The sequence below is a fragment of the Nocardioides humilatus genome (genome assembly GCF_008373755.1).
GTDB lineage: Bacteria > Actinomycetota > Actinomycetes > Propionibacteriales > Nocardioidaceae > Nocardioides > Nocardioides humilatus.
In genome coordinates this window covers 794,759-906,767 of record NZ_VUJV01000001.1, presented here as the reverse complement: position 1 = coordinate 906,767, position 112,009 = coordinate 794,759, and the positions used below count along the sequence as shown (strand labels likewise).

Here is a 112,009-nt window from a genome sequence, read left to right as displayed (position 1 = left end):
TCGAGGGCGTGACGGCGACGGTCAACTACGCGACCGAGCGGGCAACGGTGAGCGCTCCGCCGACGGTCGACGAGACGACGCTCCTCGACACGGTCGCGGCCGCGGGCTACGGCGCGACCGTACGACGACCGGCGGCTCAGACGCCTGCGCCCGATGAGGCGCCGGTCGACCGGGAGCTCCTCGCGCTGCGTGACCGGCTGGTGGTGGCGGCCGTGCTGACCGTGCCGGTGATCGCGATGGCGATGGTGCCTGCGCTGCAGTTCGACAACTGGCAGTGGGCGTCGCTGACGCTGGCCGCCCCGGTCGCCACCTGGGGTGCGTGGCCGTTCCACCGAGCCGCCTGGACCAACCTGCGCCACGGGGCGACCACGATGGACACCCTCGTGTCCCTCGGCGTGATCGCGGCCTTCGGCTGGTCGCTGGTGGCGCTCTTCTGGGGCGACGCCGGCATGACCGGCATGAAGCACCCCTTCGACCTCATCCCCGACCGAGGGGAGGGGCCGGCGTCCGGGCTGGGCGACATCTACCTCGAAACCGCGTCGGGGGTGACCACGTTCCTGCTCGCGGGCCGCTACTTCGAGAAGCGCTCGAAGCGACGGGCCGGGGACGCGCTCCGGGCGCTCGCCGACCTCGGGGCACGCGACGTCGCCGTACTCCCGGACGGCCCGGAGGGGGCAGAGTCCCGGATTCCGATCGAGCGGCTGCAGCAGGGCGACCTGTTCGTCGTACGACCCGGGGAGAAGGTCGCCACCGATGGCGAGGTCGTCAGCGGGCAGTCAGCGGTCGACGCTTCGCTGCTGACCGGCGAGTCCGTGCCGGTCGAGGTCGGGCCGGGCGACGAGGTGGTCGGTGCGACCCTCAACTCCTCGGGTCGGTTGGTGGTCCGGGCCACCCGGGTCGGAGCCGACACTCACCTCGCCCAACTGGCACGCCTCGTCGAGGACGCGCAGGCGGGCAAGGCCCAGGTGCAGCGGCTCGCCGACCGGATCTCGGGGGTCTTCGTGCCCGTCGTGATCGCGCTCGCGGTCGGCACCCTCGGCTTCTGGCTCGGCGCGGGCTCCGGCTGGGAGATCGCCCTCACGGCGGCCGTGGCCGTGCTGATCATTGCCTGCCCGTGCGCCCTCGGACTGGCGACGCCGACAGCCCTGATGGTGGGCACCGGCCGCGGCGCGCAGCTCGGCATCCTGATCCGCGGGCCCGAGGTGCTCGAGGCGACGCGCGCCGTCGACACCGTGGTGCTCGACAAGACCGGCACGGTGACGACCGGCGACATGCGGTTGTCCGCCGTGGTCGCCGACGGTGCGTCCGAGTCGGACGTGCGCCGGATCGCCGCCACCCTCGAGAGCGGGTCCGAGCACCCGATCGCCCGTGCGATCGCGGCCGACGCCGGCACCGGAGTGCTGACTGACTTCACGAATTCGCCCGGACTCGGCGTCACCGGCACGGTCGATGGTGTCGCGGCGGTGATCGGCCGTCCGTCGCTGCTGATCGCCCACGGGCTCGCGATCCCCGACCCGCTCGCCGACGCGGTCACCGACGCGGAGTCGAGGGGGGCGACCCCCGTCGTGGTGGGCTGGGACGGCCGGGCCCGCGGAGTGCTCGTCGTCGGTGACCAGGTCAAGAGCTCGTCGGCCGAGGCCGTCGCCCGACTTCGGCAGCTCGGCCTGCGCCCCGTCCTGCTGACCGGCGACAACGAGCGCGCGGCGCGGACAGTGGCCGACGAGGTCGGCATCGAGGAGGTGCGGGCCGGCGTACTGCCTGCCGAGAAGGTGGCGTTCGTCCGCGCGCTCCAGGACGAGGGCCGGGTCGTCGCGATGATCGGCGACGGTGTCAACGACGCAGCCGCACTGGCGCAGGCCGACCTCGGGATCGCGATGGGCACCGGCACCGACGTCGCCCGCGAGGCCAGCGACCTGACGATCGTGTCCGGGGACCTTCGGGTCGCCGCCGACGCCGTACGCCTGTCGCGACGCACGCTCTCAACGATCCGGGGCAACCTGTTCTGGGCCTTCGCCTACAACATCGCCGCCCTCCCGCTCGCCGCCGCCGCACTCCTCAACCCGATGCTCGCCGGCGCCGCCATGGCCGCCTCCAGCGTGTTCGTGGTGACGAACAGCCTGCGCCTGCGCCGCTTCCGGCCGGCCTGAGCCCGCGGGAAGCCCGGAGGGCGGGCTCTCAGCAGGTGGCGAAGATCAGCGGCCCGTTGGCGAGGTCGGAGAACGTGTAGGACTGCGGCAGGGGGTCGAGCTCCATGGTCACGACGTCTCCGTCGGCCTTGACCGGTCCGAGCTCGTAGCGGTCGGAGAACGCGCCGCCCTGGCCCGGAGCAGGGCCGGAAGCGAGCTTGGCTCGACTGTCGGCGTTGGTGCGCGCCTGGTCCTCGGACTCGAAGCCCATGGCGATCCGGACCTCGCCCGCGGGGAGGGCCGCGATCGCGAAGCCGCGGAGCGGGTTGACCTCGCCCGCCTGCTCGATCAGCTCGGCGGCGCGGATCCGGTCGGCGTCGTCGGCGTCGGTCATGGACAGGGCCACGCAGGCGTAGTCGCCGTCGTAGACCGAGGCGGACAACGCTCCCTCGACGTGGTCGACCACGGCGCTCACGCCGTCCTCGTCATCGGTGCCGCGCTGACTCGTGCGCCATGACTCGAGGGTCTCGGCCTCGTCGCTCGCGGCCAGCACGTGGCGGTCGGCGTCGATGGCGACGAACGCCAGTTCCTGGGTCACCTGCCCGATCCGGGCGAGTACGTCGGGCCCGGCCATCCAGACTCCGTCGGCGTCGTCAGGTCGGGGGTAACCGAGCTCCTCGAGGTTGTCGGCGAGCGTGTCGAGGTCGAGCGACTTCGGCAGCCCGACGAGGAGGAGGGCCTCGTGCTCACCTTGGGCGAGCATCTCCCAGTCGGCGGAGGCGGGGGAGACGCCGTACCTCGCCTGCATGATCGGGGCCGATTCGCCGAGCGCTGAGGCCGACGTCAGGTCGGCATCGAAACCCTTGCTGAGGAAATCGGCGACGTCGTCGTCGGACGACGCTGCGGAGACGTCGCTGCCGAGCTCCTCGCGGATGCCGGCCCAGTCGGTCCAGCTGAAGCGCAGCGTGTCCTTGGGTGCGAGGGCGATGGCGCGGCCGAGGCGCCCCGGCTCGTCGTCGTCATCGCGGTTGACCACGAACCAGGTGACGCCGGCGGCGACGATCACGAGCAGGACGGTCCCGATGAACATCAGGCGGCGACGGGGGACCGACATGGTGACGGTGTCTCCTCTCGGGGCGGGCAGATGTGACACTAACGCCGTGACCAGCAGCAAGTCCGCTTCACCCCCGGACGTGCGCGCCGCCGGCGTGGTGACGTTCCGGCCCGGCCGCGAGGTCCTGCTCGTCCACCGCCCCAAATACGACGACTGGTCCTTCCCCAAGGGCAAGCTCGAGCGCTGGGAGCACCCCACCGCAGCCGCGGTGCGCGAGGTGGCCGAGGAGACCGGCGTGCACGTGCGGCTGGGACCGCCACTGAGGAGTCAGCACTACCCCGTCGGCCGGCGCGCGAAGACCGTCGACTACTGGGTCGGCCGGGCGGTGGGCGACGACGACGTCAGCCTCTACCGCCCCAACAGTGAGATCGACCAGGTCGCCTGGGTGCGGATCGACAAAGCCGACCAGATGCTCACCTATGCCTACGACCGCGAGACCCTCGCCGAGGCCGCGAGAGTACGACGACGCACCCATGCCGTCGTCGTGCTGCGTCACGCTCGGGCACGGTCCCGGAGCGCGTGGCGGGCCGATGACTGGCTCCGGCCGCTACTCAAACCGGGGATGGCCGAAGCCGAGCGGATCGTCCCGTTGCTGGCCGCCTACGACGTGACCCGGGTGGTCTCATCGACGAGCCTGCGCTGTCGACAGACGCTGGCGCCCTACGCGGCGACCACGGGTTGGGAGGTCGAGACCCGACGGCGGCTGAGCGAGGAGCTCGTCTCCCAGAAGGGCGTCGACAAGGTCGTCGGCGAGCTGCTCCAGGCCGACCAGGGCGCTGCGCTCTGCACGCACCGGCCCGTTCTGCCCCTCGTGTTCGATGCCATCGGCCTCCGTCCGGGCCAGCGCGGCGACGATCTCGCCCCGGCGGAGATGCTCGTAATGCACGTGCGGAAGGGGACCGTCGTGGCGGTCGAGAGGCACCGCGTCCACTAGTTGTTTGCCGGCGCTCCCGCCTGGCGTGTGACCCACGTCGCCGCGTTTCCCCCGATGGCCCCGCGCTGTTCACCTTTCGTTCAGACGCGTCCTCATGTTGTGTTACCGGTCGTCCTTAGCGTCCCTGATGTCCAGTACATCCGGGGGGCCTTGAAACCGCAGCCCCTCAGTTCTGAGAGGCAAGACCTTGAACACTCCGATCCGACGCGCGCTCGTCCCCAGCGTTGCCCTCCTGGCGATCTTCGCCACGGCCTGCGGCGCTGACAACGAGAAGGGCGGCAGCGACAACGACGCCAGCACCGGTCTCTCCGGCACGCTCGCCGGCGCCGGCGCGACCTCGCAGGAGAAGGCGCAGGAGGCGTGGTACACCGCCGTCCAGGGCCAGAACGACGGCAACCTCGAGATCACCTACAACGCGATCGGTTCGACCGACGGTCGCAGCCAGTTCGTCGAGGGCGCGGTCTCGTTCGCGGGCACCGACTCCTACCTCAAGGACGACGAGGGCGAGCTGACCGCCGCCAAGGAGCGCTGCGGCGGCGAGGACGTCATCGAGGTCCCGGCCTACGTCTCCTCGATCGCCATCGCGTTCAACGTGCCCGGTGTCGACACCCTCAACCTGACCGCCGACACGATCGCGCAGATCTTCGACGGCAAGATCACCAACTGGAACGACGACGCCATCGCCGCGGACAACCCCGACGCTGAGCTCCCGGACCTGAAGATCACGCCCGTCCACCGCTCCGACGACTCGGGTACGACGAAGAACTTCACCGACTACCTCGGCAAGGTCGCCCCCGACTCGTGGGGCTACGAGGCCGAGGACGCGTTCCCGGTCTCCGGTGGTGAGGGTGCCGAGGGCACCTCGGGTGTCGTCGAGCTGATCGGCAGCACTGAGGGCGCGATCGGCTACGCCGACGCCAGCCAGACCGGTGACCTGACGGCCGTCTCGGTGAAGGTCGGCGACGAGTTCGTCGCGCCGAGCCCGGAGGGCGCCGCCAACACCGTGGCCGTCTCCGAGCCGGTCGCCGACCGCGCCGAGACCGACATGGCGGTCGACGTCAACCGCAACGTCGAGGACCCGACGGCCTACCCGGTCATCCTGCTGTCCTACATCATCGCCTGCCAGCACTACGACGACGCCGAGGAGGAGGCCAACGTCAAGGGCTACCTGTCCTACATCGTCTCCGATGAGGGCCAGTCCGAGGCGGCTGACTACGCCGGCTCCGCCCCGCTCTCCGCCGACACCGCTGCGCGTGCGCAGGAGATCGTCGCCAAGATCGGCGCCTGACCCGATGACGAACACCGCCGCGAGTCCCGACTGGACCACCTCGAAGGCCGGCATCGGCGACCGCATCTTCGCTGCGCTCGCGCTGGCGGCCGGCCTGGTGATCGTCGGCGCGCTCGCGGCGGTGTTCGTCTTTCTCGCGATCAAGGGCGCCCCCGGCTTCAGCCGCGCTGCCGATGTCTACGGTCCGCACGCCACGGACTTCTTCGGTTACGTCGGCCCGCTGCTGGTCGGCACGCTCACCGCTTCGGTCATCGCTCTGATCATCGCCGTCCCGCTGGCGTGGGGGATCGCGTTGGCGATCAGCCACTACGCACCCAAATGGCTCGGGACCCCCGTTGCCTACGTGATCGACCTGCTCGCGGCCGTGCCGTCGGTCGTCTACGGGCTGTGGGGCGCTTTCTACCTGGCGCCGAAGACCGTGCCGGCCTACGAGTGGCTGCACGAGCACTTCGGTTTCATCCCGTTCTTCGGCGAGACGTCGGCGACGGGACGCACGGTCATGACCGCCGGCATCGTGCTCGCGATCATGATCCTTCCGATCATCACCGCCATCTCGCGCGAGGTCTTCTCCCGCACGCCTCGCCTCAACGAGGAGGCGGCCTACGCGCTCGGCGCGACCAAGTGGGAGATGATCCGGATGTCGGTCTTCCCCTACGCCCGCTCGGGCATGGTGTCGGCCGTGATGCTCGGCCTGGGCCGCGCGCTCGGCGAGACGATGGCCGTCACGATGGTCCTGTCCGTCGGGTTCGACCTCTCCTGGAACCTGCTGGGCTCCTCGAGCCCGACCTCGATCGCCGCCAACATCGCGCTCAAGTACAAGGAGCGGTCAGCTGACCTGCTCGCCGTGCTCATCGCGACCGGTCTCGTCCTGTTCCTGATGACCTTCGTCGTCAACTTCGTGGCCCGGTGGATCGTGGGCCGCAGTGAGCGAAAGATGGCTCGATGAGCACCTTCGAAGAAGTCGAGTCGCGGGTGCACGTCCCGCTGACCACCCCACGCCTGCCGCGGGTCGCGCCGATCCTCGTCGGTGTGATGGCGGTGGCGCTCGGTGGCTTGGTCGTGGTGCTCGGCGCGAGCATCTTCGTGGGGGTCCTCGCGGCCGCGGTGACCTTCCTCGTGGCACTGCCCGGGTGGTCCTACGGCGTCGAAGGTCGGCGAGCCGCCGTCGACCGGCTGATGACCGCCTTGATCTGGTCGGCCTTCGGCGTCGCGGTCGTGCCGCTCGTGTCGCTCCTGTGGCAGGTCGTGTCCTCCGGCATCGAGCGCATCGACGGCACGTTCCTGACCTACTCCGCGTTCCGCACGCAGATCGACCAGCCGACCGGCATTTACCACGCGATCATCGGCACGCTCATGATCACCCTCGGCGCCGCGCTCATCTCGGTGCCGATCGGCGTGCTGGCGGCGATCTACCTGGTCGAGTACGGCAACAAGAACCGGCTCTCGCGATCGATCACCTTCCTCGTCGACGTGATGACGGGGATCCCGTCGATCGTGGCCGGCCTCTTCGCCTTCGCGCTCTTCACCCTGATGTTCGGTCCGGCCTACGTCTCCGGATTCGGTGGGTCGGTGGCACTGTCGCTCCTGATGATCCCGATCGTCGTCCGGGCGACCGAGGAGATGCTGATGCTGGTGCCCTCGGACCTGCGCGAGGCGTCCTACGCCCTCGGCACCCCGAAGTGGCGCACGATCATGAAGGTCGTCATCCCCACCGCGCTCGGCGGCATCCTGACCGGCATCACGCTCGCGATCTCGCGCATCATCGGGGAGACCGCGCCGTTGCTGCTGATCGCAGGAGCCGCGACCAAGACCAACTTCAACCTGTTCGACGGCGGCATGACGACTCTGCCGGTCTACATCTACACCGAGCGGCTCGACGGCAGCGACGAAGCCAAGCTCAACGCGTGGGGCGCAGCCCTCGTGCTCATCGTCATCGTCATGCTGCTCAACCTCGTCGCCCGTCTTGTGGGACGGCTGTTCGCCCCGAGCAAGGGCTGAGAAGGAAACAAGGGATAACCATGGCCAGGAGCATCGACGTCTCTGACGTCAACATCTATTACGGCGACTTCCTCGCTGTGCAGGGCGTCAACATGACGATCCGCGCACGTGCGGTGACGGCCTTCATCGGCCCCTCGGGTTGCGGTAAGTCGACCTTCCTGCGGTCCCTCAACCGGATGCACGAGCTCATCCCCGGGGCGCGTGTCGAGGGCAAGATCGTGGTCGACGGTCAGGACCTCTACGACGCCAACATCGACCCGGTCGCCGTACGTCGGCAGATCGGCATGGTCTTCCAGCGCCCCAACCCGTTCCCCACGATGTCGATCTACGACAACGTGCTGGCCGGCAACAAGCTCAACGCCAAGCGGATGAAGAAGTCCGAGGCCGACGCCATCGTCGAGAAGTCGCTCCGCGGCGCCAACCTCTGGAACGAGGTCAAGGACCGGCTCAACAAGCCCGGCATGGGCCTGTCGGGCGGCCAGCAGCAGCGCCTCTGCATCGCTCGCGCCATCGCGGTCGAGCCGCAGGTGCTGCTGATGGACGAGCCGTGCTCGGCGCTCGACCCGATCTCCACCTCGGCGATCGAGGACCTGATCCACGAGCTGAAGTCCGATTACACGATCGTGATCGTCACCCACAACATGCAGCAGGCTGCTCGCGTGTCCGACGAGACCGGGTTCTTCAACCTCAAGGCGACCGGTGAGCCCGGACACCTGGTGGAGTTCAACCCGACGACGAAGATGTTCGCCAGCCCGGACAACCCGGCGACCGAGGCCTACATCTCGGGCCGCTTCGGCTGATCCGGCGATGGGCGTGCGTTCCGGGCGTCGCCTCTTCCTGCATCGCTGGCCAGAGACGGTGGGAGCCCAGCTCCTCATCGTCGATCCGGGCCACGACGATGCCGGTCTCGCCGACGGCATGGCAGGTCGGGGGGTGCACGTCACCTGGGTCTCCTCGACGCTCGACGCGCTCGTCGAGCTCGGTCGGCTCGATCCGCACACGGTGGTCGTCTCCCCGGACGCACCAGGGATGCCCGTCGACGAGTTCGTGGCCACCGTCAGCCGGCACGGCACCCTGTGCGCCGTCCTCGCCCCGCCCTACGACGTCGAGCGGCTCTGGGATCTCGTCAGCCACTCCGCGCGTTCGCTCGAGGACCACGTGACGGTGTCCTTCGGGCCCATCGAGCTCGACTCGAGCGCCTACCGGGTCCTGATCCGCGGAGAGCGGATCGCCGACCTCCCGCTCAAGGAGTTCGAGCTGCTCCGGGCGCTGATGCTCAAGGCGCCCGGCATCGTCACCGACGACGAGCTGCGAGAGGCCATGTGGGGCTCCGAGGAGCGTCGGCCGAGCGGCAACACCATCGCGATGCACGTCACCCGGCTACGTCACCGCCTGGACGGCGCTGCCGACATACGTCGGATCCGCGGTCGGGGCTACTCGCTCGCGGACTGAGGCCCGATCAGGTCGGGATGGCGACGTTGAGGATGCTGTAGGCGATCGCGGCGGCGAGACCGGCGCACGGGAACGTCAGGACCCAGGCCGTGACGATCGTGCCGGCCATGTTCCACTTCACCGCGCTCTTGCCGCGGGTCGCTCCAGCGCCCATCACCGCCGAGGTGATCGTGTGGGTCGTCGAGATCGGCGCGTGGAAATGGATCGCAGCCACGTAGAGGACGCTGGTGGCGACGGTTTCGGCTGCGAAGCCAGCCGGCGGGTCGAGCTTGACGATCTTGCGGCCGAGGGTGCGCATGATGCGCCACCCGCCGGCGTAGGTGCCTGCGGAGATGGCGAGGGCCGCGGCCATCACGACCCAGAGCGGGAGGTCGTCACCGGTGGAGGCGTAGCCGCCGGCAACGAGGGCCAGGAAGATCACGCCCATCGTCTTCTGTGCGTCCTGGAGGCCGTGGCCGAGGGCCAGCGCCGCAGCCGAGATGGTCTGGAAGACGCGGAAATTCCGGTTGATCGTGTGGGGGTTGCGCTTCTTCAGGATCCACATGAACGACAGCATCACGATGAAGGCCAGCGCGAATCCGAAGAGCGGCGAGAGCACCATCGGGATGAGCACCTTGGTCTGGATGGTGTCCCAGTTGACGGTCGCGCCACCGACCAGGCCCGAACCGACCAGGCCGCCGATGAGAGCGTGCGAGGAGGACGAGGGCAGGCCGAAGTACCAGGTGATGAGGTTCCACGCGATCGCGCCGACGAGACCGCCCATCACGATCACCAAGCCGTGGTTGCCGTCTATCTCGCCGATCGTGTCGGCGACGGTATGGGCGACCTCTTGCCCGAGCAGGGCGCCGACGAAGTTCATGACGGCCGCGAGGATCAGGGCCACGCGCGGCGTGAGCGCGCGGGTCGAGACCGACGTGGCGATCGCGTTGGCGGCGTCGTGGAAGCCGTTCGTGTAGTCGAACACGAGCGCGATCACGACGACCGCGATCACGATCGCGAGGGTGAGCGACACGATGAACCTCGGTCAGCTTTCCTTGACGGCGATTTGCTCGACGATGTTGGCGACCTTCTCGAAGGCGTCGATCGCGCCCTCGAGGGACTCCTCGACGTCCTTGAGCTTGAGCACGTCGATCGTCTTGTACTCGCCCGAGAAGAGCGAGGCGAGCATCCGGCGGTGGTTCTTGTCGCCGGCGTTCTCGAGACGGTTGATCTCGATCCAGTAGTCCTCGAGCGCCTTCATCGACTGCAGCTTGGGCATCGACTCGGCGGTCAGCTCGGCGCACCGCTGGATGACACCCACCTGCTCCGACATCTCGGCCGGGAGCGAGGAGACCTCGTAGAGGAGGATCAGGTCGACCGCCTCGTCCATCATGTCCATGACGTCGTCGAGGCCCGACCCGAGGGCATAGATGTCCTCGCGGTCGAACGGCGTGACGAAGGTGCTGTTGACCTTGCGCACGATCTCGTGCGTGGTCTCGTCAGCGGCGTGCTCGGCCTCGCGCATGCGCTTCGCGACGTCGGCCTTGTCCGAGGTGTCGGACATCATCTCGGCAAGCAGCTCGGCACCTACGACGAGGTGCGCGGCGGCCTTGCTGAAGAGGTCGTAGAAAGAGGTGTCGGCTGGACGAAGACGCAGACGCACAAGGACTCCCGGTGAGACGGAGAGGAACGGCCTCATGCTAGGGGGTGAACAACGTCCCTTGGCAAACTGGTCACGCTCCGTCTGGATGTGACGCCGCGCACCGCGCGGCGTACTTCACCTTCCGTTCACCTGCCGTCCACCTGCGGTCAACCGCGACGGGTGCGCTGCGCCTCGATCAGGGCCTCTTGGAGGTGCAGCGTCCCGGGGTGGCGGGTCCAGTCCCCGTCGGGCTGGAGGACCCATCCGTCGGTCTCCTCGGCGAACGCCTGGTCGAGCAGGCCCTGCACCTCACCGAGGCTCTGTGCCGTGGGGAGCTTGACCAGGACCTCGACTCGGCGGTCGAGGTTGCGGTGCATCATGTCGGCCGATCCGATCCACGCGACCGGCTCGCCGCCGCCGGCGAACCAGAAGATCCGGCTGTGCTCGAGGAAGCGCCCGAGGATCGACCGCACCGTGATGTTGTCGGAGAGGCCGGGAACGCCCGGCCGAAGGGCGCAGATGCCGCGCACGAGCAGCTCTACCGGCACGCCCTCGCGGGAAGCGAGGTAGAGGGCGTCGATCAGCTGCTCGTCGACGATCGAGTTGACCTTGAAGCGGATGCCCGCGGGACGCCCTGCCCGATGGTGGGCGATCTCGGCGTGGATCTGGTCGACGAGGCCCGACCGCACGGAGTCGGGAGCGACCAGCAGCTCGGCGTAGCGCGCCTTCCGCGACCAGCCGCTGAGGTTGTTGAAGAGGTGGGCGACGTCGTCGCCGATCGCCTCGTTGGTGGTCAGCAGGCCGATGTCCTCATACATCCGGGCGGTCTTGCCGTTGTAGTTGCCCGTCCCGATGTGGATGTAGCGCTTGATGCCGTCGGGCTCGTCGCGCACGACCATCGCCAGCTTGCAGTGGGTCTTGAGACCGACCAGGCCGTAGACGACGTGGCACCCCGCCTGCTCCAGCTTGCGCGCCCAGCGGATGTTGGCCGACTCGTCGAAACGCGCCTTGATCTCCACCAGTGCCAGCACCTGCTTGCCGGCCTCGGCAGCGTCGATGAGGGCGTCGATGATCGGTGAGTCACCCGACGTGCGGTAGACCGTCTGCTTGATCGCGAGCACGTGTGGGTCGGCCGCGGCCTGCTCGATGAACCGCTGGACCGAGGTGGCGAACGAGTCGTAGGGGTGGTGCAGCAGTACGTCGTGTCGCCGGATCGCCTTGAACACGTCGACGGGTGCGGCCGACTCGACCTCGGCGAGCAACGGGTGGGTGCTCGGCACGAACGCGGGGTACTTCAGGTCCTCGCGCCTGAGGTCGGCGATGCTGTGCAGCCGGCGCAGGTCGAGCGGGCCGGGCAGCCGGACGACCTCCTCCATGCTGATGTCGAGCTCGGAGACGAGCAGCTCGAGCACCGACGGGGCGATCGACTGCTCGACCTCCAGCCGGACCGGCGGACCGAACTTGCGGCGCAGCAGCTCCTTCTCCAGGGCGGCCAGCAGGTTCTCGGCGTCGTCCTCCTCGACCTCCACGTCCTCGTTGCGAGTGACGCGGAAGGTGTGCGCCTCGAGCACCTCCATGCCGGGGAACAGTCGGGCGAGGTGCTCGCCGATGACGTCCTCCAGCGGGACGAACCGGTCGTTGCCCAGGGGCACGAACCGGTCGAAGTTCGACGGCACCTTGACCCGGGCGAAGTGCTGCTTGCCGGTCTTCGGGTTGCGGATGACGACCGCGAGGTTGAGCGACAGGCCGGAGATGTAGGGGAACGGGTGGGCCGGGTCGACCGCGAGCGGGGTGAGGACGGGGAAGATCCGCTCCTTGAACAGCCGCTTGCAGGCGCGTTGCTCGTCGCGATCGAGGTCGGCCCACCGCACCAGGTCGATGCCTTCGGCGCTGAGTGCCGGCGCGATCTGGTCGCTGAAGACCGCCGCGTGCCGCTGCGACAGCTCGCGCGCCTGGTCCCAGACGGTCTCGAGCACCTCGCGGGGCATCATGCCCGAGGCAGCGCGGACGGCCAGGCCGGTCGCGATGCGCCGCTTGAGACCGGCGACCCGGACCATGAAGAACTCGTCGAGGTTGCTGGTGAAGATCGCCAGGAAGCGGGTCCGCTCCAGAAGCGGCAAGGTGGCGTCCTCGGCCAGCTCGAGGACTCGCTGGTTGAAGCGCAGCCACGACAGCTCGCGGTCGAGGAACCGGTCGCTGACCTCGGTGATCGCCTCGAGGTCGGACTCCTGAGGGACGTACGACGGCACGGCGGCGATCGCCGCGCGGGCCTCCTCGTGCGGGGTCGCCTCGACCAGGTCGGGCACGAGTTCCTCAGACATGGGGAGAGTCTGGCACCGCTCGGTGAACGGAAGGTGGCGTCCGTCAGGTGGAAGTCATCTGACTTGCGGCTACCGTTACGGCTCGTGAAGCTCTTCTCCGCCGTCGAGCGGGCCCTTCTCGGGGTCGCCATGTCCAGGCCCGTCACCAGCCTCGTCGGGCGTCGCCCGGTCGTCATCGACGGTCAGACGCTCGCCCCCGACCTCCAGGTCCTGCTCGGCCTGCAGGCGATCGCGCGCAGGCGCGACGAGCAGGTGCCGATCGAGAAGATGCGCGCCATGATGCGCTCGGAGTCGGCGCTCGTCGGCGGCGACCAGCCGATCGGGGAGGTGCGCGACCTCCTGGTCGCCGGGCACCCCGCGCGCCACTACCTCCCGAGTCGACCCGGCAGCACCGATCCCGGCCCGTTGCTCGTCTTCATCCACGGCGGCGGCTTCATCGAGGGTGACCTCGACACGCACGACGCGCCGTGCCGGATGCTGGCCGAGCGCTCCGGCGTGCCGGTCCTGGCCCTGACCTACCGCCTCGGTCCCGAGCACCACTTCCCGGCTGCTCACGACGACGTCGACGAGGCGTTCCGGTGGGTCCACGACCACGCTGAGGAGCTCGGGGTCGACCCGAAGCGCATCGCTGTCGGTGGCGACTCCGCCGGCGGCAACCTCGCTGCGTCCGTCGCCCTGACGGCGGCACGGGTCGGTCTGCCGCTCGCCTGGCAGCTGCTGATCTACCCGTGCACCGACCTCGAGCGCGACACCCAGAGCCTGCGACTATTCAAGACCGGCTTCTACCTGACCCAGGAGTTCATGGATCGGGCCGAGGGCAGCCACTTCGTCCGCAAGGAGAACCTCTCCGACCCGCGCGCGTCGATGATCCACGCCGAGATCCCGTCCGACCTCGCGCCGGCGTACCTCGTCACCGCCGGTTTCGACCCGCTCCGCGACGAGGGCGAGGCCTATGGCCGTCGGATGGTCGAGGCGGGCGTCGAGGTCGAGCTCCAGCGCCACACGGGGCTGATCCACGGCTTCTTCAACATGGTCGGCGCGGTCGGCTCCGCTCGTGCAGCCGTCGAGGAGATGGCCGACCGCTTGCGGGCCGCTGTCGGCTGACGCTCAGAGCTGCGGGCGCCACTCCCGCAGCTGCCGCACGAACTCCTCGGCGTCGACCATGTCGGTGTCGACGACGAAGGGGTCCATGCCCTTGCGGTAGAACCGCACCTGCCAGTAGCTGTCGCCCGGCGAGCCCTGCATCTCGAGCTTGGTGCCCTCGTTGCGCACGTCGAAGCGGTAGGACGACTCGCCCTTCTCGATGTAGACGACGCCGTTGGAGATGCTGACCTCCACGCCCTGGATCCGGGTGCGGGCAGCAGCCCACGCCAGTCCGAGCGCCGTCAGGATCATCGCGAACCCGAACGGCGTGCCGAGGTTGCCGTTGAGGAGCGCGAGCACGGCCACAAGGCCGGCGACGACGGCGGTGGCGGCCATCAGCATCGACAGCACCCGGGGGTCGCTGCCGTCGCGCGCGAAGCCGCCGGAGGGACCGAGGTCGGCGGGCTGGTCGAAGATCGACATCGGACCTTCGGTGGCCGCCTCGAGCTCGGCGATCCGCTCGTTGGCCACGGCGAGCTCGGCCATCGCCTCACTCAGCAGCTCCTCCGCCTCGGCGCAGCGCGCGGCGAGCGCGTCGCGCTCGGCCTGGAGCGGCTCGACGGGGGAGTCGCCTAGAGGTCCGGTCGCCATTGCCGCAACGCCTCGACGAAGGTGCGGGGGTCGACGCTCTTGGCGTCGATCTCCACGGGAGCCATGCTCCGGCGGAGGATCTGGATCTTCCAGCCGCGCGTGCCGGGCTCGCCGATCTGCTCGATCTGGGTGCTCGGGCTGGTGAGGTCGAACGTGCTGCTGAACTCACCGATCAGGATCTTGAGGACACCGTGGTCGTCGAGGTCGATCTTCCGGACGCTGCCGATCGCGCGCAGGGCGTACATCAGCAGCACGGCCGTCACGCCACTCAGGATCCCGTTGAAGGAGATGTCGTCGCGCAGCGTGCCGTCGAGGGCCGCCTTGCCGACCAGAGCGGCGCAGCCAAGGGCCGCGACGATCGCGAACAGCGGCAGGATGCCGCTCCCGCGGCGGGAGTGGTACGGCGAGTGCTTGCCCGACGCGCCCACCAGCTCGGGCTCGGGCTGGGCCTCCGGCTCGTCCTCAGGCTCGTCCTCGAGCTCCGGCTCCACCTCGAGCTCCAGGTCGGGCTCGGTCGCGAAGTCCTCGTCGATCAGGTCGTCGTCGATGAGGTCTTCGTCGATGAGGTCGTCCTCGATGAGGTCCTCGTCGATCAGGTCGTCCTCCATGAGGTCTTCGTCGATCAGGTCCTCGTCGATCAGGTCCTCGTCGACCAGGTCCTCGTCGACCAGGTCCTCGTCGACCACCTCGTCGTCGACCAGCTCGTCCTCGACCAGCTCGTCCTCGACCAGCTCGTCGGTGGCCTCCTCAGCGGGTGCCGGGGCGGTCGACTCCTTCAACGCCTTCCAACGGTCGAACAGCGTCTTGTGCGCAGGTGCCTCGGCCGGGGGCTCCTCGGCGACCGCGGGCTCCTCGACCTCGGCGCGGCGGGTGCCCTCCGGCGCCGACACCGGGGCGGTCAGCGCAGTCCAGCGGTCGAGGAGGTCCTCAGCGGTGGTCGGCGACGCAGGCGCTTCGGCGACCGGCTCGACCTCGGCGACGGGCTCGACGTCGGCGACCGCCGGCGCCTCGGTGGCGGGCTCGGAGAAGGCGGTCTGCTTGATGGCTGCCCAGCGGTCGAGGAGGTTCTCGGCGGCCGTCTGACCGTCCGGCTCCTCGACGACCTCAGCCTCGACGGTCTCGGGTGCGACGTCGAGAACCGGCTCGGCTTCAACCGCGGCCACAGCGGCAGCTTCGGCGGCGGCGGCTTCGGCGGCGGCGGCTTCGGCGGCGGCGGCCTCAGCGGCGGCGGCCTCAGCGGCGGCGGCCTCAGCGGCGGCGGCCTCAGCAGCGGCGGCCTCAGCAGCGGCGGCCTCGACAGCGGCAGCTTCAGCAGCGGCCTCGACAGCAGCAGCTTCAGCGGCAGCGGCCTCAGCGGCGGCGGCTTCTGCGGCGGCGGCTTCTGCGGCGGCGGCTTCAGCGGCAGCGGTTTCGGCGGCTTCAGCGGCCGCCTCAGCGGCAGCGGTTTCGGCAGCGGCGGCCGCAGCTGCCTCAGCCTCAGCAGCGGACGCGGCGGCGGCAGTCGCAGCGGCCGCGGAAGCAGCAGCTGCTGCGGCGGCCTCGGCGGCGATCTCGGCGGCGCGCTCCTCAGCCTCCTGCCGCATCCGCGAGGCGGTCGCGAGCTGGGCCTGGGCGCGGGCCTGGGCCTCGGCGGTCTCGGACTCGAGGACGGCGGAGCGGGCGCGGGACTCCTCGATCTCGACGGCGAGTGCGGCGGCGCGGGCCTCGGCCTCGGCTCGAGCCTGGGCCTGCTCGGCGGCCATGCGCTCGGCCTCGGCGCGGGCCTGGGCGTGCTGGAGGGCCTGCTGCTCGGCCTTGAGGAGGTCAGCCTGGACGGCCGACAAGGCGGTCTGCTGGGCGACGAAGGAGTCCTCGAGCGCCGACATCGCACCGCGAGCGCGGTCTTCGGCGGCGACGCGTGCTTGGTTGGCGTCCGAAGCGATGCGTTCGGCGTCGGCAGCGATGCGCTCGGCATCTGCGAGGGCGGCTGTTGCGAGCCGCTCGGCGTCGGCGAGCGCTGCGGCGGCGGCCTCGCGCTCGGCGGCGAGGGCCTGGGTGACCGCCTGGCCCTGGGCGGCCAGAGCCTGGGTGGCGGCTTGCGCCTCCTCGACAGCCGCTTGACGACCGGCTGCGAGGGCCTGGGTCGCGGCCTGGCCCTCGGCGGCGACGGCTGCGGCCGACTCGCGCGCAGCGGCGACCGCGGCGTGGCCCTCGGCGACCAGCGCGGCAGCCGAGTCGTGGGCAGCGGCGGCCGCAGCCTGGGCCTCTCGGGCCAGCTCGACCTGCTCGCGTGCGGCTTCCTCGGCGAACCGACGGGCCTCGTGGGCCTCTTCGGCCGCGCGCGCCTGCTCGGCTGCGGACTTGTCGGCGGCGAGTCGCGCGGTGATCTGCTCCTCGGCGCGAGCAGAAGCCAGCTGGGCGCGCTGCTCGGCGGCCTCGGCGGTCTCGAGTGCGATCCGGGCGAGCTCGGCCTGCTCCTGGGCGGCGTACTCGGCGGCCTCGCGGGCCTCGTGTGCCTCGCGCGCGAGGTGGGCGTGCTCGGCGGCGGCGACCTCGGCGGCCGCCCGCTGGTCCATCGCCTCCTGGGCGCGAGCTCCGTGCTGGGCAGCGCTGGCTGCTGCGTCCTCAGCGAGGGCGCGGGCTCGCTCCTCGGCGGCCTCGGCCGCCTGGTAGGCCTGGTGGGCGAGCGCGGCCTGCTGGCGGGCCGACTCCTCAGCCGCGGCCCGCGCGGCAGCGATCTCGACGGAGCTGCGCTCGGTCGCCGCGCGCTCCTCGAGCATGCGGCGCGAGAACTCCGCGTGCTCGGCGGCCGCGGCCGCACTGGCCTCGGCGACCGCGCGGGCGCGGTCCTCGGCTGCGGCACGCTCCTCGTGGGCGCGACGGGCGAGGTCGGCGTACTCCTCCGCAGCGACCTCCGCCTCCTGGCGCGCGTTGGCGGCGTCGGCGGCCGCGGTCGCCTGGGCGCGCGCGTAGGCCTCCGCCTCGATGCGCTCGGAGTGTGCGGCCGAGGCGAGTGCGGCCTGCTCCTGGGCGTTGCGCTCGGCGGCCTCGCGGCGCGTGGACTCGGCATTGGCCATCTCGGCCGACTCGCGGGCGGCGGCCTCGGCCGACTGGCGGGCCTCGGCTGCCTTGCGGGCGACGTCCTCGGCCTCGGTGCGTGCACGGTTGGCATCGGCGGCGAGGGCGGCCTGTTCCTCGGCGAGGCGGTCGGCCTCGGCGCGGGCGCGGGCGGCGCGCTCGGCGGCTTCTTCTGCAGCCAGGCGCTCGGCGGCCTGCTCGGCAGCGGCCATCTCGGCGTCGCGTCGCAGCTGCGCGGCCAGGGCCGCGACGGCCTCGGTGTGCGCCGTGTCGAGCTCCGGTGGCACCTCGGTGCCCTCGGGTGTCTCGGGCGCGGGGGTGAGGCGGGGCACGACCGTGTCGCCACGGCGGCGCGGCCACAGCTTCCGGCCGGTGGGAGCGTCGGGAAGCGGCTCGGCGAAGCCGATGTCGAGAGCGTTGGCGATGACCCTGCGTGCGGCGTCGACGTCGGGCGACACGAGGGCCTCGCCGCCCTCGGGGACCTCGACGTGCTCCGGTTCGGCCTTGTTCCAGTGGTCGGAGACGTCCGGCACCGGCACCGAGACAGCGGGAGGGGCCGGGGTCGACTCGACCTCGACCTCGACCTCGGCCTCGAGGGCGGGGAGCGCCTCGGTGTCGAAGAGCATCTCCGGCGCGGTGGGCACCTCAGGCGCGGCAGGTTTCTCGGGCTCGGGGTGCGAACGAGCGCGGGGTGCCTGGTCGGGGACGACCAAGGACCCCCAGTCGACGTCGTCGTCGCCGTCGGGTGCGAACTTGTCGTATTCGGGCTGCTCGCGGTGGTGAGGCCGTGGCCGGCTCGTCACGCGCGCAGCGATGTCCTCGAAGGGGACGTCCTCGTCGGCGGGAGTGTCGAGGCCCAGCGGGTCGCGCTCGTAGTAATCAGCAAGGTCGTCAGCCCGGTCGTCAGCCCGCTCGTCGCGGTCAGCACGGTCGTCGCGGTCGTCGCCGACCTCGTTGCTGCGCCGCATGAACGCCTCGACGTCTTCGGCGTCGAGCTCGGCGATGTCCGGTGCCTCGTCGTGACGGCGCCAGGGCAGGCGAGACCGGCCGCGTCCGCGGCGCGACTCGTCGAGCCCTGCCTCGTCAGGCGTGGGCTCGTCGTCAGTGACCGAGCTCATGATGGTCCGATGCTATCTGGGTGAAGTGGTTTCGTGTGACGGTTGCGTCTGGTGGGATGCGCGCTCGTACTGCACGTGCGTGTCCGCCGTGCTGTGGGTGAATCCGAGGCCGGAGTAAAGCCGGACCGCAGGCTCGTTGTCGGACTCAACGAAGAGAAGGACCTCCGCGATACGGCGTTCGGCAAGATGGCGCAGTCCGGCGATCGTCAGTGCCTTGCCGAGACCCCGGCCGTGGGCAGCGGGAGCGACCCCGAGGACGTAGACCTCGCCGTGGTCGGCGTCGTGACGCTTGGTCCAGTGGAAGCCCAGCACCGCCCCGTCAGCGTCGACCGCGAGGAGCAGGCCGGCAGGGTCGAACCACGGCTCGCTCATCCGCTCCGCGAGGTCGGCTGCCGTCATCGCGCCCTGCTCGGCATGGTGCGCGAAAGCCGCTGCGTTGACCGCGAGCAGCGCCGGCGCGTCGCTCGGCTCGAAGCTCCGGATGGCGATGCCGGGGAGCACCACCTCCTCGGGCAGTACGCCGGCAGGCCGGCGCATCACCCAGAGCTCCCGCGCTCGAGCCATGCCCAGACGCGCGGCGAGCGCGCGGGCGGCCGGGGCGTCTCCGTGCGACCAGGCCGTGAGACCGCCGGGGGCGGCCATCGCGAGCGCCGCCAGGCGTCCGCCGAGCCCCTGGCGTCGTGCCTCCGGCGCCACCGCGAGGTCGAGTGCGCCGTCGTGGCGCAGGGCGAACCCGTCGTCCTCCACCCACGCCTCGGTCCCCTCGAGGCCGTGGTGCTTGAGCCGGAGGTGGACCGCCTCGTCGACCGGGTCGTGCCCGTCGACGGCGAGGCACGCACGCCGTACGGCCGTGATGGCCTCGAGCGGGTCGGCAGCGGTCATCCGCCGACCCTAGATGACGGGGTCAGGCGTCGATGGACGCGGGCTCCGGGTCCTTGGAGCCGTCCTTCGCCGGCAGCACGAAGCGGTAGCCGACGTTGCGGACCGTGCCGATGAGGGTCTCGTTCTCGGGGCCGAGCTTGGCGCGCAGCCGGCGCACGTGCACGTCGACCGTGCGCGTGCCGCCGAAGTAGTCGTAGCCCCAGACCTCCTGGAGCAGCTGCTGGCGGGAGAACACCCGCCCGGGGTGCTGCGCCAGGAACTTGAGGAGCTCGAACTCCTTGAAGGTCAGGTCGAGAACGCGACCGCCCACCTTGGCGGTGTAGGTCGCGTCGTCGACGACGACCTCGCCGGAGCGGATGACGTGGGCGTCGGGGTCGGCCGCTTCGCGAGCGGCGTTGAGCCGGCCGATCGCCAGCTTGATGCGGGCCTCGAGCTCGGCGGGGCCGCAGGTGTGCAGCACGACGTCGTCCATGCCCCAGTCGTGGGAGACGACGGCGAGGCCACCCTCGGTCGCGACGAGGATGACGGGCACGTCGGTGCCGGTGGTGCGGATCAGTCGGCACAGGTCACGGGAACCGGCGAGATCCTGACGGCCGTCGACGAGGACCAGGTCGGACTCGGGGGCCTCGAGCAGCGCGCTTCCCTCGGCAGGCAGGATCTTGACCTGGTGCCCGAGCAGCGCAAGACCGGGCAGCACCTCAGCCGAGGCCTGGAGGGCGCTCGTCAAAAGAAGGAGAGTGCTCATGGCGGGTCTCCTCACTGGCACAAAGTGCCGTTGAGAGACCGAAACGCAACACTGAGCCTCGGCCGGTTTTCCGAAAGTGCAGGATACCGAAACCTCACGGCTACGCGGAAGGGCAGAAGTGGTGAATGAGACGCAGGTCATCCGGGTCCGTTACTGGGCTGCTGCGCGGTCCGCAGCGGGCGTCGAGGGCGACCTGCTCGAGGTCGGCGGGCCGCTGACCCTGGCCGAGGTGACCGCGGCGGCCGTCGCACTGCACCCCGGAGGTCGGTTCGCCGACGTGATCGGCGTGTGCTCGGTCCTCGTCGGCGACCAGCCGGTCGCGAGCCGCGACCCGGGGTCGGTCGTGGTGCCTCCGGGCGCCACGGTCGAGTTCCTGCCACCTTTCGCAGGAGGGTGACGCGTCGCCGTACACTCCGGGAGTTGTCCGGAGCGGAGGATCAGTGAGCCAAAGAGCAGATCGAGGGATCATCCTCACCTGCGTTGCCTTGCTGCTGACGGGCGCCCTCGTCGCGGTGTCCAGCCAGGGCCTGCTCTACGCAGGGGCGGCCATCGTCGCGGCGGCCTACCTCGTCGTGCTGCTGACCGTCGGTGCCCGCACCACCGGGATCCTCTGCTTCATGGGCGCCTTCGCGACCGCGCCGATGTATCGCGGCATCGAGCAGATGACCGGCGGCGCCCCGCCGACCGACGTCTTCGTGGTCGCCGGCATCATCCACCTGGCTCCGACGCTCATCGGCACCCGGCTCAAGCTGCCGATCATGTATGTCCTGGGCCTGCTGCTGATGGCGATCTGCAGCCTGATCTCGGTCATGATCACCGGCAACCTGCTCGTCAACGCGTTCTACGCCGGGCAGTGGATCTTCTACGTCGGAGCGCTGCCGCTCGCGATCGCCCTCTGGCGGCCGCACTACAAGATCGTCGACCGGCTCTGCTGGGCCTACCTCGCCGGCCACCTCCTCAGCACCGCCAAGGGGTTCGTCGAGGGCTCGGTCAACCACGGACGTTACGACGGCCTGACCCACCACCCCAACGCGTTCGGGATCGCGGGGGTCACCTCGATCGCGCTCGTGTTCTACCTGTTCGCGCACCACACCGACGTGCGCACCCGGGTCGTGCTGGCCGCCTTCGCCGCGACCAGTCTCGCCTCGATCACCATGAGCGGGAGTCGCGCGGCACTCGTCGTGCTCGTGGTGATCGTGCTCCTCGTGCCGCTTGTCGAGCGGTCGGCGCTGATGGGCATCGGCCTGGCGGTCGTCGCAGCGCTCGGCATCATCAGCCTGCCGCTCATCGTCGACGTCAGCGGTGAAGGATCCGCGGTGTCCCGCCTGGCCGGAGACGGCACCGCCAAGTTCTCCGACAACGTCCGCGAGGGGGCGCTCAGCGTCGGCTTCGACCGGTTCTGGCACTCACCGGTCCTCGGCTCGGGCTTCGAGGGCGTCGAGCAGTTCCACAACGTCTACCTCGAGGCCGCGATCGCGACCGGGATCATCGGGCTCCTCGCCTACGCTGCCGTCCTCTATCCGCTCGCCCGGCCGCTCTTCACCAAGCACCCGATGCGTCGCCTCACCTACGTCGTGTGGGTGTTCATGGGCATCGCGCCGACGTTCCCCGGTCTGTGGGACCGCACCATGTGGGTCCCGGCCTCGCTCGCGGCGCTCGCGATGATCAAACCCGACCTGTTGCAGACCCCACGGTCGGATCGCGCGAAGGAGACCGATGAGCCCGAGCAGTCGCTCGTCGTCGCCCCGCAACACGCCGACTGACCAAGCCTCCCTAGGCTGACTCCGTGCGCGATCTGCAGGGACGGACGGTCCTCGTCACCGGGGTCACCGGTCAGGACGGGATCTACCTCTCCCGACTCCTCCTCCGGGCCGGCGCCCGCGTCGTCGGGCTCACGCTCCCGGCCACCGCCCCGGCCGATCTCTGCGCGGCCTACCTCGCCGGCGTCGAGGTGGTGCCGATGGACATCTGCGACCGCGACGACGTGTTCCGGCTCGTCGCCGAGACCGAGCCCGACGAGGTCTACAACCTGGCCGCGATGAGCTCGGTGGCGCGCAGCTGGGACGAGCCCGAGATCACCCGCGCCGTCAATCACACCGCAGTCGTGACGCTGCTCGACGCCCTGGTCGAGCTCCGCGACCGCACCGGTCGCGAGCCGCGCTTCTTCCAGGCGTCGTCGGCCGAGGTCGCCGGGTCCGCCGCGCACAGTCCCTACGCGCAGGCCAAGGCGGCCGCCGAGGATGCGGTCCGCGAGGCACGCCTGAAGCAGGGCCTGCACGCCTGCTCGGCCCGCCTCTTCAACCACGAGAGCCCGCTGCGTCCTGCGGTCTTCGTCACCGGCAAGATCACCCGCGGCGTCGCGGAGATCGCCGCCGGGCAGCGCAGCGAGCTCCGCCTCGGCAACCTCGACGTGAGTCGGGACTGGGGTTTTGCCGGCGACTACGTCGAGGCGATGGCCCTCATGCTCGGCGCCGACGAGCCGCAGGACGTCGAGATCGGCACCGGCATCACCCACACCCTCGACCAGCTGCTGACCACCGCGTTCGCCGCGGCCGGCATCGACGACCCGGCGCCCTACGTCGTCACCGACCCCGACCTGATCCGCCCGGCCGACACTGCCGTGCTGGTCGCCGACCCGGAGCCGGCTGCGGCCGCGCTCGGCTGGCGCGCGACCACGACGTTCGACGACCTGGTGCGCAGGATGGTCGAGGTGCACCAGGAGCGGCTGCGCACGGGCGTCGAGCACGACGCCCGCTACCTCTGAGTCCGGGAGCTTCTAGCCCAGGAGTGACGTCCGCACGACCCGGGCCGTACGCCGCCAGGAGAAGCCGTCGGTGAACTCCCGTGCCGCCGCGAGGTCCTCAGGGGTCGCGGCGAGCGCAGCAGCGATCGCCGCGGCCAGGTCGGACGGGCTGGTCGACCGGGCGACGGCGGCGTGGCCGCCGGTCACCTCGGCGAGGGCCGGGTCGTCCGACACCACGACCGGGATGCCGAGGCGCTGGGCCTCGATCGCCGGGAGGCCGAAGCCCTCGAAGTCGGACGGGAAGATGACCAGGCCGGCGGCCACGAAGCAGTCCTGGAACTGGTCGTCATCGAGCCACGGCATCAGCTCGACCCGGTCGGCCAGGCCGAGCGCGGCGACCCGCTCGGTCGCCGCTGCGCGGTCGGCTGAGCCCATGCCGACGAGCCGCAACGTCCACGTCGCGTCGGTCGCGCAGAACTGCGCCCAGCCCTCGATGACGGCGTCGGCGTTCTTGTTGCCGAAGTGCCCGAACGCCAGGGCGTACGGCGCCCCGCCCGCCTGCTGCGCCTCCGTGGGCGGGGGCCACTCGTCGACGTGGTCGGCGCCCAGCTGCGCCGCCATCCCGTTGCGGGCCAGGCGGGGGTGGCGGGCCTGCAGGTCGTGGAGCGTGCGTTCGGAGATCGTGTAGATCCCGTCGGCCCGGCTCATCGTCCAGCTCCAGGACACCCGCCGCGACAGCCGGGTCTTCCACGAGAACTGATGCGGGCGCAGCTCGTGGCGAAGGTCGTAGAGGATCAACCCGCGCCGGCGTCCGTAGCCGACCAGCCCGGTCGCGGGCACGGCCGCGAGGACCGCGTCAGGGCGCTGCGCGCGGGCGCTCCGTCGTACTCCGAGGGTGCGCAGCCACAACTTGCCCGCGGGGCCGCCGACCGGCGCAGTGACGGTCTCGACGCGGTAGCCCTCGGGGATCGCGAAGCACGGCCCTTCGGGGCCCACCAGCACGGTGACCTCGTCGTCAGGGGCCTCCTGGGTCCATCCGCGGAGCAGGTGCTCGATGACGATGGCGGAGCTTCCGGACCGGACGACGACCGCATCGACGACCAGGTGCATGGGGAACGGACCCTCCCGTTGTGACGGCCAGTGGGTTGGCCCGTGGGTTGGAATGTCGGACTCGAAGCGCGAGCACCTTATCGGCCATATACGGTGGCCCGCGTGACGAAGCGTGCACTCATCACCGGCATCACCGGACAGGACGGCTCCTACCTCGCTGAGCTGCTCCTCGGCAAGGGCTACGAGGTGCACGGACTCGTGCGGCGCGCGTCGACCCTCAACCGCAGCCGGATCGACCACCTGCACACCGACAGCAACCTCCACCTGCACTACGGCGACCTGACCGACGGCGTCAGCCTGGTCAACCTGATCCGCGAGATCACGCCGCACGAGGTCTACAACCTCGGTGCGCAGAGCCACGTGAAGGTGTCCTTCGAGATGCCGGAATACACGGCGTCGACCGACGCGACCGGCACCCTGCGCCTACTCGAGGCGATCCGGGCAGCGAAGATCGACTGCCGCTTCTACCAGGCGTCGACCTCGGAGATGTTCGGCGCGACCCCGCCGCCCCAGGCCGAGGACACGACGTTCTACCCGCGCTCGCCCTACGGCGCCGCGAAGCTCTACGCGCACTGGGTGACGATCAACTACCGCGAGGCCTACGACCTCTTCGCGGTCTCCGGCATCTTGTTCAACCACGAGTCGCCCCGTCGTGGCGAGAGCTTCGTGACCCGCAAGATCACGCTCGGCGTCGCGTCCATCAAGCTCGGCATCACCGACCACCTCACCCTCGGCAACCTCGACGCGATCCGCGACTGGGGCTACGCCAAGGAATACGTCGAGGGCATGTGGCGGATGCTGCAGCATGACGAGCCGCAGGACTACGTGCTCGCCACCGGCATCGGCACCACCGTGCGTGAGTTCGCCGAGTACGCCTTCTCCCACGCGGGCCTCAACTGGGAGGACCACGTCCGCTACAACGAGTCCTACGAGCGGCCGACCGAGGTCGACGCGCTCATCGGTGACGCGAGCAAGGCCCGCGAGGTGCTGGGCTGGAAGCCCGACACCGACGCCAAGGCGCTCGCGCGGCTGATGGTCGACGCCGACATCGAGCAGATGTCGCGCCTCCTCGGACGCTGATGACCGTCCTCGACCGCTTCGCCCGGGAGGGCCGCGACGAGCTGGTCTCCTTGCAGTGCGACCTGTGCGTGCCGCCGGTCATCTCGACCAGCACGACGGTGGAGATGCGCAAGCTCGGCTGGCTCCTCGCGAGCGACGGACATCCTCACGACATCTGCCCCTGGTGCGACCTCTCGGTGGCGCAGAAGGACCGGCAGCCGCGCGGTGATGCGGTCGCGGTCGAGCCCGACGCGTCGCTGCTCCCCAACCTGGTCGTGATCGGGGCCGCGAAGGCCGGGTCGACGAGCCTGCACAACTACCTCGCGCTGCACCCCGAGGTCTCCATGTCCGACGACAAGGAGATGCGGTTCTTCACCGACCCCGGATGCCTCTCGTGGGTCGGGCGCTACCAGGGCTACTACGCGCCCGGGACGGCCTACCGCGGGGAGTCGACGCCGCAATACACCAAGTGGCCCGTGTTCCCCGGCGTCGTCGACCGGATGGCCGAGCTGATCCCTGACGCCAAGCTGCTCTACCTCGTGCGCGACCCCGTCGAACGCGCGATCGCGGAGTACGTCGAGGAAGCGACCTGGGGCGTCATGACCGAGGACATCGAGGCGGCCCTCGTCGACGTCGACGAGCCGCACAACCGCATCGTCGCGCCGAGCCGCTACGCCACCCAGCTGCGCGAGTTCTACCGCCGGTTCCCGCCCGAGCAGGTGCTGGTCATCGACCTCGCCGACCTCCGCGACGACCCGCAGACGACGATGAAGCGGATCTTCGACTTCCTCGGGCTCGCTCCGATCGAGCTCGACGAGGAGGCGCTGCGGCCGCGCAACTCCTACGGCGACAAGGGCACCCTCCCCGGCTGGTACCAGGCGCTGCGCCGGCCGGCGCTCATCCGGCTGATGCACAAGCTGCCGACCGACCGACTCACGCAGTTCCGCAACTTCGTGAAGCGCCGGATCAGCAAGCCCGTTGAGCGTCCGGAGCCGAGCGAGGAGTCGCTCGCACGACTGCGTGCTGCGCTCGCACCCGAGGTCGCCGAGCTGCGCGAGATGACCGGCCAGGCGTTCGCCGGCTGGTCTGTCTGAAACCTGATGGAGGTCAGCACTAAATTGCCCGTCGTGCCCCCCAAGCTCCGCGACCTTCCTTCCAACGTGCGCCACCACCTCGGGTGGTGGGTGCGCGACCGCTTCCCCAATCGCAAGGTCGTCCGGGAGGTCCAGGGCGTCAAGATGGTGCTGCCGTGGCCGCACCGGCTGCCCGACTATGCCGGTGATGGTCCTTACGGCCAGAACCTCGTGCGGCTCGCTGCCGCGCTCTCCGAGCCGGCGTCGCCGGTCACCGTGCTCGATGTCGGTGCCAACGTCGGCGACTCGGCCCTGCAGATCCTGCACGCGACCGACGCCCAGATCCTCTGCGTCGAGGCCGACCCCTACTTCCTCGAGTACCTCCACCTCAACGTCGACGAGGACCCTCGCGTCGCCGTGGTCGAGGCGCTGCTGACGCCCGACCCGAAGACCGAGGCGACGACCGCCGTACGCACGGGAGGCACGACGCGCTTCGCGGAGGGCGAGGTGGGCGACGCGCTGCCGACGATCACGCCGGAGGCGCTGCGCGAGAAGTACCCCTCCTTCGCCAACCTCCGCCTGATCAAGAGCGACACCGACGGCTACGACGTCGAGCTGGTCCCGGCGATCGCCGAGGCCTGGGGCGGTGCGCGCCCGGTGCTCTTCTTCGAGTACGACCACCGGCTCTCCCGGCTCGCCGGCAACGACCCGTTGGCCGTCTGGCCGCGCCTCGCCGAGCTCGGCTACCGCGACGTCGCGGTGTGGGGCAACGGTGGCGACGCGCTGGGCCGTACGACGGTCGCCGACATCGGCTCCCGCACGGCTCCGCTCGAAGAAAAAGTCGGGATTCGGGCGCAGACCTATTGGGATGTCGCTGTTATCCACCAAGATGACCTCGCTGGACTTGCTGCCGTCGAGCAGCTGGTCCCCGCAGCCCAGCGCCTCTGAGGAGTCAAAGATGAGCGATCACGAACCGCCGTCCGTGACCCAGCTGTGGGTGAGCCTCCTCCTGGTGTGGCTCGCCGTACCAGCCACCGGTGTGGTGATCGGCGCCGCGACAGACCCGCTGTCGAGCTCCGCGTGGTTCCTGGTGATCGCCGGAGGCCTGGTCCTCGGAGCGGTCGTCCTGTGGCGCTGGATCTCGCTGCAGCGCCCGCCCACCTGATCTGCCCTCGACCTGAGGGAGTCTCCAGGGTTACCCCGATTGCCGGGACGCCTCGAGGAGAGGACCGTGGGAATCACGCTGCTCGGGCGGCGACCCACGCGTGTGTTCTCGACACGGAGGTCCTCCCATGGCGCAGTTCGCAGACGGCAAGATCGAGGCTTACGTCGGCCCGCAGGAGCTCGGCGCCGCCGACAACCTCGAGACGGTGATCGTCGACTTCATCTCGGCGGCGAAGGTCACGTTGAGCATCGCGGTCCAAGAGCTCGACAACGAGGCGATCGCCCAGGCGATCCTCGACGCCAGCTGGCGCGGCGTCCGGGTCGAGCTGTTCCTCGAGCAGGACTACCTGCGCACGCCGCTCCAGGGCAACCCGCCGAAGCAGCCGTCGCCCAAGGCGGGGGAGACGCCCGAACAGGCGCTTCGGCGGGTGCAGTGGGGTGCCGACGACACCGAGCTGGCCGCGAACCGGCGGATCCTCGCCGCGTTGCTGCGCTCCGACGTCCAGGTGCGGGGCGACTACAACCCGGCGATCTTCCACCAGAAGTTCGTGCTGCGGGACTACGACGGTGGGTCGGTGGCGACCTCGGCGTTGCTGACCGGGTCGGCCAACTTCACCGACACCGACACCCACAAGAACCTCAACCACGTCTTCGTCTTCCGCAACTCCTACGTCTGTCGGCAGTACCTCACCGAGGTCGAGCAGCTGCGCCACGGATCGTTCGGGCGCGGGATGCACGGCGACGTGCCGAAGACCTACGGGCTGGGCGGGGTGCCGGTGAAGGTGCTCTTCGCCCCGGACCACACCCCCGAGCTCGAGATCATGAAGCAGATGCTCAAGGGCTCCAGCGAGGTCTACTTCGCGATCTTCACCTTCGCCGGGTCCTCGGGCATCGATGACACGATGCTCGCGCTGGCGCGCGGGGGGATGACGATCAAGGGCGTGCTCGACCCGGCCCAGGCGAAGCAGAAGTGGGCTGCTCCCGCATGGCTGAAGCACCCGAACATCGAGCTCTACGTGCCGAGCAAGAGCGGGGTCTTCGCCAACCTCCGCAAGCTCCACCACAAGCTGATGGTCATCGACGAGAAGATCGTGGTCGCGGGGAGCTTCAACTACACCGCTCCGGCCAACGAGTACAACGACGAGAACATCTTCGTCCTCGGCTCGGTCTACCCCGAGGCCGACGGGGTGACGGTCGACGCGGCCGCGTGCGGGGACCTCGCCCGGCACCTCAAGGCCGAGATCGAGCGGATCATCGCCGGCAGCGACATCTTCGTGCCGGGCTGAGGAAGACTGGCAGCCGTGCCCGAAGGATCGGTGGACCTCGTCGCCCACCTCAACGCGCTGCCGCGGCCGGTGTGCGCCGAGCTCACTCCGTTCGTCGTCACGGAGGCGAGACGCGATCCGGCGTACGTCGACCTGCTGTTCGCGCCGCAACCCGCCTTCCGCAACCACTTCGACAACGTCCAGGGCGGTTTCGCCGTCGCGATGATCGATGTCGTGCTGTCGCTGGTCGTCTATGCCGAGGCCGAGCTCTTCTTGCCCACCATCTCGATCACGACGAACTTCCTCGCGCCGCTCCCGCTGGGCGAAGTGCGCGGCGAGGGCCGGGTCCTCAAGCGCGGGTCGTCGGTGGTGTTCGCCGAGGCCGGACTGTGGACGGCCGACGGCAGGCTCGCCGTCCAGGCGACCGGGAGCGCCGCAGTCCGGTCGTGAGCCGGTCGTGAGTCGGCGCTGAAAATGCGAACAGCCCCGCTCGTCGATGACGAGCGGGGCTGCCGGCGCTGAGGCCGTCTGCGTCAGATGGCGCGGACGTTCTCGGCCTGCGGACCCTTGGGACCCTGCGTCACGTCGAACTCGACGCGCTGGTTGTCCTCGAGGCTCTTGAAGCCCTGGGTCTGGATGGCGGAGAAGTGCACGAAGACGTCGGCGCCGCCGTCGTCCTGAGCGATGAAGCCGAAGCCCTTGTCAGCGTTGAACCACTTCACGGTTCCCTGGGTCATGATTTTTTCCTTCGGTGTTGCTGCGACCCGACACCTTGTCGGACGCTCGAGCTGAAAACATCTGCATTCGTTGGATGTCCAGCTGAACCGAAAACCAAGAACTACGTGATGTACCGCCGTCTATCGCCGGCGGCGGTGGGCGGTCCTTGCGGATCACCCCTTCAACGGCACCAGCCTACGCGTCTTGCCAGGGCCTTTGCCAATGGCCACGAAGATATTGACCGCATTCCGGTCAGACTTCTTCCGCATCGTCGCCCGCGGCCTTCGGCATCGCGTGGATCCAGTCGCTGCATGCGAGGTCGAGCGCCGCCCGGATCGCTGTCGCTGCCGAGTCCTCGGCGTCGTCCTCGGGGAAGCTGAAGTAGAGCGAATGGGCCGCCGCGGGGAGTAAGCGGTGCCGCCACGGGCGGGTGCCGGGGCGGCCGGGGGTATTGCCCGTGACCTCGACGTCCTTGATGCCTCGTCCGAAGACCGGGCCGAGCGGACCGCCGAACCAGTCACCGAAGAACGCGAGCCGCACCGGGAAGTAGAGGTTGGTCCAGCGGGTCACTGCAAACGGCGCACCTTCGTAGATGACGCGGCGCGAAACCTTCTTGCGCTGGCCCTTCGGGCCCGCCCAGAACGTCTTGCGCCACGAGTAGAAGCGGGGGAGCCCGTTGATGTTGTTGTCCGGGTCCTCCTCGTTGTGAGGCGGACAGGTGGGGATCTCGCGCCTCTCGACGCGCTTGGCGAAGGAGCGGCCGCCCTTGCCGTTCATGAGCTGGTCGGCGAAATACATCGGGGTCCCGACGCTCACGAAGTCGGTGATCAGCCACGGGTTGCCCTGCGATCGGATCTCGCACCCGAGATCACGCTGGGCCTGCTGGAAACGGTGGACCTGTGAGGCGTGGGGAACGCTGCCCTTCAGCGATGAGGCGGCATCCTCGAGAGCCAGCAACGAGCGCAGGTCCTTGCTGACCGGGTCGAAGTCGGTCTTGGCGTTCATCGTCCCCCACAGGTAGGCGATGCCGTCGTAGGCGATGTAGGCGCCGAGGCTGTGCGCGACGATCACAATGCGGTCATACCTCGGTGCCTCGGAGTCGTGCAGTGCCTGCAGCAGGTCGACCAGGCCCTTGCGGATCTCTCGTCGGGCCTCGTAGGAGCGAGGGCTGGTGTCGAGGTAGCGCACCACGTCCACGAAGCTCGCCGTCAACCACTTCGGGAGCACCCGCGCCATCAGGTAGGAGATCAGCGCTGCAGCGAGTCCGCCCGACACCAGCGCGGCCACGGCCGAACCGAGCGGGTCGTCCTTGCCGAACACCTCCCCCTCGAGCGGACCATCCAGGACCGCCCACACGGTCCAGATGATCAACGCCCAGGCGAGGACCCAGACTCCGCGCAGGCCCGTGGGCACCCGATGAGGCAGCTGCACCAGGATCTTGCGGAACGTCGGCCACAGGTCGTCGAGGCGGTTGCCCTGCATCTTGTAGGCCCAGTGGTACTCGAAGAAGTCAGTCTGCGCGTTGACCTCGACCTCGCCTTCGAGGGCGCGGGGAGCGAGGAACCGGCGGGACTCGTAGGTGCCGGTCACCGACTCCGGTCGGGAGTAGTAGTGGCGTTCCTTGTCGACCCCGACCGGCGTCAGCGCGGTGTCGATGAACCGCGTCAGCGTCGACAGCGGCAGCTGCTCGCCCATGCCGTGGATGACGACGACTGCCTGTTTCACGTAGTCGGACACCGCTCACCCCGCATCTTTCGAAGGTAAAGCCAACGGTCCTCCCCCTCCGGGGTGCCGTCCATTGGTCACCCGGACGAAACGTGGGTGCGCGAGTCGGTGGGCTGAGCGTGACCGGGAGGTCACTCTCAGCCCACCGACTGTCCTAGAGGTACTGACCCGCGGCCGGCTTGGGCGCGAGCCAGGGCCCCGTGCCCGCCTGCGTGAGGAGGGCCTGGGTCGTGACCGCGTCGTTGGTCTCGAGCACCGTGGCCCGGACCAGCTCCTTCAGGTCCGCTCCCGTCGCGCCGTCCGTCGCACGAGCGACGGCCGGCAGGTCGAGAGCGACGGAGCACCACGCCAGGTAGCGCTCCAGGATCGCCAGCCGGCCCTCGACGCCGGGCGGCTCCATCTTGATGACGGTGTCGAACCGCGACGACCGCCGCGCCGCCTTGTCGATCTTGCGGTGGTCGTTGGTCGACGCGATGACCACGACGCCGCTGCGGTCGGCCAGACCGCCGTCCATCACGTTGAGGAACTCCCGCAGCCGGTGCGGGTTGGTCTGGCCGCGCTCACCCGCGATCAGGTCGAGGTCGTCCATCAAGATCAGGCAGGGCGACAGGTCAGCCGCCAGGTCGAACAGCTCGGTCAGGTAGTGCTCCGTCACGTAGGTGCCGGGGACCAGCACCGTGGTGCGGCCGAGCAGCTCGTTGGCCACCACCGTGCCGAGCTGGGTCTTGCCCGTGCCCGGGGGACCGACCAGCAGCAGTCCGGTGCTCGTGCCGAGTCCGCGCGCCTTGAGGTCGTCGGCGAGCTCCAGCACGCGGTGGACGCTGCGGTCGACCGTGTGCCACACGCTGTCGTCGAGTTTGAGCAGCGCACGGGAGGCCGCCGGAGGAGCCCAGCGCGCCAGCGCCAGGCCGCGGTTGTTGGTGGTGATCCGGTAGGCACCGAGCCGGTAGGGCGAGTCAGCCGACCGCCGAGCCTGGAGGAACGCGACGAAGGCGTCGGCCAGCAGGTCGGCGTCGCTGGTGCGTCCCATCAGCTCGAGGCTGATGCCGTAGTGCTCGGTCGTGATCCGCACGACGACCTGCGCCGCGCACAGTGCACCTGCCGGGAGCACGACCATCGCCGAGTTGAACGCGCGGCAGTCGCTGGCTGCGCCGGCCACGACCTCGCTCTTGGCGGGCCGGGACGGGTAGGCGCCGACGAGCTCGGCTCCGTGCCGTGCCTGCGCGTCGAACAGCCACCGTCCGACCGAGTGGGCGACCGCCGGCTGCAGACCCTCGTCGAGGACGACGAGCTCGGTGGTGTCGATGCCGAGGCGCTCGGCTGCCCACTCGTAAGGGCTCGGCGTCGAGGGGTCACGCCGCTCGAACTCGCGGTTGATCGTCTCCGCGAGCAGCCGGAGGGCATGCGTCGGAGCCTCCAGGACCAGCTCGGTCATCGGGAAGTCGTTCATCTTCGTCACCACCTTTCGAGTCGGCAGACAGTAGGACGCACCTCCGACGGATGTCGGGGCACAGCCGACCATGGTGAGGCCGGACCGCCCTCGAGGGCTAACGCATTTCCGACAGCGCCGCCGTCAGCGGATGCCGGTGTCGCACGGCACGTCGACCCGCGCGAAGGCGCCGTCCTCGACGTGGACGTCCATGAACTCGCAGGACAAGCCGGCCGCTGCGGTCACGATGTAGTCCCCGGGCGGAACCGCAACGCGGAATCGCCCGTCCTCGTCGGTCGTCGCGTGCGCGACGGGCGTGCCGATGCCGTAGGCCTCGCCGGGCGGCTGCTCGCCGATCGTCACCTCGACCGCTCCGGCCGCCACGTCGTCGCACGGCTGACCGGCGACCTCCACCGGGCACTGAGGTCCGAGGAGAACCTGGCCGGTGACCCCGGAGTCCTCCTCCGCCTGGCGCGGTGTCGCGTCCTCAGCGCACCCCGCCGACAGTGAGGTGACGATGACGGCGCACCACAGCGCTGCTCCCCGCATGCGGGTTGGACGCCGGAGCGGGCCGAGGAGTTCCCGGGCGGCCTCGACGGTTCTGCAACGATGCCCCCATGAGGGTCCTGGTCCCGCTCCCCGACACCGACTTCGACACCACCGAGGTCGCGGTCCCGTGGCGGATGCTGACCGATGCGGGACACGAGGTGGTCTTCGCGACCGAACACGGTGGCGCGGCGCCGCGCTGCGACGAGCGTCTGCTCGACGGGGTGCTCTTCGGCAAGCTGGGCGCCTACCCGGAACCGATCGAGTTCTACGACGACATGATCACCACCGACGCGTTCCTGCACCCGCTGTCCTGGCTCGACCTCGACGTGACGGTCTTCGACGGGCTGCTGCTGGCCGGCGGCCACGCGCCGGGGATGCGCCAATACCTCGGATCAGCGCAGCTGCAGGCCTCGGTGGCGCGGTTCTGGGCGACCGGCAAGCCGGTGGGTGCGATCTGCCACGGGGTGCTCCTCCTGGCCCGCAGCAAGGATGCCGACGGCGTCAGCGTCCTCGCTGACCGCCGCACGACCTGCCTGCCGAAGTACATGGAGCGCGGCGGCTACCTGCTCACCGCTTGGAAGCTCGGCCGCTACTACCGGACCTACCCGATGTACGTCGAGGACGAGGTGATCGCCCACCTCGCCAGCGCGGACCAGTTCGAGCGCGGCCCGCGGGAGACCAAGCGCGGCACCCGCACCGACCACGGACCCGCGTTCGTCGTCGAGGACGGCAACTACGTGTCGGCGCGCTGGCCGGGCGACGCCTACCTCTTCGCCGAGCGGTTCATGCACCGCCTCGGATGACCTTGTTCTCCTTCATCACGAGCTCCTCGACGACCACGATGCTCTTGGGCTGCCAGGGGCGGGGCAGGTCGGCGCAGGCCTCGCGGATGGCGGCCTTGACCGCCTTGTCGTCGGCCCCGGGTGCGAGCACCACGTCGACGGCGACCACGGCGCCGACGAGCGCGTTGGCCCGCCCGTAGACCCGAGCCGCCTGCACGCCGGCGACGGTCGTCACGCGGTCCTCGACGGGAAGCGGGTGCACCTTCACGCCGCCGACGTTGATGACATCGCTCTGGCGGCCACGGAACTCGATGCGGTCCCCGACGATCTCGACCATGTCGCCGGTCGCCCACCACTCGTCGGCCGGCCTGTCCTCCTCGCCGTGGTAGCCGAGCATGCTCGCGCCCGATCGGACGTAGAGCTGGCCATCGACGATCTTGAGGCTGACGTCGGCGTCGTTGGTGCCCTCGAGCAGCGAGACGGGGAGTCCGTCGTCTCCATCGCGGACCGAGCCGGTCGAGCCGAACTCCGAGCCGGCGTAGATGTGGGAGATCCGGGCATCAGGCCAGGTCTCGCGGAGCTCCTCGAGGAGCGCGCCGGGAGCGGCCTCGCCGCCGAGCGTGATCTGGGTGAACGGCGGCACCGGGCGCGGGTCCGCCCGGAACTCGGCGAGCATGAAACGCCAGAAGGTCGGCGTCGCGCTGATGTGGCTGACCGCGTGCTCGTGGATCAGCTCGAGGACGGCTTGCGGTCGTCGTACGGACGGGGCGACGAGGGTCGCGCCCGTGCCGAGCGTGTGGATCAGGACCTGGAGGCCGGCGAACTGCTGGGGGCCGTAAGCCAGCAACCACACCTGCCCCGACCCGTCGCGCGCAGCCGACATCCGCGACACCTGCCGCGACCAGTCGTGCCGGACGCCCTTGGGCGTGCCGGTGCTGCCGGTGGTGAGGACGAGGAGGGGGCGCCGTTCCGGGAGCGAGCCGAAGGCGGGCCCGTCGCCGCGGAGGCTCTCGGGCCGGACGATCACGGACGAGGTGCCGGCGAGGTCGTCGCGGTCCGAGACCACCACCGGGTGGGAGAACGACGTGGCCTGCCGGTCCATCTCCTCCACGGAGATGTCGGGTGCGTAGGTGCACGCTTCGGCGCCGATCAGCGACGAGGCCGCGAGCAGCGCCACGACGAGCGGGATGTCGTTGGAGACGACGGCGAACCGCTCGATGCCGGCGGCCCGCAGGCCGTGGGCCAGCGACTCGGCCTCGGCCGTGAGCCGCGCATAGCTCCACTCGCCGCCCTCGGCGATCATCGCGAGGGCGTCGGGTTGGCGCTCGGCGCCTCGGCGCAGGAGCTCGATCACTGCTGGTCCACGGCTGGGGGAGCCTCCTCGATGAGCGCGGCGAGCTCGCCGCGGAGGGTGTCGGTGAAGACGTCGGGGTCGATCGAGACCCGGTTGCGATCGAAGCTGAGGATGAAGGTGACCTTGCCGCGGAAGGTCGTCGTCGCGATGAAGAACACCTGGTTGGGCGTGGGGGCGAGGCCGACGCACACCCGGCGGACCGAGGCCGGGGCATCGCCGGTCACGACGCCCAGGTTGCTCAGGTTGGGCGCTGGCGTCGCGCTCTCCATCCAGCGGCGCACGACCTTGTCGGTCGCCTCGCCGACGGGCAGCTTGTCGACGCCGGAGAGCGCGAAGAAGAGCTCGGGCTCGCACCGGTCGACGCGTCGCCGGATGTCCTCCGACACGTGCCGGGCGAGCAGGCCGGGGTCCTCGGTGACGTCGAACGAGGCAGAGACGACAGCGGCCGACTGCCCGACGACGTCGACGGCCGCGGCAGCGGCGCGCACCCGAAGGTCGACGGTGGTCGAGAGCGGCAGCCGGCCGGCCCCCGGCGTCAACGCGCCCATCGTCTTGAGGACGGCGACGGTGAGCGCCCCGTGCACCGTGGCGCCCTGCGACTTCGACCAGCGGATGAGCGCGAGGCCCTCCTCCGGCGTCAGGTCGAAGAGCCGGTAGGCCAGGTCGCGGTCACCGTCGAGCGAGCGGTCGTACCAGGCGGGTGTCTCGCCGTTGCCGACGAAGCCCTCCTCGTCGCGGATCTCTCGCGCGACGGCAAGCATCTCCATCCGTCGGCCGGTCCAGTCGCGCTCGGGCAGCGTGAAGGAGCCGAGTCCTTGGGTGGGCGCCCCCAACGGGTGCCCGGTGACGTCGTCGCCCTCCAGCGCCCGCGCCAGCAGGAAGAGCAGCTGGACCATCGGCCGGCCGTCGAGCGCCGAGTGGTGCGCGGTCAGTGCGAAGCCGGTGCCCCCGGACGACCCGGGTGCCATCGCGCACCGCACGAGCGGACCGTCGAGCGACACGTGGGTGTCGCTGACCGTCGCAAGCATCGACAAGAGGTCGTCGTGGACCTCGACCTCGCCGACCACGGGGGAGGAGAAGTCGAAGTGCGCCTCGCGCGGCGAGGTCCGCACTACCCGTGCGCCGACGATCGGCACCGCCGCGGTGACCGCCGCCCACGCTTCGGTGACCTCGGCAGGGGAGTGGTCACCGGTGAGCTCGATGACACCCAAGGCGTTCATCGGCCACATCCGGTCGACGACCTCGTAGTAGACCTCGGTCGGGTCGAGCGGGCGGGTGATGGTCACCGGAGGGTCAGCAGGTCAGGCCACCGTCGATGACCAGCACCTGGCCGGTGAGCCAGTCGTTGCGGTCATCGACGAGGAACTGCACGGCACGCGCGATGTCGTCGGGCTCACCGAGCCGGCCGGCCGGGGTGCGGCGGACGATCTGGTCGAGCTGGCCGCCGTCGAGACCGTGGCTCATCTCCGTCTTCAGGTAGCCCGAGGCGATGCTGTTGACGGTGATCTTGCGCGAGCCGACCTCGCGGGCGAGCCCGCGGGTGAATCCGTCGAGGGCGGCCTTCGTGGCGCCGTAGACGGTCAGGCCGCGGTAGCCCGTGAGTCCGGTGATCGAGGAGATGTTGACGATCCGGCCGCTCCGCTTGGTGAGCATGCTGCGGACCACCTGGCGGGTGAGGTGGATCGTCGCCTTCAAGTTGAGGTCGATGACCGTGTCGGAGTCCTCGTCGGAGAAGAGCGCCAGGATGCCGTCGCGAGCGACGCCGGCGTTGTTGACGAGTACGTCGACCGCCCCCCAGCGGTCGATGACGGCCTTGACGAACGCGGTCGACTGCTCGCGGTCGCTGATGTCGGCCTCGATGAAGAGGAAGCGGTCGGCGAGCGCGGGGTCGCTCTCCCACTCCTTGGTGAGCGGGGTGGCGGAGCGGGAGCAGGTCGCGACCCGGTCACCGGAGTCGAGGAACGACTGCACGATGCCCGCGCCGAGCCCCTTGCTGCCGCCGGTGATGACGACAGTGCGTGGCTGGGTGCTCATGCGGGGACGGACGCCTCGCCCTCGGTGTAGAAGTCGACGATCTCGCCCACGGTCTCCGGCATCAGGCCGGCGCCGAACGGGTCGGTGCCGAACTCGTCCTCGAGCATCGCGGAGAGCTCCGCGGTCTCGAGCGAGTCGAGGCCGAGGCCGTCGCCGTGGATCGCGGTGTCGAGGGCGACGGTGAGGTCACCCTTGTCGGACCGCTCGAGCAGCGTGGTCACGATCGACAGGATCGAGCCTTGGAAGTCAGTCATTGTGTGTCAATCCTCCGTGGGGGACGGGCCGGAAACTACCAGTTGAACGTGTGCGGTCGGGCCGTTACCCCTGATAACGGTGCCGGTCGTAGAGGGACGCCTCGATCTCGATCGGGGCGAGGCGACGTGCGGGCACGCCTCCGTGCAGGTGGGCCGCCGCGACCTGCTGCCGCGTCCATGCCGTCGAGCCCGCCGCGAGGAGGGCGCCCTCGCCGATGGTGACGCCGGGGAGCACGGTGCAGTTGGTCGCGAGCGCTGCCGCCTTCTCCAGCGTCACGGTCTCGAGGATCAGGCCGCCGTTGACCGGGTCGAAGGCGTGGGTCAGGACGGTGCTGCGGATGCCGGTGATCCACGAGTGGTCACCGAGGATCACGCCGCCGCCGCAGTCGATGTAGTGCATGGAGATGACGTGGGCGTGCTCGCCCATACGGAACGTGCGCAACATGCCGTGGTCCACGGCGCCGGGCTCGAAGCCGGAGCCGCCGAGGAACCAGTTGAACATCACGATCCGCGAGCCCTTGCCGATCTCGACCAGCTTGAGGTAGCGGAAGGCGTTGAAGTTGCCGATCTGCACGCCCTCGGCGATGTCGAAGCGCTCGACGCTCTGCACCCAGCAGATGCCGATGCGCGCGGTCGGGTGGATCCGGTGCCCGAGGCGGTTCAAGATCTTGATCTTGAGGCCGCTGGCAGGCAGCAGGAAGACGAGCATCATCAGGCGCTGGCGCACGGGGGGACTCTAACTTTCTCGCGACTAGCGCGGTTTGCGTGCTTGCACGTCGAGAGTGATCCGCGGGACGGCGTTGTTGTCGACGGCCTTGTCCATGACCCAGGCGGTCGGCGGGATCGTCCAGGACGGCGCGCGCAGGGAGACGAGGTAGGCGCGCGACGACATCGGGTAGCGGGTGTGGGCATCGACCTTGATGTCGACGAAGCCGGCCCGCTCCAGCAGCGTGGTGATGCTCTGCTTGGTGTGGAGGATGCGGTGGTGGCCCGCAAGACGGCGGTCGGAGATCCGGGCGACCCGGCCGCCCGTGGCGACCTTGGTCCGGTAGAACGCCCGGTCGGCGACCGTGTTGTGCGGCGTCTGGAGGAAGAGCAGGCCACCGGGGTTGAGCATCCGGTGCACCTCGCGGAGCATCCGTTCGCCGTCGCGCACGTGGGCGAGGACGCACCACATCGTCACGACGTCGAAATCGTCCTCGTGGTCGTGCTCGGACAGGTCGCCCAGTTCGAGGTCGACGCCGCTGAGCTCGCGAGCGACCGCGATCGCGCCGGCCAGGATGTCGTTGCCGGACACGGTGAAGCCGTACTCGTCACGGGCGACGGCAAGGAACTCGCCACCGCCGGCCCCGACGTCGTAGAGCGTGGGCTTGTCGATGTCGCTGACCTCCTCGGTCAGCCACGCGAGCTTCTCCCGCCAGACAGCGGGCCCGACCCCTTCACGCTTGGCGTCGACCCAGTCGGCGACGTATTCGACCGAGACCTCCTCGGTGCCGACGACCTCGGTCGGCGCCGTGGTCTCCTCGACCAGGAACTGGGCCCGGCACTGCGGGCAGCGCGCGACCACGGTCGACGTACGGCGCGACGCGGGACCCACGTGCACCGCGGTCCCACCACACGCCGGGCAGTTCATCGGCCCGCCCCGTCAGCCGCGAGGACCCGGTTGATCTCGGCGCGGACCACCGCACGCCCCTCGTCGTTGGTGTGAAGGCCGTCGTAGGTGTAGCGCCACTGCCACACGCCGAACTCGTCAGAGAACTCGTCGATGCAGTCGACCAGCAGGATCCGTGGACCGTCGTCGGACATCGAGTCCGCGGCCTTGTGCATCGCGTCGCGCATCAGGTGGAGGGCGCGGGTGCGCTCCTCGAGCGTGCCGACCACGGGGAACCCGGTCTGCTCCTCGGCGACGTCGCTCTCCGGCGGCGGCACGTAGACCAGGACCCGGTCGCTGCCGGTGACCCGGGCCGCCTCGCGGATCCGCTCGAGGTAGGCGGGCACGAAGTCGTAGGTGCCGGGCTCGTCCATCCGGGGGACGAGGTGGCAGCGCACGTCGATCTCGCCGAAGCTGTAGACCCACAGCACGTCCTTGGCGTGCTTGGCGCGGCCGACCACCCGGAAGACCCGCAGGATGCGCGGCGGCAGGCCGCGTGCGGCGATGGAGAACTGGAGACGCGGCCCGAGGTGGCAGACCCACCGGCCGTCCTCGATGTGGCGCAGCGGCTTGCCGAGCTCCCGGGCCGGGGTCAGTGCAGCGTGGGAGTCGCCGACCCAGATCTCCTTGAGCTGGCCGCGGTAGGCGGCCCAGAAGAACTTGAACGACATGAGGAGGAAGGCTGAGCGGGCCTTCGTCTTCCGAAGCTTCCGCCGCAGGTCGTGGAAGCGCACCCGGTGTGGATCGGCCGCAGCCATCACACGCGTCCGGTCGGGAGGCAGGCGGCGGCCACCGTCGTGTTGGTGCCCGTGGCGACGTCGAGGACGGGGAGGTCGCCGATGAGCTTGAGCCGGTCCTCGACGCTGCGCATCCGCGACATGGTGCCGTCGGGGTTTCGGGAGGTGAGGAACCGGCTGGCCCGGTAGCCCTCCTCGGCCGTCAGGGAGGGCAGGTCGCCCGCGATGTCGTCGCGCACGAAGAACGCGTTGGCGCCGTTGCTCGAGCAACCGACGAACCGGTAGCCGCGCTGGCCGGCCAGGTGGACGAACGCGCCGAGGGAGGCGCCGAAGTAGAGCTGCGAGTAGTGCGCCTCGCTGTTGACGAAGGCGGGGTCGTAAGGCACCGAGATCGTGGCGGTCGGGCCGAAGAGCGCGTTGTACTCCATCACGACGATCGCGGGATCGACGACGTCGACCGCCTCCCACAGGTGGTAGTCGTTGCCGTCGACGTCGATCGACAGCACACCGATCGGGCCCGTGAAGCCGTTGTCCTTCATCAGCGCGTTGACGTTCTCGCGCGTCACGAACGCACTCACCGGCTCGACGTCGTAGCGCCAGCTCATCCCCGTGCCGAGGACGAACTTCATGTGCGCCTCGCCGCCGTCGATGACCAGGCCGCGCCAGTTGTTGTTCTGGACCAGGAACCGCGTGTTGGACTCGCGGTAGTCACCGGTGCCGATCTCCACGAACGAGTCGGGGTGCGCACCGATGCTGCGGATGAGGTACTGCAAGATGCCGTCCTCGCCGAACTGCGAGAACACCTTGAACTCGATGTCCTCGAGCTTGTCCGGCTTGGTGTTGGCCGCGAGCACGTGGCTCTCGAGCTTCCCGATCGCGAGGAGCAGCTCGTCGTGCTGCGCACGCAGCCGCCCGACCACCTGGCGTGCAACCGGGGCGGAAGCCACTCGTCGAAGTGAGCGGTAGGCAAAGGCGGATGCCATCGGTTCCCTTTCGCGGGGTGCGAGCATGACCACCCGGACGATAGCCGACGGTCTGGTGTCAGGATGGGCGAGGTCGAACAGCGGCTAGAGAGCCGGTCGACACTGCTCGGGGCCGACGAAGGGAAAGCAAAGATGGCGCTGGCTGGTGCAGGTGGGGCACACCGTCGGATGGGCGCGGTGACCCTGGACCAGATCATCTCCAGCGTCTCCAACTTCATGGTCCTGATCTGGTCGGCGCACGCGCTGGAGCCGATCGATTTCGGACGCTTCAGCCTCGCCTTCCTCATCTACATGTTCATCCAGGGCGGCATCGTGCGGTCGCTCGTCTCCTGGACGGTGATGGCGCACCCCGAGGACGCCGACTCCCGCGCCCGAGGCGTCCTCGGGTCCGCGGTGCTGCTGGCCTTCGTTGCCGGTTTGTTCTGCATCGCCTGCGGCGGGGCCCTGCTGCTCGTCGGGTCGGAGATGGGCACGCCCATCGTCCTCGTCGGAGCCCTCATGCCGCTCCTGTCGATCCAGGACGTCGGCCGCTACCTCGGCATCGCCCAGGCCAAGCCCGGCCGGGCCGTCTTCCTCGACACCCTGTGGCTGGTCCTGACGGTCGCCGCGCTCGGCGCCATCGCCCTCACCGACAACAACAGCCTGCTCTGGCTCGTCCTCGGCTGGGGCGGCACCGGCGCGCTCGCCGGCCTCTGGGTCTTCGTGCAGCAGGGGGTGCCGCGCGCGCACGACCTCTCGCTGCGCTGGCTCCGGTCCCGTTGGGAGTTCTCGTGGCGGTCGTTGGTCGCGGCCAGCTCGAGCGCTGCCGTCGCCATGTTCGGCTCGCTGGCCGTCGCCGTCGTCAGCGGGCCGTTGGCGGTCGCCGCCGTACGCGCTGCGCTGATCCTCGAGCGGCCGAGCACGACGGTCCAGGGCTCGGTCGCCGTCTCGGTCGGCGCCGACATCGCCCGTCAGCGGCCCGACAACGCCGGACTCATCAGGATGCAGCGCCGCGCGCTCGTCATCGGGATCGCCGTCGCGATCGTCATGGTGCTGATCTTCTTCCTCATCCCCGACTCGTTCGGCCGGATCCTCCTCGGTGACGTCTGGGCCCTGGTCACCCCGCTCCTCCTCGTCATCAGCCTGCGCGTCCTCGCCAACGGCACCCAGAGCGGGGTCCGGGCAGCCTTGATGGGCCGGCGCCAGATCAAGCCGGTGATGAAGATCGACATCCTCGGCACCGTGCTGATGATCGCGGGCATGGTGATCGGGGCGGCGATCGGCGACGGCGAGGGCGCCATGTGGGGCGCGTTCGTCGGTCAGCTGATCACGATCTTCTTCTGGTGGGGGGCCTTGATCGTGCACCTCCGCAGCGACTTCACCTACCCCGACGACCTCGACCCCGCGGAGGTGGCGATCCTCGAGGGTCGCACCGGCGAGGCGACCGTATGATCCGGTCCCATGCCTGAGCTCCGCAACGCCGTCTTCCGCGCCACCGCGCCGCTGCGTCGGACGACGGTGGCGCGACGCTCGGTCGCCGACGTGATCGTGTGTGGCGCCCAGAAGTCCGGCACCACCTACCTCGCCAACCTGATGGCGTCGCAGCCCGGGTTCTACTCGCCGCCGATCAAGGAGATCCACTTCTTCAACCTGCACTGGGCGAAGGGGGCGGACTGGTATGCCTCGCACTTCCAGCTGCGGTCCTCGGGCGCTCTGCAGGTCGACGCGAGCCCGTCCTACATGATCCATCCGGCGGTGCCCGACCGGATCAACGAGGTGTGCCCCGAGGCGAAGGTCGTCTTCGTGCTCCGTGACCCCGTCTCGCGGGCCTACTCCCACTACCAGCACAACAAGCGGGCCGGCTGGGAGCCGCTGGAGTTCCCCGAGGCGCTCGCGGCCGAGGACGGGCGCATCAGCGCCGACGTGGGGGCGCTGGAGAAGGACCCCAACACGTTGGGGGTCGACTACGCCCTCTACTCCTACCGGACCCGCGGTCTCTACCACCGCTTCCTGGAGCGCTTCTACGACGTCCTCGGCGCCGACAAGATCTTGGTGCTCGACTCGAAGAAGGTGTTCGGGGGCGACGCCGAGGAGTTCGCCCTGCTCGGCGAGTTCGTCGGCCGTCCGGTGCCGCCGGAGGCAGGCGTCGGCCAGCGGACCAACGCCGGCACCTACGCTCCCGAGGCCGGCGCCACCTCGGATGCGACCCGGGCCGAGCTGCGGGAGTACTTCGCACCGCACGACGCGCAGCTGGTCGCCCTGACCGGCCGCCGCTTCAGCTGGATGCCTCCGACGGACTGATCCGCACCGTGACCCCCGGGCCGGGGGTCGTGGATCGGTCAGTATCCTCGGCGCGTGGTTCAGCGATTCCCGGGTCCCGAGTTGAGGGCTTCCATCCGTCGTATCCCGACGTCGATCCGACAGCGTCGCCAGTGGTACAAGGACGACGTCGAGGTCGTGCGTACGGCGCGTGTGTCGCGCAACGCGGTCCTCGGTCGCCGTGTGCGGATCAACGGCTTCGGCGCGCACATCGATCCCTGCACGATCGGCCCCTACACGCTCGTCGGCCGGGTGGTCATCCGCGCGGCCAACCACCACACCGAGTTCCTCAACCTCCAAGAGCTCACCCAGCAGCACGTGATCGGCGGCCGCTCGGTCCTCAAGCCGCCGTCCGCTCCGGTCACGATCGGTGCCGGTTGCTGGATCGCCGACAACGTCGTGATCCTCGAGGGCGTCACCATCGGCAACGGAGTCATCGTCGGCGCCGGCGCCGTGGTCACGAAGTCGATCCCGGACTACGCCATCGCGATCGGCACCCCGGCGAAGGTGGTGAAGTACCGCTACCCCGAAGAGGTCATCGAGCTGATCAAGGACATCGACTGGTGGAACTGGAGCGATGCCAAGCTCCGCGCCAACGTCGAGCTGTTCAACGTCGACCTCTCGACGGTCGACCCTGCCGAGCTGAAGGAGCTGCTCGGCCGGCTCCACTGAGCTCGTCGCTCAGGGGGCAGCAGCCTCAGAGGCTGACGTACCAGTCGCGGTCGGTCTCGTAGCCGAAGTCGATGAGCGCGTCACCGGCGTAGGAGTCGAACACCTCGCCGGCCTCCCGGGTGAAGTGGTTGCGCCAGTCGCCCGACGCCCCCTTCCGGCGGAAGCTGCCGCGGTCCTCCTGGCCCGACTTGCGGCCCGCGGACCGCGAGAAGTCGTGGCGCCGTACGGCGAGCTCGACCATCTCCTGGTCCGGCTCGGCGCCGGCAGCCGCGAGCGCCTGCACCATCTCCGCGACCGGGTCGGCGTGGAGACCCTCGAACGACACGTGGCCGACGCCGGGGCGGTCCCACCAGTCGCGCACGTGGACGTGCCACGGAGTGCCGACCGTGGTCGGTGACACCGTCATCTGGAAGTCGATGAACTTCGGCAGGTTGCCCTGCACGTCGGCCGGGTCGAAGCTGCGTCCGTAGAGCCCGTCGAAGATCTCGGCGATGCCGGCCGAGAACCGCGGGTTCTTGTTCAGCTGGAGCGCGCGGGTCCAGTAGAAGTAGAACGACGTCATGACGTCGCGGCCGTCGCGCCGGATGTAGATCGCCTGCGGCATCCGCTCGTCGTAGAGGTAGTGCGAGTGCACCACCGCCTTGAACATCAGCGGCAGCTGGTAGTCCACCGGCACGGGCAGGCCGAGCGAGGTGCCCATCAGCTCGCACAGCCAGTTGGTGCCCGACTTGGGGAAGCCGCAGCCCACCCACATGCCGAGGCTCCGCCCACGGCGCTTGAGGATCTGGTGCGTGGTGGCCGCGGAGAAGCGTCGCAGCTTCTCCTCGGCCCACAGCGTCCTGGGGGACCGGTCGTCGTCGCCGACGATCTGGGTCACTTAGACGCGTCCGTCCGACGGAACAGGAAGTGGGTGTCGTGGAGGTCGATGAGCGCACGGAGCTCGTCGTTCTCGTAGACCGGGCGCTCGTCGACCTTCTCGTAACCGGCCGCGGCGACCAGGTGGGAGAAGTCCTGCATGGTGCCGTCGAGCTCGGTGCTCAGCAGCTGGTGCGGGGTGTTGGGGACGATGAAGAGCCACTCGATGTTGCGCTCCGCGATCCGGTCGAGCCACCAGCCGATGGCCTCCATCGAGCACTCCGAGAAGGAGTGGATGTTGATCGCGATGTCGTATTCGTCGGCGAGCGTCTCGTAGTCGGGCAGCGGAACGGCGCGCACGAAGTCGGGGACCCCGCGGTAGTCGAGGTAGTAGTCGCACAGGAACGTCGAGGTGGCGACGCCGTCGATGCAGTCGTACTTCGCGAGGTTGGGCAGGCCGGCCGAGATCCGGTGGGCCATCCGGCCGTAGCCGGCGCCGATGTCGAGCACGCGCAGGCCCTCGATGCTGCTCAGACCCATCTGGGCGTCGAGGTAGCTGATCTCGTTGACGCTGTCGAGCAGGTCGCGGCTGACCGGCGAGCGGTTGCCGTAGGTGAAGGTCCACGCGCCGAACGCGGAGTCCTCCTCGAGCCGCTTGAGCAGACCGAGGCGGTCGCGGGACTCGACGTCGAGGAGCGTGAGGTACATCCGCGCCTCGGCGGCGTTGCGGAGCTGGCGGAACTGCCAGACGTAGGCGTTGTCGCCACGGAACCACGCGAGCGAGAGGTTGCGCTTGAGGAAGCTCTGGCGCCACTGGGAGTGCGCCGTTGCCGACACGTCGAGGTTGTCGTAGGCAGCCTGCAGCGCGACGAGCTTGGGGTTGTCGAGACGCAGGGTCTGCTCGGCGCCGGCCGGCAGCGGCATCTCGTCGTTGTGGGAGACGCGGGCGTAACGCTGCGCCTCGTCGTCCATCTTGGTCACCAGGTAGCCGCCGCGGGCCGCGACGGCCTTGGCCTGACGCTTCGCCCAGGACTTCACGAGGGACGGGTTGGCACGCTTCAGCTTGGCAATGAACTGGCTGTCAGAGGGGGGCACAGTGGGCAACCCTAAGACAGGAGTCTGTGTCTGGTGGAATGTTCCACGTCCTGACCTCCAGGGCTGACCGGAAGGATGCCGCTCACGTGCTCTCGACGCCTGTCGTGCTGATCGCGTTCAACCGCCCCCACCTCGCCCGCCGCACCCTCGCTGCGATCCGGGAGGCCGCGCCCGAACGGGTCTTCCTGGTCGCCGACGGGCCGCGCGCCGACCGGCCCGACGACGCGGCGCTGTGTGCCGAGACGCGGGCCGTCTTCGACGAGATCGACTGGCCCTGCCAGGTCGAGCGAAAGTTCTCCGAGGTCAACCTCGGCGTCGAGGGCAACGTCGAGCTCGGCCTCGACTGGGTCTTCTCCCAGGTGCCCGAGGCGCTCGTCTTCGAGGACGACTGCACGCCCGACCCGAGCTTCTTCCGCTTCGCCGAGGAGCTGCTCGAGCGCTACCGCGACGACCCCCGCGTCTGGCAGATCGCCGGCAACCGCCACGGCGTCCCGACCAAGCTCTACAAGGGCGACAGCTACGCGTTCGCCACGTGGGCGAGCGTGTGGGGCTGGGCCACCTGGGGCGACCGCTGGCAGCGGCACCGCGCGATCTTCACCCGCGACCACGAGCGGCGGTCGGCGACCGACGCCGGCGACGCGCCCGTCCGCACCCGACCGGCGGTGCCCGCGCCCGGCACGCTCGTCACCCGCGCGGGCCAGCGCCACTTCGCCGATGCCGCGTCGTCGACCGACGTGGTCACCCATGGCTGGGACAAGCACTGGTGGCTCACCGTCATGAGCGAGGGCGGTCTCTGCATCGCGCCGGCCGGCAACCTCGTCGTCAACGGCGGCTTCGGCGCCGACGCCACCCACGGCTACTCGCCGGGTCGTGAGGACGACCCCGCCGAACCGATGGACTTCCCGCTGAAGCACCCGGCGCAGGTCGCCCTCGACGTCGATGTCGAGCGCGAGCTCGAGCTCCACCTCAACCGCGTCGGAGGTCCCGCAGCCCGGCTGGGTCGCAAGCTGATCAAGTCCCCTAGACTGCGCCGCGCCGCTCGCGCGGCCATCAACAGTCGTCCCGCGAAGAGTGCCGCGCGGGTTGCTTCCCGGATGACCCAGAGGAGCTGATCGTGGCTGACCCCCAGCAGCCCCCCTTCCAGCCACTACAGACCCCTGTCGTCCTGATCGCCTTCCGGCGGCCAGACGTCACCCAGCGCAACCTCGACGTGCTGCGTCGGGTGCAGCCCGAGCAGCTGTTCATCGTCGCCGACGGTCCTCGGCCGGGCCGGCCCGACGAGGCCGAGAAGTGCGCGGAGGTGCGCGCGCTGATCGACCAGATCGACTGGCCGGTGAAGGTCGAGCGGAAGTTCGCCGAGCGCAACCTCGGCCTCGAGGCCAACGTCGAGCTCGGTCTCGACTGGGTGTTCTCCCAGGTCGACCGCGCCATCGTGCTCGAGGACGACTGCATCCCCGATCCGTCGTTCTTCCGCTACGCCGACGAGCTCCTCACGCGCTACGCCGACGAGAAGCGGGTCTGGCAGATCGGTGGCGACACCCACCTGGTGCCGAAGGAGATGTTCCACGGCCACAGCTACGGGTTCTCCACCTGGGCCAGCGTGTGGGGCTGGGCGACCTGGGCCGACCGGTGGCACGACCACCGGTCCGAGTTCAATCGCGACCACGCCGGAGCCGAGGACCGGGTCGACCAGACCCCGCGCACCGCCGACGCGCAGCGCACCCATGTCGCCGTACCTCATCCGGATGCGCTGGTCACCGAAGCCGCCCGCAAGCACTTCACGTTCGTCTCCACCGAGCCCGACGGCGACCGCTACGGCTGGGACCACCACTGGTGGGTGACGATCATGTCGCGCCAGGGCCTGTCGATCATGCCGTGCGTCAACCTCGTCGAGCACGACGGCTACGGCGAGGGGGCGACCCACACCCGCGCCGCCAAGGACCCCGTGCCCGCCGACGCGCTGGAGTTCCCGCTGCAGCACCCGCCGACGGTCGAGCTCAACGAGGACGCCGAGCGTGAGCTCGAGCTGGTCCTGCTGCGCACCGACGGTCGGCTCTCGCGGCTCGCGCGCAAGCTGATCCGGCCGCTGTGGATGCGGGCGATGGTGCGACGGGTCCTCGAGGTCCCGATCGTCTGGCGCGTCGTACGACGGCTGGTCGGCCAGTGAGCAAGCTGCCGGCCCGGTTCCAGCCGCTGTGGCCGCTGCTGAAGCGGGTCCACCGCTTCCTCTCGGTCCTCGCGGGCGTCGCCTACCGACCGTTCGGCCGCTTCCTGGGGGTCCGAGGCCTGCCACGCACCGCGACCACCGCCTCGACCGTCACCGCTGAGCGGGAGGCGGGAGCGGTCACCCTGCACCCGGCCGGCCCTGCCGAGATCCTCGAGCGCGGCCCGGCCCAGGGCACCCCGGCGGCCCACTGGGTCTTCGAGCGCGGTCGTCACGCCGAGGTCCCGGCGCGCTACGTCCTCGACATCCGCGACGGACGGATGGTCGGCGACTTCGGAGCGACCGTGACGCCGGGCGGCATCCTCGACTACCAGACCTCGGGCTACTTCGGCCTGCAGAGCTGGCGCGAGCACCCGGTGTTCCTGCGTCCGCGGCTGCCCGAGGTCGAGCACCACGACGGCACCCTGCTCAGCCTGACCACCCGGGGGACGGCGGGCAATTACTACCACTTCCTCTACGACGCGGTTGCTCGCTACGGCATCTTCGAGGACGCCCTCCCGGGGGAGCGGGTCGACGGCGTGATCGTGCCGCACGGGTCCGGCTACCAGCGCCAGATCCTGGAGCTGGCCGGCATCCCCGGTCCCTACATCCAGCCGCGGCCCGACCGCACCATCAGCGCCGACCGGCTGCTCGTCCCGAGCACGCCCAACCAGGACCTCGTCGCGCCGCGATCGGCCACCGAGTGGCTGCGCAAGCGGCTGCCCCCGAGCGGTGCGACCGGCACGCCGACCAAGCTCTACCTCTCCCGCGGCCAGCAGCCCGGCGCCCGCCGCTACCTCCAGGAGGGCGAGCTGTGGCCGCTCCTGGAGCGCCAGGGTTTCGTGATGCTCGACCCCGGCACCCTGTCGGTCCAGGAGCAGATCGACGTGTTCCACAACGCCGAGGTGATCGTCGCGCCGCACGGCGCCGCCCTGACCAACATCACGTGGAGCCGTCCGGGCGTGCGCGTGCTGGAGATGTTCGCCGGCACCTACGTGCACCTGGGTCTCTGGACGATCGCGGAGGCGATCGGCGGCATCGACTACCGCTACCTGGTCGGCACGGGCACCCTGCCTGTGGGCAAGGAGCCGACCGGCATCGTCGACGACATCGACATCCCGGCCGAGGTCGTCATGGCCGAGCTGGAGGCGCTTACTCGGTGATCGCCGCGGTCGCGCGGCTGGGGTCCTGCTCGTAGGGGACCAGCCGGCGCACGATCTTGGCGGGGGAGCCGATCACGACGACGTTGGCGGGCACGTCACCGCGGACCACGGAGTTGGCGCCGACCACCGAGCCGTCGCCGACGCTGACCGTGCCGAGGACGACCGCGTGGGCGCCGATCGTGACGTGGTCGCCGAGCACCGGGAAGCCGTAGTCGCCCGAGCTGCCCCGGCCGGGCTCGCCGAGCACCACGCCGGGGTTGAGCCGGCAGTCGATGCCGGTCACCACGCCGGGGCCGACCACGACGCCGTTGGAGTGGACCAGGGCGAAGCCGGCGCCGAGGGTGGCATCGGGGTGGATCTCCGCACCCGACCACACCAGCCCGATCGAGCGCAGCACGAACGCGAACGGCCGCAGAGGCGTGCGGGCGATTGCGGAGGCGATCCGGTGCAGCACCACCGCGTGGACCTGGGGCGTGACGAACGCCTTGCCCAGGACCCAGACCCAGAAGCCGAGCCCCGTGCGCTTCGTGTGATCGACGTTCGCCCGAAGGTCGGCCTCGATGGTGCTGAGCATCAGACCAGCGGTGCCTTGTGGCTGCCCTCGTCGTCGGGCGGCGTCTCCTTGGCGGCCTGACGCGGGGAGATGGCCTTGCGGCTGCCCTTGCCCTTGGTCGGCGTGGCGCGGCGGCTCTTGCCGCCCTCACGCACGGGCGAGGTCTCCTCGTAGTAGTAGTAGTAATACGAGCCGATGGCGCGCTTGGCGACCATGTTGACCACGACGCCGTAGAGCCGACCGCCGACCTGGCTGAGGCGGTTGACCGCCTCGGTGATCTGGTCGCGGTTGGTCTGGCCGTGGCGGACGACGAGGATCGAGCCGTCGGCCAGCGTCGAGAGGACCGACGCGTCGGCGACCGGGAGCAGCGGCGGCGCGTCGATGATGATCATGTCGTAGGACTGGCGCAGGCGCCGGATCAGGTCGTGCGTCACCCGCGACTGCAGGATCTCGGTCGGGTTCGGCGGCTTCGCGCCGCTGGCGAGCACGTGCAGGCCGCTCGGCTCGTGGACCTGGATCGCGTCCTCGATCTCCGCCTTGCCGACAAGCGCGGTCGTGAGGCCGATCGCCGGGTCGACGCCGAGGGTGCTGGCGACCCGGGGTCGCCGCAGATCGGCGTCGATGACGAGGACAGTGCGCCCGGTCTGCGCGAGCGCGACGGCCAGGTTGGTCGACGTCATCGTCTTGCCCTCGCCGGGCACGGCGCTGGTGACCACGAGCACGCGAGCCCGCTGGTCGATGTCGATGAACTGGAGGTTGGTCCGCAGGAGGCGGAACGCCTCGGTGCGGGCCGCGAAGGCACCCAGGTCGGTGAGCAGTGGCGCCGAGCGGATCTCGTTGTCGAACCCGATGCTCGCGAGGACCGGAGCGTCGGTGACCTCGGCGATGTGGTCGGCGGTGCGGACGGTGCGGTCGAGGAGCTCGCGGGAGACCGCGAGGCCGATGCCCAGCAGGAGGCCGATGAGACCGCCGGCGAGCATGTTGAGGATCGTGTTGGGCTCGACCGGGTTGGGGTTGTATTCAGGCTGGTCGGTGACGTTGAGGGCGATCTGCGACTCGCCACCCTCGCCGATCGTCTCGATCTCCTCGGCGTAGGCGGTGAACTCCGACGTCACGACGTCGGCGATCGTCTGCGCCTGGTGCGCGTCCTCGTCCTTGACCGTGATCTTCAGGACCGACGTCGCCTGGACGACCTCGGTGGAGATCTCGTTGCTGAGCTCCTGAGGCGTCATGTCGAGGTCGAGCGTGTTGATCACCCGGCCGGCGAGCTCGGTGCTCTTGGCAAGGTCGGCGTAGGACGTCACCCGGTTCTGGAGGAAGTACGTCGCCTGCGACGCCTCACCCGCGGTGCCGGCGTTGACCGACACGATCACGCGGGACGAAGACTCGTACTTCGGCGTGATCAGGGCAGAGACCCCACCGGCGATGCCGAGCGCGACCACCAGGACCAGGAAGACGCTGCGCCAGCGACGGCGCAGCACCAGCAAGAACTGCTTGAAATCCACAGACCCTCATCTCGACGTCCACTGCGTAGGCATGTGGAGAACGTCATGACCGGTCATTCGGTCACGCGACCCTCCCAACGCTCAGGCATCCTACGAGATAGGTGGTGCGCCGCCCACAACGCGCCCGCACCCGGATGGCATGCTTGCTCGCGTGTCTCCCGTGGTCCGCCGTCGACGACGCCGTCGACCCCGCGGTTGGCGCGGGGTGGTCTGGTGGCTGAGGGACCAGCCACGACGTACGGCGTGGCTCGCCGCAGGCGTGGTCGTCGGCGTGTTCCTGCTCTGGACCGGCTGGACCGTCTTCTCGGCCGTCCAGGCGCTCAAGGACGTCCAGCACGACGCCCTGGTGCTGCGCAGCGAGCTCCAGCAGGGCGACGCCGAGCACGCCCGCGAGGCGCTGCAGGACTACCAGGACAGCGCCGCGCGGGCGCAGGGCCGGACCGACGGCCCGACCTGGTGGATGATCGAGCAGACGCCGCTCGTCGGTGACGACGCGGAGGCGGTGGCGACGGCCGCCGAGGTGCTCGCGGACCTCGGCGACGACGGCATCCCGCAGCTCGTCGACGCTGCTCAGCTGGTCGCGGCGCGCTCGTTCAACCCGGCCGACCACCGGTTCCCGCTGGAGACCATCGAGTCGATCGGACGACCGGCCAAGGAGAGCGAACGCGCCTTCGAGGCGGCGGCGACCCGGCTCCAGTCGGTCGACTCCTCGGGCCTGAGCGGCCCCCTGGGCTCTCGCTACGACGAGCTGAGCGCTCTCGTGCTCGACGCGAGGTCGGCACTGGGCTCCGCCTACCGGGCGGCGGAGCTGATGCCGAGCCTCCTGGGCGCCGACGGCCCCCGCAACCACCTGCTCGTCTTCGAGAACAACGCCGAGCTCCGCAGCCTGGGCGGGCTGGCGGGATCGATCTCGCTGGTCCACGCCGACGGCGGTGACGTCGACATCGTGAAGCAGGAGGGCACGTCGAAGTACGGCGGCCTGCAGCGCCCGATCATCAAGCTGACCGCCGGGGAGGAACGGGTCTTCGGACCCACGCTCGGCCAGTGGTTCATGAACGCGAGCATGACGCCTGACGCTCCGCGCGCCGCCGACCTCGCTGCTGCCCGGTGGAAGAGGGAGATCGGCGGCGACGTCGACGGGGTCTTCTTCGTCGACCCGGTCGCGGTCTCCTACCTGCTGCGCGCGACCGGACCGGTGGAGGTGCCCGGCTACGGCGCCGTGTCCTCGGCCGACGTCGTGAGCAAGGTGGAGAACCAGATCTACCTCAACGCGCCCGACCGGGCCGCGCAGGAGGACTTCCAGAACGCGGTGGCGAGTGCGGTGTTCGACGCGTTCGCCGCCGGGCGCGGTGACCCGGTCAGCGTCATCCGCGAGCTGGTCACCGCGGTCAGCGAGGGCCGGATCCGGGTCCACAGCTTCGTCGACGACGAGCAGGCGCTCATCGCCGACACGGCGATCGCCGGCCAGTTGACGACCGAGGACGACCGGCCGCACGTGGGCGTCTACGTCAACGACGCTCTCGAGTCGAAGATGACCTACTACCTGCACTACGAGGTCCAAGCGGTCGCCCGGAAGTGCAGCGGGGCCGGCCAGGAGGTCGCCGGCACGATCGCCTTGACCAACACGGCGCCCGCGGACTACGACCTGCCGCCGTCGGTGACCGGACTCTTCCCGTTCGCGCGCTTCTACGGGGAGATCGAGCCGGGTCAGCAGCGCGTCGCCGTCTACGTGATGGCGCCGCGCGGCGGCAGGCTGACCGAGCTCTCCCTGGATGGCCGGTCCTTCGACCCCGTGGCCAGCCTCGACCTCGACGGCCGTGAGGTCGCCCAGGTCATCATCGTGATGGACCCGGGACAGACTCAGAAGATCGACTTCACCGCGACGTCCGGCCCCGGGCAGACGGGGCCGGTCCGCCTCGACGTCACACCGGGTGCTTTTCCGGGGTCGTCGGCGCGCACCTTGCCGAGCGCCTGCTAGGCGTCTCAGTATCTGATCAGCCGTCTCATTAATTGGGATGCCGATTGGGGCGGCGGCCGAACCGCCCGTAGTGTGATCGTCATGTCGACGACCTGGCTGACCAAGCGACGCGCAGTGGACAACTGCCGCGTCAGCTCGGCGCTGTGTCGAATGCGCTGAGCGGGGTCTCCACCCGACGGCTCGCCCGTCACTGCTGACACCCGGCGCAGATTCTGTGGCACCACTTCCGTGGTTGCCGACTGCGTCCTCGACATCCCGCGTCGTGTCAGGTCAGCCCCTAGCAGTGCCGTCTCACCTCCTTGCAGGACCGAACACTCAAAAAGGAATCACCATGAGCCGCGAGAACTCGCTCGTCTCCGCCCAGTGGGTAGAGGAGAACCTCGACAACGCCAAGGTGGTGCTCGTCGAGGTCGACGAGGACACCTCCGCCTACGACAAGGGCCACATCCGGGGCGCCATCAAGCTGGACTGGACCACCGACCTCCAGGACCAGGTCCGCCGCGACTTCGTCAACAAGGCGCAGTTCGAGGCCCTTCTGTCCTCGCGCGGTGTCGCCAACGACGACACCGTCGTGCTCTACGGCGGCAACAACAACTGGTTCGCGGCCTACGCCTACTGGTACTTCAAGCTCTACGGCCACCAGGACGTCAAGCTGCTCGACGGCGGTCGCAAGAAGTGGGAGCTCGACTCCCGTGAGCTGATCTCCGACCTGCCCGAGCGCGCCGCGACCTCCTACACCGCGCAGGAGCAGGACCTGTCCATCCGCGCGTTCCGTGACGAGACCGTCGCCGCGATCGGCACCCAGAACCTGGTCGACGTCCGCTCGCCCGACGAGTTCGCGGGTCGCCTCCTCGCCCCGGCCCACCTCCCGCAGGAGCAGGCTCAGCGTGCGGGTCACATCCCGACCGCGGCCAACGTCCCGTGGAGCAAGGCGGCCAACGACGACGGCACCTTCCGCTCTGACGACGAGCTCAAGGAGATCTACACCGAGGCCGGCGTCGACTGGTCCAAGGACACGATCGCCTACTGCCGCATCGGTGAGCGCTCGAGCCACACGTGGTTCGTCCTCAAGGAGATCCTCGGCCAGGACAACGTGAAGAACTACGACGGCTCGTGGACCGAGTACGGCTCCCTCGTCGGCGTTCCGATCGCCCTCGGCGACGAGCCCGGGGAGGCCTGAGTATGTGCGGCGCAACTGCGGGCGGCCTGTCGCTCAACGGCATCAACACCGACATCGAGGCGATCATCCAGGGTCAGGTGACCAAGGGTGGCGAGCCGGTCAGCACGGGCTACGTCCGTCTGCTCGACCGCACCGGTGAGTTCACCGCCGAGGTCCCGGTCTCCGCGACCGGTCACTTCCGGTTCTTCGCCGGTGATGGCGAGTGGACGCTGCGCACCCTGGTGCCCGGCGTCGACCCGACCGACCGCAAGGTCCAGGCGGCGGTCGGCTCGATCGCCGAGGTCCACATTTCCGTCTGATCGGGCAAGTCTGATTCGAATGACCTTCCACACGGCGGCTCCCGGAATCCCGGGGGCCGCCGCGTGCGTTGGAGCCTGATGTGACCGGACTCGTGATCCTCGCCGTCGCCGCGCTCGCCGCGGTGGGCTTCGGCCTGCACCGGCGACGCACCGACGGCCGGTTCGTCGCATCCGAGACGACCACCTGGTCGCGTGTTGCGACGTCGCTCCCGGCGGCCGAGCCGGGGGAGCGTGCCACGCTCGTCCAGTTCTCCTCCGCGTTCTGCGCTCCGTGTCGCACCGCGCGGGTGGTGCTCGCCGACGTGGCCGCCCAAGAGTCGGGGGTGCGTCACGTCGAGATCGACGCCGAGAAGCACCTCGACCTGGTCCGTGCCCTCGACGTACGGCGGACGCCGACCACGCTGATCCTCGACGGTTCGGGTCACGAGGTGCTGCGCGCCGCCGGGGCGCCGCAGAAGAGCCAGGTGCTCGCCGCGCTCGCCCACTCGTCAGGAGCCAGCCGATGATGATCGACCCGCGCGGACCGCGCTTCACGGCGTCGGTGACCGCAGTGGTGCTCGCGGTGACCCTCGTCCTGCCCGCGGCGGCCGCGACCGTGCTCATCGGTGTCCAGGCGGTGTTCTTCGCGACGGGGGTCGTGGCCGGCGTACACAACACTCCGACGGGGCTGACCTTCCGGCACCTGGTCCGGCCGCGTCTCGCGCCGCCGACCGACCTTGAGGACCCGGCGCCGCCGCGCTTCGCGCAAGGGGTCGGGCTCGGCTTCGCGACGGTGGCCCTGATCGGCTACCTCGCGGGAGCGACCGTCCTGGCCCAGGTCGCCGTCGGGTTCGCGCTGGTTGCCGCGCTGCTCAACGCGGTGTTCGGTCTCTGCCTGGGCTGCGAGCTCTACCTGCTCGGCAAGCGGGTCACCGCTCCAGCAGCACGGTGAACGGGCCGTCGTTGACCGACGACACCTCCATCATCGCGCCGAAGACTCCGCGCTCGACCCGCGTGCCGAGTCGCTCGAGCTCGGCGCACACCGCGTCGTAGAGCGGCTCGCTCACTGGTCCCGGCGCCGCGGCGGTCCAAGAAGGACGCCGGCCCTTGCGAGCGTCGCCATAGAGGGTGAACTGGCTGACCACGAGGGCTGGCGCGTCGACGTCGGAGGCGGACTGCTCGTCGCGGAGGATCCGCAGGTCCCGGATCTTGCGCGCCATCCAGGCGGCGTCGTCGATGCCGTCGCTGTGAGTCACGCCGAGGTAGACGAGGAGGCCGGGCTCGTCGATCGCGCCGACGACCTCGCCGGCCACCGTGACCGACGCCGACAGGACCCGTTGGACGACCGCGCGCATGGATTCATCCTTCCAGTGCCGTCGAGGCGACAGAACTTGTTGTCATCTGAGACAATTGCCGGATGAAATCGAGTGTGACGGGCGTCGACTCGCAAGCATTACTGATCACCGTCGCTCCGACGGGCGCTGAGACCGCCAAGGCCGACTGCCCGCAGCTGCCGACGACGCTCGAGGAGCTCGTCCGAACGGGTCAGGAGTGCGAGGCGGCGGGCGCGGCGATGATCCACGTGCACATCCGCGACGCCGACCACCGTCCCACGCTCGACCTCGCCCGGCTCACCGACACCGTCCAGGCGCTCCGCGAGGGCACCGACCTCGTCGTGCAGCTCTCCACGGGTGGCTCGGTCCACGACCCGCTCGAGCACCGGCTCCGGGTGCTCGACGCGCAGCCCGACTCGTGCAGCCTGACGATGGGCACCACCAACTTCGGCGACGACGTCTTCAGCAACCCGTGGCCCTTCGTCTGCGAGCTCTACCAGCTGAGCCAGGAGCGCCAGGTGGTGCCGGAGTTCGAGCTCTTCGATCTGGGTCAGGTGGCCGCGCTGCAGCGCCTCCTCGACCGCTACGGCCTGCCGTACGGCGGCCGGGTGCACTGCGACCTGGTGATGGGCGTCCCTGGCGGCATGCCCGGCACGACGGACGCACTCGTCGCCGCCGTGGCCGCCCTCCCTGCCGAGGTCACCAGCTGGTCGGCCACGGGCATCGGCCGTACGACGCTTCCCGTCGGGCTGGCCGCGCTGAGCAAGGGCGGGCACCTCCGGGTCGGGATGGAGGACGTCTTGACGATCAGTCGCGGGGTGCCGGTCGAGAGCAATCGTCAGCTCGTCGAGCGGGCGGTCGCGATGGGTGATCTTGCTCAAAGACGCCCGATGACCACGGCGGAGGCGCGTACCCTTCTGGGATTGGTGCTTGCTGAGGTGTGACCTCGTGCAAGCACTCTCGTTAGCGAAGACGGGGGAGAGTCCGTTTTTTGCGATTCGAGGGAGAGGGCATCCTCACGTGCGTGTTCTGGTCCATGACTACAGCGGTCACCCGTTCCAGGTCGAGCTGAGCGGTGAGCTCGCCCGGCGTGGGCACGACGTGACCCACTCGTGGTGCGACGCGCATGTGTCAGGGAAGGGCAACCTCGGCGGATATCCCGACGTCCACTTCGAGGCCATCGGCCAGGGCGAGGTCGTCGAGAAGCTGAGCTTCGGGCGTCGCCTCGTCCAGGAGCTGCGCTACGGCGTCCAGCTCTCCCGCCAGATCCGACGGATCCGCCCCGACGTGGTCCTCTTCGGCAACGTGCCGGTCCCGATGATGGCGATCGTGACCTGCTACCTCGTGCTGAGCCGCACCCCGTGGGTCTCCTGGCAGCAGGACGTCCAGGGCATCGCCATGCGGTCGTTCGCCGGCACCAAGCTCGGCAAGGGCTTCCTCGTCTTCGCGACCGTGGCCGGCTGGATCGAGCGCTGGTGCAACCGTCGGGCCGACGCGATCGTGGTCATCTCCGACGCGTTCGTCGACGTCCACCGCAAGTGGGGCACCGCTGGCAAGACGACGGTCATCCCCAACTGGGCCCCGCTCGGCGAGCTGGTGCCGACGGCCCGCGACAACGACTGGGCCCGCGAGCACGACCTCGTCGACGCGCCCAACATCGTCTACTCCGGCACCCTCGGCCTCAAGCACAACCCGCGGCTGCTCGTGCAGCTCACCCGGGCCATTCGCGACCGGGGCACGCCCGCCCACCTCACCGTGGTGACGGAGGGTCCGGCGGTCGAGGAGCTCGCCGACGAGGCGAGGACCCTCGACGTACCGATCACGCTGCTGCCGTTCCAGCCCTACGAGCGTCTCTCGGAGGTGCTCGGTTCCGGCGACATCCTCGTGGTGGTGCTCGACAAGGCGGCCGGCGCGTTCTCGGTGCCGTCCAAGACGCTGTCCTACCTGTGCGCCGCGCGCCCGGTGGTCGGGCTGATGCCCGACGAGAACCTCGCCGCGCAGCTCATCGACGCAGCCGGCGGCTGGGTCGGTTCGCCCGACCTCGGCTCGATCCCCGCGGCCGCCGACTGGATCGTCGACGTCCTCGCCGACGAGGAGGAGTGGGAGAAGCTCGGTCAGCGCTCCCGCGAGCTCGCCGAGCGCGAGTTCGAGCTCACCCTGTGCGGTGCGAAGTTCGAGGAGATCCTGCTCCGCGTCACGGGCTGATCGGCCCTACGACTTCAGCTCGGCGAGCACCAGCTCGGCGACCGCCTGACCTTCGGTCGTGTAGGGGTGGAAGACGACGGCGCCGCCGTCGGGCACCTTGATCCCTGCCATCCACGGGTCGTCCGAGCAGGTGTCGTGCCCGGCGCTGACCTCCCACATGTCGATGTAGGTCGCGTCGATCGCCTCCGCGCCGGCGCGGAGGGCGACGTTGAAGTCCTCGATGATCCCGCGCGCCCAGGCGTCGTCGCCGGGCGGCAGCGGGAAGAGCGCGCACGATCCCTCCGGGGGGAGGATCTGCGGATAGCCGATCACGAAGATGCGGGCGTTGGGGGCGCGGTCGCTGATGGCCTGGAGCGCCGCCACGACGTCGGCCGTGAGGTCGTCCTTGACGTCGGCCACCGGCCCCTTCGGAGCGGTTTCGTCGAGCGTCGTGCAGGCCTGCGGCGTGTTGCCCAGCACGCCCTTCGAGTAGGCGATCGCGCACCCGAAGATGCGGCCGATGAGACCGAAGTCGTTGGCGCCCATGCGGAAGGTGATGAGGTCGGTGTCCTCGCCGACGCCGTCGATCTGCGGCTCGGCGATGACCTTCCTGGTCCGCGCCGTCGTCTGCGGGTCGACCACGTTGTTCGTGTCGGCACCGTTGCAGCTGTGGTCGAGGAGCGCCACGCCCGTCGCCTTGGCGATCCGGTGCGGGTAGTTGACCCGGGTCTGCGAGCAGCCCTCGGCCTTGGTAACCGGACCGGTGCCGGGCGCCGAGGTGTAGGAGTCGCCGAAGGCGACGTACTGGTCGCTCTCGCCGAGGACGTAGGGCGGCTCCTCGGCCTTCTTCTCCGGTGAGTCGTCGCAGGCTGCGAGGGCGGTGGCGAGCGCGAGGCAGGTGGTGACTGCGGCGAGTCGTCGGATCACGCGCAAACCCTACGGCCCCGGCGGTCGTCAGTAGACGAGGGCTTGCGCGCCGTCGCGCAGGGTCTCCTCGACGAAGACCGGTGCACCCGCGATCCGTACGCCGCCGAGCAGGTCGTCCGCGCCGAGGTCGCGCCGTGCCAGGCACTGCGAGCACGCGGTGACGGTGCCCAGCTCGAGGACCGTGGCGAGGAGGTCGGGGACCGGCGTCGCCAGCGGGAGGTCGAGATCAGTCGATCGTTCGGGCGTCGCCAGCCAGACGCCCTCGCCCGTGAGCCAGAGCGACACGGGCACGCCCGACGCCGCAGCGGTAGCCGCCACGGTGAACCCCTGATTGGCCCGCTCGGGCGCATCGACGCCGCAGGTGACCTTGACGACCAGCTCCCGTGTCATGCGCCCACCCTAGAGCTCCGCCGGTTCCTCCCTAGAATGGCTGATCGTGGCCTTCGAGATCCCTGAGAACCTGCACCCCGACTGCGGACCGATCGCGTGGATGCTCGGCACCTGGCGCGGCAACGGTCACGGTGACTACCCGACGATCGAGAAGTTCCAGTTCGGGCAGGAGCTGATCTTCCAGCAGGACGGGCGGCCGTTCTTCCACTACATGGCGCGCGCCTGGGTCATCGACGACGAGGGCAACAAGGTCCGCGATGCCGCCCAGGAGACCGGCTTCATCCGGGCCCGCGGTGAGGGTCGGCTCGAGATGGTCCTCGCGCACAACACTGGTATGTCGGAGATCTGGTACGGCCGGGCCGAGGGCGGCAAGGTCGAGCTGCACACGGCTGGCGTCGGCTTCACCGAGTCAGCCAAGGAGGTCACTGCCGGCCACCGGATGTATGGCAACGTCGAGGGCGACCTCCTCTACGCCTTCGACATGGCCGCCGCCGAGCAGGAGCTCCAGCCGCACCTGTGGGCGAGACTGCAACGTGTCTGACTCCGACTGGCGGCAGGCTCTTCGGGAGAAGGGCTACCGCCTCACGCCCCAACGGGAGCTGATCCTGGCCGCGGTCGACGAGCTCGGCCACGCCACTCCCGACGAGGTGCTCGCTCGGGTCCAGCAGCAGGCGTCGACCATCAACGCCTCGACCGTCTACCGCACGCTCGAGGTGCTCGAGGAGCTCGGCCTGGTGCGCCACGCCCACCTGAGCGACCGGGCGCCGACCTACCACTCCACTCGCGGGCACGTGCACTTCCACCTCGTCTGCCGCCGTTGTCACAAGGTCGTGTCGGTCGATGCTGAAGAAGCCGCGCCGTTCGTGGAATCACTGGCCACCCGTCACGCGTTCTCCCCAGACCTGGGGCACCTGACCGTCTTCGGCGAGTGTCACGACTGCGAAGGGAAATCATGAGTCCGCTCTTGGACCTCGACGGCGCTGTGGCCGGCGACGGCATCGACGCACCGGTGGCCGCGCACTACGGCTCGCTGTACGGCGAGCAGCGCGCGCTCGCCGTCGGTGAGGGCTTCGTCGACCTGAGCCACCGCGACGTCGTACGGATCGCGGGGCCCGACCGGCTCACCTGGCTGCACTCGCTCACTACGCAGTACTTCGAGGGCCTCGCCCCCGGCGTCTGGACCCAGGCCTTGATCCTCAGCCCGCAGGGCCACGTCGAGCACGCCTTCGCCGGGGTCGACGACGGTGAGGCCTTCACGGCGCACACCGAGCCCGGCGCGGCGGCGGGGCTCATCGAGTTCCTCGAGCGGATGCGCTTCATGATGCGGGTCGAGGTCACCGACGTGACCTCGGAGGTCGCCGTGGCGTGGCGCCCCTCGGGGAAGTACGACCTCATCCCGCGCGACCAGCTCGGTGTCTACGCCGAGGCTGCCGGTCCGGCGGCCGGTCTGTGGGCCTTCGAAGCGCTCCGGATCGAGCGCGGCGAGCCCCGCTTCGGCATCGACACCGATCACCGCACCATCCCCAACGAGGTCGGCTGGCTCGGCAGCGCCGTGCACCTCGACAAGGGCTGCTACCGCGGCCAGGAGACGGTCGCCCGGGTCAACAACCTCGGCCGCCCCCCGCGCCGCTTGACGCTCCTGCACCTCGATGGCTCTGAGAACCGCCTGCCCGTGGTCGGCGCCGACGTCATCGACGACAAGGGCAAGGTCGTCGGTCGGGTCGGATCCTCAGCCCGCCACCACGAGCTCGGACCGATCGCACTCGCCCTCCTCAAGCGCAACGTCCCCACCGACGCAGCGCTCGTCGTCGAGGACATGCCCGCCGCACAGGAGGTCGTGGTCGACCCCGAGATCGGCCTGCACTTCCGTCGCTGACGCGCCGCGTCAACAGCGCTGACCGACATGGCGGCCGATCTCAGTTACGTGGTGGCGGGGATCGCCCACTCAAGCGCTCGGGAGAGCGTTAGAGGACGTCCTCCGGCTTGGGGAGCCGGTCGATCGGGTGTTCCTTGATATAGGAGTCGAACTTGTCCTCCGAGATCGCGGCCATCAGGTCGCGTGCCTCGGGGATGTTGAGGTTGACGATGCTCTGGCCGTCCGAGGACGTGCCGGTGCCGTCGGTGGGGGCGGTCATCCAGTCGATCTCGCCGGCGCCCTTGCGCACGATCTCGAGGCCGAGCTTGCGGATCTCGCCGTTGCTCCAGTCGTCGTCGAGGAGCAGCAGCCCGCTCAGGTCGCTGATGAGGTTGGTCATCGTGATCGGGTTGGCGCGCGTGCTGTTGCGGGTGACGTCGTGGAGGACCTGGCGCAGGAAGTTCTGCTGGCGGTTGATGCGGTCGAAGTCACCGCGGGGGAGCGAGTGGCGCTCCCGGACGTATTCGAGGGCCTTCTCGCCCTCGAGGTTCTGGGTGCTCCCGTCGGCCATCTTGATCTCGACGCCGCCGAGGCTCTCGGTGATCCCGCGGAAGCCCTCGAAGTCGACGATCGCGACATGGTCGATGAAGACGCCGAGCTCGTCCTCGAGCGTCGCGACCAGCAGGTCGGGACCGCCCCAGGAGAAGGCGGCGTTGAGCTTGGCCATGCCGTGGTCGGGGATGTTGACCCAGGAGTCGCGGGGGAAGGACACGATCTGGCTGGTCTGGTGGTCCTCGCCGAGGTGCCAGACCATCATCGTGTCGCTGAGGATGCCGGTGTCGCCGTCCTGGATCCGCTCGCGGACGTCCTCACCGCGACCGTCGACGCCGATGAGCAAGACGTTGAGCGCACCCTCGGGCTGCACGCGGGGCGGCCGGTTGTCGCGCTCCTCGAACTTGGAGTCGTAGCGCGGGATGTCGCCGATCTGGTTGTTGAGCACGACCAGCCAGGCACCGATACCGACGAAGAGGACGAGCGTGATCGCGATGAGCACGCTCAGCGCCTTGTGGCGGCGGATCAGGCCCGGTACGGCGGCGTGGCGACCCTTCGGGGCTGCGGCCTCCTTGTTCGGAGCGTCGTTGCCCACATCAACCATGCGTGTCTCTCCCGGGTATCAATCGAGGGATGCGTCGGGTGCCCCCGGTATAGAGGCGGTGTCGCACCTATAGTGTCATGGCGGCCCAGAGTGGGTTCGGGCCGCCGAGGGCCACCGCTAATCCGTCAGCACGGGGAGACAGATGCAACGCGATGACTTCGTGGTGAAGCGCTTCCCCGGCATCGAGTCGGTCGGGGTCAGCGACGCCCGGAGCCGCCTGCGGGTCGCCATCGTGACCGAGGAGATCATCGGCCCGGTCCGCAACGGCGGCATCGCGTCGACCTACTACCACCTGGCCAAGGGCCTGGCTGCCGAGGGACACGAGGTCCACGTCCTCTTCCTCAAGGGCGCGGTGGTGCAGGACGAGACCCCGGAGTTCTGGGTCGACCGCTACGCCGAGTTCGGCGTCACGCTCCACTACCTCGCCATCCCCGACGCCAAGGTGTGGGCGGCGTCCCCGACCTGGCAGGCGCGCTACGCAGGCGCCTACGAGTGGCTGCGTGACCAGGACCCCTTCGACGTGGTCCACACCTCGGAGTGGCGGGGCGGCCTCGTCTACGCGCTCATGGCCAAGCGCCTCGGCCTGGCCTTCCGCGACACCCTCTTCCTCGTCAAGACCTCGTCGCCGCACATCTGGAACCGGCACTACCAGATGCTCCCGATCACCGACACCAACCTGGTGACGGCCGCCTACGCCGAGCAGAAGTGCGTCGAGCTCGCCGACGTCGTCATCGGCGGGTCCGCTCACCTGCTGTCGTTCATGGAGCGCATCGGTTACGAGCTGCCGCCGGCCAACGTCTTCGTGCAGCCCAACATCGTCGACTTCTCCAACGTGCCGGTGATCGACCAGCGGCCGGGGGAGCCCCGCCAGCACGGCGACGTGGTCCGCAGCCGCGACCTGGTCTTCTTCGGGCGGCTCGAGGCACGCAAGGGCATCGAGATCTTCTGCAGCGCCATCGACCTCCTCCACGAGCGCGGCGAGATCCCCGACTCGGTGACCTTCCTGGGCAAGTGGGGCGGCCGGTTGGCGGCGCAGGGCGGGCTCAGCCCGGAGCAGTACATCCGTGAGAAGGCGGAGACCTGGAGCTGCCCGATCACGGTCATCAACGACAAGAACCAGCCCGAGGCGCTCACGTTCCTCACTGAGCGTGACCGGATCGCGGTCATGCCCTCGCTCATCGAGAACTCGACGATGGCGGTCTACGAGACGCTCGAGCAGCGGGTGCCCTTCATCGCGACGGCCGTCGGCGGCACGCCCGAGCTGATCGCCGAGGACGACCACGCGACCTGCCTGGTCGAGCCGACGGCACAGGCCCTGGCGGAGCGGTTGGAGGCGGCCCTGCGTGAGGGGCAGGTGATCGCGCACCCCGCGTTCGCCAACGACGCCAACCTCGAGGTCTGGTACGGCTACCACGCCCACCTCGCCCAGCTCATCGACGAGCACGGACGCCATGAGGCCGTCGCGCAGCTCGTCGCGGGCGTCGACGAGCCCGGAGCCCCGGTGGAGACGGTCAGCCACGTCGCGCTCGTGCGACGCGATGACTCGCTCGAGGACCTCATCAAGGCCTGCCACGCGGAGACTCCCGACGAGCTGGTCCTCGGCTACACCGACCCGCACGTGCGCGCCGCGATCGAGAAGGTCCGGCCCCTCCTCGACGAGGCCTGCCCGCAGGTGCGGGTCGTCAACTGCATCGGTCAGACCTCCGGCACGGCGCTCAACACGCTCGCGGTCACGCAGACCTGCGACGCCGTGCTCGTGGCCGACGGCCTGACCGCCCTGCCGCAGGCCGGGTTCTTCGCGGCCGCGCGGACCGCCCTGGCTCACCGTCCCGGCGTGCTGTTCACGACGTTCTTCGCCCCCGAGGGCACCCGATTGGGCCTGCCCCTCGGCGGCGACGTGGCGACCCAGTTCCTGACCTCGCGCGCCTACGGGCCCGAGGTGTTCGCGGTCCGGGCCGACACCTTCGCGTCGATCGGCACCTTCGAGCCGTACGACGCCCGCCACGGCATCGTGCACGAATACGTCACCCGAGCAGCCGAGGCGGGCCACGACCTGCTGGTGCTGCCCGAGCCGCTGCTGGCCTGGCCCGCCGCGGAGGCGGAGGCGACCGCCTTCGTCGCCGACCAGCTCTACGCCTACCTCAAGGCGAAGCCGCTCATCGACGCCGCACCGCTGGCCCAGCGCAAGGTCCTGCTGGCCGCGCTCAGCGGGGCGGCCGGCCGCCCGGTCGGCACGGTCGACGAGTGGATGCTGCGCACCGACTCGGTCGACCCGGCGCAGCCGCAGTGGCTGATGCCGGCGATGTGGGGGCCCGAGAGCAAGCGGGCGGCCACCCAGCGCAAGGTCATCTTCGGTGTCCACACCGCCAAGAGCGAGATCTGGCTCTATGCCCGTGGGCCCGGTGAGCGCCGGTTCCGCGTCCGCGGGGACGACGTGCCCGTCGAGCTGGTGGCGACCCGCGGGGTCGAGGGCACCGACGACTACACGACGTTGTCGGTCTTCCCGGTGCCCTCGGTCTGGACCCCGGCGACGTCGTACCCGCTGCTGTGGAGCCTGCACGAGGGTGACGAGGAGCTCATCTCCGTCTTCCTGCGCGTCAACAAGGTGGGCGCACGGACCTTCTCGCTGTCTGGTCGTGCCCCGGCTCTGTCCGCGCGCCTGCTCGCGGAGATGATGGAGCAGGCACCGGACCAGCAGGCCACGCCGACCCAGTGGTCTCTCGAGAACGCACCGACCGACCCGGAAGAGGTCCTCGCCCGCAGCCAGGAGATCCTGGCGGCGCCGGCCGGCCCCGCCCCGGCGGCGGTCGGCTCCGGGCTCCGCTCGCCCGAACGGCGCGGAGGCTGGGTCGTCGGCGACTGGCTCTCGGGCTGGGCGTGGGACCGTCAGGCGCCCGAGCGAGTGCTCCAAGTCGCGGTGATGCGCGGCGACCAGCCCCTCCTCGTCGTACCCGCCGACGTCGTCGACCGTTCCCTGGAGGACGTCCCCGGACGCGGCGCGCATGCCTACCGGATCCCCGTGCTGCCCGAGCTCCTCGACGGTGACGACGTGCGCCTCGCCGTTTGGGAGGGCGGATCCGACGTGTACCGTGGCGGACTCCACGTCGACCGGACGGGCGAGCCGCGGCTCCGCCGGCAGGTCGACCAGGGCCAGCCCCCGGCCCCCTCCGGTCCGGGCGCGCCGTCGAGGAAGAAGAGGTCGTGGTGGGGCAGTCGGTGAGGAAACGCGGCCGGAAGAACCGTGCCGAGCTCGACATCGACATCGCGGCCGACATCGCCGTCATCGACGCCCGCTACGCGGAGTCGCGCGACGGTGAGCCGAGCGACGAGCTGGTCGAGGCCGCCTTCCGGCTGAGCCTCGTCGAGCCCCGGAAGAACTGGGCCAACGACGCCACGCTCGCCAAGGTCGCCTACTTCCACTTCGCGCCCGACCTCGAGGACGCGCTGCGCAACTACGACCCGCACCTCGTCGAGATCTCCGAGCGGTTCGGCTACATCAGCTGGCCCCGGCGCATCCAGGAGCACGTGCGGGGCCGCAAGGTGCTCGACGTCGGCTGCGGGTTCGGCGGTTTCGGGGTCGGCTTCCTCGTGGCGGGCGCGGCGTCGTACGTCGGGCTCGACCCGTCGATGGACCTCGACAGCACCGCGGCCAAGGACAAGCGTCGGCGGGTCTGGGACGACATGGGCATCACCCCGCGCCAGATCACCGAGACGCTGCCGGCCATCCGGCTCTTGCAGAGCTCGGCCGAGGACGGCGGGCTCGACGAGACGTTTGACACGATCGCGCTCCACAACGTCACCGAGCACCTGATGGACCTCGAGGGCTCGCTCGCGTCGCTCACCAAGCTGTGCCACCCCGAGACCGTGGTCGTCCTGCACCACCACAACTTCTACAGCTGGAACGGCCACCACCTGCCTCCCGTGCACGCCGAGCAGCTCGACGTGGACAACGAACGGCACCAACAGGTCTACGACTGGCGTCACATCAACGCGGCGCCCGACGTGCCCGAGACCCACATGTTCAAACGGTCGCTCAACCGCGTTCGCCTCGACGACTTCCGTGCGGTCGTCGAACGCCACTTCGACGTGGTCGAGTGGGAGGAGACTCCCTCCAAGGACTCGTCGGTCGCCCGGCTCACGCCGGAGATCGTCGCGCGGGTGCGGGCGACCGTGCCCGACATCACCGAGCGCGAGCTCACCATCAACACGGTGCTCGTCGTCGCGCGCCCCCAGGCCTGACCCTCAACTCATCGGGAGAAGAGAACAGATGACCCAGCAAGTGATGTGGAAGCGTGCCCTCGCGGCCGGTGCCGTGAGCGTGCTTCTCGGCTCGACCGCGGCCTGCAGCAGCGGTGGTGACAACGACTCCAAGGACGACACCACACCGACCGACGGCGCGAGCACCTCGACGAGCGCGTCGGAGAGCAGCAGCCCGTCCAACACGCCGACGTCGACGACCTCGGTCGACCCGACCGACAAGGGTGGCTACAAGCCGCTGCCGGAGTGCAGCGAGTTCGCCACGTCCGTGGTGAAGGGCGAGGACATCGCCGAGGGGGACAGCGAGCCCGGCAAGATCTGCCGCTTCTCCGTCGGCCCGGAGGACGACCCGGTCGCCGTGCAGCTGGCGTTCATCGTCCGCGGCGGTGGCGACTGGCCGGAGGAGTTCGACGAGGACAAGCTCACCACGATCTTGTCCGAGGCCGGCGAGGACGACCGCGACTGGGTCTCGGAGACCACCCGGATCAAGGGCATGCTGAAGGCCAAGGGCTTCGACTACGGGGTGCAGTTCCACCAGACCCTCGGCAAGGCCGAGCGCACCCAGTACCGCCTGTTCACGTTTGCCAAGAACGGCGACCTGCTCCAGTGCTACACCAACGCCCCCGCCAAGTCGCTCGAGAAGTTCGAGGACTGGTGCGGCGACGTGCTCGAGGCCATCAAGCCCTAGGTTTCGAGGCTCGCTTCGCTCGCACCTCAACCAGCGAACAGCAAAGAACCCCGCACCCTCAGGGTGCGGGGTTCTTGCGTCAGTTACAGGTGGTCAGCCGTTGATCATGCCGGCGCCGACGGTCACGCCGGTCGCCTCGTCGATCAGGATGAACGATCCGGTGGCGCGGTTCTTCGAGTAGGGGTCGCTCAGCAGCGGCACCGTGGTGCGCAGCTGGACGCGGCCGATCTCGTTGACGCCGAGCTCCTTGGTCTCCTGGTCGCGGTGCAAGGTGTTGACGTCCAGGCGGTACTGGATGTCCTTGACCAGGGCACGACCGGTGCGGGTGGTGTGCTTGATGGCGAGCTTCTGCCGCGGCTTGAGCGGTGTCGTCGTCATCCAGCAGACCATCGCGTCGATGTCTTGGCGGGGCTCCGGCGCGTTCTTGACGCGGGCGATCATGTCGCCGCGCGAGACGTCGACGTCGTCCTCGAGGTGGACGGTCACCGACATCGGCGGGAACGCCTCCGGGATCTCCTGGTCGAACAGGTCGATCTTGGAGATCTTCGACGTCATGCCCGACGGGAGCACGACGACCTCGTCACCGGGCTTGAGCACGCCACCAGCAACCTGGCCGGCGTAGCCGCGGTAGTCGTGGAACTCGTCGGACTTCGGCCGGATGACGAACTGCACCGGGAAGCGCGCGTCGATCAGGTCGCGGTCGGAGGCGACGTGGACGTGCTCGAGGTGGTGCATGAGCGTCGGGCCGGAGTACCAGTCCATGTTCTCGGAGCGGTTGACGACGTTGTCGCCGTTGAGCGCCGAGATCGGGATGACCTCGAGGTCCGGGATGTTGAGCTTGGTCGCGAACTGCGTGAACTCGGCGTGGATCTTCTCGTAGATCTCCTCGGAGAAGTCGACGAGGTCCATCTTGTTGACCGCGAGCACGAGGTGCGGGACGCGGAGCAGCGAGAGGATCACCGCGTGGCGGCGTGACTGCTCGGTGAGGCCCTGGCGGGCGTCGACGAGCACCAGACCGAGGTCGGCGGTCGAGGCGCCGGTCACCATGTTGCGCGTGTACTGCACGTGCCCCGGGGTGTCGGCGATGATGAACTTGCGGTTGGGCGTCGCGAAGTAGCGGTAGGCCACGTCGATGGTGATGCCCTGCTCCCGCTCCGAGCGCAGACCGTCGGTCAGCAGCGCGAGGTCGGTGTAGTCGTAGCCCTTGGACGTGCTCGTCGCCTCGACGGCCTCGAGCTGGTCCTCGAAGATCGACTTCGAGTCGAGCAGGAGCCGACCGATGAGGGTGGACTTGCCGTCGTCGACGGAGCCTGCGGTGGCGAACCGGAGAAGGTCCATGTTGGTGCCCTTGGTTGCCCCAGTGGTATCGGCCATCAGAAGTAGCCCTCCTTCTTGCGGTCTTCCATGGCGGCCTCGGAGAATCGGTCGTCGCCGCGGGTGGCGCCACGCTCGGTGAGCTTGGCGACCGCGATCTCCTCGATGATCTCGTCGATGGTCGAGGCGGTGCTCTCGACGCAGCCGGTCAGGGTGATGTCACCGCACGTGCGGAAGCGGACGGTGCGCTCCTCGGCGACCTCTCCGTCGCGCATCGGGTTGAGCGGGGTCTCGCTCATCAGCATGCCGTCACGGACGAAGACGCGGCGCTGGTGGGAGAAGTAGATGTCGGGGATCTCGATGCCTTCGCGGCCGATGTAGTCCCAGACGTCGAGCTCGGTCCAGTTGGAGATCGGGAAGATCCGCATGTGCTCGCCCTCGTGCAGGCGGCCGTTGTAGAGGCTCCACAGCTCGGGGCGCTGGTTCTTCGGGTCCCACTGGCCGAACTCGTCGCGGTGGGAGTAGACGCGCTCCTTGGCGCGGGCCTTCTCCTCGTCGCGGCGGCCGCCACCGAAGGCGGCGGTGAAGCCGTTCTCCTCGATGGCGTTGAGGAGGGTGCCGATCTGCATCCGGTTGCGGCTGGTCTTGCCGTCGTCGATCACGACGCCACTGGCGATCGCGTCGTCGATGCTGGCGACGACCAGGTTGACGCCGAGTCGGTTGACCCAGCGGTCACGGGTCTCGAGGACCTCGGGGAAGTCGAGGCCGGTGTCGACCTGCAGCACGGGGAACGGGATCTTCGCCGGGTAGAAGGCCTTCTCGGCGAGGCGCAGCATCACGATGCTGTCCTTGCCTCCCGAGAACATCAGCACAGGCTTCTCGAACTCGGCCGCGACCTCGCGGAAGATGTGGATCGACTCGGCTTCGAGCTGGTCGAGTTGACTCAGCCGGTAGTCAGCGTGGGTCTGGGACATGACGGGAATCGTGCCATGCGCAGCCTTGCAGAGTGACATCGGCGCGAATCGCGTAGACAAATCTACGAGTTAGGCTGCGGGCATGGCGGATTTCGTGGCGCGGCTCGGCTCCCGAGCCTCCGTGCCCGACGAGGTGCGCTCGGCCTACGGCGTCGAGGACTACGTCGCCCTCCTCGCCGGCGGTGACGAGCTCTCGCTGGACCTGCGCCGCGGCCGCCTGGCGCCGTCGGGGCTGCTCGCTCTGCTCGGGGCCATGGCGCACCCACCATCGGCGGAGCTGAACAAGGCTCGGCTCGCGGCGATGGCGGCGATCCCGCCGACGACGAGTACGCCGTACGTCGACGCGCTGGTCGACCTCGGGGTCGTGCGCCTCGTCCCCGGTGCCCGGTCGGCCGTGACGAAGCGCGCGATCGGACGTCCGCGGGCCGTGTTCGACGACCCCGCCCTCGCGCGGCGGCTCGCCGGCGACAGCACCGCGGCGCTGGTCGAGCTCGGCGCACGCGCCCGCCTGGCGCCGTACCTCGAAGGGATCGTCGCCGCAGAACTCTTGCGTCAGCAGCCGACGAGCGAGGTCGAATTCCGGCTGACCCACCTCCGCGAGCGCAACGGCCTCGAGGTCGACCTGCTCGTCGAGCTGCCCGACGAGACCGTCTACGGCGTGGAGGTCCGGACGGCGGCCGGCTTCCGGCCGCACCAGTTCCGCAACCTCGAGGCGTTGGCCGTGCGAGCGGGCTCGCGCTTCCGGGGCGGGATCGTGCTCAACACCGCGCCGGTCGGCTTCAAGTACCGCCCGGGCATGTGGGGCCTGCCGATCTCTGCGCTGTGGGAGTGGGACTTGCGCTAGCCGTCACGCGGCGTTCGCCCGCAGGCCCCGGGCCGGACAGGTCGGTTGCCCACCGTCGAAACATGAAGATCGCCCTTGTCGGCACCGGTTACGTCGGCCTGTCGAACGCCGTGATCCTGGCGCAGCACCACGAGGTGGTCGCGCTGGACATCGACCCCACCCGGGTCGACCAGGTCAACGACCGCGTGTCCCCGATCGAGGACGCCGAGCTGGAGGACTACCTCCGCAACCGTCCGCTGGACCTCAAGGCCACCCTCGACCCCGGGCTCGCCTACGCCAGTGCCGACTTCGTGGTCGTCGCCACGCCGACCGACTACGACACCCGCACCCACTTCTTCGACACCTCGACGGTCGAGACCGTCATCGCACAGGTGCTCCAGGCCGACCGCGACACCCCGATCGTCATCAAGTCGACCGTGCCGGTCGGCTTCACCGAGCGGATGCGCCGTGAATATCCCGGCGCCACGATCATCTTCTCGCCCGAGTTCCTCCGCGAGGGCCGCGCGCTCTACGACAACCTGCACCCCTCGCGCATCGTGATCGGCGCGTCGACCCGCTCGCCGGCGACGGTCGCCCTGGGGCGTCGGTTCGCGGACCTGCTGGTCGAAGGCGCACTCGACGCCGACGTACCGGTGCTGGTGACAGAACCGTCGGAGGCCGAAGCGATCAAGCTCTTCGCCAACACCTACCTCGCCCTGCGGGTCGCCTACTTCAACGAGCTCGACACCTATGCCGCCACCCACTGCCTCGACACCCGGCAGATCATCGAAGGGGTCGGCCTGGATCCGCGGATCGGCGCCCACTACAACAACCCGTCCTTCGGCTACGGCGGCTACTGCCTGCCGAAGGACACTCGGCAGCTGCAGGCCAACTACCGCGACGTGCCGCAGAACCTCATCAGCGCCATCGTCGATGCCAACACGACGCGGAAGGACTTCGTCGCCGCCGACATCCTGCGTCGCAAGCCCGCCGTCGTCGGCGTGCACCGGCTGATCATGAAGTCAGGCAGCGACAACTTCCGGATGTCGTCAGTCCAGGGCGTGATGAAGCGGATTAAGGCCAAGGGCGTCGAGGTGATCATCTACGAGCCCGAGCTCGTCGAAAACACCTTCTTCGGCTCCGAGGTCGTCCACGACCTCGGCGACTTCAAGGCCCGCGCCGACGTCATCGTCGCCAACCGGCTCACCGACGCCTTGGCCGACGTCGAGGAGAAGGTCTACACGCGCGATCTCTACGGGCGCGACTGAGCCTCGGGTTCCTTGGGGGCCGCCTTCTTGGCCGCCGCCTTCTTGGGTTTGTGGTCGCCCGGGAGCTGTTCGAGCTCGGTGAGGGTCGGAGCTCCGAAGTAGGGGAGTCCCTCGCGTCGGCGGATCACGCCCCACACGAGCGGCACCAGCACGATCGTCACCACGCCGACCATCGCGACCAGGATCGGGTGGGTCTCCTCCTTGCCGAGCGGGGCCCAGCCGGACTTGTCGAGCAGCGCGACACCCGACATGGTCAGTACGACGACGATGCCGCGACGGATGTAGCTCTGCGGCACCCGGGGTGCGATCGAGCTGCCGAGGATCGTCCCGGGCACGGAGCCGATGATGAGCGGGATCGTGATCTTCAGGTCGATGCCGTCGTTGATGATGATGTTGGAGATGGCGGCCGACAGCACGAGCGGCACTGCCTGCACCAGGTCCGTGCCGACGAGCTTCACGGCCGAGAGGCCGGGGTAGAGCATCAGCAGCGCGATCATGATGACCGAGCCCGAGCCGACACTGGTGATGCCCACGAGCAGGCCGCCGAGCATGCCGACGAGGAGCGTCGGGATCGGCCGGATCTTCGGGTTGGGGTCGCCGCCGTCGCCGCCTGCCCGCACCCGACGCAGGTTGACGTAGAGGCGCAGCGCGTAGGTCGTCGCAGCGAAGAGCAGCGCGAAGCCGATGGCCATCTTGAGGACGAAGTCGAGCTGGTCCTCGTTGTCGGTCAGCTGATGCACCATCCACGGACCGAGGAAGGCCATGGGCACCGAGCCGGCGATCAGCCAGCCGGCGAGCCGGAAGTTGGGCGATCCGCTCTTCGCGTGGACCAGCGCGCCGCCGCTCTTGTAGACGGCTGCGGCGGTCAGGTCGGCGGTCACCACGGTGGCGGCCTCGCCGCCGCCCACCCCGAGGAAGATCAGGGCAGGCGTCATCAGGGCGCCACCACCCATGCCGGTGAGACCGACGATGATGCCGACGAAGAAGCCGGCAGCGCCGATCGACAGCGCGGTGAGGGTGAGCAGGTCGCTCATGGGGTGGTCCTTCCTGCGCCCGTCAAGCGGGGCATGACGACGCGCAACAGCCCGTCGATCTGGTCGGCGCACAGCTCGGCAGCGGTGCGTCCACGGTTGAAAGGGTCGCCGATCTCGTGCACCGGGCTGGCTGAGGCGCGCCGATGACCGGCGTGCGCGACCAGCGCGCGGCCGACGAGGGACTCGTCGATCCGGGCGACTGTCTCGGCGAACTGGCCGAGGGTGAAGACCTTGCGGAAGGCGCTGGGCGCCTCCTCGAGGACGTATTCGCGGTGCGACGTCTCCGCGGTGAGCACCAGGTCGGCAGCCTCGACCAGCGCCCGCGTCAGCGGGCGGCTGCGGAAGGCAGCGAGCGGAGCGTCGACGACGCCCCGGCCGGCCAGCACGCCGGCCATCGTCTTGTCGACCGGGCGGTTGGTGAAGCCGTGGGTGCCGGCGCTGGCCAGCTCCACGGCGATCGGCCCGCCACCGGCGAGCGCGCTGGCGCGCATCTCCATGTAGGGCGAGCGACAGATGTTGGCGGTACAGACGAAGAGCACGCTGAGTCGCTCGTCGGCGGCGCGGGAGCCGTCGGAGGCTTCCTGGACTTCCGGCTCGGGTGCGTCGACGGCGGCCTCGACCGGCTCCGGGGCGTGGCTACGGCCAGCGGACGGAGCGTCGAGGTCGACCAGGTCGAGATAGCCGGACGCGCGGAGCGCGACCAGCACGTCGTCGAGGGCCTCGTCGATCGTGCGCCCGGTCGTGTCGACGCGGACGTCGGCGTCGGTCGGCTCCTCGTAGGGGGAGGAGATCCCGGTGAACTCCGGGATCTCGCCGCGCCGGGCCTTGGCGTAGAGGCCCTTGCGGTCGCGCCGCTCGCACTCCTCGAGGGGCGTCGCGACGTGGACGAGGAAGAAGGCGCCGCCGGCCTCGCCGACGTAGTCGCGCACCTGCTGGCGGGTCTCGTCGAAGGGCGCGATCGGGCTGCACACAGCGACGCCGCCGTGGCGGGAGATCTCGGCCGCCACCCAGCCGATGCGTCGGATGTTGGTCTCACGGTCCGCTTTGGAGAAGGAGAGCCCTGCGGAGAGGTTGCGACGGACGACGTCGCCGTCGAGGCTGGTGAGGCTCCGGCCGCCGTGCTCGAGGAGCCGGTCCATGAGCGCTTGCGCCAGGGTCGACTTGCCGCTGCCGGACAGGCCGGTGAAGAAGATGACCAGACCCTGCTCGCTGCGGTCGGGCCGGTCAGCCCGGACGATGTCGGCCACCTCGGGAGCGGGCTTGCCGCCGGGGGCGAAGTCGATGATCCGGTCGGGTCCGGCGTAGTTGGCGACCACCTGGCCACGCAGCTCGGCGTCGGCGGAGATGTCGCCGTGCGAGGCGAGCGGGACGGCGACGACGTCGACCGCCGCACCGTTGGCCGCGATCAGCTCGGCAGCGCGCAGCGTCGCGCGGAGCAGGCCGACCGCCGAGAGCGCCGGTGTGCCGCGGCCGACGAGGGCGAGGAGGGTGAGGTCGCCGCGAGCGCGCAGGAAGGAGATCTGCTCGGCCGTGAGGGCGTCGGTCAGCGTGACGAAGATGCGGCCGGCGTACTGGTGACGGACCGTGTCGGGCGCGAGGTAGAGGCGGCGGAAGGGGCCGTACTGCGCGTGCGTCAGCGGCGTCACCGCCCACCCTGCGCCCGCGTCGCTGATGCGCGCGAGGGGGAGGCCCTCGGGGTCGACGAGCTCGACCACGCCGCCTGCGGCCACCTCGGCTGCAAGCGCTTCGGGCAGGGCGAGCGTGACCGGGCTATCGGGCTCGTTGAAGCCGATCGTGGGGGCGAGCGCCCCGACCGTCAGCAGCTCGAGGTCGTCGAGCTCGCGCGGCGACGGGCAGTGCTGGGACGGCGGCGGGTTCGACACGACCCGTATCTTGCCAAACATGCGCAAGACACTAGGAATTGTCTATCACCCGGTCATGTGAAGCAGTTCACGCCCACTCAGTTTGCAAATGCTAACTATTGCTAGCAAACTAGGGCCCATGGTGAAGGCGAGGGTGACCGAGACGGTCGGCGCATTGGGCGACTACCTCAAGGAGCAGCGCACGCAGTCGCGTCTGTCCTTGCGGCAGCTCGCCGATCAGGCCGGCGTCTCCAACCCCTATCTGAGCCAGATCGAGCGCGGGCTCCGCAAGCCGTCGGCAGAGGTGTTGCAGCAGATCGCCAAGGCGCTGCGCATCTCCGCGGAGCAGCTGTACATCCGGGCAGGCATCCTCAGCCCGGATGACGGTGTGGGTGGTTCGGTCGAGCTCGCCGTCCTCGGCGATCCCGGCCTCACCGAGCGACAGAAGCAGTCGCTCCTCGACGTCTACGCGTCGTTCCTGGCCCTCAACGAGGTGGACGCGGTGGCTGCTGCCCCCGCTGACGCCGAGGAGTCCGTGACCGACGCCGAGACGGCTCAGTAGTCCTGATCAACCGCACGACAGCAACCAACAAGAAGGGTGTAATCCACCATGCCTAAGTTTGAGCTCCCCAAGTTCGAGATCCCCAAGGTCGAGATCCCCAAGATCGAGATCCCGAAGATCGAGGTCCCCAAGGTCGAGATCCCGAAGATCGACCTGAAGTCCCTCAACCTCCCCGAGGTCCCCGAGGCCGCCGCGAAGCCGCTCTACGCCGGTGTCGGCGCGACCGACCTCGCCGTCGAGACCGTCCGTGGCTACGTGACCGAGGTCCAGACCAAGGTCAACGCCCGCGTCGCCGACGTGCAGAAGTCCGTCAAGGAGTTCGAGGCGCCCAAGCCGAAGACCCTGCAGGACAAGGCTGCCGCCCAGTTCGCCGACACCCGCGCGAAGTTCGAGGCCAAGCTCGCTGAGCTCCAGGCCGACGCCAAGGCGCTCCCGAAGAAGCTCCAGGGCCGCTACGACGACAACGTCGCCGCCGCGACCAAGCAGTACGCCGACCTTGCCAAGCGCGGCGAGACCGTCGTGACCAAGCTGGTCAAGGGCGAGGAGACCAAGGCTGCCGCTCCGGCGCCGGCCGCGAAGAAGGCTCCGGCCAAGAAGGCCCCCGCCAAGAAGGCTCCGGCCAAGAAGACGACCGCCAAGAAGGCTCCGGCCAAGAAGGCTGCGGCCAAGTGAGCTGACGCTCCTGCCGACGAGGCCCCGAGGGTTGATCCCTCGGGGTCTCGTTCATTTCTGCGGTGGTTGCGGTGCGAGCGGAGCGGGCCTCGAAACCCCCCGATAGGATCGGACCATCATGGGAGGCATCTACTGGGCACCGCCGGTCGACTCGTGGACGGCCCTCGGGCTCACCGAGTACTGGATCCTGATCGTCGTCGGCTTCGCGCTGCTGGTCGTCAAGATCTTCGCCTTCGCCAATGCGTTGCTCTACTCCGGTGAGTCCTACCTGGCGGCCGACAAGCTCAACAAGGCGACGTGGACGATCCTGCTCGGTGTCGCGATCGTGCTCCACCTGGCGCCGCTGCCGATCGGCATCATCAACCTCGCGATGACCGTGGCCGCCCTGGTCTACCTCGCCGACGTACGCCCGGCGCTCGCCGGTCTGCGCCGGCGCTGACCGGTCGCTTCTGAAAGCAATTCGTGATCCGACAAACGAATGTTTGCTCGATGCGTACCTTCGGTATCCCCAGCGTCGTTACGGTTGACATGCGTCGATGGGGGAGCAGGGCGACGCTTACATGGCAAGGGTGGGAGCAGCAGAAGTGATCGGTGACAGCGCAGTTCGGCCGTGGGGGTCGTGGCAGGTCCTGGACGAGGGCGAGGGCTTCAAGGTGAAGCGGATCGTCGTCGAGCCGGGTGCCCGCCTGTCCTACCAGACCCACGAGCACCGCGCGGAGCACTGGACGGTCGTCTCCGGCACGGCCACCTGCGTCGTCGACGGCGAGACGCTGATCCTCGAGATCGCCGACTCGGTCAACGTCGCGATCGGTGAGCCGCACCGCATCACCAACGAGCACGACGTGCCGCTCATCATCATCGAGGTCCAGCACGGCACCTACACGGGCGAGGACGACATCTGCCGCCTCGAGGACGACTACGGGCGCGTCGAGGTCTGACGCGTCGATAGCCACCTTTCACAGGCCGCCGACTACCCTCGGGTGGCGTGAAGGTTCTCGTCACCGGCGGCGCCGGCTACCTCGGTTCGATCACCGCCAAGGCCCTCGAGGAGGCCGGGCACACGCCCGTCATCCTCGACTCGCTGCTGAGCGGTCCACGTCAGTACGTCGGCGACCGGATCTTCTACGAGGGTGACATCGCCGACCGGGCGCTCGTGACGCGGGTCGTCGAGGATCACCCCGACATCGAGTCGACCATCCACATGGCGGCGCGGATCGTCGTACCGGAGTCGGTCGACCTGCCCTACGAGTACTACCGCGACAACGTCGCGAAGTCGCTGGAGCTCTTCGACCAGCTCGAGCAGATCGGCAAGCCGCGCATCCTGTTCTCGTCGACCGCCTCGCTCTACGCGCTCCAGCCGGCCTTCGAAGTCCGTGAGACCGACACCGTCGACCCGACCTCGCCCTACGCCCGCACCAAGCGGATGATGGAGATGTGCCTCGAAGACATCGCCAAGGCGACGTCGCTGCGCGCGATCATCCTGCGCTACTTCAACCCCATCGGGGCCGACCCGGACCTCGAGACGGGCTACCACCTCAAGGACGCCACCCACGTGGTGCCGCTCCTCGCCCAGGCCGCCCTCGGCTACCGCGACACCTTCACGATCACCGGCACCGACCTGCCGACGCGTGACGGCACGGGCATTCGTGACTACATCCACGCCTGGGACCTCGCGAAGGCCCACGTGCGGGCCGTCGAGGAGTTCGACGCGGTCATCGAGGCCGAGGGTGCGCCGTACTCCTACATCAACCTCGGCAAGGGCGACGGCGTGACCGTGCGCGAGCTCATCGCCGCCGTCGAGCGGGTCGTCGGCAAGCCGGTGCCGGTCAGCGAGGCTCCCGGTCGCCCGGGCGACGCCGTGGGTGCCTTCGCCAACGCCGACAAGGCTGCCGAGTTGCTCGGCTGGCGCACCGAGGCCACCCTCGATGAGGCCATCGCCTCGGCGCTCGCGTGGGGCGAGAAGCGGAAGTCGGTCCTCGGTTACGAGTGACCGGCTCGGCTGACCGAACGGGTCAGTACGCGCCGCGGGCGCTGAAGACCACGCCGAGGGTCCGCCACAGGATGTGGAGGTCCTGGAGCATCGACCAGTTGTCGACGTAGTAGAGGTCGAGCCGGATCGAGTGGTCCCAGGAGAGGTCCGAGCGGCCGGAGACCTGCCAGAGGCCGGTCATGCCGGGGCGGACGTGGAGCCGGCGACGCGCGGCGGCGTCGTAGCGGGCCACCTCGTTGGGGAGCGGGGGCCGGGGGCCAACCAGGCTCATGTCGCCACGGACGACGTTCCAGAGCTGCGGCAGCTCGTCGAGCGAGTAGCGGCGCAGCCAGCGGCCCGGCTTGGTGATGCGCGGGTCGTCGTCCATCTTGAAGAGGCCGCCGTCGTAGCCGGTCGCGAGGTGCAGCGCGGCGAGCAGCTCTTCTGCGTTGGGGACCATGGTGCGGAACTTGGCGCACCGGAAGGGCACGCCCTGGCGGCCGACGCGGTTCTGCGAGAAGTAGACCGGGCCGCCGTCGTGGATCTTGATGCGCAGTGCGACGAAGAGGAACAGCGGGCTGAAGAAGAGGAGCAGCGCGCTGGCGCCGACCACGTCGAAGGTGCGCTTGCCGATGCGCGTCGCCTGGGCCCACGCGGGAGCGCCGAGGTGCATGAGCGGCAGGCCGCCGACGGGGCGGTAGGTGGCGCGGCCGGTCGTGATGCCGGTGGCGCTCTGGGCAACGACGACACCGATGCCGCGCTCCTCCGCGTCCCAGACCTTTTCTTGGAGGTCCTGGGCCGAGGTCGACGAGCCGCCCGCGAAGAGGATCACTTCCGCGTCGGTCCGGAGCGCGGCGTCGGTGACGTCGTCAATGGTGCCGACGACGGGCACATTGCCCACCGCGCCACCGATCTCGTCGGCCGGGGTGACCGCTCCCACAACGCGGTAACCCAGCCAACGAGCCTGATCGAGGATGTCGTGGATCTGGTCGACGTGACGGCTGTCCCCGGCGATGAGCACGGGTACGCCGAGCCGTCCGGCCTGACGCGCACGGTGAAGCACGTTACGAGCGCCCCAGCGGGCCAGCAGCAGCGCCGGCAGGCCGAAGGCGAAGAAGAGGGCGAAGAAGCTGCGGGACACGTCGGCCTGCGTCATGAACAGCACGAACGCGACGATCCCGGAGTAGGCGAGGGTCGCGTTGAGGACCCGCTTGTACTCGTCGGCGCCGCCGCCGAGGACCTGCTTGCGGTAGCCGCCACCGAGAGCGATGACCAGCACCCAGCCCACGAGGAGCGTGGGCCCCCACAGGTGGCTCGCCGACTCGGCTCCCGCATTCGGGTCGAAAGCAGGCATACCGTGGTCGAGGAATGCTGCTGCACCGGTCGTCACGGCTGCGATCACCGCGTCCAGGGCGAGCAGCCCGGCGGGGAGGAACCGCAGGACGCGACTGGTCGGGGCCGTGAGCACGCGCGTGCGCGCTGCATGCCCGATCACTGCCGTCACCAGATCACCTCGACTTTGCATTCGACGCAGGGGAATATCCGGATGCCGAAATCCCCCACTCCGACACGCACCGGGCTCAACGAGGTGGAACGTGTTCCGTTACACCCTGCAAAGCTCTGTCTAGACCACATCGTTTGCCGAGCCCCCGAGATCACCGGCTCCGGCGCCGGTGGAAGGACACACTCTAGGCTCGACGAGCGATGAGCACAGCATCTCGAGAAGATCCACGCAGGCGGCTCGAGGTGGGCCTGCTCGGCCTGCTGGTGACGGGCTGCGTCGCGCTGGGCGGCTGCGACGCCGGTCGCACGGCGGACGTGCCCGGCAGCGAGCCTGAGCGGACCTCCCGCTCCGCCGCCCCGACGCGCGCGATCGAGCCCGGCGAGACGGTCTCGCCCGAGCGGCCGCTCGCGGGCCGGGTGATCGTCATCGACCCCGGGCACCAGCTCGGCAACCGGTCGTTCTCCGCCGAGGTGGATGCGCCGGTCGAGGCGGGAGGCTTCACGAAGCCGTGCAACACCACGGGCACGGCGACCAACGACGGCTATCCCGAAGCGACCTTCACCTGGGAGGTCGCACGGGTCCTGCGGCGCACCCTCGTGGAGGCAGGCGCGCGGGTCGTCCTCACCCGGTCGACCAACTCCGCGACCGACTGGGGCCCGTGCGTCGACGTGCGTGGTCGCGCGGGCAACCCTGGTGCGCCCGGGCCGACGGCGGACCTGAAGATCAGCATCCACGGCGACGGCTCCCTGGCCCCCGGCGCCCACGGCTTCCACGTCATCGTGCCGCGCGAGGTCGCGCCCTGGACGACCGACATCGCCGGTCCCTCCTCACGCCTCGGGCAGGACGTGCGCGATGCGCTGGTCGCTGCCGGCTTCGCCACGGCGACCTACGTCGGCCACGACGGGATCGACGTACGTCGGGACCTCGCGACGCTCAACCTCGCCGACATCCCGAGCGTGCTCGTCGAACTGGGCAACATGCGGGACGCGCGCGATGCTGCGGAAATGGAGAGCGCCGCCGGGCGGCTGGCCTACGCGTCAGCCCTGGCCGCTGCCGTGGAGCGCTTCTCAGCGCGGTGATGCGGTTGCGGGTCGGGCGGCTCCGGGGGTCGAGCGGCATGGGTGTGCGGCACCTGGCTCGGTGGCATGACGTGCGTCAGCGCGTTACGGCGCTTGCCGCCGTAATGGCCGCCATGAGGACAGGCGCGCCCGTACTTGGCGCGACATCGCGCCTTCCTCATCCATCGGCGGAGAACACGCATCTGGACCTCGGAACTTTCTCCCCCAAGAAGAAAAACCCGACATAGAGCGGCAATAAGTCCCGAGAGGTTCCAGTCTGCCTCGCGGACCGAGGAAAACAACAGGTCGGTAGTGTCACGATGTGTCCATCGAGTCCCGGAGGTGCGCGTGAGTCACATCCGCACCGCTCGTTGGTGTGACTGGACCCTCGAAGAGCTCCTCGCCGCGAAGGGCGCGACCCGGGTCAGCCTGGTCGTGCCCGCCCGCAACGAGGCCGGCACCGTGGGCGACGTCGTCGGCCGGGTGCGAGACCGCCTCGTCGACACCGTGTCGCTGGTCGACGAGATCGTGGTGATCGACAGCGACTCGACCGACGCCACCTACGAGGTCGCCGCGTCCGCGGGCGCGGTCGTCCACCGCGCCGCTGAGATCCGGCCCGACCTCGGCGCCCACCCGGGCAAGGGTGAGGCGATGTGGAAGTCGCTGTTCGTCGCGACCGGTGACCTGATCGTCTTCATGGACGCCGACCTCACCGACTGGGACACCCACTTCGTGCCGGGCCTCCTCGGTCCGCTGCTGACCTGGCCCGAGGTCCAGCTGGTGAAGGGCTTCTACGAGCGTCCCGGGGAGCAGGGACCGCTCGACGGTGGTCGGGTCACCGAGCTCGTCGCCCGCCCGCTGCTGGCCCTGCACTACCCACGGCTGGCCGACGTGGTGCAGCCGCTCGCCGGGGAGTGGGCCGTCCGCAGGTCGTGGTTCTCCACTCTCTCGGTCCCGACCGGCTACGGCGTCGACGTCGCCGCGTTGATCGACACTTTGGCGCTGCACGACGAGAAGGGGATCGCCCAGGTCGACCTCGGCACCCGATCGCACGGCCATCAGGCCCTGCTCGACCTGGGTGCCATGGCGGTCCAGGTGGCTGCGGCGATCCTCCGCCGCACCACCATGGATGCGGGCGTGACGGGCGATGACGCGGGCGTGCTGCTGCGGCAGTTCCGCCAGGGCTTGGTGCCGTCCGACCGGGTCGTCCCGGTGCTCGAGCGGCCCGGAGCGGAGAACTACCTGTGACGCTGAAGCTGGGCCGCCACACCTTCGCCGACGGCGCCACGTTGATGATGGCGATCGTCAACCGCACGCCCGACTCCTTCTACGACAAGGGCGCCACCTGGGCCGAGGACGCCGCCTTCGCGCGGGTGGCCACCGTCGTCGAGCAGGGCGCGGAGATCGTCGACATCGGTGGCATCAAGGCCGCGCCCGGCGTCGAGATCTCTCCGGCCGAGGAGAAGGCGCGCGTGGTCGACTTCGTGGCGCGGGTGCGGGAGGCCTACCCCGCGCTCGTGATCTCGGTCGACACCTGGCGTGCGGAGGTCGGTGCAGCCGTGTGCGAGGCGGGCGCCGACGTGCTCAACGACGCCTGGGGCGGCGCCGACCCGGAGCTGGTCGACGTCGCCGCGTCGTATGACGTGGGGATCATCTGCACGCACACCGGCGGTGTGACACCGCGGACCCGCCCCTACCGGATCGACTACGACGACGTGGTCGCCGCTGCGATCGGCGACACCGTCCACTACGCCGAGCGTGCGCTGGCTGCCGGCGTCGCGCGCGAGTCGATCGTGATCGACCCCGCTCACGACTTCGGCAAGAACACCTTCCACTCCCTGGAGATCACGCGCCGCATCGGCGAGATGGTCGACACGGGCTGGCCGGTCCTGGTGTCCCTCTCCAACAAGGACTTCGTCGGCGAGACGCTCGACCTACCGGTGGGCGAGCGGCTGATCGGCACGCTCGCTGCGACGTCGGTGTGCGCCCTCGCCGGTGCGCGCATCTACCGCGTGCACGAGGTCGTCGAGACCCGCCAGGTCGTCGACATGGTCTGGTCGATCGCCGGCCGACGCCCCCCGCAGCGCGCGATCCGGGGACTCCAATGATCGTTCTGGTGCCGGGAGTGCCGGCCCTGCTGCCGTCGTACGCCTCCCTCGACGACCCGGTCGCCGACCTCCGGGCCGCGTGCGCCGCGGCCGTCGCGACCCTGGGCCCGCAGGTGCGGGTGATCGCAGCCTCGGCGCCGGCCGAGAAGGTCGCCCGGCACCTGCTGGCGACCGCGGGCCTCGAGGTGGTCGACGACGCCTCCGACATCCTCGTGGTCGGCAACGGCTCGGCCATGCGCACCGAGAAGGCGCCGGGTCATTTCGACGAGCGGGCCGAGGGCTTCGACGATGCACTCCGTGCCGCGCTGGTCGCGCCTGATCCTGCTGCCCTCGCGTCGCTGGACCCAGCGCTGGCCGACGCACTGTGGGCCGACGTCGCCGGCATCGGGGCCGCCGCTGGGCTGCTGACGTCCGAGCTGACGGCTGAGGTCGGCTACGACGCCGCCCCCTACGGCGTGCAGTACTGGGTCATCCGATGGTTGTGACGGGCTCCGACCGGGCACACTGACCCGCATGGAGATCAGGGGCCGCGAGATCCCGGCGTGGCAGCAGGCGGCGTTCGTCACGATCGCGTTCACGGTGCTGCTCTGGGTGATCGAGATCGTCGATGCGGCGATGAACCACCGCCTCGACCAGTACGGCGTGCAGCCCCGCTCCGGTGACGGCCTCCTCGGCATCGTCTTCGCGCCGCTCCTGCACGGTGGCTGGGACCACCTCGAGGCCAACAGCGTCCCGGTGCTGGTCCTCGGCTTCCTCACCCTCGCCACCGGCCTGGTCCGGGGTCTCGCTGCGACCGCCGTCATCTGGGTCGTCGGCGGCGTGGGCGTCTGGTTGGTCGCCGGCAGCCACTCCAACCACATCGGTGCGTCCGGCCTGATCTTCGGCTGGATCGTCTACCTCGCCATCCGGGGCATCGTGAACAAGCAGCCGTGGGAGATCGGCCTCGGGCTGCTCGTCCTGTTCCTCTACGGCGGCGCCCTGTGGGGCGTGCTCCCCGGTCAGCCGGGGGTGTCGTGGCAGGGGCACCTCTTCGGTGCGATCGGTGGCGGACTCGCGGCCCTGCTGCTCACCCGCGAGCGGCTCGCCGAGGTGGGGATCCGCAGCTAGCGCTAGCGTTCCCGGTCGTGACCGACCTGCTGATCGAGCGCCGCGACGGCGTCCTGGACATCACGTTCAACCGCCCCGAGCGCCGCAACGCCTTCACGAAGGCGATGTACGGCGAGATGCGGCAGCTCTGGATCGACACGGCGGCTGACGCGTCGGTCCGCGTGGTGGTGCTGCGCGGTGCGGGTGGCAAAGCCTTCGCGGCCGGCAACGAGATCTCCGACTTCGTGGGCAACGAGGACGTCGTCCAGTACGAGGACTGGATCCGCGAGATGCTCGACGGCCTGTTCCGGCTCCCGCAGGTGACGATCGCCGCGGTCGACGGCGTCTGCGTCGGCGGCGGGCTCGCCGTCGCGACCAACTGCGACATCCGGGTAGCCACCGCCGGGTCGCGCTTCGGCTATCCGATCGCCCGGACGCTCGGCAACGCACTCTCCTCGCCGGTGCTCTACCGGTGCGCCGCCGTCTTCGGGGAGTCGCTCACGCGAGAGATGCTGCTCGCCTCGCGGCTGGTCGATGCCGATCGGGCGTACGCCGTCGGGGCCGTCCTCGCCTCGGTCGCCGATCGTGCGGCCCTCGACGCCGAGGTCGCCGCACTGGTCGACGGCATCCTCCAGGCCTCGCCGGTCACCCTGCGCGTGACCAAGGAGCAGCTCGGCGCGCGGGCTCGGGTGACCGAGGCGGCGCCGCCGGACGAGGAGGAGCTGCTGCACGAGGTCTATGGCGGTCCTGACTTCGCCGAGGGCGTGCGCGCGTTCCTGGCCAAGGAGAAGCCGACCTTCGGAAGGGCCTAGCCTCCGGCGTCGTCGCAAGTTGACCGCAAGGAGTCAATGAGACCTTGGGGGATGACCATGTGGCGCAGAAGGATCGGCTCAGCTGTGGGTGCGGTGATCGTGCTCGCCCTGCTGGCCGCACCTGGTGAGGCGGCCGGAACGGCCGCGTCGTTCAACCCGGACCCGCTCGACTTCGGCAACGTGCAGAGCGGTTCGGCGCTCGGCTACGTCACCGCGACCAACGAGTCGTCGAGCGCGCGCACCTTCCGCGACACCGTGATCAACCTCGGCGCGGGGTTCACCACGGACAACAACCTCGCCGCGACGACGGGCCGCGACCAAGCCTGCTACTTCAACGGTCCGAGCGACGTCGTACAGGTGCAGGTCGCACCGGGCGGCACCTGCCGGCTCTACTACCGGTTCACGCCGGGCTCGGACGGATCGTTCTCGGCGCAGCCGCTGATCCAGGTCCAGGACCCGTTGAGCTCGGCCAGTGAGGTCGACCCGATCGTGCTGCGCGCGTCGTCGTACACGCCGGACCCGGCGACGAGGGGGGCCTTCACCCTGTCGCCGGCCTCGCTCGCCTTCGGCACCGTGCCCGTCGGACAGACCAAGTCACTGTCGACGACGCTGACGAACACCAGCGACGGCAACGTCCAGGTGCACACCGCCTACCCGGCGGGCTCGCAGTACCGGACCGATCCCACCAGCACGTGCACCCAGACCGGGGGACCGGCGGTCGTCTTGGTCCCCGACGCCACCTGCACGATCGTCGTGACCTTCACCCCGGTCCTCGACGGTGCCTCCAACATCTCCACCAGCATCTCGCTGACGCCGGCTAGCGGCGCACCGGGAACCACGGTTCCGTACGAGTCGAACACCCGGCTCGTCAGCAAGTCGCTGCCGCTGCGGGGCACTGGGGTGGGGGCGAAGTTCTCGCTGTCGCCCCGGTCGCTGTCCTTCGGCACCGTGTCGACCTACGGCTACAAGTCGCTCCCCCTCACGGTGAAGAACACCTCGACCGGCCCTCTGGAGTTCGGTGCGAGCTTCGGCTCGGTCGCTTCGTTCCAGGTGATCCTTCCGGAGACGCAGAGCCCGACCAACTGCCTGTGGGGCGAGACCGTCGGGTCGGGCTTTCCCGGTGACCCCCAGGTGGTCGAGCCCCGGTCGCAGGTGATCGCGTCCGGAGCGACCTGTGTCATCAGCGTCCTGTTCCACCCCTTCGCTGCCGGGGAGCTGTCGGCGACGATCCCGATCCGGTCGTACGGCGCGTCGGGAGCGGTCGGCGGCTGGCAGGACACGTCGGGCTCGACGGTGACCGGCGGGGCGAGCGTGAAGGCGACGGGAACGGCGGCGGAACCGACGTTCACGCTCTCCAAGTCCTCGCTCGCCTTCGGCGACGTGACGGTGACGGACGTGAAGCGTCTCGAGGTCACCATGAAGAACACCTCGACGATCCCGCTGCAGTTCGGTTCGGACGTCGCGTCGGACTACACCTTCCGCCCGGTCCCGTCCGACGCCGCGAACAGCTGCATGTCCGAGGAGCTCGTCCCGCCGCAGGACTGGGACGACCCGCCCTTCGGCACCCTGGTGCGCCAGTACCGTTCCGTGCCCGCGGGCGGGTCGTGCGTGCTGACCTTCGGGTTCTTCACCTACGAGCTCGGTACGGCGTCGTTCTCGCTCCCCGTGCAGGTCTACCGAGCTCCCGGAGCCGGCGGCTTCATGGACTCGGGCGCGCCCCTGGCCACCCGGCAGATCCCTGCGACCGGCACCGGTGTCGCGCCGACCTTGCAGTTCTCGCCGAGCACGTTGGCCTTCGGCAAGCGGACCGTGAGCAGCGCGAAGTCCGTCGTCGTCACCATCAAGAACACCTCGCCGGTGCCGCTGCAGCTCGGGTCCAGCCAGCCGACCGATGGCGGTACTTACCGAGCGGTGCTGCCGACCGGCGACACGGGGTCCAACTGCATGCGCGGGACCTACGTGCCGGACCCCAACCCGTTCCTGCCGCCCCACCTGGTCTACGAATACCGGATCGTGGGGGCCAGCCAGTCGTGCTCGATGAGCTTCGTCTACTACCCGAGCGCCCTCGGTGAGACCTCGGCCCAGATCCCGATCACCTACTACCGCTCCTACCAACCTTCCTCGACGTTCTCCGATGCCGGGTTCTCGCTCGGCTCGACCTCAATCAAGGCGACCGGCACGGCGGTGGCGCCGACCTTCTCCTTCTCGCCATCGAAGGTCGCGTTCGGTGACGTGACGGTGGGAGGCACGCGGACCGTTGAGGTCACCGTCAAGAACACCTCCGACGCCTACCTGGCCTTCGACACGACCTACTCGACGCAGGGCTCGCCCTACCGGTTCGTCATGCCGCAGGACGGGCCTCAAGGCGCGAGCTGCGTCTACGAGACCTACCAGCCCCCGCAGTTCCCCGGTGACCCCGGCCTGACGGAGACGCATTACCGCACGGTGGCGCCGGACGCCACGTGCGTGCTCACCTTCGCCCTCAGCCCGACCGCGACCGGTGCCGCGCCGGATGCCACCTTCCCGGTGCAGGTCTACGAGGCCTACAACCTCCCTGGCAGCTACTCGACGAGCGTGGGTCAGCAGCGGGCGTCGGGCGCCCTCAAGGCCACCGGGTCAGGAGTGGCGTCGACCTTCACCCTCACGCCGGCGACGCTGGCCTACCGCACCGTGTCGATCGGATCGTCCAAGACGCTCACGACGGTCATCAAGAACACCTCGAAGTCGCCGGCGGCCTACGACATCGCCATCACGAACAGCGCCTACCGGGTGGCGTTCGCGACCGACCACGATCCGGCCGACTGCATCTCGCGGACCGGCAGCCAGACGACCTACGTGACGGTCGCGGCAGGTGCCAGCTGTGACCTGCGGATCGAATTCCTGCCGAGCACGCTCGGGTCTGCCAACGCGTCCTTCACGGTCAACGCCTACGCGCCCTACGCGCTGCCAGGGTTCTACAGCGAGAACCACGGCCCTGACGTGATCGGCTCGAAGGTGCTCAAACTGACCGCGAAGGGGCGTTAGCGGGTGCCCTTGCGAGCGCGCGAAGCCATCTTCGCGCGCTCGTTCTGGTCGAGGACGACCTTGCGGATGCGCACGGTCTCCGGCGTGATCTCGACGCACTCGTCCTCGCGGCAGAACTCCAGGCACTGCTCGAGGGAGAGCCGCTTCGGCGGGATGAGCTTCTCGAAGTTGTCGGAGGTGGCAGACCGGATGTTGGTCTGCTGCTTCTCCTTGGTGATGTTGACGTCCATGTCGTCGGCGCGGGAGTTCTCGCCGACGATCATGCCTTCGTAGACCTCGGTGCTCGGGTCGACGAACATGATGCCGCGCTCCTGCAGCGAGGTCATGGCGTACGCCGTCGCGGCCCCCGAGCGGTCGGCGACGAGCGAGCCGGAGGCGCGCGAGCGGATCTCGCCGGCCCAGGGGTGGTAGCCCTCGGAGATGTGGTGGGCGATGCCGGTGCCGCGCGTCTCGGTGAGGAAGTCGGTGCGGAAGCCGATCAGGCCGCGGGCGGGGACCACGAAGTCCATCCGCACCCAGCCGGTGCCGTGGTTGGTCATGCCCTCCATGCGGCCCTTGCGGTTGGCGAGGAGCTCGGTGATGGTGCCGAGGAACTCCTCGGGGGCGTCGATCGTGAGGCGCTCGAAGGGCTCGTGCAGCTTGCCGTCGACCTCCTTGGTGACGACCTGCGGCTTGCCGACGGTCAGCTCGTAGCCCTCGCGGCGCATCTGCTCGACGAGGATCGCCAGCGCCAGCTCGCCGCGGCCCTGGACCTCCCAGGCGTCGGGACGCTCCGTGGGGAGCACGCGGAGCGACACGTTGCCGACCAGTTCGGCGTCGAGGCGGTCCTTCACCAGGCGAGCGGTCACCTTGTGGCCCTTGCCGCCCTTGCCCACGAGGGGGCTGGTGTTGGTGCCGATGGTCATCGAGATCGCCGGCTCGTCGACGTGGATGAGCGGCAGCGCGACCGGGTTGTCCGGGTCGGCCAGCGTCTCGCCGATCGTGATCTCGGGGATGCCGGCGACGGCGACGATGTCACCGGGGCCAGCCGTGTCGCCGGGCTTGCGCTCGAGGCCCTCGGTGATGAGGAGCTCGGTGATCTTGACGGTCTTGACGTCCCCGTTGCGCCGCATCCACGCGACCTGCTGGCCCTTCTTCAGGTTGCCCTGCTTGATGCGCAGCAGGGCAAGACGGCCGAGGAAGGGGGAGGCGTCGAGGTTGGTGACGTGGGCCTGGAGCGGGGCGCCGTCGTCGTAGACCGGGGCGGGAATGTTCTCCAGGATCGTCCGGAAGAGCGGCTCGAGGTCGGTGCCCTCGGGAAGGGTGCCGTTCTCGGGCTTGGTGAGCGAGGCGATGCCGGCCTTGCCGGAGGCGAACACCACGGGGAAGTCGAGTGCGTCCTGGCTGTGGTTCTCGTCGAGGAGGTCCATGAACAGCTCGTAGGTCTCGTCGACGACCTCGTCGATGCGGGCGTCGCCACGGTCGGTCTTGTTGACGACCAGGATGACGGGCATGTCGGCGTTGAGCGCCTTGCGGAGCACGAACCGGGTCTGGGGGAGCGGGCCCTCCGACGCGTCGACCAGCAGGACGATGCCGTCGACCATGGAGAGACCGCGCTCGACCTCGCCGCCGAAGTCGGCGTGACCGGGGGTGTCGATGATGTTGATCGTCATGTCACCGTTGGCGAGCTCCTGCGCGGAGGGGCCCTTGTAGTGCACCGCGGTGTTCTTCGCGAGGATCGTGATGCCCTTCTCGCGCTCGAGGTCACCGGAGTCCATGACGCGCTCGGCGACGCCCTCTGCCTGGTGCGCACTGAACGCCCCGGCCTGGTGGAGCATTGCGTCGACCAGCGTCGTCTTGCCGTGGTCGACGTGCGCGACGATGGCCACGTTGCGGAGGTCGGTTCGCTTCATCTCAGACACGAGGGGTCAGCCTATCCGCGCGGGCGCGCTGACCCAGCATTGTCGGGGCATCGACGGGGACCGTGAGAGACTGCGCGAATGCAGACGATCGGCCTCGTCGGGGGCATGAGCTGGGAGAGCAGCGCCGCCTACTACGAACTGCTCAATCGTGGTGTCGAGCAGCGGCTCGGGGGACTCCACTCCGCCAAGACGGTGATGGCCTCGGTCGAGTTCGCCCAGATCACCGCCCTCCAGGAGGCCGAGGACTGGGACGGCGTCGCCGAGATCCTCGCTGACGCCGCGCGGTCGGTCGAGCGCGCCGGCGCGGAGTTCCTCATGCTCTGCACCACGACCTTCCACCGGGTCGCCGAGCAGGTGGAGGCGGCGATCGACATCCCGCTCGTCCACCTCGCCGACGTCGTGGCCGAGGCCGCGAAGGCGCAGGGCGTCGAGGTGATCGCTCTGATCGGCACCCGCTTCGCGATGAGCCGCGTCTTCTTCACCGAGCGGATCGCGCGCCACGGTCTCGAGGTCGTCGTGCCCGAGGAGTCGCACCACGACGAGATCAACCGGATCATCTACGAGGAGCTCGTCCACGGGAAGGTCGTCGACGACTCCCGGAAATACGTCGTCGGGCTCATCGACGAGCTCTGGGACGCCGGTGCCGGAGGCGTGATCCTCGGTTGCTCGGAGCTCGAGCTGCTCGTGAAGCAGGCCGACTCCAACCTGCCGGTCTTCCCCTGCACCAGCCTCCACGTCAGCGCCGCACTCGATCGCGCGCTCGCCTGAGGGTTTCGAGGCTCGTCGCTAGCGCTCCTCGCACCTCAACCACCGGAGAGGTGACCCGGTGCACCTTGTGCTGGGCGGCCTGAGCGCGGGGGCGGAGCACCAGCTCGTCGATGTTGACGTGCGGCGGGCGGGTGGCGACCCACGTGATCGCGTCGGCGACGTCGTCGGCGGTCAGCGGCTCGGCGACGCCCGCGTAGACCGCATCGGCCCGCGCCTGGTCGCCGCCGAAGCGCACCAGCGCGAACTCGTCGGTCCGGACCATCCCGGGGGCGACCTCGCACACCCGGACCGGTTGGTCGAACAGCTCGAGCCGCAGCGTCTCGGTGACCACCTTGGTGCCGTGCTTGGCGGCGGTGTAGCCCCCTCCGCCCTCGTAGGCCACCCGTCCTGCGGTCGAGCCGACGTTGACGATGACGCCCGCGCCACTGGCAAGGAGGGCGGGCAGCAGAGCCCGGGTCACCTGCATCAGCCCGATGACGTTGACGTCGTACATCCGACGCCACTCGTCGGCGTCGGCCTCGGCTACCGGCGAGGCACCGAAGGCGCCCCCGGCGTTGTTGACGAGAACGTCAAGTCGCCCACCGATCACGTCGGCGAGGGCAGCGACGTCGTCGGCGTTGGTCACGTCGCAGACCACCGGTGTCCCACCGATCTCGGCGGCAAGTGCGTCGATCCGGTCAGCGCGCCGAGCGGCGCAGACGACCTGGAAGCCCTCTGCCGCGAGTCGGCGGGCCGTGGCCGCCCCGATCCCGCTCGACGCTCCGGTGACGACAGCCTGGCGCACGCTCATGGGAGAAGTTTGTCAGCCTCGGGAATGCACAGTGATCGGCGCTGGTTGTAGCGCTTCGGACCAGTCCCTGACCCGCTGAGACCCGCTGAAACGTCGACCGGAGGCACGCATGAGCAAGATCCGCCGCCTGGCGATGATCAGCCTGCACACCTCGCCGCTCGACCAGCCCGGCACCGGTGACGCAGGCGGCATGAACGTCTACGTCGTCGAGGTCGCCCGTCGGCTCGCCGAGCGCGACATCGAGGTCGACATCTTCACCCGCGCGACCTCCAGCCAGCTCGACCCGGTCATGACGCTGTGCGCCGGCGTCGAGGTGCGCAACGTGCACGCCGGGCCTTTCGAAGGACTGACGAAGAACGAGCTGCCGGGTCAGATGTGCGTCTTCGCGCGCGAGGTGCTGCGGGCCGAGGCAGCCCAGCCGCTGGGCCACTACGACGTCGTCCACTCCCACTACTGGCTGTCGGGGCAGGTCGGCGCGCTCGCGAGCGACAGGTGGGGCGTGCCGCTGGTGCACTCGATGCACACCATGGCCAAGGTCAAGAACGCTGCGCTCGCCGACGGGGACACCCCCGAGCCTGCTGCCCGCGTCATCGGTGAGGAGCAGGTCGTCGAGGCCTCCGACCTGCTGGTCGCCAACACCGAGCTCGAGGCGCGCCAGCTGATCGACCTCTACGGCGCCGACCCCGACCGGGTCGAGATCGTCCACCCGGGAGTCGACTGCACGGTGTTCCGGCCACAGGACCAGGCCGCCGCCCGCGCGGCGCGCGGCATCCCGGCCGACGCCCTGGTGCTGCTCTTCGCCGGTCGGATCCAGCCGCTCAAGGCGCCCGACGTGCTGCTGCACGCCACGGCCGAGCTGCTCCAGCTGCGCCCGGAGCTGCGTCGCCGGCTCGTCGTACCGATCGTCGGTGGCCCCTCGGGCAGCGGGCTCGAACGACCGACCGCGCTGGCCAACCTGGCCGACGACCTGGGCATCAGCGACGTCGTGCGCTTCGTGCCCCCGGTCCCTCAGCACGAGCTGGCGGGGTGGTACTCCGCGGCCTCGCTGGTCGCCGTACCTTCCTACAACGAGTCGTTCGGCCTGGTCGCCGTCGAGGCGCAGGCCTCCGGTGTTCCGGTGGTCGCAGCGGCTGTCGGCGGCCTCACCACGGTCGTGCGCCACGGCAGCAGCGGCCTCCTGGTCGACACCCACGACCCGCTCGACTGGGCCAAGGCGATCGAACCGGCGCTCGTCGACGAGGCCTACCGCGACCGGCTCGCAGCGGGTGCGGTCAAGCAGGCCCAGCGCTTCGCGTGGGACGCGACGGCCGAGCAGACGCTCGAGGCCTACCACCGCGCGGTCCGGATGCGGGAAGCGATGGCAGGCTAGGCCCGTGCCCGACGCCGTGCCCCCTGCTGTGACTGATCCCGCTGCCGTCGTACGTCAGCATCTCGGCGACAACGAGATCGACTACGAGGAGCCCGAGGAAGGCGTCTTCACCTTCGCGCTCCCCGGGGAGCGCAAGCAGCAGACGCCGGTCCGGCTCGACATCGGCCCGCACGCCCTCGGCGTCCACGCGTTCGTGTGTCGGCGGCCCGACGAGCAGCACGAACGGGTCTACAAGTGGCTGCTCGAGCGCAACATGCGGATGTACGCCGTCGCGTTCGCCCTCGACCAGCTCGGCGACATCTACCTCGACGCCCGCCTGGCGCTTTCGTCGGTCACCCCCGACGACCTGGACCGGTTGCTCGGTTCGGTCCTGACCTACGCTGACGAGTCGTTCAACTCGATCCTCGAGCTCGGCTTCGAGTCCTCGATCCGCAAGGAGTGGGAGTGGCGGGTCTCGCGGGGCGAGTCGACCCGCAACCTCGAGGCGTTCCGCGGGTGGCTGGAGGCCCCCGACCGCTAGGCCGGGAGCCTCCAGCGCGCTCGTTCAGCAGTTGCCGACGGCCACCGCGCACCGGGCGCTGAAGATGTCCTGCCACCTCGAGTCGAGGTTCGAGGCGCCGAGGACCAGTGCCGAACCGCCATCGAGGTAGCCGTAGGACGTCACGGCCACGACCGCGTTCCGGGTGGCGTAGCCGCCGCTCGGGGCTGCGCTGAGGGGATTGCCGAAGTTCTCCACCCAGGGGCCGCCGCTCGATCCGCCGGTCATGTCCGAGCCGTACTCGTAGGCGTTGGACCCGGAGCTGCCCGGGGGGATCCGGTGGTCGCTCGTGTCGACGCGCTGCATGATGTTGCAGGAGTCGAAGTTGCACGGGTAGCCGAGCATCGTCACAGCGGTGTCGGCCAGGTGGTTGGTGACGGCCACGAACTTGCCGGCCTTCTTGAAGAGCTGGAGCGGCCCGCTGCCGAAGTCCTGATCGGCGAAGACCATCGCCGCGAAGTCCGTGTCGTTGGGCAGGGCGCCGTCGGTGGTGAGCCAGTTGGACGGGACCTGGGCGCTCGACCAGGCCCACGTGCCCAACGGCCGCTGCGTGGCCAACGTCGGCTTGGAGCCGTCGTAGCCGGGGATGAAGACCCAGTTGGTGAAGAAGCCGTGGCCGCTGTTGACGCAGTGGGCCGCGGTGATCACGATCCGCTTGGCGATGATGCTGCCGGAGCACTGGAAGTCACCGACGCCGGGCTGGGTGAAGAAGATCTTGCCGACCGAGCGGTACGGGGCGGCGACGTTGGCGGTCTGGGGCGTGATCCGGGACCGGGTGAAGTCGAGGTTGGCGGCGCCGTACGACATGTCGACCGCGTCGGTGCGAACCAACGAGATCTCCTTGGCGCGCTGCAACTTCGCCGTGGTCCAGTAGGCCTTGGTTGCGTCGGGGTTGCTGTTGGTGACGACCGTGGGGCCCGTCGGGCCAGCGAGCGGGACGGATTGCCGGTGGGTCGGTTTCGCCCCGGCGCCACTGGTCACGTTGGCGCTGAGCTGGGAGAAGCCGACGATCGCGCCGAGCGTGAGCACGGCGGCTGCGAGAGGTAGGAGCTTCTGGCGGAGACTGCTCGGTTGCTGGTCAGACATGCTGTTGTCCCCCTGGATCCCGGCGGGATCGCCGGCTGGATGGACGCACCTGAAGCGAGTGCGTGGCTGGGAGGGTGCCCGGTCTTTTCGATCGTCTCTCCGGCGGGGCCTGCGGGCCATCCGTCATTGGGATGAAATCGCGGGAATCACGCGCGACGGGGCCGTGGCCAGGTGGCCACGACCCCGCCGAATGGTTGCGCTCAGGTCAGCAGTTGCCTGCCGCCGCCGCGCACCGGTTGTTGTAGACGGTCGTCCAGCGCGAGTCGAGCTGGGACGCGCCCTCGATGAGGGAAGCGCCACCGTCGGTGTAGATGTAGGACGTCACGCCGACCACCGCGTTGCGGGTGGTCCAGCTGCCCTGGGGAGCGGCGCCGGTGCCGAAGTTCTCCAGCCAGGGGCCGCCCGACGAGCCGCCGGTCATGTCCGAGCCGTACTCGTAGGCGTTGCCGCCCGTGTAGCCCGGCGGGACCCGGTGGTCGCTGGAGTCGACGCGCTGCATGATGTTGCAGGAGTCGAAGTTGCAGGGGTAGCCGAGCATCGTCACGTGGGTGTCGAAGAGGTGACCCGTGGCGACGGGGTACTTGCCGGCCTTCTGGTAGAGCTTCAGCAGCGGGCCGCCGCTGAAGGACTGGTCGCCGAACACGATCGCACCGAAGTCCGTGGCGTTGGGCAGCGAGCCGTTGGTGGTCAGCCAGTTGGTCGGGATCTCGGCGCTGGCCCAGGTCCAGGTGCCCAGCGGGCGCTGGGTGGCGAGGGTGGGCTTGGAGCCGTCGTAGGCCGGGATGAAGACCCAGTTGGTGTAGAAGCCGTGGCCGCTGTTGATGCAGTGGGCTGCGGTGATGACGACGCGAGCGCCGACCACGGCGCCGGAGCACTGGAAGTCGCCGACGCCCGGCTGGGTGAAGAAGATCTTGCCGGTGGTCCGGTAGGGCGCGCTGATGTTGGCGCTCTGCGGGGTGATGCGCGACCGGGTGAAGTCGAGCGCCGCCGTCCCGTAGGAGGAACCCTGAGCGTCGGTACGGGTCGGGATCAGTTCCTCGGCCGCCTTCGTCTTCGCCTTGGTCCAGTAGGCGGTGGTCGCATCGGCGTTCTTGTTGACGGCGACGGTGCTACCGGTTGGAGCGGCGGCTGCCGGGAGCGCGGCCGAGGACGCGGTCGGCTTGGCCGAGGCGCCGTTGTTGGTGGCGAGCTGGGCGCCGCCGACCATCGCGCCGAGCGTCAGGGCGACGGTAGCCAGCGGGATCAGCCGCCGACGGAAGGTGTGGGACTTCTGGGCATGCATCGGTAAACCCCCTTCAGGGTCGTGAGAGGCGATCGGCTGGGGGGCGATCGCTGCCGAGGTGTTGTTCGGGGTGGGAACCCCGACTACAAGGTTCGGCCCTCGACGACGGCGGCACATTCGCCACCGGGATGAAAGAAATCAGCCAGGAGGATGAATCAAGGAGGGGTGCCGGGACCGACGGCAGCAGGGGGCGCCAGATCGTCCTCGGAACCCTCTTCGGCGGGTATCGCGGCTGCCGCCTTGCTGCGCCGCGTGATGGCGACTCCGACCAGCGCCAGCACCCCACCGACGTAGGCGATCGGGGGTGGCGCCTCTCCGAGGAAGACCAGTGCCATCACGATTGTGAGCGGCGGCACCAGGTAGGTCGTGACGCCGAGCGAGGAGGCAGTCATGTGCCGCAGGGCGTAGGCATAGGTCGTGAAGGCGATCGCCGTGGGGAACACGCCGAGGTAGACCACCCAGGCCAGCGAGGACGTGGGAGCGTCGGTCGCCTCGGACACGAGCGCCGGCGCGAACGGCAGGCAGGTGGCCGCACCGATGACGCACGCGAGCCAGGTCACGTGGACGGCGGAGAGCTCGGCGACGAGTGGCTTCTGCAGGATCAGGCTCACCGAGTAGGTGATGGCCGAGACCAGGCAGAGCAGCGCGCCGAGCAGCACCTTGTCGGGGTCGACTCCGGAGTCCCCGGAGTCCCCGGAGCCCGACAGGCCGATGAGGGCAACGCCGGCGAACGCCACCAGCAGGCCGACGACCAGCGGTGCGGTGAACCGCTCGCCGAGGAACATCGCCGCGAGTCCGGCGACCAGGACCGGTGACACCTGGAGCAGCATCGCGGCGGTGCCGGCGTCGACCCAGAGCTCACCTTGGTTGAGCGCGAGGTGGTAGATCGAGAACCACAGCACGCCGATCACGATCAGCGAGATCCACTGACGCCCCGTCGGCCGCGGCAGCCCCGAGCGCAAGGCGAAGAAGCCCAGGGCCACGGCTCCCGTGCCCTGGCGCGCGAGCGTCAGCGGCCCCGCGGAGAAGTCGTGTCCGAGGTGCCGGATCGCGACGAACGCCGACGCCCAGAGAACCAGCGTGGTCGCGACCGCGAGCAGGGGCAGGCCGGGGCGGTTCGTCACGTGACGACGCTACGGGTCGCCACCGACACGCGTCGCGCGGTTTTCGGACAGGTCAGCGCGAGATGAAGTCAGATGTCGAGCTTGTAGCCCAGGCCGCGAACAGTCACGAGGTACTTGGGCTCGCTCGGCTCGGGCTCGAGCTTGGCGCGCAGCCGCTTCACGTGGACGTCGAGGGTCTTAGTGTCGCCGACGTAGTCGGAGCCCCAGACGCGGTCGATCAGCTGGCCGCGCGTGAGCACCCGGCCAGGATTGCGCAGGAACATCTCGAGGAGCTCGAACTCCTTGAGCGGCAGCCGCTGCTCGGTGCCGTCGACGGTCACGACGTGGCGCTCGACGTCCATCCGGACCGGACCGGCCTCGAGGGTGTCGGGCAGCAGGTCGGTCTCGAGGCCGCGACGCAGCACGGCGCGGATCCGGGCGACGAGCTCGCGCGGCGAGTAGGGCTTGGTGACGTAGTCGTCGGCGCCGAGCTCGAGGCCGACGACCTTGTCGACCTCGTCGTCCTTGGCGCTGACCATGATCACGGGCACGTTGGACGTCTGGCGGATGGTGCGGCAGACCTCGGTGCCGGGGATGCCGGGCAGCATGAGGTCGAGCAGCACGATGTCGGCGCCGTTGCGGTCGAACTCGGTGAGCGCGGCGTTGCCGTCGGCAGCGATCGCCACCTCGAAGCCCTCTTTGCGGAGCATGTAGGCAAGGGCGTCGCTGTAGCTCTCCTCGTCCTCGACGACGAGCACACGGGTCACGATTGAGTCTCCACTAGTTCTTCTTCTCCTGTGAGCGGGAGCGCGGGTGGCTCCTCGTCGTCAGTCGCATGGTGGGGGAGAGTGAGGGTGAACGTCGACCCCTGGCCCTCCTCCGACCACACGCGGACGTCGCCACCATGGGTGGCAGCGACGTGCTTCACGATCGACAGCCCGAGGCCGGTGCCGCCGGTGGAGCGGTGCCGGGCCGGGTCGACGCGGTAGAACCGCTCGAAGATCCGGTCGATCTCGTGCTTGGGGATGCCGATGCCCTGGTCGACCACCGAGATCTCGACGAACCCCTCGATGACCTTGGCCGAGACCAGGACCTTCGAACCGGGGTCGGAGTAGTGAACGGCGTTGGCGACCAGGTTGGCGACCGCGGCGGTGACCTGTTCCTCGTTGCCGAGGACGGTGATGCCCGGTTGGCCCTCCACGACCACCCGGATGTCCTTGGCGCCGGCGTCCATCGCGCTCGTGTCGACGGCCACGGCCATCACCGCGTCGAGGCGCACCCGCTCCGGCGACTCGAGGGGTTCGTCGCCCTGCAGGCGGGACAGCTCGATGACCTGCTGGACGAGGTGGGTCAGGCGGTCGCTCTCGGTGAGCATCCGGTTGGAGAAGCGGTGCACGGCCTCGGGGTCGTCGGCCGCGTCCTGGACCGCCTCTGCCAGGAGCTTGATGGCTCCCACCGGGGTCTTCAGTTCGTGGCTCACGTTGGCCACGAAGTCGCGGCGCACGGCCTCGATCCGGCGCTCGCGCGTGCGGTCCTCCACCAGGGCGAGGACCAGGCGCGAGCCGAGCGGGGCCACGCGGGCGCTGACGTTGCGCGGCGGGCCGCTGGTGCGAGCCACGATCAGCTCCGCCTCGCGGATCTGACCGTCGCGGCGTACCTCGCTGACCAGGTTGCTGAGCTCCTCGGAGACCAGGCTGGTGCCGCGGACGAAGCCCATCGCGAACGCGGGTGCGGAGGCTTTCACTACGACGTCGCGGTCGTCGACGACGACCGCACTGCTGCGCAGGACCGAGAGCACCGTGGCCACACCCGGAGGCACGAGTGGCTCCTCAGCGGGTGGGAGCCCGTGCTGCTGCCGGTCGGAGAGGTGCCACGCGAGGACGGCGCCGCCGGCCACGAGCGAGCCGAGCAGTCCGGCGAGGAGCGCCTGCGTCGTCGGGTCCACGTCAACGATGGTACGGCGACGGCGCGTCCGCCTCGCGAATCGCCGAGGCCGGGCTTCTGAGTGTTCATCCCTCGTTCACCGGGACCCACCAGTTGGACAACTCGCCGTCCTAGTTTGGGCTCATGCGCGATGCCTACATCGAAGAGCTCGACTCCATCTTCGACGACCTCGCCGGCATCTGCCGCCGGGTCGAGATCTCTGTTTCCCTGGCCACCGAGGCCCTCATGACCGGTAACGCGGCGATCGCGGAGCGGGTGATCAGCGAGGACATCGAGATCGACAATGCGCGCGAGCGGGTCGAGGAGACCGCCTTCAACCTGCTGCTGCTCCAGCAGCCGGTCGCCGGCGACCTGCGGACCGTCGTGGCCGCCCTCCGGATGGTGAGCGAGCTCGAGCGGATGGGCGACCTGTCGGTCCACGTCGCGAAGGTCGCCCGACTGCGGGTGCCCGACGTCGCGGTGCCCGACGAGATCCGCCCGACCATCGCCCAGATGGCCGCGGTGGCCGAGGACATGGTCAGCCGGGTCTCGTCGGTGATCGTCGGTCGCGACGTCGAGGCCGCGATCGCGCTCGGCAAGGACGACGAGGAGATGGACGGCCTGCGCCGCCAGAGCTTCGCCGAGCTCCTCTCCGACGACTGGACCCACGGGGTCGAGGCCGCCGTCGACGTGGCCCTCCTCGGCCGTTACTACGAGCGGATCGCCGACCACGCGGTGTCGATCGCCAACCGGATCGTCTTCGTCGTCACCGGTCACAAGCCGAGAGCGGTCGGCGAGTAGTCCTTCCTGCGCACGATCAGCGACAGGCTGCTCGCCAGAGCGATCGTCGCGATGACGACCGCTGCGGTGAGTCCTGCGTGTGCGCCGGCGAGGAAGTCGCCGGGCTCAGCGTGCGACGCGTAGACCGACGCGATCACGGCGAGCCCGACCGCCCCGCCCAGCTGCTGCATGGTCTGCAGGAGCCCTGAGGCGGCGCCGGCGTGCTCGGGTTCGACGCCCTTGAGCGCGAGCGACGTGATCGGCATGAAGCTGCCGCCCATGCTCAGGCCCATCACCAGGAGCGCGGGGAACACACCCGGCCAGTAGGTGGTGTCCGCGTCGATCCGGGTGAGCCACAAGAAGCTGGCGAGGACGCCTGCGCTGCCGACGAGGATGATCGGCGCCTGCTGGAAGCGCGCGACGAGCCGCGGGGTGATCCGCGACATCGTGAAGACGCTCAGCGGGATGGGAAGGAAGGCGAAGCCGGTCTGCAGCGGGCCGTAGCCGAGGTAGTCCTCGAAGTACTGCACCATCAAGAAGAACGTGGCCAGCATGCCGCCGTAGAGGCCGGCCATCGTGACGAGCGTCGCGATCCTGGTGCGGCTGCGGAGCAGGCCGAGCCGGAGCAACGGGTGGCTGTGGCGGGCTTCGGCGATGAACAGCGTGACGAGCAGGACGGCGGCCAGGGCGAACCCGACGATCGTCGGCGCAGAGGCCCAACCGTGCTCGGGTGCCTTGATGAGCGTCCACACGAGCGCCACCGCTGCACCGGTCGCACTCGCGGCGCCGACGAAGTCGAACCGGCCGGGGCGGCGCGGGGTGTCGGCGACGTACTGCCGGACCGTCAGCAGGACGGCGAGGCCGATGGGGACGTTGATGAAGAGGGTCCAGCGCCACGACAGCAGGTCGGTGAGCACACCGCCCAGCAGCATGCCGAGCGCGGCGCCTCCGGAGGAGACCGCGGTGAAGAGGGCGAGTGCCCGGTTGCGTGCCGCCTCGTCGGGGGCACTGGTGGTGATGAGGGCCAGGACCGAGGGGGCAGCGATCGCCGCTCCGACGCCCTGGAGGGCGCGGGCGGTGATCAGCATCCACGGCTCCGTGGCGAGGCCGCCGAGGAGCGAGAAGACGGTGAAGATCGCGAGCCCGATCCAGAAGACGGTCAGGCGACCGAGGACGTCGCCGAGCCGGCCGCCGAGGAGGAGCAGGCCGCCGAAGGTCAGCGCGTAGCCGTTGAGGACCCACGAGAGCGATGCCGGGCCGAAGCTCAGGTCGGTCGCGATGTGGGGGAGTCCGACGTTCATCACGGCGGAGTCGAGCACCAGCATGAGCTGGGCGAGCAGAACGATGTAGATGCCCGTCGCCGAGGTCCTGACCGCCGGTCGGGCGGTCCGGGCCTCAGCACGGGGGAGCGTGATGGAAGACAAGGTGGTGGTGTCCTGTTCTGGCCGGGTGGGCCGAGGTACTCTTTATGCGGAGGATGACTCCGGTTAGTCCTCAACGATACGGAGGGTGTCTCCGTTTAGCAAGGGAGAGGTGGAATTCGGTGCGAGCAGACGCCGTGCGCAACCGCGAGCGGATCGTCGAGCTCGCGCGCGCCCTCTTCCGTGAGAAGGGCTACGACGCCGTCTCGATGGACGAGGTCGCCAAGGCCGCTGAGGTTGGCGTCGGCACCCTCTATCGCCACTTCCCGACCAAGGAAGCGCTCTACGACGCCGCGCTCCAAGCGTGGGTCGAAACGGTCACGGAGGCCGTTGAGAAGGCGCTGGCTGCCGAGGGCAGCGCGCGCGACCGCCTGCTGTCGTGGTTCGACACCTACGTCGAGTTCCTCACCCGCCACAAGGGCGCGGCCTGGCGCATCACGAGCGCGCTCGGCGACGAGGGCTCGCCCTTCGCGGCGAAGTGCCGCACCTACCTCAATGCCAACCAGCGGATCATCGACACCCTGGCGAGCGAGGGCGCCATGCGCGCCGACGTCGACGCGATGCAGCTGTGCCGCCTGGTGGGCGGGGTGGCCGCGGTGGTCGACAACAGTGAGCTGGACGCCGAGGCGGCGCGCTCGATGCTTGCCGTCGTCGCCGACGGCGTGCTCGCGAGCTAGGCCCCGGTCAGGGGCCCGCGGTCAGCGGCCCTGGTTGGCGACCGCTGCGGCCGCCGCTGCGGCGGCCTCGGGGTCGAGGTAGCGGCCACCCTTGGTGACCGGCTGCAGGGTCTCGTCGTCGAGCTCGTAGACGAGCGGCATGCCGGTCGGGATGTTGAGCCCGGCGATGTCCTCGTCGCTGATGCCGTCGAGGTGCTTCACGATCGCGCGCAGGCTGTTGCCGTGCGCGGCGACGAGCACCGTGTGGCCGGCGCGCAGGTCGGGGACGATGCCGCTCTCCCAGTAGGGGACGAGGCGGGCGATGACGTCCTTGAGGCACTCGGTGCGGGGCATCTCGTCGCCGAGATCGGCGTAGCGCGGGTCGCCCACCTGGGAGTACTGGTCGTCGTCGGCGAGCGCCGGCGGGGGGACGTCGAACGAGCGGCGCCAGAGCATGAACTGCTCCTCGCCGTACTGGTCGAGCGTCTGCTTCTTGTCCTTGCCCTGGAGCGCGCCGTAGTGGCGCTCGTTGAGCCGCCACGAGCGGCGCACCGGGATCCAGTGGCGATCGGCGGCGTCGAGCGCGAGGGCGGCGGTGTTGATCGCGCGGCGCTGGAGGCTGGTGTGGACGACCGTCGGCAGGATGCCGGCCTCGACCAGCTGCTCGCCGCCGCGGACCGCTTCGCCGCGGCCCTTGTCGGTGAGCTGGACGTCAACCCAGCCGGTGAAGAGGTTCTTCGCGTTCCACTCGCTCTCGCCGTGGCGGAGCAGGACCAGCGTCGAGGTCACTCGTGGCCCTCCACGGCAACGGTCGGGTGGTCGCAGAGGTAGGTGTCGTCGGTCTCCGACTCTTCCGCCGGCGCCTCGGACTCCTCGGCCTCGGGGGCCTCGGACTCCTCGCCGGCCTCGGCAGCGAAGTCGGGGGCGAGGATGTCGGAGTATTGACGGCAGGGCTTCACGACCGGCGTGTCGACCGAGGCCGTCTCGTCGGTGCTGAAGGCCAGCGTCACCGTGATGACCTCGCCCGCGGCGAAGTCGCCCTCGACCGCGATCGGAGCGACGTCGTCGCTGGCGAGGTTGAGGCCCTTGCCGGGGTCGACCTCGATGCCCTGCGGGACCACGGCCGTGATGCCTTCGCCGGTGACGCCGGTCAGCGTCGCGGGCTTGGTGGCGTCGTTGTCGTTGTAGGCCAGCGCGCCGATGAGGCGGCCCTGGCCGTCGGCCCACGCGACCACGCGGGCGCCGAGCACGTCGACGGACCCCTCGCGGTTGTTGACGCCGGCGGCGATGGTGTTGACGCGGTCGGTCGGTGCGTCGAAGCCGCAGGACGTCAGCGTGGCAGCCAGGGGGAGCAGCACCGCGGCGAGAGCGGTCGCGGTCGAGCGTCGGTGGTGCATTTGGCGGGCCTCCGCACAATCATCTACTGGTCGGTCGGGTGCTCACGAGGAGCGGGTCGAACTCTAGTGCCTCGCGGCCCGATGCCTGCGCAGCGGTCCGATCGCGGTCACTGGGCCCGTCATTGGGACCGTCACTGGGACAGCCCGTCGCGGGCGCCGAAGACGGCGAGGAGTACCGCGATCACGATCGTGTAGAGGGTCGCGAGCGCGAGTAGCCGGGTCGCGCCGAGCTTGAGGCCCAGCTTGAGTGGGAGGTAGGTCCAGCCGTCCTCGTGGTCGGCGACCAGGCCCCACACGGCCCGCATGAAGTGCACGCCGATGCCGAGCAGCGCGGCGAGGACGGTCATGGAGGTCTGGGGCGGGTCGCCGACGGCCTGACCGCCCCAGCCGCCGTAGGAGAGGTAAGCCGGCAGCATCGCGAACGAGATCGCCCACGTGACCCACGAGAAGAGGCCGGTGCGCAGGACCACGTTGCCGAGCATGCCGACGCAGACCGAGACGAGGTAGATGCCGCCGGCGGTGATGCCGGTCGTGATCGAGAGCGGCACCAGGATCAGGCCGGCGACGACGATGGCGTACCAGGCCGAGCCCGGGTCGAGACGGCCGTCGCCGATCGGCTTGCCCCGGGTGTGGTGCGCAGCGTCGCGCTCGCGGTCGACGATGTCGTTGTGCCAGCCGAGGATGGCCTGGCCGACGAGCACGGTCAGGAGCACGACGCCCGCCTCGCGTGCGGGCCGTCCCGCGACTGCGGCGACGCCGCCCATGGCGAGCGCGGTGACGATCGCCTGCTTGGCGTGGGCGGCCTGGAGGAAGAGCACGGGCGTCCAGCGGACCCGGTCGAGCAAGCGGGGACGAACGGGTGCCGCAGCCGGCTCCTCGTCCTCGTCGGCTTCGTCGGCCTCCTCGTCCTCGTCGGCTTCGTCGAGGTCATCGATGTCCGTGACGTCGTCCGTCAGGTCGTCGTCGATGTCGTCCTCGAGCTCGTCGATGTCGGCGTCCACCAGGTCTCCCGGAACCTGCTCGTCGCTCTGCTCTCCCATGGCGAGCAGTATTGACCACCTGCCCGCGCGGTGCAGCCGCGCCCGGAGAGTGTCGTCGCCGGAACCCGCGCCACTGCGGTCATCTGACCGATCTGTGTGACCTTGCCCACCACACGTCCGGCGCGATGTCAAGCCCGCGATTGCCGTCCTGACCTGCGCAAACGCATTCTGAGGAGAGCCTGAGGCGTGCTAAGATGGAGGCCTAGGAAGGGGTTCATCACCTATGACTTTTACCGTCGGCGAAACGGTCGTCTATCCCAATCACGGGGCCGCTGTTATCGAGGACATCGAGATGCGGACAATCAAAGGGGAGGAGCGGCAGTACCTCGTACTTCGGATCGTCGCCCAGCAGGACCTGGTCGTCCGGGTGCCGGCGTGCAACCTCGATCTGGTCGGGGTTCGTGACGTCGTCGACAAGGAAGGCCTCGAGAAGGTCTTCGGCGTCCTCCGTGCCGAGCACGTCGAGGAGCCGACCAACTGGTCGCGCCGCTACAAGGCCAACCTGGAGAAGCTGCACAGCGGCGACGTCATGAAGGTCGCCGAGGTCGTCCGCGACCTGTGGCGCCGCGAGCGTGACCGTGGCCTCTCTGCGGGCGAGAAGCGGATGCTGGCCAAGGCCCGGCAGATCCTCGTCTCCGAGCTGGCACTGGCCGAGCACACCAACGAGGACAAGGCTGAGACCATCCTCGACGAGGTCCTCGCCAGCTGATTCACAGCCACACGGTGCCCCTGCCCTCCGGGTAGGGGCACCGTTGCATTTGCGCCTGCACTAGTTTCTGAACGGTGATCCCGGAGCCGTACGACGACGTCTACGCCGAGCCCGAGCGGGCGGTCGGCTTCGTGGTCGACGAGGACCGAGGCTCGTTGCCCTATCGCCTGGTCCACGGCGAGGCTCTGGTTGCGGCCGCGGCGTGGGCCATGGGGGAGGCGGGTGTCGACCTGGTCGACGTGACCGTCCCGTGGCACGTGGTCGCCGACAGCGGCCGGGCGCTCGTGCTCCACGACCCGCTCTGCCCGATGACGCCGCCCGACTTCATCGCCTCGTGCGTCCGGACGGCCGCGGCCCGCGATGTGGTGGTCGTCGGGGTGCGACCGGTCACCGACACGGTCAAGCAGGTCGTGGACGGCCGGCTCGGCGCGACCATCGACCGCGACGGCCTGGCAGCGATCTGCTCCCCCGTGGTGCTGCCGGCGCGCGTCGTCGCTGCCCTCGACGGTCGCCCGGTGACCGACTTCGTCGCGCTGGTCGATCAGCTGCGGTCGTCGGCCGGAGTTGCGCTCGTGGAAGCGCCGCCGTCGGCTCGCCGAGCCGAGACCGACGAGGATCTGCGGGTGCTCGAGGCGCTCACCGAACCGCGCTGACCTGAGGGAACGGCCTCAGCGAAGGCGCGAGGCCGTGACGAGATCTTCGGCGTAGGTGATCTTGAGGTTCGCCGGGCTCGCCGGCACCGCCTCGATCACGAGGTCGGGCTGGTAGCGCTCCAGGCACGCGGCCGTGTCGGTGCCGTCGAAGTCGTCGGTCGCCGCGGCGCGGTAGGCGGCCAGCAGGGGCGCAGCCCGGAAGGCCTGGGGCGTCTGTACGCCGGCCAGCCTGCCGGCGGGCAGTGCGTCGCGAGGATCGCGGGGCAACAGGCCCGCCAACTGGACGGTCGGTACGGCGCCGCCGTAGTCACGCGCGGTCGCGATCGTCTGCGTGAAGAGCCCGGCCGGGGCCAGGGCCCGGGCGCCGTCGTGGATGACGACCACGTCGATCTCGCCCGCCTCGATCCGGTCGGCGAGCAGCGCGAGGGCGGCCTGCTCGGAGCCGTGGCGTGTCGCGCCCCCGGCCACCAGGAGCACGTCGCGGTCGCCCAGGTGGGGTCCGACCGCGCGGGCGACCTGCTCCTCCTCGCCGGGCCGGCACACGACCACGACAGGCTCGACGTCCGGCAGCGACAGCGCCGTGAGCACGGAGTGCGTCAGCACCGGCATGCCGTCGAGGTCGAGCAGGACCTTGTTGATCTCGGCTCCGACCCGCGAGCCGCTGCCGGCTCCGAGGATGACGACGGCGGCAGACATGGGCGCAGCGTAGCCACGCGATCGAGTGCTCCTCGGGTGAGGAATGGTTTTCACGGCTGTTACACGCCGAAACGCTGGCGTGAACAGCGCGACCCTACGGTCGCGGTCATGGTGTCCGGGTCCGCGCTTGACGAGGAGTGGCAGCCGGTCTGCCGGCTGGTCGAGCTCGAGGTCGACCGCGGCGTGACCGCGCTCGTCCACGGACAGGCGATCGCGATCTTCCGGACCCCGGACGATTCCGTCTACGCGCTCGGCAACCACGACCCCTTCGGTCGGGCGGCGGCCGGTGGCATCGCCAAGGGCATCGTCGGACGTCGGGGCGAGGTGCCGTTCGTCGCCTCACCCGCCCACAAGCACGGCTTCGACCTGCGCACCGGGCGGTGCCTGGACGACACCCACGTGGCCGTGCCCGTCTACGAGGTCAAGGTCGTCGAGGGCGTCGTGATGATCGGCCACCGCCGGGTCAACGCGGCCTGAACCTGGCTCGTTACCCCGCCGCGCGTCGCGAGCCGGCCGCGCGCGCCAGCGCTCCTTCGGTCAGGGTGCCGAGCTCGTCACTGACGAGCTCGCGTCGCTCGAACGGAAGGTAGTGACCGGCCTCGGGCGCCACGACCAGCCGCGCACCGCGGATGCCGGCTGACAGGACGCGCGCGTGGTTGGGCGGTGTGACCACGTCGTGGGAGCCGACGAGGACGATCGTCGGGATGCCGTCGAACCGCGTCAGGCTGCCGATCCGGTCGTGGGCCATCATGTCGCGGAAGAAGCCCGACCAGGTCTCCGGTGGGCAGTGGATCAGCTGGTCGACCACGTGGCCGATGTCGCGGGGCTTCTGCGGTTGGCCGAAGAGGAACTTCCGGGTGAGCGTGCGTTCGATCATCGGGAACCGCTGCCGGCGGGAGAGGCTGAGCATCCGGGCACGGGTGGCGAGCAAGAACGGCAGCCGGTCGCGCAGCATCGGGCCGACCTCGGGCAGGCCCAGCGTCACCGTGTGCAGGTCACCGCCGGAGGTCGAGATCAGGGCCAGCCCGGCGATCCGGGGGAGCAGGTGGGGGCACTCGTCGGGGATCTCGGTGATCGTCATGCCGCCGATGGAGTGGCCGGCGATGACGAGGAGCCCGTCCGGCGCGAAGGTGTCGGCCACCGCCCCGAGGTCGCGCGCCAGGTTGGGGATCGTGCAGTCCTTCTCAGGGGTGCGGCTGCTCCGGCCGTGTCCTCGGTGGTCCCACGTGATGACGCGGACCTGGTGGCCGAAGCGGGAGAGCAGGTCCTCGACCTGGTAGTGCCAGTCGGACTCGTCGGCCGTCCAGCAGTGCGCGAGCAGCACGCTCACCGGGGCGTCATCGGGGCCATGGACGGTCACGTGGAGGTCGAGGCCGTCGTACGTCGTGAGCGAAGCGGTGGTCACAGGTGTCCCTTCCCGTCAGTGAGTACGGCGTGCACGAGTGCCGTCGCGATCGCGGCGACGCCCTCGCCCCTGCCCGTGAGTCCCAGGCCGTCGGTGGTCGTCGCGGAGACCGACACCGGTGCGCCCGCGGCCGCCGAGAGCGCAGCCTCGGCCTCGGCCCGGCGCGGGCCCAGTCGCGGGCGGTTGCCGATGACCTGCACCGAGACGTTGCCGATCTCGTAACCGGCAGCGCGGACGCGTCGGACCGTCTCCTCGAGCAGCGCGACCCCGGCAGCGCCGGCCCAGGCCGGGTCCGAGGTGCCGAAGTTGCTGCCCAGGTCGCCGATGCCAGCGGCGGAGAGCAGGGCGTCGCAGGCCGCGTGGGCGGCGACGTCAGCATCGGAGTGCCCCTCGAGGGTCTGGGCCTCCTCAGGCCACGCCAGGCCCGCGACCTGCATCGGCGGGTCGTCCTCCGCGCGCGGCACCAGTCGATGGACGTCGGTGCCGATACCGGTCCGGATCGAGCCCGGAAAGGGCGGTTGGTTCACGCGCCGATCATGCCTGAGTAACAATCAACGCGTGAGGACGTCCCGAACCTGGTGGTGGCTGTCCGGTGTCGTCGTCGGGGCACTCGGACTGGGCGTCAGCTATTTGGTCGCCGGCATCATGCGCGTGCGGGCCTCGCCGGTGGTCGCCGTCGCCGAGGGCGTCCGCGACATCACCCCCGACGGGGTCGTCCACTGGGCGATCGACACGTTCAAGACCCACGACAAGATGGTCCTGCTCATCGGGATGTTCGTCATCATGACGATCGTCTTCGCCCTCCTCGGCCGGGTGGCCCGGACCCGGTGGTGGATCACGGTCGCCGGGTTCACCGCGCTGGGGGTCGCCGGCTTCGCCGCCGTCACGGTCAAGCCCGGGCCGGCCGGCACCATGATCGTCCCGGTGATCGCCGGCTACGTGACCTGGCTGATCGGGCTGGCGGTGCTGGCTGGTTGGCTGCGCCGCTGGGAGCTGGTGGAGGCGTCCGACGACGAGGCGACCGACCCGACCCACAGCCGGCGCGGCTTCTTCATCGCGACCGGCGCGGTGGGTGGTATCGCCGTGCTCTCGGCGATCCTCGGCAAGGTCGCGGGCAACCAGCGCGCGGCGGTCGAGAAGGACCGGCGCCTGCTGCGCGTCGACCAGGTGACCAAGCCGATCCAGCCGCGCGGGGTGAAGGTCGAGGTGTCGGGCGTGCACCCGTGGCAGACCTCGGCCGCGGACTTCTACCTGATCGACACCGCCATCCTGAAGCCGAGCATCCGGCTCAAGGACTGGCAGCTGCGCATCCACGGCATGGTCGACCGCGAGGTCACCTTGTCCTACGACGACCTCGTCGCGCGCGAGATCACCGAGGACTGGATCACCCTCAACTGCGTCTCCAACGAGGTCGGCGGCAGCCTGATCGGCAACGCGTGGTGGAGCGGAGTCCGGTTGGCCGGACTCCTGGCCGAGCTGGGCATCCAGGACGGGGCGGACGCCGTACTGCAGACCTCGGATGACGGCTGGACCTGCGGCACCCCGTTGCGGGAGCTGACCGACGACCGCAACGCGATGCTCGCCGTCTACATGAACGGCGAGCCGCTCACCATCGAGCACGGCTTCCCGGTGCGCACGATCGTGCCGGGCCTCTACGGCTACGTGTCGGCCTGCAAGTGGGTCGTCGACATGGAGGTCACGACCTTCGACCGCATCGACGCCTACTGGACCACGCGCGGCTGGTCGGAGCAGGGGCCGGTCAAGATCGCTTCGCGGATCGACGTCCCCGACGGCGGCGAGGAGGTCGACGCGGGCACGTTCGTGTGTGCCGGCACGGCCTGGAAGCAGCACACCGGCATCGAGGGCGTCGAGGTGTCCCTCGACGGCGGCGCGTGGACCGCTGCCGAGCTGGCGCGAGTCCCGAGCAACGACACCTGGGTCCAGTGGCGCGCGGAGATCGAGGTCGACGAGGGGGACCACGAGCTGCGCGTCCGGGCCATCGGCAAGGATGGCGACGTGCAGACAGGTGTGGAGAGCGACGTCCTGCCCGATGGTTCCACCGGGTGGCACTCGGTCGACTTCTCGGCGAAGTCATGACGCCCTCGAGCAGCAGGCCGGCAGGCGGCCCGGCTGACTTCGCCGGGCTGGGCGGTGGTGCGCTGGTCGTCGGTGGCTCGGGCGGACTGGGCCAGGCGATCGCGGAGATGCTGATCGCGCGCGGCTCGCGGGTGGCCGTCACGCATCGGACCCGGCCGTCGCAGGTGGGTGAGGCGTCCTATGGCGTCGACCTCGCCGACCGCCGCGAGGTCGGCCGCGTCGTCGACCAGGCCGTCGCCGACCTGCGCGGGCTGCACACCGTCGTCTACGCAGCCGGCCCCCACGTGCCGATGGTCCACCTGTCGCGGGTCGACCCCGACGCCATGGCCGACCAGCTGACGGCCGACGCCGCCGGCTTCTTCGCGGTCGCCCACGCGGCCCTGCCCGCGCTGCGCGCCACCGCCGGGTCCCTGGTCGCGGTGACGACCGCAGCCACCTCGCGGTTCCCCATCCGCGACGGCCTCTCCTCAGCGCCCAAGGCCGCCGTCGAGGCGATGGTCCGGGGCCTGGCTGCGGAGGAGGGGCGCTTCGGCGTACGCGTCAATGCGGTCGGTCCCGGCATGCTCACCGACGGCATGGCCGAACGGCTGATCTCGACCGGCGAGCTCGACGACGCGGCGCTGGAGATCACGCGCAACAACATCCCGCTGCGCCGCTTCGGCAACGCCGCCGACATCGCCGAGGCGGTCTGCTTCCTCGCCTCGCCCCGCGCCGGCTTCATCTCCGGCCAGAAGCTCGACGTCGACGGCGGCTACGGCGTCTGACGGCTACCAGTTGGTCGCCGCGCCCCGCGCGGGGAGCGGGTGGCCCGCGTCGGTGATGACGTAGGCCAGGCCCCCGGAGGCCTCGAGCCAGAGGCGCTCGAACTGCGCGCGGTCATAGGTACGGCGGACGTGGCGCCGGCTGTCGGAGGCCGGGTCGTTGACGACGACGTTGCCGTTGTCGCGCACGCCGACGATCACCAGCAGGTGACCGTCGGACGAGCCGATCGGGGCGCCGTCGAGCTCGCCGGTCCCGAAGGCGATCGAGACGACGAGCGGGATGCCGACGGCGAGGAACTGCTCGGCCTCGCGCACCGACCGGAGCCGGGTGACGAAGGCCTTGCCGGCCAGTGGGGCGGCATAGGCGGTGTTGAAGGGCCAGTTGCCGGTGCCGTCGTAGGCGTGGTCGTAGGTCATCCGGGCGGCGTGGTCGACCCACGGATCGACGTGGTCGGCGGGCACCCAGTCGTAGGCCCGCGGGTCGGGCAGGGCGTCGTAGTAGGCGAGCACCATCGACGTCGAGGTCGGTGAGCACCACGCCTCGCCGCCCCCACCCCATTGCGGGTAGTGGCCGCGGTGCGCCATCTGGGAGAAGCGCGGGACGGGCAGCACGACGCCCTTCGCCGGGCCTGCCGCCGAGGTCTCGCCTGCGCTCGAGGGCACCCGGGAGGTCATGACGGTGGCGAGATCGAGGCTCGGCGTGGCCGTCGTGCCGGTCCTGCGGGCGAGGGAGAGCCGCAGTTGGAAGGCCGGGAGGCCGGCGGTCCGCCACGTGTCGACTGCGACGCTGGTGCCGTCATCGGACTGGCCGGAGTCGGTGGAGCGCTGCAGGTGCTGGTCGCCCGAGGTCCAGCGTCCGATGGTGTCCCACGTGGTCCGGTCGGTGCCGTCACGGCCGCGGACCTGGATCTGGACCCAGCTGTCCTTCGGCGTGAGCGCCGACCAGGACGTGATCAGCTCGGTGAAGTCGAAGCCCGGTGCTACCCACGGCGAGGTCCAGCGGGCGACGTCGTAGGTGTGGCCGTCGGCCGTGGTCGTCGAGACGCCGGAGGCGAACGTCAGCCGGCCGTCAGTGACGACCGATCCTTCGGCCGTGCCGGTCCGCCACTGCCGCGCGCTGTCCCACCGGGTGAGGGTGATCGAGCGGTCCTCGCTCGCCGCCGCGACCGCGACGACCGAGCCGTCCGGGTGGTCGGTGCCGCTGCACGCGCTCAGGCTCCCGAGGCCGAGGGCGGCGGCCAGTCCGACCGCGAGAAGACGCATGCGTTCCACGGTAAGTCACATGCGTCACTTCTGTCACACGCTGGATTCGGGCCGACACGTCGCCGATCCCTAGACTGAGCCGGTGACCTTCAGGCTCTACGACACCGCGACCCGCGAAGTGCGTGACTTCGTGCCCCTTGTGGAGGGCAAAGCGGGTCTCTACGTGTGCGGACTGACGGTCCAGAGCGAGCCCCACGTGGGTCACGTGCGCTCGGGCGTCAACTTCGACGTGCTCCAGCGATGGCTGCGCCACCGGGGCTACGAGGTCACCTTCATCCGCAACGTGACCGACATCGACGACAAGATCCTCGCCAAGTCGGCCGAGCAGGGACGCCCCTGGTTCAACCTCGCCTACGCGATGCACCGCGAGCTCGGCCGGGCCTACGACGCGCTCAACGTCGCGCCGCCGACCTACGAGCCCGGAGCCACCGGCCACGTGCCGGAGATGGTCGAGCTCATCACCGAGCTCATCGGACGCGGCCACGCCTACCCGGCAGAGGACGGCAGTGGGGATGTCTACTTCGACGTGAAGTCCTGGCCGTCGTACGGCGAGCTGACCCACCAGGGCGTCGACGACATGGAGCCTGCGGAGGACGCCGATCCCCGGGGCAAGCGCGACCCGCGCGACTTCGCGCTGTGGAAGGGCTGGAAGAAGGCGACCGAGCCGGAGACCGCCGCCTGGCCCTCGCCCTGGGGACCTGGCCGCCCGGG

Annotated in this window: 111 protein-coding genes and 1 pseudogene (2 of these 112 cut by a window edge); 63 read left to right on the top strand and 49 right to left on the bottom strand. The window is 69.8% G+C overall.

Annotation, left to right across the window (positions count from 1 at the left end):
• Nucleotides 1-2,147, top strand: partial view of a heavy metal translocating P-type ATPase gene (locus F0U44_RS04225; RefSeq protein ID WP_149726965.1) — the 3' portion only. Its footprint begins 82 nt before the window's first position; 2,147 of the gene's 2,229 nt are visible here — the last part of the coding sequence; its start codon lies beyond the left edge, outside the window; the stop codon is at nucleotides 2,145-2,147.
• A 28-nt stretch (nucleotides 2,148-2,175) separates the two neighbouring features.
• On the opposite strand, the gene F0U44_RS04220 is transcribed toward F0U44_RS04225, so the two are convergent.
• On the bottom strand, nucleotides 2,176-3,240 hold the full coding sequence (locus F0U44_RS04220) for a hypothetical protein (RefSeq protein WP_149726964.1): 1,065 nt from the start codon (nucleotides 3,238-3,240) through the stop codon (nucleotides 2,176-2,178).
• 46 nt (nucleotides 3,241-3,286) lie between these two features.
• On the opposite strand from F0U44_RS04220, the gene F0U44_RS04215 reads away from it, so the two are divergent.
• The 6 genes from F0U44_RS04215 (at nucleotide 3,287) to F0U44_RS04190 (ending at nucleotide 8,912) form a co-directional block, all read left to right on the top strand.
• A complete protein-coding gene (locus F0U44_RS04215) occupies nucleotides 3,287-4,174 on the top strand; it encodes an NUDIX hydrolase (protein WP_246160294.1) in 888 nt (295 codons plus the stop codon).
• Between the two features lie 187 nt (nucleotides 4,175-4,361).
• Nucleotides 4,362-5,462 (top strand): phosphate ABC transporter substrate-binding protein PstS, encoded by a 1,101-nt coding sequence (pstS, locus tag F0U44_RS04210; RefSeq protein ID WP_149726962.1) that lies wholly within the window; start codon nucleotides 4,362-4,364, stop codon nucleotides 5,460-5,462.
• A gap of 4 nt (nucleotides 5,463-5,466) precedes the next feature.
• Nucleotides 5,467-6,408 (top strand): phosphate ABC transporter permease subunit PstC, encoded by a 942-nt coding sequence (pstC, locus tag F0U44_RS04205; protein ID WP_149726961.1) that lies wholly within the window; start codon nucleotides 5,467-5,469, stop codon nucleotides 6,406-6,408.
• Entirely contained in the window at nucleotides 6,405-7,460 is a 1,056-nt protein-coding gene (pstA, locus tag F0U44_RS04200; protein ID WP_149726960.1) for a phosphate ABC transporter permease PstA, read from the top strand. Before pstC ends, pstA begins: the two co-directional genes overlap by 4 nt.
• A 20-nt stretch (nucleotides 7,461-7,480) precedes the next feature.
• On the top strand, nucleotides 7,481-8,260 hold the full coding sequence (pstB, locus tag F0U44_RS04195) for a phosphate ABC transporter ATP-binding protein PstB (RefSeq protein WP_149726959.1): 780 nt from the start codon (nucleotides 7,481-7,483) through the stop codon (nucleotides 8,258-8,260).
• Nucleotides 8,261-8,267: 7 nt separating this feature from the next.
• Nucleotides 8,268-8,912 (top strand): winged helix-turn-helix transcriptional regulator, encoded by a 645-nt coding sequence (locus F0U44_RS04190; RefSeq protein ID WP_149726958.1) that lies wholly within the window; start codon nucleotides 8,268-8,270, stop codon nucleotides 8,910-8,912.
• A 7-nt stretch (nucleotides 8,913-8,919) separates the two neighbouring features.
• Here F0U44_RS04190 and F0U44_RS04185 read toward each other — a convergent pair whose 3' ends face one another.
• The 3 genes from F0U44_RS04185 to F0U44_RS04175 all read right to left on the bottom strand — a co-directional run bounded on the left by F0U44_RS04185 (nucleotide 8,920) and on the right by F0U44_RS04175 (nucleotide 12,854).
• Nucleotides 8,920-9,924: an inorganic phosphate transporter gene (locus tag F0U44_RS04185; RefSeq protein WP_149726957.1), complete on the bottom strand. Its 1,005-nt coding sequence runs from the start codon at nucleotides 9,922-9,924 to the stop codon at nucleotides 8,920-8,922.
• Between the two features lie 12 nt (nucleotides 9,925-9,936).
• On the bottom strand, nucleotides 9,937-10,554 hold the full coding sequence (locus F0U44_RS04180; RefSeq protein WP_149726956.1) for a DUF47 domain-containing protein: 618 nt from the start codon (nucleotides 10,552-10,554) through the stop codon (nucleotides 9,937-9,939).
• Between the two features lie 146 nt (nucleotides 10,555-10,700).
• Nucleotides 10,701-12,854 (bottom strand): RNA degradosome polyphosphate kinase, encoded by a 2,154-nt coding sequence (locus F0U44_RS04175; protein WP_149726955.1) that lies wholly within the window; start codon nucleotides 12,852-12,854, stop codon nucleotides 10,701-10,703.
• A gap of 84 nt (nucleotides 12,855-12,938) precedes the next feature.
• Here F0U44_RS04175 and F0U44_RS04170 point away from each other — a divergent pair, with 84 nt between their 5' ends.
• On the top strand, nucleotides 12,939-13,958 hold the full coding sequence (locus F0U44_RS04170) for an alpha/beta hydrolase (RefSeq protein ID WP_149726954.1): 1,020 nt from the start codon (nucleotides 12,939-12,941) through the stop codon (nucleotides 13,956-13,958).
• Between the two features lie 3 nt (nucleotides 13,959-13,961).
• Here the strand turns inward: F0U44_RS04170 and F0U44_RS04165 are convergent, their stop codons facing one another.
• The 4 genes from F0U44_RS04165 to F0U44_RS04150 are packed head-to-tail and all read right to left on the bottom strand — an operon-like array spanning nucleotide 13,962 to nucleotide 20,390.
• Nucleotides 13,962-14,588 carry a hypothetical protein gene (locus F0U44_RS04165; RefSeq protein ID WP_149726953.1) on the bottom strand — a complete coding sequence of 209 codons (627 nt, stop codon included), beginning with the start codon at nucleotides 14,586-14,588 and terminating at the stop codon, nucleotides 13,962-13,964.
• Nucleotides 14,570-18,763, bottom strand: a complete 4,194-nt coding sequence (locus F0U44_RS23685; RefSeq protein WP_149726952.1) for a hypothetical protein — start codon at nucleotides 18,761-18,763, stop codon at nucleotides 14,570-14,572. The genes F0U44_RS04165 and F0U44_RS23685 overlap by 19 nt, the downstream gene beginning before the upstream one ends.
• 12 nt (nucleotides 18,764-18,775) lie before the next feature.
• A complete protein-coding gene (mshD, locus tag F0U44_RS04155) occupies nucleotides 18,776-19,645 on the bottom strand; it encodes a mycothiol synthase (RefSeq protein ID WP_149726951.1) in 870 nt (289 codons plus the stop codon).
• A gap of 22 nt (nucleotides 19,646-19,667) precedes the next feature.
• Entirely contained in the window at nucleotides 19,668-20,390 is a 723-nt protein-coding gene (locus tag F0U44_RS04150) for a response regulator transcription factor (protein ID WP_149726950.1), read from the bottom strand.
• A 121-nt stretch (nucleotides 20,391-20,511) separates the two neighbouring features.
• On the opposite strand from F0U44_RS04150, the gene F0U44_RS04145 reads away from it, so the two are divergent.
• The 3 genes from F0U44_RS04145 (at nucleotide 20,512) to F0U44_RS04135 (ending at nucleotide 23,154) form a co-directional block, all read left to right on the top strand.
• Nucleotides 20,512-20,787 (top strand): MoaD/ThiS family protein, encoded by a 276-nt coding sequence (locus F0U44_RS04145; protein WP_149726949.1) that lies wholly within the window; start codon nucleotides 20,512-20,514, stop codon nucleotides 20,785-20,787.
• An 88-nt stretch (nucleotides 20,788-20,875) separates the two neighbouring features.
• Entirely contained in the window at nucleotides 20,876-22,153 is a 1,278-nt protein-coding gene (locus tag F0U44_RS04140) for an O-antigen ligase family protein (protein WP_149726948.1), read from the top strand.
• Nucleotides 22,154-22,176: 23 nt separating this feature from the next.
• A complete protein-coding gene (locus F0U44_RS04135) occupies nucleotides 22,177-23,154 on the top strand; it encodes a GDP-mannose 4,6-dehydratase (protein ID WP_149726947.1) in 978 nt (325 codons plus the stop codon).
• 12 nt (nucleotides 23,155-23,166) lie between these two features.
• Here F0U44_RS04135 and F0U44_RS04130 read toward each other — a convergent pair whose 3' ends face one another.
• Nucleotides 23,167-24,243 (bottom strand): glycosyltransferase, encoded by a 1,077-nt coding sequence (locus F0U44_RS04130; RefSeq protein WP_149726946.1) that lies wholly within the window; start codon nucleotides 24,241-24,243, stop codon nucleotides 23,167-23,169.
• Between the two features lie 102 nt (nucleotides 24,244-24,345).
• On the opposite strand from F0U44_RS04130, the gene gmd reads away from it, so the two are divergent.
• The 6 genes from gmd to F0U44_RS04100 all read left to right on the top strand — a co-directional run bounded on the left by gmd (nucleotide 24,346) and on the right by F0U44_RS04100 (nucleotide 29,254).
• A complete protein-coding gene (gene gmd / locus F0U44_RS04125) occupies nucleotides 24,346-25,323 on the top strand; it encodes a GDP-mannose 4,6-dehydratase (RefSeq protein WP_149726945.1) in 978 nt (325 codons plus the stop codon).
• Nucleotides 25,323-26,396 (top strand): sulfotransferase family protein, encoded by a 1,074-nt coding sequence (locus tag F0U44_RS04120; protein WP_149726944.1) that lies wholly within the window; start codon nucleotides 25,323-25,325, stop codon nucleotides 26,394-26,396. The genes gmd and F0U44_RS04120 overlap by 1 nt, the downstream gene beginning before the upstream one ends.
• A 33-nt stretch (nucleotides 26,397-26,429) precedes the next feature.
• The gene (locus F0U44_RS04115; RefSeq protein ID WP_188113313.1) at nucleotides 26,430-27,323 is read left to right on the top strand and encodes an FkbM family methyltransferase; all 894 of its coding nucleotides are present in this window, start codon (nucleotides 26,430-26,432) and stop codon (nucleotides 27,321-27,323) included.
• 10 nt (nucleotides 27,324-27,333) lie between these two features.
• Nucleotides 27,334-27,540, top strand: a complete 207-nt coding sequence (locus F0U44_RS04110; protein ID WP_149726942.1) for a hypothetical protein — start codon at nucleotides 27,334-27,336, stop codon at nucleotides 27,538-27,540.
• A 127-nt stretch (nucleotides 27,541-27,667) separates the two neighbouring features.
• Nucleotides 27,668-28,825, top strand: a complete 1,158-nt coding sequence (locus F0U44_RS04105) for a phospholipase D-like domain-containing protein (RefSeq protein ID WP_149726941.1) — start codon at nucleotides 27,668-27,670, stop codon at nucleotides 28,823-28,825.
• Nucleotides 28,826-28,840: 15 nt separating this feature from the next.
• Nucleotides 28,841-29,254 carry a PaaI family thioesterase gene (locus tag F0U44_RS04100; protein ID WP_149726940.1) on the top strand — a complete coding sequence of 138 codons (414 nt, stop codon included), beginning with the start codon at nucleotides 28,841-28,843 and terminating at the stop codon, nucleotides 29,252-29,254.
• A gap of 83 nt (nucleotides 29,255-29,337) precedes the next feature.
• On the opposite strand, the gene F0U44_RS04095 is transcribed toward F0U44_RS04100, so the two are convergent.
• The 4 genes from F0U44_RS04095 to F0U44_RS04080 form a co-directional block, all read right to left on the bottom strand.
• Nucleotides 29,338-29,541 carry a cold-shock protein gene (locus F0U44_RS04095; RefSeq protein WP_149726939.1) on the bottom strand — a complete coding sequence of 68 codons (204 nt, stop codon included), beginning with the start codon at nucleotides 29,539-29,541 and terminating at the stop codon, nucleotides 29,338-29,340.
• A 232-nt stretch (nucleotides 29,542-29,773) separates the two neighbouring features.
• The gene (locus F0U44_RS04090; protein WP_149726938.1) at nucleotides 29,774-31,258 is read right to left on the bottom strand and encodes a hypothetical protein; all 1,485 of its coding nucleotides are present in this window, start codon (nucleotides 31,256-31,258) and stop codon (nucleotides 29,774-29,776) included.
• 142 nt (nucleotides 31,259-31,400) lie between these two features.
• Nucleotides 31,401-32,696, bottom strand: coding sequence for an AAA family ATPase (locus tag F0U44_RS04085; RefSeq protein WP_188113312.1), 1,296 nt, complete (start codon nucleotides 32,694-32,696; stop codon nucleotides 31,401-31,403).
• A gap of 123 nt (nucleotides 32,697-32,819) precedes the next feature.
• On the bottom strand, nucleotides 32,820-33,224 hold the full coding sequence (locus F0U44_RS04080) for a carboxypeptidase-like regulatory domain-containing protein (protein WP_149726936.1): 405 nt from the start codon (nucleotides 33,222-33,224) through the stop codon (nucleotides 32,820-32,822).
• A 68-nt stretch (nucleotides 33,225-33,292) separates the two neighbouring features.
• On the opposite strand from F0U44_RS04080, the gene F0U44_RS04075 reads away from it, so the two are divergent.
• Nucleotides 33,293-34,027, top strand: a complete 735-nt coding sequence (locus F0U44_RS04075) for a type 1 glutamine amidotransferase domain-containing protein (protein ID WP_149726935.1) — start codon at nucleotides 33,293-33,295, stop codon at nucleotides 34,025-34,027.
• Here F0U44_RS04075 and F0U44_RS04070 read toward each other — a convergent pair.
• From F0U44_RS04070 to F0U44_RS04035, 8 genes are all read right to left on the bottom strand, one after another.
• Nucleotides 34,008-35,360, bottom strand: a complete 1,353-nt coding sequence (locus F0U44_RS04070; protein WP_149726934.1) for a class I adenylate-forming enzyme family protein — start codon at nucleotides 35,358-35,360, stop codon at nucleotides 34,008-34,010. The genes F0U44_RS04075 and F0U44_RS04070 overlap by 20 nt on opposite strands.
• Entirely contained in the window at nucleotides 35,357-36,646 is a 1,290-nt protein-coding gene (locus F0U44_RS04065) for a hypothetical protein (protein WP_149726933.1), read from the bottom strand. The genes F0U44_RS04070 and F0U44_RS04065 overlap by 4 nt, the downstream gene beginning before the upstream one ends.
• 7 nt (nucleotides 36,647-36,653) lie before the next feature.
• Complete coding sequence (locus F0U44_RS04060) at nucleotides 36,654-37,394, bottom strand: SDR family NAD(P)-dependent oxidoreductase (protein ID WP_149726932.1); 741 nt, start codon at nucleotides 37,392-37,394, stop codon at nucleotides 36,654-36,656.
• The gene (locus F0U44_RS04055) at nucleotides 37,391-37,648 is read right to left on the bottom strand and encodes a phosphopantetheine-binding protein (RefSeq protein WP_149726931.1); all 258 of its coding nucleotides are present in this window, start codon (nucleotides 37,646-37,648) and stop codon (nucleotides 37,391-37,393) included. Before F0U44_RS04055 ends, F0U44_RS04060 begins: the two co-directional genes overlap by 4 nt.
• A gap of 64 nt (nucleotides 37,649-37,712) precedes the next feature.
• Nucleotides 37,713-38,375, bottom strand: a complete 663-nt coding sequence (locus F0U44_RS04050; protein ID WP_223163569.1) for an acyltransferase — start codon at nucleotides 38,373-38,375, stop codon at nucleotides 37,713-37,715.
• Between the two features lie 24 nt (nucleotides 38,376-38,399).
• The gene (locus tag F0U44_RS04045) at nucleotides 38,400-39,281 is read right to left on the bottom strand and encodes a class I SAM-dependent methyltransferase (RefSeq protein WP_149726930.1); all 882 of its coding nucleotides are present in this window, start codon (nucleotides 39,279-39,281) and stop codon (nucleotides 38,400-38,402) included.
• The gene (locus tag F0U44_RS04040) at nucleotides 39,278-39,970 is read right to left on the bottom strand and encodes an SGNH/GDSL hydrolase family protein (protein WP_149726929.1); all 693 of its coding nucleotides are present in this window, start codon (nucleotides 39,968-39,970) and stop codon (nucleotides 39,278-39,280) included. The genes F0U44_RS04045 and F0U44_RS04040 overlap by 4 nt, the downstream gene beginning before the upstream one ends.
• Before the next feature lie 86 nt (nucleotides 39,971-40,056).
• The gene (locus F0U44_RS04035) at nucleotides 40,057-40,983 is read right to left on the bottom strand and encodes a hypothetical protein (protein WP_149726928.1); all 927 of its coding nucleotides are present in this window, start codon (nucleotides 40,981-40,983) and stop codon (nucleotides 40,057-40,059) included.
• Nucleotides 40,984-41,196: 213 nt separating this feature from the next.
• Between F0U44_RS04035 and F0U44_RS04030 the strand changes: the two genes are divergently transcribed.
• The 3 genes from F0U44_RS04030 to F0U44_RS04020 are packed head-to-tail and all read left to right on the top strand — an operon-like array spanning nucleotide 41,197 to nucleotide 43,989.
• Nucleotides 41,197-42,450, top strand: coding sequence for an MATE family efflux transporter (locus F0U44_RS04030; protein WP_149726927.1), 1,254 nt, complete (start codon nucleotides 41,197-41,199; stop codon nucleotides 42,448-42,450).
• Between the two features lie 9 nt (nucleotides 42,451-42,459).
• Nucleotides 42,460-43,299, top strand: a complete 840-nt coding sequence (locus tag F0U44_RS04025) for a sulfotransferase family protein (protein WP_149726926.1) — start codon at nucleotides 42,460-42,462, stop codon at nucleotides 43,297-43,299.
• A 54-nt stretch (nucleotides 43,300-43,353) separates the two neighbouring features.
• On the top strand, nucleotides 43,354-43,989 hold the full coding sequence (locus tag F0U44_RS04020) for a CatB-related O-acetyltransferase (protein ID WP_188113311.1): 636 nt from the start codon (nucleotides 43,354-43,356) through the stop codon (nucleotides 43,987-43,989).
• Nucleotides 43,990-44,014: 25 nt separating this feature from the next.
• Here F0U44_RS04020 and F0U44_RS04015 read toward each other — a convergent pair whose 3' ends face one another.
• Together F0U44_RS04015 and F0U44_RS04010 are read right to left on the bottom strand one after the other, a co-directional pair.
• The gene (locus tag F0U44_RS04015) at nucleotides 44,015-44,866 is read right to left on the bottom strand and encodes a sulfotransferase domain-containing protein (protein WP_149726924.1); all 852 of its coding nucleotides are present in this window, start codon (nucleotides 44,864-44,866) and stop codon (nucleotides 44,015-44,017) included.
• A complete protein-coding gene (locus F0U44_RS04010; RefSeq protein ID WP_149726923.1) occupies nucleotides 44,863-45,939 on the bottom strand; it encodes a class I SAM-dependent methyltransferase in 1,077 nt (358 codons plus the stop codon). The genes F0U44_RS04015 and F0U44_RS04010 overlap by 4 nt, the downstream gene beginning before the upstream one ends.
• Nucleotides 45,940-46,025: 86 nt before the next feature.
• Between F0U44_RS04010 and F0U44_RS22905 the strand changes: the two genes are divergently transcribed.
• From F0U44_RS22905 to F0U44_RS03995, 3 genes are read left to right on the top strand one after another with little or no spacing between them, the layout of a single operon-like run.
• Complete coding sequence (locus F0U44_RS22905; RefSeq protein WP_188113310.1) at nucleotides 46,026-47,051, top strand: glycosyltransferase family protein; 1,026 nt, start codon at nucleotides 46,026-46,028, stop codon at nucleotides 47,049-47,051.
• A gap of 2 nt (nucleotides 47,052-47,053) precedes the next feature.
• Nucleotides 47,054-48,106 (top strand): glycosyltransferase family 2 protein, encoded by a 1,053-nt coding sequence (locus tag F0U44_RS04000; protein WP_149726922.1) that lies wholly within the window; start codon nucleotides 47,054-47,056, stop codon nucleotides 48,104-48,106.
• Complete coding sequence (locus F0U44_RS03995; RefSeq protein WP_149726921.1) at nucleotides 48,103-49,305, top strand: glycosyltransferase family 61 protein; 1,203 nt, start codon at nucleotides 48,103-48,105, stop codon at nucleotides 49,303-49,305. The genes F0U44_RS04000 and F0U44_RS03995 overlap by 4 nt, the downstream gene beginning before the upstream one ends.
• Here F0U44_RS03995 and F0U44_RS03990 read toward each other — a convergent pair.
• A complete protein-coding gene (locus F0U44_RS03990; RefSeq protein WP_149726920.1) occupies nucleotides 49,295-49,879 on the bottom strand; it encodes a serine O-acetyltransferase in 585 nt (194 codons plus the stop codon). The two genes, F0U44_RS03995 and F0U44_RS03990, sit on opposite strands and share 11 nt — an antisense overlap.
• On the bottom strand, nucleotides 49,879-51,363 hold the full coding sequence (locus tag F0U44_RS03985; protein ID WP_149726919.1) for a tyrosine-protein kinase domain-containing protein: 1,485 nt from the start codon (nucleotides 51,361-51,363) through the stop codon (nucleotides 49,879-49,881). The genes F0U44_RS03990 and F0U44_RS03985 overlap by 1 nt, the downstream gene beginning before the upstream one ends.
• A gap of 151 nt (nucleotides 51,364-51,514) precedes the next feature.
• Between F0U44_RS03985 and F0U44_RS03980 the strand changes: the two genes are divergently transcribed.
• From F0U44_RS03980 to F0U44_RS03960, 6 genes are all read left to right on the top strand, one after another.
• Nucleotides 51,515-53,341 carry a DUF4012 domain-containing protein gene (locus tag F0U44_RS03980; protein ID WP_149726918.1) on the top strand — a complete coding sequence of 609 codons (1,827 nt, stop codon included), beginning with the start codon at nucleotides 51,515-51,517 and terminating at the stop codon, nucleotides 53,339-53,341.
• Between the two features lie 81 nt (nucleotides 53,342-53,422).
• Entirely contained in the window at nucleotides 53,423-53,500 is a 78-nt protein-coding gene (locus tag F0U44_RS23815) for a putative leader peptide (RefSeq protein ID WP_368732092.1), read from the top strand.
• Nucleotides 53,501-53,672: 172 nt separating this feature from the next.
• Complete coding sequence (locus F0U44_RS03975; protein ID WP_149726917.1) at nucleotides 53,673-54,521, top strand: sulfurtransferase; 849 nt, start codon at nucleotides 53,673-53,675, stop codon at nucleotides 54,519-54,521.
• Between the two features lie 2 nt (nucleotides 54,522-54,523).
• Nucleotides 54,524-54,820: a DUF1416 domain-containing protein gene (locus F0U44_RS03970; protein ID WP_149726916.1), complete on the top strand. Its 297-nt coding sequence runs from the start codon at nucleotides 54,524-54,526 to the stop codon at nucleotides 54,818-54,820.
• Nucleotides 54,821-54,900: 80 nt separating this feature from the next.
• On the top strand, nucleotides 54,901-55,326 hold the full coding sequence (locus F0U44_RS03965; RefSeq protein WP_149726915.1) for a thioredoxin family protein: 426 nt from the start codon (nucleotides 54,901-54,903) through the stop codon (nucleotides 55,324-55,326).
• A complete protein-coding gene (locus F0U44_RS03960; RefSeq protein ID WP_223163568.1) occupies nucleotides 55,323-55,751 on the top strand; it encodes a DUF4395 domain-containing protein in 429 nt (142 codons plus the stop codon). Before F0U44_RS03965 ends, F0U44_RS03960 begins: the two co-directional genes overlap by 4 nt.
• Here F0U44_RS03960 and dtd read toward each other — a convergent pair.
• Nucleotides 55,729-56,154, bottom strand: a complete 426-nt coding sequence (gene dtd / locus F0U44_RS03955) for a D-aminoacyl-tRNA deacylase (RefSeq protein ID WP_149726914.1) — start codon at nucleotides 56,152-56,154, stop codon at nucleotides 55,729-55,731. The genes F0U44_RS03960 and dtd overlap by 23 nt on opposite strands.
• A 62-nt stretch (nucleotides 56,155-56,216) precedes the next feature.
• On the opposite strand from dtd, the gene F0U44_RS03950 reads away from it, so the two are divergent.
• Nucleotides 56,217-57,077 carry a beta-keto acid cleavage family enzyme gene (locus F0U44_RS03950; protein ID WP_149726913.1) on the top strand — a complete coding sequence of 287 codons (861 nt, stop codon included), beginning with the start codon at nucleotides 56,217-56,219 and terminating at the stop codon, nucleotides 57,075-57,077.
• 76 nt (nucleotides 57,078-57,153) lie between these two features.
• Entirely contained in the window at nucleotides 57,154-58,338 is a 1,185-nt protein-coding gene (locus F0U44_RS03945) for a glycosyltransferase family 4 protein (RefSeq protein ID WP_149726912.1), read from the top strand.
• A gap of 6 nt (nucleotides 58,339-58,344) precedes the next feature.
• Here the strand turns inward: F0U44_RS03945 and F0U44_RS03940 are convergent, their stop codons facing one another.
• Together F0U44_RS03940 and F0U44_RS03935 are read right to left on the bottom strand one after the other, a co-directional pair.
• Nucleotides 58,345-59,244, bottom strand: coding sequence for an SGNH/GDSL hydrolase family protein (locus tag F0U44_RS03940; protein ID WP_188113309.1), 900 nt, complete (start codon nucleotides 59,242-59,244; stop codon nucleotides 58,345-58,347).
• Between the two features lie 27 nt (nucleotides 59,245-59,271).
• Nucleotides 59,272-59,634 (bottom strand): DsrE family protein, encoded by a 363-nt coding sequence (locus F0U44_RS03935; protein ID WP_149726910.1) that lies wholly within the window; start codon nucleotides 59,632-59,634, stop codon nucleotides 59,272-59,274.
• Between the two features lie 46 nt (nucleotides 59,635-59,680).
• Here F0U44_RS03935 and F0U44_RS03930 point away from each other — a divergent pair, with 46 nt between their 5' ends.
• The 3 genes from F0U44_RS03930 to ygfZ are packed head-to-tail and all read left to right on the top strand — an operon-like array spanning nucleotide 59,681 to nucleotide 61,510.
• Entirely contained in the window at nucleotides 59,681-60,175 is a 495-nt protein-coding gene (locus tag F0U44_RS03930; protein ID WP_149726909.1) for a heme-binding beta-barrel domain-containing protein, read from the top strand.
• Entirely contained in the window at nucleotides 60,168-60,590 is a 423-nt protein-coding gene (locus tag F0U44_RS03925; RefSeq protein WP_149726908.1) for a Fur family transcriptional regulator, read from the top strand. The genes F0U44_RS03930 and F0U44_RS03925 overlap by 8 nt, the downstream gene beginning before the upstream one ends.
• On the top strand, nucleotides 60,587-61,510 hold the full coding sequence (ygfZ, locus tag F0U44_RS03920; protein WP_149726907.1) for a CAF17-like 4Fe-4S cluster assembly/insertion protein YgfZ: 924 nt from the start codon (nucleotides 60,587-60,589) through the stop codon (nucleotides 61,508-61,510). Before F0U44_RS03925 ends, ygfZ begins: the two co-directional genes overlap by 4 nt.
• A gap of 88 nt (nucleotides 61,511-61,598) precedes the next feature.
• On the opposite strand, the gene F0U44_RS03915 is transcribed toward ygfZ, so the two are convergent.
• On the bottom strand, nucleotides 61,599-62,645 hold the full coding sequence (locus F0U44_RS03915) for an LCP family protein (RefSeq protein WP_149726906.1): 1,047 nt from the start codon (nucleotides 62,643-62,645) through the stop codon (nucleotides 61,599-61,601).
• A gap of 142 nt (nucleotides 62,646-62,787) precedes the next feature.
• Between F0U44_RS03915 and F0U44_RS03910 the strand changes: the two genes are divergently transcribed.
• The 3 genes from F0U44_RS03910 to F0U44_RS03900 are packed head-to-tail and all read left to right on the top strand — an operon-like array spanning nucleotide 62,788 to nucleotide 67,590.
• Nucleotides 62,788-65,865: a glycosyltransferase family 4 protein gene (locus F0U44_RS03910; RefSeq protein ID WP_149726905.1), complete on the top strand. Its 3,078-nt coding sequence runs from the start codon at nucleotides 62,788-62,790 to the stop codon at nucleotides 65,863-65,865.
• Nucleotides 65,862-66,884, top strand: a complete 1,023-nt coding sequence (locus F0U44_RS03905) for a methyltransferase (protein ID WP_188113308.1) — start codon at nucleotides 65,862-65,864, stop codon at nucleotides 66,882-66,884. Before F0U44_RS03910 ends, F0U44_RS03905 begins: the two co-directional genes overlap by 4 nt.
• Nucleotides 66,885-66,912: 28 nt before the next feature.
• A complete protein-coding gene (locus F0U44_RS03900) occupies nucleotides 66,913-67,590 on the top strand; it encodes a hypothetical protein (protein WP_149726903.1) in 678 nt (225 codons plus the stop codon).
• 93 nt (nucleotides 67,591-67,683) lie between these two features.
• On the opposite strand, the gene F0U44_RS03895 is transcribed toward F0U44_RS03900, so the two are convergent.
• Together F0U44_RS03895 and cysD are read right to left on the bottom strand one after the other, a co-directional pair.
• Entirely contained in the window at nucleotides 67,684-68,964 is a 1,281-nt protein-coding gene (locus tag F0U44_RS03895) for a sulfate adenylyltransferase subunit 1 (RefSeq protein WP_246160292.1), read from the bottom strand.
• Nucleotides 68,964-69,878 (bottom strand): sulfate adenylyltransferase subunit CysD, encoded by a 915-nt coding sequence (cysD, locus tag F0U44_RS03890; protein WP_149726902.1) that lies wholly within the window; start codon nucleotides 69,876-69,878, stop codon nucleotides 68,964-68,966. The genes F0U44_RS03895 and cysD overlap by 1 nt, the downstream gene beginning before the upstream one ends.
• An 82-nt stretch (nucleotides 69,879-69,960) precedes the next feature.
• Between cysD and F0U44_RS03885 the strand changes: the two genes are divergently transcribed.
• Both F0U44_RS03885 and F0U44_RS03880 read left to right on the top strand, forming a co-directional pair.
• Nucleotides 69,961-70,722 carry a DUF4143 domain-containing protein gene (locus F0U44_RS03885; RefSeq protein ID WP_149726901.1) on the top strand — a complete coding sequence of 254 codons (762 nt, stop codon included), beginning with the start codon at nucleotides 69,961-69,963 and terminating at the stop codon, nucleotides 70,720-70,722.
• Nucleotides 70,723-70,784: 62 nt separating this feature from the next.
• Nucleotides 70,785-71,969 carry a nucleotide sugar dehydrogenase gene (locus F0U44_RS03880; RefSeq protein WP_149726900.1) on the top strand — a complete coding sequence of 395 codons (1,185 nt, stop codon included), beginning with the start codon at nucleotides 70,785-70,787 and terminating at the stop codon, nucleotides 71,967-71,969.
• Here the strand turns inward: F0U44_RS03880 and F0U44_RS03875 are convergent.
• Nucleotides 71,954-73,003, bottom strand: a complete 1,050-nt coding sequence (locus tag F0U44_RS03875; RefSeq protein ID WP_149726899.1) for a sulfite exporter TauE/SafE family protein — start codon at nucleotides 73,001-73,003, stop codon at nucleotides 71,954-71,956. The genes F0U44_RS03880 and F0U44_RS03875 overlap by 16 nt on opposite strands.
• Nucleotides 73,000-74,907, bottom strand: coding sequence for an adenylyl-sulfate kinase (gene cysC, locus F0U44_RS03870; protein WP_149726898.1), 1,908 nt, complete (start codon nucleotides 74,905-74,907; stop codon nucleotides 73,000-73,002). The genes F0U44_RS03875 and cysC overlap by 4 nt, the downstream gene beginning before the upstream one ends.
• Before the next feature lie 97 nt (nucleotides 74,908-75,004).
• Between cysC and F0U44_RS03865 the strand changes: the two genes are divergently transcribed.
• From F0U44_RS03865 to galE, 5 genes are all read left to right on the top strand, one after another.
• Nucleotides 75,005-75,427 (top strand): helix-turn-helix domain-containing protein, encoded by a 423-nt coding sequence (locus F0U44_RS03865; protein ID WP_149726897.1) that lies wholly within the window; start codon nucleotides 75,005-75,007, stop codon nucleotides 75,425-75,427.
• A gap of 48 nt (nucleotides 75,428-75,475) precedes the next feature.
• Nucleotides 75,476-76,099: a hypothetical protein gene (locus tag F0U44_RS03860; protein ID WP_149726896.1), complete on the top strand. Its 624-nt coding sequence runs from the start codon at nucleotides 75,476-75,478 to the stop codon at nucleotides 76,097-76,099.
• Nucleotides 76,100-76,217: 118 nt separating this feature from the next.
• Nucleotides 76,218-76,538, top strand: a complete 321-nt coding sequence (locus F0U44_RS03855; RefSeq protein ID WP_149726895.1) for a DUF2516 family protein — start codon at nucleotides 76,218-76,220, stop codon at nucleotides 76,536-76,538.
• 130 nt (nucleotides 76,539-76,668) lie between these two features.
• Entirely contained in the window at nucleotides 76,669-77,037 is a 369-nt protein-coding gene (locus F0U44_RS03850; protein ID WP_246160290.1) for a phosphomannose isomerase type II C-terminal cupin domain, read from the top strand.
• 47 nt (nucleotides 77,038-77,084) lie between these two features.
• Nucleotides 77,085-78,089 (top strand): UDP-glucose 4-epimerase GalE, encoded by a 1,005-nt coding sequence (gene galE / locus F0U44_RS03845; protein ID WP_149726894.1) that lies wholly within the window; start codon nucleotides 77,085-77,087, stop codon nucleotides 78,087-78,089.
• 22 nt (nucleotides 78,090-78,111) lie between these two features.
• Here galE and F0U44_RS03840 read toward each other — a convergent pair whose 3' ends face one another.
• Entirely contained in the window at nucleotides 78,112-79,572 is a 1,461-nt protein-coding gene (locus F0U44_RS03840; protein ID WP_188113307.1) for a sugar transferase, read from the bottom strand.
• Nucleotides 79,573-79,772: 200 nt separating this feature from the next.
• Between F0U44_RS03840 and F0U44_RS03835 the strand changes: the two genes are divergently transcribed.
• The 7 genes from F0U44_RS03835 to F0U44_RS03805 all read left to right on the top strand — a co-directional run bounded on the left by F0U44_RS03835 (nucleotide 79,773) and on the right by F0U44_RS03805 (nucleotide 87,660).
• Nucleotides 79,773-80,651, top strand: coding sequence for an N-acetylmuramoyl-L-alanine amidase family protein (locus F0U44_RS03835; RefSeq protein ID WP_223163567.1), 879 nt, complete (start codon nucleotides 79,773-79,775; stop codon nucleotides 80,649-80,651).
• A gap of 327 nt (nucleotides 80,652-80,978) precedes the next feature.
• A complete protein-coding gene (locus tag F0U44_RS03830; protein WP_246160288.1) occupies nucleotides 80,979-81,878 on the top strand; it encodes a glucosyl-3-phosphoglycerate synthase in 900 nt (299 codons plus the stop codon).
• A complete protein-coding gene (folP, locus tag F0U44_RS03825; protein WP_223163566.1) occupies nucleotides 81,875-82,738 on the top strand; it encodes a dihydropteroate synthase in 864 nt (287 codons plus the stop codon). Before F0U44_RS03830 ends, folP begins: the two co-directional genes overlap by 4 nt.
• Nucleotides 82,739-82,746: 8 nt before the next feature.
• Complete coding sequence (locus tag F0U44_RS03820; RefSeq protein ID WP_246160286.1) at nucleotides 82,747-83,223, top strand: class III extradiol ring-cleavage dioxygenase family protein; 477 nt, start codon at nucleotides 82,747-82,749, stop codon at nucleotides 83,221-83,223.
• A 28-nt stretch (nucleotides 83,224-83,251) separates the two neighbouring features.
• Nucleotides 83,252-83,845 carry a rhomboid family intramembrane serine protease gene (locus F0U44_RS03815; protein ID WP_149726890.1) on the top strand — a complete coding sequence of 198 codons (594 nt, stop codon included), beginning with the start codon at nucleotides 83,252-83,254 and terminating at the stop codon, nucleotides 83,843-83,845.
• A 17-nt stretch (nucleotides 83,846-83,862) separates the two neighbouring features.
• Nucleotides 83,863-84,636 carry an enoyl-CoA hydratase-related protein gene (locus F0U44_RS03810; protein WP_149726889.1) on the top strand — a complete coding sequence of 258 codons (774 nt, stop codon included), beginning with the start codon at nucleotides 83,863-83,865 and terminating at the stop codon, nucleotides 84,634-84,636.
• An 84-nt stretch (nucleotides 84,637-84,720) separates the two neighbouring features.
• Nucleotides 84,721-87,660 carry a choice-of-anchor D domain-containing protein gene (locus F0U44_RS03805; protein WP_188113306.1) on the top strand — a complete coding sequence of 980 codons (2,940 nt, stop codon included), beginning with the start codon at nucleotides 84,721-84,723 and terminating at the stop codon, nucleotides 87,658-87,660.
• Here F0U44_RS03805 and typA read toward each other — a convergent pair.
• Nucleotides 87,657-89,552 carry a translational GTPase TypA gene (typA, locus tag F0U44_RS03800; protein WP_149727536.1) on the bottom strand — a complete coding sequence of 632 codons (1,896 nt, stop codon included), beginning with the start codon at nucleotides 89,550-89,552 and terminating at the stop codon, nucleotides 87,657-87,659. The genes F0U44_RS03805 and typA overlap by 4 nt on opposite strands.
• An 87-nt stretch (nucleotides 89,553-89,639) precedes the next feature.
• On the opposite strand from typA, the gene F0U44_RS03795 reads away from it, so the two are divergent.
• Nucleotides 89,640-90,329, top strand: a complete 690-nt coding sequence (locus F0U44_RS03795; protein ID WP_149726887.1) for an aspartate/glutamate racemase family protein — start codon at nucleotides 89,640-89,642, stop codon at nucleotides 90,327-90,329.
• Nucleotides 90,330-90,384: 55 nt separating this feature from the next.
• On the opposite strand, the pseudogene F0U44_RS03790 reads toward F0U44_RS03795, so the two are convergent.
• Nucleotides 90,385-91,119 (bottom strand): annotated as a pseudogene (locus F0U44_RS03790) (SDR family NAD(P)-dependent oxidoreductase); the annotation flags it as partial.
• A gap of 109 nt (nucleotides 91,120-91,228) precedes the next feature.
• On the opposite strand from F0U44_RS03790, the gene mshA reads away from it, so the two are divergent.
• Together mshA and F0U44_RS03780 are read left to right on the top strand one after the other, a co-directional pair.
• Nucleotides 91,229-92,488, top strand: a complete 1,260-nt coding sequence (mshA, locus tag F0U44_RS03785) for a D-inositol-3-phosphate glycosyltransferase (protein ID WP_149726885.1) — start codon at nucleotides 91,229-91,231, stop codon at nucleotides 92,486-92,488.
• A gap of 4 nt (nucleotides 92,489-92,492) precedes the next feature.
• On the top strand, nucleotides 92,493-93,008 hold the full coding sequence (locus tag F0U44_RS03780; protein ID WP_246160284.1) for a type III secretion system chaperone family protein: 516 nt from the start codon (nucleotides 92,493-92,495) through the stop codon (nucleotides 93,006-93,008).
• A gap of 24 nt (nucleotides 93,009-93,032) precedes the next feature.
• Here the strand turns inward: F0U44_RS03780 and F0U44_RS03775 are convergent, their stop codons facing one another.
• The 5 genes from F0U44_RS03775 to F0U44_RS03755 all read right to left on the bottom strand — a co-directional run bounded on the left by F0U44_RS03775 (nucleotide 93,033) and on the right by F0U44_RS03755 (nucleotide 98,442).
• Nucleotides 93,033-94,112 (bottom strand): trypsin-like serine peptidase, encoded by a 1,080-nt coding sequence (locus F0U44_RS03775; RefSeq protein ID WP_188113305.1) that lies wholly within the window; start codon nucleotides 94,110-94,112, stop codon nucleotides 93,033-93,035.
• 205 nt (nucleotides 94,113-94,317) lie between these two features.
• Entirely contained in the window at nucleotides 94,318-95,394 is a 1,077-nt protein-coding gene (locus tag F0U44_RS03770; RefSeq protein ID WP_149726883.1) for a trypsin-like serine peptidase, read from the bottom strand.
• A 155-nt stretch (nucleotides 95,395-95,549) separates the two neighbouring features.
• Entirely contained in the window at nucleotides 95,550-96,518 is a 969-nt protein-coding gene (locus F0U44_RS03765) for a DMT family transporter (RefSeq protein WP_246160283.1), read from the bottom strand.
• Nucleotides 96,519-96,586: 68 nt separating this feature from the next.
• Nucleotides 96,587-97,264 carry a response regulator gene (locus tag F0U44_RS03760; RefSeq protein ID WP_149726882.1) on the bottom strand — a complete coding sequence of 226 codons (678 nt, stop codon included), beginning with the start codon at nucleotides 97,262-97,264 and terminating at the stop codon, nucleotides 96,587-96,589.
• The gene (locus F0U44_RS03755; RefSeq protein WP_149726881.1) at nucleotides 97,261-98,442 is read right to left on the bottom strand and encodes a sensor histidine kinase; all 1,182 of its coding nucleotides are present in this window, start codon (nucleotides 98,440-98,442) and stop codon (nucleotides 97,261-97,263) included. Before F0U44_RS03755 ends, F0U44_RS03760 begins: the two co-directional genes overlap by 4 nt.
• Before the next feature lie 122 nt (nucleotides 98,443-98,564).
• Between F0U44_RS03755 and phoU the strand changes: the two genes are divergently transcribed.
• A complete protein-coding gene (phoU, locus tag F0U44_RS03750) occupies nucleotides 98,565-99,221 on the top strand; it encodes a phosphate signaling complex protein PhoU (RefSeq protein ID WP_149726880.1) in 657 nt (218 codons plus the stop codon).
• Here phoU and F0U44_RS03745 read toward each other — a convergent pair.
• Nucleotides 99,194-100,624: an MFS transporter gene (locus F0U44_RS03745; protein ID WP_246160281.1), complete on the bottom strand. Its 1,431-nt coding sequence runs from the start codon at nucleotides 100,622-100,624 to the stop codon at nucleotides 99,194-99,196. The genes phoU and F0U44_RS03745 overlap by 28 nt on opposite strands.
• A 119-nt stretch (nucleotides 100,625-100,743) precedes the next feature.
• On the opposite strand from F0U44_RS03745, the gene F0U44_RS03740 reads away from it, so the two are divergent.
• Nucleotides 100,744-101,298 (top strand): TetR/AcrR family transcriptional regulator, encoded by a 555-nt coding sequence (locus tag F0U44_RS03740; RefSeq protein ID WP_149726879.1) that lies wholly within the window; start codon nucleotides 100,744-100,746, stop codon nucleotides 101,296-101,298.
• Between the two features lie 21 nt (nucleotides 101,299-101,319).
• Here F0U44_RS03740 and F0U44_RS03735 read toward each other — a convergent pair whose 3' ends face one another.
• The 3 genes from F0U44_RS03735 to F0U44_RS03725 all read right to left on the bottom strand — a co-directional run bounded on the left by F0U44_RS03735 (nucleotide 101,320) and on the right by F0U44_RS03725 (nucleotide 103,714).
• Nucleotides 101,320-102,066, bottom strand: a complete 747-nt coding sequence (locus F0U44_RS03735) for a phosphoglyceromutase (protein WP_149726878.1) — start codon at nucleotides 102,064-102,066, stop codon at nucleotides 101,320-101,322.
• Nucleotides 102,063-102,674: a hypothetical protein gene (locus F0U44_RS03730; protein WP_149726877.1), complete on the bottom strand. Its 612-nt coding sequence runs from the start codon at nucleotides 102,672-102,674 to the stop codon at nucleotides 102,063-102,065. The genes F0U44_RS03735 and F0U44_RS03730 overlap by 4 nt, the downstream gene beginning before the upstream one ends.
• 131 nt (nucleotides 102,675-102,805) lie before the next feature.
• Complete coding sequence (locus tag F0U44_RS03725) at nucleotides 102,806-103,714, bottom strand: UbiA family prenyltransferase (RefSeq protein WP_223163565.1); 909 nt, start codon at nucleotides 103,712-103,714, stop codon at nucleotides 102,806-102,808.
• Nucleotides 103,715-103,937: 223 nt separating this feature from the next.
• Here F0U44_RS03725 and F0U44_RS03720 point away from each other — a divergent pair, with 223 nt between their 5' ends.
• The gene (locus tag F0U44_RS03720) at nucleotides 103,938-104,423 is read left to right on the top strand and encodes a CarD family transcriptional regulator (protein ID WP_149726876.1); all 486 of its coding nucleotides are present in this window, start codon (nucleotides 103,938-103,940) and stop codon (nucleotides 104,421-104,423) included.
• Between the two features lie 74 nt (nucleotides 104,424-104,497).
• Nucleotides 104,498-105,076, top strand: coding sequence for a 2-C-methyl-D-erythritol 4-phosphate cytidylyltransferase (locus F0U44_RS03715; protein WP_246160279.1), 579 nt, complete (start codon nucleotides 104,498-104,500; stop codon nucleotides 105,074-105,076).
• Between the two features lie 15 nt (nucleotides 105,077-105,091).
• Here F0U44_RS03715 and F0U44_RS03710 read toward each other — a convergent pair whose 3' ends face one another.
• Complete coding sequence (locus F0U44_RS03710; protein ID WP_149726875.1) at nucleotides 105,092-105,772, bottom strand: IspD/TarI family cytidylyltransferase; 681 nt, start codon at nucleotides 105,770-105,772, stop codon at nucleotides 105,092-105,094.
• Nucleotides 105,773-105,880: 108 nt separating this feature from the next.
• Here F0U44_RS03710 and nirD point away from each other — a divergent pair, with 108 nt between their 5' ends.
• Nucleotides 105,881-106,249, top strand: coding sequence for a nitrite reductase small subunit NirD (gene nirD / locus F0U44_RS03705; protein ID WP_149726874.1), 369 nt, complete (start codon nucleotides 105,881-105,883; stop codon nucleotides 106,247-106,249).
• Between the two features lie 10 nt (nucleotides 106,250-106,259).
• Here nirD and F0U44_RS03700 read toward each other — a convergent pair whose 3' ends face one another.
• A complete protein-coding gene (locus tag F0U44_RS03700; protein ID WP_149726873.1) occupies nucleotides 106,260-107,177 on the bottom strand; it encodes an alpha/beta fold hydrolase in 918 nt (305 codons plus the stop codon).
• Nucleotides 107,174-107,704 carry a 2-C-methyl-D-erythritol 2,4-cyclodiphosphate synthase gene (ispF, locus tag F0U44_RS03695; protein ID WP_246160278.1) on the bottom strand — a complete coding sequence of 177 codons (531 nt, stop codon included), beginning with the start codon at nucleotides 107,702-107,704 and terminating at the stop codon, nucleotides 107,174-107,176. Before ispF ends, F0U44_RS03700 begins: the two co-directional genes overlap by 4 nt.
• A 31-nt stretch (nucleotides 107,705-107,735) precedes the next feature.
• Here ispF and F0U44_RS03690 point away from each other — a divergent pair, with 31 nt between their 5' ends.
• Both F0U44_RS03690 and F0U44_RS03685 read left to right on the top strand, forming a co-directional pair.
• On the top strand, nucleotides 107,736-109,274 hold the full coding sequence (locus F0U44_RS03690) for a molybdopterin-dependent oxidoreductase (RefSeq protein WP_149726872.1): 1,539 nt from the start codon (nucleotides 107,736-107,738) through the stop codon (nucleotides 109,272-109,274).
• Complete coding sequence (locus F0U44_RS03685; RefSeq protein ID WP_149726871.1) at nucleotides 109,271-110,038, top strand: SDR family NAD(P)-dependent oxidoreductase; 768 nt, start codon at nucleotides 109,271-109,273, stop codon at nucleotides 110,036-110,038. The genes F0U44_RS03690 and F0U44_RS03685 overlap by 4 nt, the downstream gene beginning before the upstream one ends.
• A gap of 3 nt (nucleotides 110,039-110,041) precedes the next feature.
• Here F0U44_RS03685 and F0U44_RS03680 read toward each other — a convergent pair whose 3' ends face one another.
• Complete coding sequence (locus F0U44_RS03680; protein ID WP_149726870.1) at nucleotides 110,042-111,298, bottom strand: C39 family peptidase; 1,257 nt, start codon at nucleotides 111,296-111,298, stop codon at nucleotides 110,042-110,044.
• Nucleotides 111,299-111,380: 82 nt separating this feature from the next.
• Between F0U44_RS03680 and cysS the strand changes: the two genes are divergently transcribed.
• A protein-coding gene (gene cysS, locus F0U44_RS03675; protein WP_149726869.1) for a cysteine--tRNA ligase crosses the window boundary here: on the top strand, nucleotides 111,381-112,009 show its 5' portion. It continues 757 nt past the right edge of the window; 629 of the gene's 1,386 nt are visible here — the first part of the coding sequence; the start codon lies at nucleotides 111,381-111,383; its stop codon lies off the right edge, out of view.

Excerpts from the sequence above, each read along its gene's own strand:
- F0U44_RS04220 (WP_149726964.1), bottom strand. The coding sequence starts at position 3,240 with ATGTCGGTCCCCCGTCGCCGCCTGATGTTCATCGGGACCGTCCTGCTC.
- pstC (WP_149726961.1), top strand. The coding sequence starts at position 5,467 with ATGACGAACACCGCCGCGAGTCCCGACTGGACCACCTCGAAGGCCGGC.
- pstA (WP_149726960.1), top strand. The coding sequence starts at position 6,405 with ATGAGCACCTTCGAAGAAGTCGAGTCGCGGGTGCACGTCCCGCTGACC.
- pstB (WP_149726959.1), top strand. The coding sequence starts at position 7,481 with ATGGCCAGGAGCATCGACGTCTCTGACGTCAACATCTATTACGGCGAC.
- F0U44_RS04190 (WP_149726958.1), top strand. The coding sequence starts at position 8,268 with ATGGGCGTGCGTTCCGGGCGTCGCCTCTTCCTGCATCGCTGGCCAGAG.
- F0U44_RS04175 (WP_149726955.1), bottom strand. The coding sequence starts at position 12,854 with ATGTCTGAGGAACTCGTGCCCGACCTGGTCGAGGCGACCCCGCACGAG.
- F0U44_RS04165 (WP_149726953.1), bottom strand. The coding sequence starts at position 14,588 with ATGGCGACCGGACCTCTAGGCGACTCCCCCGTCGAGCCGCTCCAGGCC.
- F0U44_RS23685 (WP_149726952.1), bottom strand. The coding sequence starts at position 18,763 with ATGAGCTCGGTCACTGACGACGAGCCCACGCCTGACGAGGCAGGGCTC.
- mshD (WP_149726951.1), bottom strand. The coding sequence starts at position 19,645 with ATGACCGCTGCCGACCCGCTCGAGGCCATCACGGCCGTACGGCGTGCG.
- F0U44_RS04150 (WP_149726950.1), bottom strand. The coding sequence starts at position 20,390 with ATGAGCACTCTCCTTCTTTTGACGAGCGCCCTCCAGGCCTCGGCTGAG.
- F0U44_RS04130 (WP_149726946.1), bottom strand. The coding sequence starts at position 24,243 with ATGCACCTGGTCGTCGATGCGGTCGTCGTCCGGTCCGGAAGCTCCGCC.
- F0U44_RS04120 (WP_149726944.1), top strand. The coding sequence starts at position 25,323 with ATGACCGTCCTCGACCGCTTCGCCCGGGAGGGCCGCGACGAGCTGGTC.
- F0U44_RS04110 (WP_149726942.1), top strand. The coding sequence starts at position 27,334 with ATGAGCGATCACGAACCGCCGTCCGTGACCCAGCTGTGGGTGAGCCTC.
- F0U44_RS04105 (WP_149726941.1), top strand. The coding sequence starts at position 27,668 with ATGGCGCAGTTCGCAGACGGCAAGATCGAGGCTTACGTCGGCCCGCAG.
- F0U44_RS04095 (WP_149726939.1), bottom strand. The coding sequence starts at position 29,541 with ATGACCCAGGGAACCGTGAAGTGGTTCAACGCTGACAAGGGCTTCGGC.
- F0U44_RS04085 (WP_188113312.1), bottom strand. The coding sequence starts at position 32,696 with ATGAACGACTTCCCGATGACCGAGCTGGTCCTGGAGGCTCCGACGCAT.
- F0U44_RS04080 (WP_149726936.1), bottom strand. The coding sequence starts at position 33,224 with ATGCGGGGAGCAGCGCTGTGGTGCGCCGTCATCGTCACCTCACTGTCG.
- F0U44_RS04075 (WP_149726935.1), top strand. The coding sequence starts at position 33,293 with ATGAGGGTCCTGGTCCCGCTCCCCGACACCGACTTCGACACCACCGAG.
- F0U44_RS04060 (WP_149726932.1), bottom strand. The coding sequence starts at position 37,394 with ATGAGCACCCAGCCACGCACTGTCGTCATCACCGGCGGCAGCAAGGGG.
- F0U44_RS04055 (WP_149726931.1), bottom strand. The coding sequence starts at position 37,648 with ATGACTGACTTCCAAGGCTCGATCCTGTCGATCGTGACCACGCTGCTC.
- F0U44_RS04045 (WP_149726930.1), bottom strand. The coding sequence starts at position 39,281 with ATGAACTGCCCGGCGTGTGGTGGGACCGCGGTGCACGTGGGTCCCGCG.
- F0U44_RS04040 (WP_149726929.1), bottom strand. The coding sequence starts at position 39,970 with ATGTCGTTCAAGTTCTTCTGGGCCGCCTACCGCGGCCAGCTCAAGGAG.
- F0U44_RS04025 (WP_149726926.1), top strand. The coding sequence starts at position 42,460 with ATGCCTGAGCTCCGCAACGCCGTCTTCCGCGCCACCGCGCCGCTGCGT.
- F0U44_RS03990 (WP_149726920.1), bottom strand. The coding sequence starts at position 49,879 with ATGCTCAGCACCATCGAGGCCGACCTTCGGGCGAACGTCGATCACACG.
- F0U44_RS23815 (WP_368732092.1), top strand. The coding sequence starts at position 53,423 with ATGTCGACGACCTGGCTGACCAAGCGACGCGCAGTGGACAACTGCCGC.
- F0U44_RS03975 (WP_149726917.1), top strand. The coding sequence starts at position 53,673 with ATGAGCCGCGAGAACTCGCTCGTCTCCGCCCAGTGGGTAGAGGAGAAC.
- F0U44_RS03970 (WP_149726916.1), top strand. The coding sequence starts at position 54,524 with ATGTGCGGCGCAACTGCGGGCGGCCTGTCGCTCAACGGCATCAACACC.
- F0U44_RS03960 (WP_223163568.1), top strand. The coding sequence starts at position 55,323 with ATGATGATCGACCCGCGCGGACCGCGCTTCACGGCGTCGGTGACCGCA.
- dtd (WP_149726914.1), bottom strand. The coding sequence starts at position 56,154 with ATGCGCGCGGTCGTCCAACGGGTCCTGTCGGCGTCGGTCACGGTGGCC.
- F0U44_RS03950 (WP_149726913.1), top strand. The coding sequence starts at position 56,217 with ATGAAATCGAGTGTGACGGGCGTCGACTCGCAAGCATTACTGATCACC.
- F0U44_RS03935 (WP_149726910.1), bottom strand. The coding sequence starts at position 59,634 with ATGACACGGGAGCTGGTCGTCAAGGTCACCTGCGGCGTCGATGCGCCC.
- ygfZ (WP_149726907.1), top strand. The coding sequence starts at position 60,587 with ATGAGTCCGCTCTTGGACCTCGACGGCGCTGTGGCCGGCGACGGCATC.
- F0U44_RS03915 (WP_149726906.1), bottom strand. The coding sequence starts at position 62,645 with ATGGTTGATGTGGGCAACGACGCTCCGAACAAGGAGGCCGCAGCCCCG.
- F0U44_RS03910 (WP_149726905.1), top strand. The coding sequence starts at position 62,788 with ATGCAACGCGATGACTTCGTGGTGAAGCGCTTCCCCGGCATCGAGTCG.
- F0U44_RS03900 (WP_149726903.1), top strand. The coding sequence starts at position 66,913 with ATGACCCAGCAAGTGATGTGGAAGCGTGCCCTCGCGGCCGGTGCCGTG.
- F0U44_RS03895 (WP_246160292.1), bottom strand. The coding sequence starts at position 68,964 with ATGGCCGATACCACTGGGGCAACCAAGGGCACCAACATGGACCTTCTC.
- cysD (WP_149726902.1), bottom strand. The coding sequence starts at position 69,878 with ATGTCCCAGACCCACGCTGACTACCGGCTGAGTCAACTCGACCAGCTC.
- F0U44_RS03885 (WP_149726901.1), top strand. The coding sequence starts at position 69,961 with ATGGCGGATTTCGTGGCGCGGCTCGGCTCCCGAGCCTCCGTGCCCGAC.
- F0U44_RS03880 (WP_149726900.1), top strand. The coding sequence starts at position 70,785 with ATGAAGATCGCCCTTGTCGGCACCGGTTACGTCGGCCTGTCGAACGCC.
- F0U44_RS03875 (WP_149726899.1), bottom strand. The coding sequence starts at position 73,003 with ATGAGCGACCTGCTCACCCTCACCGCGCTGTCGATCGGCGCTGCCGGC.
- cysC (WP_149726898.1), bottom strand. The coding sequence starts at position 74,907 with ATGTTTGGCAAGATACGGGTCGTGTCGAACCCGCCGCCGTCCCAGCAC.
- F0U44_RS03865 (WP_149726897.1), top strand. The coding sequence starts at position 75,005 with ATGGTGAAGGCGAGGGTGACCGAGACGGTCGGCGCATTGGGCGACTAC.
- F0U44_RS03860 (WP_149726896.1), top strand. The coding sequence starts at position 75,476 with ATGCCTAAGTTTGAGCTCCCCAAGTTCGAGATCCCCAAGGTCGAGATC.
- F0U44_RS03855 (WP_149726895.1), top strand. The coding sequence starts at position 76,218 with ATGGGAGGCATCTACTGGGCACCGCCGGTCGACTCGTGGACGGCCCTC.
- F0U44_RS03835 (WP_223163567.1), top strand. The coding sequence starts at position 79,773 with ATGAGCACAGCATCTCGAGAAGATCCACGCAGGCGGCTCGAGGTGGGC.
- F0U44_RS03815 (WP_149726890.1), top strand. The coding sequence starts at position 83,252 with ATGGAGATCAGGGGCCGCGAGATCCCGGCGTGGCAGCAGGCGGCGTTC.
- typA (WP_149727536.1), bottom strand. The coding sequence starts at position 89,552 with ATGAAGCGAACCGACCTCCGCAACGTGGCCATCGTCGCGCACGTCGAC.
- F0U44_RS03795 (WP_149726887.1), top strand. The coding sequence starts at position 89,640 with ATGCAGACGATCGGCCTCGTCGGGGGCATGAGCTGGGAGAGCAGCGCC.
- mshA (WP_149726885.1), top strand. The coding sequence starts at position 91,229 with ATGAGCAAGATCCGCCGCCTGGCGATGATCAGCCTGCACACCTCGCCG.
- F0U44_RS03775 (WP_188113305.1), bottom strand. The coding sequence starts at position 94,112 with ATGTCTGACCAGCAACCGAGCAGTCTCCGCCAGAAGCTCCTACCTCTC.
- F0U44_RS03770 (WP_149726883.1), bottom strand. The coding sequence starts at position 95,394 with ATGCATGCCCAGAAGTCCCACACCTTCCGTCGGCGGCTGATCCCGCTG.
- phoU (WP_149726880.1), top strand. The coding sequence starts at position 98,565 with ATGCGCGATGCCTACATCGAAGAGCTCGACTCCATCTTCGACGACCTC.
- F0U44_RS03730 (WP_149726877.1), bottom strand. The coding sequence starts at position 102,674 with ATGCACCACCGACGCTCGACCGCGACCGCTCTCGCCGCGGTGCTGCTC.
- F0U44_RS03725 (WP_223163565.1), bottom strand. The coding sequence starts at position 103,714 with ATGGGAGAGCAGAGCGACGAGCAGGTTCCGGGAGACCTGGTGGACGCC.
- F0U44_RS03720 (WP_149726876.1), top strand. The coding sequence starts at position 103,938 with ATGACTTTTACCGTCGGCGAAACGGTCGTCTATCCCAATCACGGGGCC.
- F0U44_RS03710 (WP_149726875.1), bottom strand. The coding sequence starts at position 105,772 with ATGTCTGCCGCCGTCGTCATCCTCGGAGCCGGCAGCGGCTCGCGGGTC.
- nirD (WP_149726874.1), top strand. The coding sequence starts at position 105,881 with ATGGTGTCCGGGTCCGCGCTTGACGAGGAGTGGCAGCCGGTCTGCCGG.
- F0U44_RS03685 (WP_149726871.1), top strand. The coding sequence starts at position 109,271 with ATGACGCCCTCGAGCAGCAGGCCGGCAGGCGGCCCGGCTGACTTCGCC.
- F0U44_RS03680 (WP_149726870.1), bottom strand. The coding sequence starts at position 111,298 with ATGCGTCTTCTCGCGGTCGGACTGGCCGCCGCCCTCGGCCTCGGGAGC.